Below are 114486 nucleotides of genomic sequence, written 5' to 3'. Positions count from 1 at the left end.
AGCAGGTAGAGGGAGCGGACCTCGCCGGCATCGAGAGGGCTGCGGATGCTCTCGGCGACACGGACCTGCAGGTCGCCTTGCGTCCACTCGGCGACCACGTGAACGAGGGCGTCGCGGATGGCCTCGATGTCTTCTTGGGCCTGCATGCCTCTATGGTAGCCCGTCAGTTGCTTGCGGCAACTGTTCGTGCAAACTCGTGATACCGCTTTCGCCTCCTCACCCGGGCTGGGTGAGGAGTGCGGCACATGCCCTAGATCCTCCCCCTCCTGCGCTCCTATACTCCACAGAACATGAACACGTGGTCACCGGCCCAGCCTCACCACTGATCCATCGAAGACGGCGTCGGCGGCCAGCACTCCTTCGTTGCCCCTGCGGGCTTCCCCACGAAACGAGCACCATGCCCACGACGTCATCCGCCTCCGAGCACCGGTTGCGCAGGTTCCTCCTCTCTCTCCTCGCGATCTTCGCGCTGGTCGGAACCGGCATCGTCGTCCCGCAGGCCGCACAGGCAGCCGAGTCGTCGCTCCGCATCGACAAGCGCGTCGACGGTCTGGAGACGCAGGACGCCCTGGGGCCCGGCGATGAATTCACCTACACGGTCGACCTGGTCTGCGACGACGTGGACTGCCTCAACGTCGTGCTGACCGACACGCTCCCGGCCGAGTTCGCCGGGTTCGAGTTCGTCGGCTCGTCGTACACCCCTTCCGACCTGCCGCTCACGGTCACCTCGACCGGATGCGTGGAGGAGGGCGGCGTGCCCGTCGAGGTCACGGACGACTGCACCTTCCAGGTCGTCTTCCAGCAGCCGGTGGACGGCGGGATCGGACTGGAAGCGGGGGGAACCCTGAAACTGAGCCTGGTCCTGCGGGCGCCGCTCGACCTGCCGGCGGACTGGCAGTACAACGGCGACACCGTGACGAACACGGCGACGGCGAACTGGGACAACGGGCCCGGAGACGTCCCCGCGCAGATCACCGACACCGCGGACGCCGTCGTCACCGTCGACACCGTGATCGGCGTCGAGGCGAGCAAGGGCTGGACGCCCGCGTCCCAGCAGTTCGATCCCGGTGAGACGTCGGCGATCACGATCGGCGCGCAGAACCAGTCGAACATCGGCGGGACCTCGCTCGTGATCCAGGAGCCGACGAGTGCCGCGGACGGGGCGACGACTCTGGGAGCCGACAACCCGTTCCGCATCGTCGACTTCGCGGGGTTCGGGGCGACGACGCTGCCGCCGGATGCCACCACGGTCCAGGTCGACGCCTACGTCTATGACGAAGGCTCGGGGACGTGGAGCTGGCAGGCCGGAACGCCGGGGGCCGCTCCCGCCCTGCCTGCCGGGGTCGACGCCGCGGATGTCGGCGGCATCCGGCTCACGTACTCGGGAGGCACGATCGCCGCCGATGCCTCCGCCTCGACGGGCTTCACCGTGGCGCAGCGGGCGACGGACCGGAATGACGACAGCACACTCGCGACGGGTGACACCGTCACCAACAGCATCACCTCGACCGTGAACGCCCCCGGGGGCGCGACGGCGAACGACGACGCCACGGCGCCGTATGAGATCGGTGCGCTGACGGTCGACGTGCTCGCGGGGAAGACCATCACCCCCGCCGAACTCGCGGCCGGCGGAGAAGCCATGGCTCAACTCACCGCGACCAACACCTCGAACGGGCCGGTCGAGACCCTCACGATCTCCGACCTCGACTTCTTCGACGCGGACATGGTGTTCGGCGGATTCCCGTCCGGTATCGACTACCCCGCCGGAGCGACAGCGGGAACGATCACCTGGTACATCGACGGGGTCCCGCAGGCTCCCGTCGCCTTCGCGGACTCCTCGTCACCGGCGCCGCCGCCCGGGACGGTCACGGGTTTCGTGATCGAGTTCACCGGTGAGATGCCCGCGAACACCGTGGCGACGATCGACGTCGCGATCGAACCGAGTCTCTCCCTGGTGAGCACCGAGGTGCCGACGCATCAGCGCACGAACACGGTCGACGTGACGGCGACGAACGACGTGGGCAGCGCCGATGACGCCGCCTCCGACGACATCGCCGTCTACTTCCCGCAGATCGGTGTCTCCCTCGACAAGCGGATCACCCCGGGAGGGGCGGTCGAACCGGGGAACGGCGTGGTCGCGAGTCTGACCGCGACGACCGAGACCGGCGTCGCGCAGGTCGATCCGACGCAGATCGTCGTGGAGGACACCTGGCGGCAGCCGAGTCCCGGCAACGATTTCTGGAACGCGTTCGACATCGTGGCGATCGCCCCGACGCAGGTTCCGCCGAACACCACGGCGACCGTCGAGTACCAGCGGGAAGACGGGACCTGGGTGACGCTCTCCACGGTCAGCACCGGTGCGGAGGCTCAGGTGTTCCAGATGAGCCGGGCGCAGTTCGCGGCCGCGCTGACACCGCCGGACACTCCCTCGGACGTCACCGGCATCCGGTTCACGTTCGACAACCCCGACGGATTCCCGCAGGGCTTCAGCGTCGAACCGAACCTCGTCTTCGAGGCGAGGTCCGACCTGCGTGACGGGTCGGGCCCCACGGACCCGCGCGATGACCCCGAAGACGATCAGTCCGCGCAGCAGCCCACCGTGTACGAGAACGAGGCGTCCGCGCAGAGTCACGGCGAGGTCGACGGTCTTCCCGACGGCATCGACAGCGACGTCGTGACCGACCAGGACACGATCGGCGTGCAGACCCCGGCGACGGGCGAGGGGGCCGGCATCGACGCGAACAAGCGCTGGGTCTCCAGCAGCGACAAGACCACCGACGTCGAATTCATCGATGCGCAGTCCGGAGCCGTCGTCTCGACGCGCAACGAGTGGCGGACGGGGACTCCGGGGATCAGCTCGCTCGTCCTGACCGACCCGGCCACTGCGCCCGACACCGACCCCGCCGGCGCAGCGGACACCGTGTTCCAGGCATTCGATCTGCTGAGCATCGATCCGATCACCCTCGCCGACGATCCCCTCCTGGCCTGGGACGACATCACCGAGGTCTGGCTGTTCGTCGACGGCACGTGGGCGCCGATCGCCCCGCCGGGCGGCTCGTGGATGGGGGCGGACGGGTTCATCGGGTACACGCTCTCCGCCGAGCAGACCGCGGGCACGACCGGTGTGCGACTCGTCTATGCGCCGGACGATGCCGCGCGGGCCGCGAGCACGGACCCGACGAGGCCCGAACCCGGCTCCGGGCTGGCGACCTCGGCGGTCGGGCAGTACCGGCCGACATTCCTCACCTGGGAGCTGCGCAACGTCGTCCGCGACGACAGCGCGACGACCGATCGCTGGGTCAGCGCCGACGAGATCTACAACGGCGACGATCCCGCGGTCGTGTGGAACAGCCTCCGTGGCGACTGGACGTCGACGGCGGGGACCGGCAGCGACACCGAGCAGGACGCCATCACACTGATCGACCAGCTCCCCGGCGTCTCGGTGGACAAGACCGTGACCCCGGCGACCGTGACGATCCCCGAGTCGGCCGACGTGGATCCGGCGAACTATCCCACCGTGGCCTTCGACATCGAGGCCAGGAACGACAGCACGGCGCGCGCCTCCTACCTGCGGGTGACCGACCCGATCCCGTGCGCGGCCGGCGCGGCCGATCAGTGCGTGAGTGCCGCGGACGCCTGGGCCGACGACCCGTTCGACGGCGCGGCCTACGATCCGGCGACGAATCCCTACGAGCGGCTCGACGTGCTGTCCCTCGCCTTCACCTACCCCGCCGACCAGGTCGATCCCGACGCCTCGACCGTGACCCTCTGGGATCGTGCGGCGGGAGGAGCCCTCACCACGCGCACGCTGTCCCTGACGGCCGCGTCCGCGCTCGCCGCGGGTGACCTGACGACGGTCGTGGGCGTGAGCGCCGTGTTCCACGGCATCGATCCCGCGACGGAGGGCGGCAGCATCCGTGCCGGCGCCGACGTCGGTGTGCAGATCGACACACGCGTGCGTCAGTACGAGCGCTCGGACGCGGATCAGCTCGTGGAACCGGGCACCGTCTCCAACGACGTCATCGCGCAGTCGTACGACCCGGTCCTCACGCCGTCGGGTTCGGCATCCACTCCCAACGACACGGCAGCCGACACCGTCGTGCTGATCAGTGCCCTGCTCGACGTGACGCTCGCGAAGACCATCGATCCGGATGCCGTCCTCGAGACCGAGCTGGCCGACCCGGTCACCGTGACGCTGGATGCGACGGATGGTGCGTCGACCGTGGCGACGCAGCAGGTGACCATCACCGACGCCGACACCGGCTTCTGGAACGCGGCGCAGCTCGCACCGGATCCGGCGCTGAACGCCGTGCTGCCCGCCGGCGCGGACCAGGTGCGCATCGACGTGCTCGTCGGCTCGACGTGGGTCGAGGGGGCGTTCGGGGCGACGGCCGCGCTCCCCGCCGGCGTCGATCCCGCGAGCGTCGTCGGCATCAGGGCGGTGTTCCGGAACGCGGCCGGCGAGGTCTTCTCCCGGAACGATCCCCCGGACGACTGGACCGCGCAGCTCGCCTTCGACGTGGTCGTGCTGACGACGCAGCGTGACGGCACCCCGCTCGCGCTGCCGTCCACGCTGCCGAACACGGCGACCGCGGTGAGCGCGCGACTCGACGGCCTGTATGCGCCGGCGGATGACGAGGGCGACGCCACTCTGGCGATCGACCCCGGCACGCATCAGCTGGATGTCGTGAAGTCGCAGCCCGGGACGAGTCACGTCGTCTCCATCGGCGCCAGCCTGCCCTGGACGCTGCAGTTCACGAACACCGGGACCGGTTACGTCACGATCGATCAGCTCGTCGACACCCTGCCGGAGTACCTCGACTGGGACTTCTCCCCGCCGACGTATCAGACCTCCGCGGGCGGGACCCTCTCCACGGACGTGTCGGCGCTGATCGACGACACCGGAAAGAACGTCACGTTCACCTGGCCCGAGGGCGGGGACCGGATGTCTCCCGGTGAGGTCTTCACGATCACCGTGAACCTGGTGCTCGCCCCGGGCCTCTCCCTCGACCAGTTCACGACCAACACGTTCGTCGTGAACACCGCGGAGGATCTCACCGCTTGCACCAACACGTCGGGGAACGGCGAGGGCACGGTTCCCGACCTCGCCGCCGACGAGTGCGGTACGACGAACTACGTGCAGCCCTCGCCCGGTGGCGCCCTCGCGGCGTACAAGTACGTCAAGGGCGAGATCGACGGCGACCTCGTCGACGGCCAGGTCAACCTGAACAACCCCGACGCCGCCTGCCCGCTGGACCCCGACGGATACACCCGCACGCCGTGCGCCGCCTACACCGCGGTGGGAGCGACCGACGACTGGAGGCTGTCCGTCGTCAACAGCGGCACGGTCGGGTTCGAGACCGTGTCGCTCGTCGACCCGCTACCGCGGATCGGGGACCGGCTGCTCGCGACCGGCGCAGCGCGCAACAGCACCTTCGACCCGGTGCTCCTCCCGGAGTCGCTGTCGGCGAACGTGCTGCCTGCCGGGGCGACGCTGACGCTCGACGTTACGACGTCCGCGTCACCCTGCGTGGGAACGGGGCCCACCTCGGCGTGGTTCGACGACCTGCTGTGCGACACCACCGCGACCTGGACTCCCGTGCTCTCCTACAGCGGAGCGTGGGAGGAGGTCACCGGGATCCGCGTCACCATCGACTTCACGGCGACCGACGCCGGGTCGTTCGCACCGGGACAGGTGCTCTCCCTGCACTACGAGACGCAGAACGTCCCGGAATCGGCCGCGTATCCGGACCTCGCTCCGATCACGGTGCCCGATGCCGGCGGCTTCGCATGGAACCAGATGGGTGCCGTGGGGACGGATGCCGGCGGACGCGAGTATTCCGTGGCCCCGGTGCAGGCCGGCGTCACGCTCCTCGACGGCGACCTCGCCGTGCAGAAGGTCGTGGTCGGCGACGAGGGACGAGCACCCGACGCCTTCGACTTCCAACTGGAGTGCACGGTCGCGGGCGTTCCCCTGGTGCTGCCGGCGGACGGCGTCCTCAGCGTCTCGACGCAGAGCGACCTGCGGGCACGCCTCGACGGTCTGCCGCTGGGGTCGACCTGTGCGGTCTCCGAGCGCGGCCCGGTCGGGACCTATGGCGAGGGCTCGAGGCTCGCGGACGGTCAGGTCGTGACGATCACCACTCCTGCCACGCCCGGTGCCGAACCGCCGACGACCCAGACGGCCTCGATCACGAACGTGTACCCGGTGCTCCCGCCGGATCCGGGTCCCGGTCCGGATCCTGATCCGGACGGCCAGGGCGGGGGCGGATTGCCGGCGACGGGATTGGACGGTTCCGCCGTGTCGGTGTTCACCGCACTCGGCGCGCTCCTCCTGCTGGCGGGCGGGCTCCTGATCCGTCGTCGACGAGGAGTCACGGGCTAACCGCGACGACCTGACGGCGGCGAGGGCACGGGGGCTCCCCCGTGCCCTCGCTGCGTCCGTCCGCCTGCTCCCCTCTTGCGGGCACCAGGTCCGAGAGCAATTAATCCCTGATGGCGAGCATGTTCCCGACGTGCTGAGACGAGGGGGAAAACGGCGCTTTGCGTCGGCCTTCCGCTCATGTACAGTAAGCCGCGTCCTAATTAAATTCAGTCTGAGAGTAAATGTGACCAAGGCCCCGTCCCTCCGCGCGTCGAACCGCAGCCGCGTGCTTGCCGAGCTCCTCGCCGGCGCCGAACTCGAGCGCACGCAGCTGGCCGAGAGCACCGGACTCAGCCGAGCGACCGTGTTCCGGGTCGTCGACGATCTGATCGCGTCGCAGCTCCTCCTGGAGCGCAGCGCGCCGCTGAAGACAGGCCCCGGCCGTCCGGCGACCACCGTGCGTCTCAACCCTTCGGCCATGCTCATCGCGGGCATCGATCTGGGCGGCACGAACTGCCGCATCGCCGTGGCGGACGCGCTGGGCAACGCCATCATCCGCGGTCGGTTCAAGACCCCTCGCGAACTGGGCGCCGCCGACTTCGCCGACTGGCTCGCCGCTCGCGTCACCGAACTCGTCGAAGAGCACGGTCAGGGGATCCCCCTCGGCTCCGTCGCGCTGGGGGTGCCCGGTGCCGTGTCCGGCGATCGCAAGCGCATCCTCGGCGCACACAACCTCCCGCAGATGCTGGGTTCGGAGTTCGTGCAGGCCGTCGAAGACGCCTTCGACGTGCCGGTCCACATCGACAACGACTCCAACCTCGCGCTCTACGGCGAACTGGTCTGCGGATCTCTCGACGGCTCGGGCTCCGCCGTCCTCCTCGCACTCGGCACCGGCCTCGGCACGGCGGCGGCGCGCGAAGGACGGGTACTGGCCGGGCCCGACGGCGCCCTCGGCGAGTTCGGCCGACTGCGCATCCCCGGCCGAGCCGAACGTCTGCGCGACCTCGTGTCCGGAGCGGGCCTCGCCGCCTACGCGAAGGCACGCGGTGCCGACATCGCCACGGCAGAAGACCTCTTCGCAGACCCGGAGCGGCACGCCGGGATCCTCGGTGAGGTCCACGAGGCGCTGCTCCATCTCGTGTCGCTGGTCACACTCGCCTACGAGCCCGCGACGATCGTGATCGCGGGCGGCTTCGCCGACGCGTTCGACGACGACATCCTCGACCGGCTGCACACCGAGGTGATCGACATGATCAACGTCGACACCCGAATCCGCCGCAGCGAACTCGGCGGGGCTGCGGGCCTGCTCGGAGCCATGGCGGCCGCGCTCAGTCAGCTGCACACCTCGGTGGGGGTCCTCACCGAACACGCGACCCTCGTGCAGGTCGAACGCGAACGGATCATCCAGGCGCTCGCCTCATCCCCCACGACGGCATAGCCGTCGCTGTCTTCCCCCTCAACGACGAAACGGAGAACGACCATGAAATCCACCCGACTCGCAGGCCTCGCCGCGGGAGCGATCATCGCCCCCCTGGTGCTCGCCGGATGCAGCGGCGCGACGGAGGCGCCGGAGGCCGGTGCCACCAGCGGCACACTCACCGTCTGGATGATGACCGGCGGTCCCGGCGACAAGCCGATCATCGAAGACGTGAATGCGGCCTTCGAGAAGAAGTACCCCGACATGGACGTCAAGGTCGAGATCCAGCAGTGGGACAACATCGCGACCAAGCTCACGACCGCGCTCGCGTCGGGGAACGGCCCCGACATCGTCGAGATGGGCAACACGCAGACCCCGCTGCAGACGTATTCGGGCGGGCTGCTCGACATCACCGACGACAAGGCGTCCTTCGAGGAGTCGGACACCTGGCTCGCGGGTCTCGCCGACCCCTCCACGCTGGACGGCCGTCTCTATGCGACGCCCCTGTACGGCGGCACCAAGGTCGTCATGTACAACAAGCAGATGTTCGCCGACGCGGGCATCAGCGCGCCCCCCGAGACGCTCGACGAGCTGATGGCCGTCTGCGGCACGCTCGCGACCGCGAACGCCGCCACCGACAACTTCTCCGGCTTCTACATGCCGGGGCAGTACTACTTCGCCGGAGTGCCGTTCATCTTCGGAGCCGGCGGCGACGTGGCCGTGCAGAAGGACGGCGAGTGGACGGCCACCATGAGCTCGGCGAAGGCGGTCGAGGGCCTCACCGCGTTCAAGGACTTCCAGAACACGTGCTCGACCCCGTCATCGGTCGGCGTGAACACCAACAACCCGGATCAGACGCAGATCTTCGCCGACGGCCAGGCGGCCATGGCGTACGTGCGCGGCTGGGAGCCGGCGGCCGTCGTCGAGAAGAACCCGGAGATGGAGGGGAACATCGGCTACTTCATCATGCCCGGCTACACTGCCGACGAGCCCCTGCCCGTGATCGTCGCCGGCTCCACGATCGGCATCGCCGCCGACACGAAGTTCCCCGAGGCGGCGAAGGACTATCTGCGCATCATCACGGGCGCGGACATGCAGGCGCGCTTCGGCTCCGAGCTCAACCTCATCCCGATCTCGCCCGCGTTCACGCCGGAGGACATGCCGGAGCACATGCTGATCGCGAGCGAGGCGGCCAAGAGCAACAAGTCGCTGCCGGCGAGCCCCGGGCAGTCGACCCTGGAGAGTGAGCGCTACAACGAGCAGTTCTTCGCCTCGATCGTCGGCGGAGCAGATCTCGAGAAGGCCGCAGCCGACTACGACACCTACGTCACCAAGACGCTCAACGCGTACGGCGACTGACGAAGAAGAGAGCATGACGAAACTCGCACCAGCCCCCGATCCCGTCCGGTCCCCGCGACCGGGCGGGGTCGGCCCGGCCCGACGCCGCAGGGGACGCGACTCCGCACTGCCGTACCTGATGATCGCCCCCGCGGCGATCGTGCTGCTCGTGATCCTCGGCTACCCGATCGTCCGCCTGGCGGTGCTGAGTTTCCAGAAGTACGACTCCCGCTCGCTGTTCACCGGCGAGTCCCCCTTCGTCTTCCTCGACAACTACGTCGAGGTGCTCGGCGACCCCGAGTTCTGGATGGTGCTGTGGCGCACGTTCGCCGTCACCCTGCTGTGCGTCTCGCTGCTCATGGTGATCGGGTTCCTGCTCGCCCAGCTGCTGCTCCGCGTGTCCGGCTGGGCGCGTCTCACGCTCACGATCTGTCTCGTGCTCGTGTGGGCCATGCCGATGGTCGCCGCCGCGCTGATCTGGCAGTGGCTCTTCCAGCCGCAGTACGGGGTCGTGAACTGGATGCTCACCCAGGTGGGCGTCTTCGGCGACCTGCGTGCGCACGACTGGTTCTCCGACCCGGTGCAGGCCCTCGCCCTGATCACCCTGCTGATCGTCTGGAAGGGTCTGCCGTTCGTCGTGCTGACCATGTACGCGGCACTCGGGCAGATCCCCTCGTCGATGTACGAGGCAGCGGGGCTCGACGGCGCGAACGCGGTCGACACGGTCCGCCACATCACGATCCCGATGATGCGCCCCGTGCTGGCGATCCTCATCGTGCTCGAGGTCATCTGGTCGGTCAACTCGTTCACGCCGTTCTGGGTGCTCACCCAGGGTGGGCCGTCCGGGCAGACCACCACCCTCGCGGTGTACTCGTACACCACAGCCTTCAGCGCGAACGACTACGGCGGAGGTGCCGCGATCTCGATGATCACCGTGGGCCTGCTCGCCGCGTTCGCGGTGTTCTACGTCCGACGCCAAGTGAAGCAGGTGGATGTCCGATGAGCCGCAGCGGATACATGAGTCGGCGTCGTGCCGTCGCGAACACGATCGCGGTCGTCGTCGCCGTGGTGATGATCTTCCCCGTCTACTGGATGTTCAACACGGCATTCAAAGAGCCCGGCAGCATCATGAGCCAGACGCCGCAGTTCTTCCCCTGGCCGATCAGCGTCGACAACTTCGCGCGGGCGCTGGAGTCGTCGAACTTCTGGGTGTTCTTCCGCAACTCGCTCGTCGTGTCCCTCGCGACGGTCGTGCTGTCGATGGCCGTCGCTCTCGGCGCATCGTTCGCCAGTGCGCGGTTCTCGTTCATCGGCCGCAAGGTGCTGCTGGTCGTGCTCGTGCTCGTGCAGATGATCCCGGGGTCGGCGATGGTGATCCCGCTGTACCTCATGCTCCGTCAGGTCGGCGCGCTCGACTACCTCCCCGGCCTCGTGCTCACCTACCTCACCTTCGTGCTGCCGTTCGCGATCTGGACTCTGCGCGGCTTCGTGGAGGGGATCCCGGTCGAACTCGAGGAAGCGGCGATGGTCGACGGGCTCAGCCGCTTCGGCGCCTTCATCCGTGTCGTGCTGCCCCTGCTCGCCCCCGGTGTGGTCGCCACATCGATCTTCGCCTTCATCAACGCCTGGGACGACTATCTCTTCGCGTACGTGATCATGCGCTCCCAGGAGAACTACACCCTGCCGGTCTGGCTCGTCTCGTTCCAGACGTCGGAGGGTGTCGACTACGGCGCCATGATCGCCGCCTCCGCCATCTTCTCGATCCCCGTGCTCATCTTCTTCCTGCTCGTGCAGCGTCGACTCGTCGCCGGGATGACCAGCGGCGCCGTCAAGGGCTGACCCTCTTCTCTCAAGGAGCTCCATCCATGACCGACATCGCCCGCCTCGCCCACGGCGTCCTCTTCCCCGGCGTCGGGCGCACCCGTCTCCCCCGGTGGGCAGCTCCCCGCATCGCTGCGGGTCTCGGAGGGTTCGTCGTCTACGGACGCGACATCGTCTCCGCCACGCAGGTGCGTGAGCTCACCGCCGCCATGCGGGCCGAGAATCCGCGCCTGCACCTGGCGACGGACGAGGAGGGAGGAGACGTCACCCGACTCGAGAACGCCGGCGGGATCTCGGTGCCGGGCAACTACGCGCTCGGCGCCCTCGACGACGAGGAGACCACCTGGCGTGCCGCACGGCAGATCGGCCTGTCGTTGCGTCAGGCGGGCATCGACTGGGACCTCGCCCCGGCCGTCGACGTCGCCGTCAACCCGTTCAGCCCGAACGGCATCCGCACCTTCGGTGCAGACCGTGCGCAGGTGAGCCGGCACGCGGCCGCCTGGGTGCGTGGACTGCAGTCGACCGGTGTCAGCGCCTGCGCCAAGCACTTCCCCGGGCACGGGCTCAGCGGAACCGACGCGCACCTGGGCACGCCCCAGGTCGACCTGTCGCGTGAGGATCTCATCGAGCACTACCTCGACCCGTTCCGCGCGGCGATCGACGCCGAGGTCGACAGCATCATGGTGTCGCATGTGCGTCTGTCGCAGATCGACGAGCTCCCGGCATCCATCAGCCGCCCGGTCATGACGGGCCTGCTGCGCGACGAACTGCGGTTCGATGGCGTGATCATCACGGATGCGCTCGAGATGCGCGGGGTGCGGGACTACGCGCAGATCGGCGATGCGGCCGTGCTCGCGCTCGCCGCGGGTGCGGATGCCCTGTGCCTGGGGTCGTGGTCGTTCGGGGAAGACGTCGACACGGTCGTCGCCGCGATCTCCGGTGCCGTCGACGACGGACGCCTGAGCGTCGAGCGGCTGGAGGAGGCGAACGACCGTCTGGCCCGCATGGGGTCTCGTGAGGGGGATGTCGACGAGCCGGACGCCGCATACGGCGAGCAGCTCGCACGCGAGGTGATCTCGGTCGGCGGAGATGCCGCGGTGACCACGGAGAACATCCTCATCGTGCGTCTCGATCCGGTCGCGTCCCCCGCGGCAGGACGGGCCGAGGGCGACGTGGAGCGCTTCCTCCTCGAAGCCGGCCGCAACGTCGAGACCATCCGCCTCTCCGCCGACACGTATGCCGGCGAGCAGATGCTCTCCGGCGCGCTGTCGGAGTTCGCGGAGGAGTACGGCGACGACGGCACTCTCGTCCTCCTGCTGCGCAGCCCCCATCGCTTCGACTGGCAGGAACCCGTGATCGCCGCGATCAGGGCGAAGCGCCCCGACGCGATCGTCCTGGACATGGGTGTGCAGCATGACGACTACTCCGACTTCCGTGCCTGGGTCCGCAGCTACGGCTCGTCGCGCGCCTGCGCTCGCGCGGCCGCGGAGGTGCTCCTCGGGCGATGAGCGTCATTCGCGCACGGCACGTCGTGACCCCCGACGGAATCGTCGACGGGTGGCTCCGCACCGACGGCGGTGCCATCGTGGAGATCGGACGGGGCGACCCGCCGTCGGGGCCCGCCCTCGTCGACGCGGGGGACGGCTGGGTCGTCCCGGGATTCGTCGACCTGCACTGCCACGGCGGTGACGGTGCCTCGCTGTACTCCGGCACGCGGGAGGACGTCGCCGTGGTCGCACGCGGGCACCTCGCCGCGGGAACGACGTCGATGTTCGCCTCGATCGCGACGATGCCGCCCGAGGCGATGCTCCGGGCGGCCGACGACATCCTCGCCGTGGTTCGGGCCGGAGAAGCCCCGAACATCGTGGGTGTGCACTTCGAAGGACCGTTCCTCTCCGCCCGGCGCAGAGGGGCGCAGCAGGAGTCGGCGCTGCAGCTTCCGTCGGCAGAGCTTCTCGATGAGCTCCTCGAACGGGTGGGCGGGCTCCCGGTCATCATGACCATCGCCCCGGAGCTGCCGCGGGCGACCGAGCTCATCGCGACATATGCCGATCGAGTCATATTCGCACTCGGGCACAGTGACGCGACGTTCGACGAGGGAGTCGCCGGGATCGATGCCGGGGCGCGCCTCGTCACCCATGCCTTCAACGCGATGCCGCCTCTGGACCATCGTCACCCGGGTCTCGTGGGGGCGGCGCTGACGGATCCCCGGGTCCGTATCGAACTCATCGCCGACGGGCACCATCTGCACGACACCGTCCTCTCCTTCGCCGTGTCGGCCGTCGGACCTTCGCGCGGAATCCTCGTCACGGATGCGTCGGCGGCGGCGGGGCTGAGCGACGGAGACCACGATTTCCCCGATCGCCTCGTCACGGTGCGTGACGGCCGGGTCTCTCTGCGGGGAACGCCGACGCTGGCGGGTTCCACGCTGCGGCTCGCCGCGGCGCACGCCAGGATGATCCGGCTCGGCACGTCCGCCGAAGATGCGGTGCGGCTGTCGTCGACCAACGCCTCGGCGCTGGTCGGCCTCGCCGATCGCGGGGCGCTCCGGGTCGGGGCTCGTGCCGACGTCGTCGCCCTGGATCCGGAGCTCCGTGTCACCGCCGTCGTGCACGGTGGCCGACTCCTGTCGACTGTCGGCTGACCGCCGCCGGCCGCCCTTTCGTCGGCCGTGCTTTCGTCGCGTCCCGGTGGAGCGCGGCATCACACCCGCTCGGCGGGAGAAGGAGATCGATGTGCCTGAGTCTGCGCAGCATCGGGAGCCCCGCGCCTACGTCGCGTTCGTCGGCATCGGACTGGCGGCGGGACTGCTGTCGGGGATGTTCGGTGTCGGAGGCGGGGCGGTCATCGTCCCGCTGCTGGTGCTGCTCGCGGGGTTCGATCAGCGGCGGGCCGCCGGCACCTCTCTGGCGGCCATCGTGCCGACCGCCGGCATCGGTGTCATCTCCTATGCGACGCTCGGCCAGGTCGCCTGGGTGCCCGCGGTCATCCTCGCCGCGGGGGCCATCGTCGGTGCGCAGATCGGCGCACGACTGCTTCCGAAGGTGTCGCAGACGGTGCTGCGATGGGGCTTCGTCGGCTTCCTCCTCGCGGTCATCGTGAGTCTGTTCCTGCTCGTGCCGTCGCGCGACGCGGTCTTCGAGATCGGATGGCTGAACGCACTCGCACTGGTGGGTCTCGGCCTGGGCACGGGAGTGGTCTCCGGGCTCATCGGCGTCGGCGGGGGCATCATCGTCGTCCCCTTCCTGATGTTCGTGTTCGGCGCCAGCGACCTCACCGCCAAGGGCACGTCCCTGCTGATGATGATCCCGGCCGCGCTGTCCGGGACGTTCGGCAACCTGCGGACCGGGAATGTGGAGCTCGTGCCGGCGGTGATCATCGGTGCGGCAGCCTGCACGACCACCGCGCTCGGTGCGTGGTTCGCCACACTCGTCGACCCGGGCACGGCCAATGCCCTGTTCGCGGTGTTCCTCGTGGTCATCGCGACGCAGATGGCGATCAAGGCTGTGCGAGGGCGCCGCTCACGGTGACGGGGGGCCGCGGTTCCCGCAGCCCGGACGCGTGAAGGCGAGGACGGCTCGGCGGGATCGAGACGAGATCCCGCCGAGCCGAGCTCAACGGAAGAGCACGATGACGTAGACCGCGAACGTCACCAGATGCGCGGCGCCGTGCATGGCGGTCACCCGCTTCGCGGCGAATGTCGTCACCGACAACAGCAGTGTCACGCCCAGCATCAGCAGGTTCGCCGGCGATTCTGCGAGGACCACGGTCTGGCCGGTGAACATGCCGATGATCAGGACAGCAGGAATGGTCAGGCCGACGGTGGACACCAGGGCTCCGAGGCCGAGGTTGTTCACGCGCTGGGCTTCGCCGCCGAGAGCGGCGCGCACCGCGGTGATCGACTCCGGCAGGAACACGATGCCCGCGATGACCACGCCTGCGAGGGCGACGGGCGCGCCGAGGCGACCGAGCCCGTCGTCGAGCAGCGCGGCCATGTCGTGCGACAGGAGCACGATGGGGATCACGGTGACCACCAGCAGCGCGAGACGGACGAGGACCTCGGTGCGGTGCTCGGTGAGAACCTGACGGATCCCCCCGGTGTCCTCGACCTTCTCCTGGCGCTGCGGACTCTGCAGCAGACGGGGGTCGACCTCGGTGAAGTCGCTCGCCTGCGCGCCCATCTGTCGGTACAGGAAGAAGGCGTACAGCACGAGGGTGAGGATGATGATCGGGATCTCCTGCGCCGTCGTGTACGAGCCGTCCGTGCCGATCAGGGCGGGGAGGGCGAACGCGAGCGCGACGAGCACGACCAGCATCGACAGATACGCCGAGGTGCCGGTGCGGTTGTGGGCCATGCCGCGATGGCGGAGTCCGCCGAGGAGGAGCGCGAGACCGATGACGAGGTTCATGATGATCATCGCGACCGCCATGACCGAGTCGCGGGCGATGGTCGCGTGCTCACCCGGACCGAGCATGACCGCGGAGATCAGGATGACCTCGATGAGCACGATCGACAGGGTCAGCACGAGCGAGCCGTAGGGGTCGCCGAGCCGATGTGCGAGAGCCTCGGCCTGCTTCACGACGCCGAACGCGGCGACGAGGATCACCGCGATGATCGCCGAGAGCGCGATGATGAGGACCGGGCCGGGCACGGGGGCCGCCAGCACCGGGTGGAGGAGGAGGAGAGCCGCGAAGGCGCCCCATCCCAGGACGACGCGGACGATGTCCGTGACGCCGATCAGCTGCTTCAGTTCCGTGCGTGACATCGCCGGACTCCTTCGAGGTGGGGCCGTCCCCGAATGATAACCACGACCGGGTCGTCCCGGCCGCAGCGCTGTGTCAGCGCACTGCATCTGATGGTACGCGGTCGATGGGGGCGGATGTCCGCGGGATCGACTGCGGTGAGGTCACTCCGGAGCGGAGGGGTGGGAGAGCACGTGGATGTCGCGCTCGACGTCACGTCGGAATGCCGATTCACGGCGATGACGGCGTTCGACGCAGGCCCACTGCCCGGTCGCCCAGATGAGGAATCCCGCTGAGAGGACCAGCTCGAGCCAGATCCCCCGGATGCCGACGGAGAGCGCGGCGGCGCCGACCATCGAGAACGAGACGATGCAGAGTGCGAGCGTGGCGCGGGCGGGTCGTGCTTCACGGGACACGACCCAGAGGGGCCAGGTGGATGTTCGGTTCACGGGAGACTCCTGTCGGGGTCGTCCCCGGTCTGTCTCGCTGTCGGAGGTCGTCCTCCGTCGTCATCCTGCCTTTCCAGGGTAGCAAACGCCGGCGACGTCTCGCCGGCTCCGCACATACCGACGTTCTCTGGTAGCTTGGCGGCAGGTTCACCTCACGAACCTGCGGACGAGGGCGCAGTACCCGCAAAGCGACAAGACTGACCAGAAGGTCGTCTCGTGTTGCCCTGTGCGTGTGGAAACGCCTCGCATCCTCTCCGCCGTCCGGCGGGGACGTCTCCTCTTCGCGCGTCGCGGCCGCCGTCCTCCGGCGCTCTGCGGCGATGCGCGCGTCTGCGCCTGCACCCCGAGCACTCCCTGGCCCCCCACGACCGAAGAGGATCGCACCATGTCCCGTGAGTCCCCGACTCTCGACCAGACGGCACCGAAGAAGGCGCAGCCACCCCTCGGCGGGCGCTTCGTCGGCGCCGCGTCGAACTACATCGATGAGCGCACCAGCGTCTCCGGGCTCCTCAAGGAGCTGAGCCGCAAGGTCTTCCCCGACCACTGGTCCTTCATGCTCGGCGAGATCGCTCTGTGGAGCTTCGTCGTGGTGTTCATCTCCGGAACCTTCCTGACGTTCTTCTTCCAGGCCTCGATGGTGCCCACTCACTACACGGGTGCCTATGCACCGATGCGCGGGATGGAGATGACGGCGGCGTTCGACTCGGCGCTGCGCATCTCGTTCGACATCCGTGGTGGGCTCCTGGTGCGGCAGATCCACCACTGGGCGGCACTCGTGTTCGTGGCAGGCATCGGCCTGCACATGCTCCGGGTGTTCTTCACGGGTGCGTTCCGCAAGCCGCGCGAGCTGAACTGGGTGATCGGCTTCATCCTGTTCATCCTGGCGATGGCCGAGGGCTTCACCGGCTACTCGCTCCCCGACGACCTGCTCTCGGGCAACGGCCTGCGCATCATCGACGGCATGATCAAGGGCCTCCCCCTGATCGGCACATGGACCTCGTTCATGCTGTTCGGCGGCGAGTTCCCCGGCACCGACATCGTCGGCCGGCTCTACACGCTGCACATCCTCATCCTGCCGATGCTCGTCATCGCGCTCATCGTGGTGCACCTGATGCTGATGATCATCAACAAGCACACGCAGTTCGCCGGCCCCGGCCGCACGAACGACAACGTGGTCGGCTACCCGATGATGCCCGTCTACGCGGCGAAGATGGGCGGCTTCTTCTTCATCGTGTTCGGGGTGATCGTGCTGCTGGGCACCTTCTTCCAGATCCTGCCGTTCTGGATCTACGGCCCGTACGACCCCTCGCCGATCTCGGCGGGCACACAGCCGGACTGGTACATCGGTTTCGCCGACGGCGCCCTGCGCCTCGCGCCGCCCAACTGGGACGTCGTGATGTTCGAACGGACGTGGTCGTTCGGGATCATCGTCCCGGTCGCGGTGATGGGACTGTTCATCGTCACGGTCGCGATCTATCCGTTCCTCGAGGCCTGGGTCACGGGCGACAAGCGCGAGCACCACATCGCGGAGCGCCCTCGCAACGCCGCCACCCGCACCGCCATCGGCGTCGCCGGAATGATCTTCTACGCGGTCCTGTGGGCGGCGGCGTCGTCCGACCTCATCGCGACGCACTTCATGCTCACGATGGAAGGCGTCATCCACACGCTGCAGGCCCTGCTCGTCCTGGGCCCGATCCTCGGCTACTTCGTCACCAAGCGCATCTGCCTCGCGCTGCAGAAGAAGGACCGCGAGATCGTGCTGCACGGATTCGAATCGGGACGCATCGTGCGGCTCCCCGGTGGCGAATTCGTCGAGGTGCACCAGCCGGTCGACGAGTACGACCGTTGGAAGCTCATCGACGTCGAGAGCTATGAGCCTCTCGTGGTGCGACCGAACGCCAAGGGACGCATCCCGTGGACGGAGAACCTCCGCTCCTCGATCTCCCGCTGGTTCTTCGAAGACCGCCTCGCGCCGCTCACGCAGGCCGAGGTGGAGGCGGCAGACGCGCACCGCGCACACGCCCCGGATGAGGTCGAGGCGGCGTCGATGACCGATGTGGTGGACAGCGGGAATGCCGACCGTCGAGAGGACTGATCGCTGGCGTCCGAGTGCGGCGTTCGGGCTCTGTGTCTCCGGCGTCGTGCTCGGGTTCGTCATCGGAGGATTCCAGGGCGCATTCGGGGCCTTCGTCGTCGCCGTCGGCGTCATGGCCGTTCGTCGAGCGCGCAGGAATCAGGCATCCATTCCGCGAGCGGCATGTACCTTCCTGGTGCTGGATCGGAGCGACGATCCTGTCGCCGCGATGCTCTTCCGGCTGCCGGACGGCGATACCGAGGCGGTGACGGATCACCTGCGAGAGCGGGGCTGGAGCACCCTCGAGCCCCCTCTGGACGGCCCACTCGCTCCAGTCGGACGAGTCGGCGTCGCCTTTCAGGGGGATCGGATCCTGGCGGTGCACGATCTCCGAGGCATCGGCGCGCGCCCGATCCTTCTGGCCGACCGGGTGACCGATCTCCCCCCGGATTGGGGCCGGGCGGCGCAGCAGTCGGGCTACGTGCTCCTCCTCGTCGAGGAGGCCGGAACCGCCCCGGGCGCGGCCCCGTCGCTGGGCGCATACGCGCTCCTGCAGGGCATGGACCACGCCGGACGGTCGTGATTTTTTTCCCGGTCCGACAGAAATTTGACTTCCTGTGGTTCCGGGCTATGGTCAGAGGTTACGCCAGCCACCGAAGGGGAAGCGAGTAACCATGTCCGGAAAGTCCATCCAGGGTCGCGACAGCAAGAAGGCGCCGCAGCTCTCGCTCAAGGAGAAGCGAGCAGCGAAGCGGGAGAAGAACGCACCTGCCGAGTTCATCAAGCCCCGCAAGGGCGCGAAGGGCTGAGCGGATCCCCGCGGGCGGGTGCGTCGCCGCGGGCCGCACCCGCCCGCGCGCCGCACCCCGGCGCGGTCTCAACGGAAGACGCGGGTGATGCCGCTCCCGATCTGTGCCAGCTGGGTGAAGACGAGGAGGCGGTGGAGCGGTTTCAGGAGGACGCGCACGACGCGAAGTCCCCGACGGCGTCGCGTCGTATCCCAGGTGAGGGTCACGCGGATTTGCATTCCGCCAGCCGCATGTTCGAGTTCGAAGTCGACCACCCGCGGATTCGATCGCACGGCATCCGGGTACGAGAACCGCCAGCGGACGAGGGAGGGCTTCTCGCACTCCGCCCGTTCGACGCACTGTCGGCGGAACTCGCCTTTCACGCGCAGGGGCTTGCCGTCGGGGGTGGCGATCGTCGACTCGGCTTCCCAGGGCCCGATCTCGTCATCGTCCGCGTCGATCATGCCCACAGCCGGATCCCATTCGGGGATGCGCGCGGCAGACGACAGCAGGGCCCAGACGTCTTCGAGCGACGCGGGGACGAAGAAGGAGCGCGTCCCGGACAGCGCAGTCGTCTCGGGTGTCGCCGGGGGAGAGAGGCGGAGTCGCTGTACCTCGTCCAGCCGCGCGGCGAGAGTCGTGGGGTCGATGTCGAGTCGTCGCAGGATCTCGTCGATGAGCCCGCTCGGTTCGTCGAGGAGTGCGCGCAGCACGGCTGCGGAGTCGCCGCTCCGCTCCCCGCTCGTTGCTTCCTTCCAGACGGCGAGTGCTCGATCGGTCCATTCGTATCCCGAGGTCTCGTGGAACACGATGCGTCGGGGGCTGTCCGTGTCGGAGGCGATGCCGACGAGCTCGAGCTGAGCCGCGTGCTGCGTCGCGACGGCGGCGCGGGCCGTGTCGAGGCCGGCGCCCATGCCGCGCAGGATCTGCCCGCCGGTGTCGGGGTCGATGGTGAGGGCGAGGAGCAGGTGATCGATATCGGCGTCGCGGACGCCGAAGCGGGAGGCTTCCTCCATCGAGGCCAGCGACAGGGTGTGCATCGTGGCAGCGGCGTGGGTGAATCTGCTCATGAGTTCCTCCGGGGGACGGCGATGGACGGATCGACCCGCTTCGCGTGCTTCTTGTGCACCGCCTGTCTGGTGACGCCCAGGGCGTCGGCGATCGCCTGCCAGCTCATGCCGGACCGCAGAGCGGCTTCGACCTGGCGAAGTTCGAGGGCGTCGGCGAGGGTGCGCAGGGACGCGACCGCCCGCAGCCCTGCGCGCGGATCGGTCGTATCTGCGGCGATCTGCGCGACATCGAGGGATTCCATGCTGTCAACCTACGTTGCTTGATTCCCCGTTGTCAACCTGGGTTGCTCTGTGGTGGACGGTCCTGCATCGTCACACCGGCGACGGCCCGCCGCTCGGGCACGGGGTCGACGGCGAGAACCCGGTATCCGCGGTCTCGTGAGGTCGGTTTGTCAAGCACCTCGCCCGAGCGGGTGGTGCCGCGCAGGATCATCGGGAACGGAGGAAACATGGTCACCAACGTGCGCGACCTCGCCTGCACCACTGAAGACGTGTTCCGTGTGCTCGCGAACGGCTGGTTGTATCCCGCCTGGGTGGTCGGCGCCTCCCGCATGCGGGATGTCGATGCGGCCTGGCCCGAGGTCGGGGCGCAGCTGCATCATTCGTTCGGCGTCTGGCCGGCGCTGCTCGACGACACCACCGAGGTGATCACGTGGGATCAGCCTCGTCGTGTCGTGCTTCGCGCTCGCGGCTGGCCCATGGGCGAGGCGAGGGTCACGCTGCGGGCGCGAACGACGTCGTCCGGTTGCCAGGTGCGCATCGACGAGGAGCCGGTGAAGGGGCCGGCCGTGCTCATCCCCCGCCTGATCACGACTCCGATGCTCCGGTGGCGCAACGCCGAGACGCTTCACCGACTGGCCTATCTCGCGGAGGGGCGGGCGCGCTGACGTGCACGGGAGCGGATCACTCCCCGGAGTTCTCCTTGAACTGCCGCTCCCAGTCGCGCAGCTCGGAACGCCCGATGAGCGAGTCCAGCGACACCTGGAACAGCAGACCCTTGCGGGCGTTGACCTGCTTGATGTTGTCGACGATCTGGGTGGTCACGGCCGCCAGAGCCTCGCGCACCTCGGCGACCCTTTCGTCCGGCGCATCCCACAGGTCGGGTCGGGTGAGCAGGTCGAGGAGGTAGTCGGGTTCGAGCGCGGCGACGAGTCGGGCGAGCTTGTCGGAGTACTCCGCCTCGGCGAGCACGACCTGATCCGCTTCCGCTTTGGCGTCGAGGCGCACGAAGAGCTGCTCCACGTGCGAGGCGAGGGCATCGATTCCCGCCGCGGTCTCCGCGGCGACGGCGTTGCCCGGCAGATTCGCATAGTCGACGCGCAGTTCCCGCAGCCGGTTCACCCGCAGGCGGATACCGGCGGGCACGGGGTCGGTGGCCGTCACGGCCTTCGGTGCGCGGCGCCGCCGGGCGAGCAGGCCGATTGCCGTCCCGCCCGCCGCGAGCAGCACGGCGCCGCCGATGATCACGGGCAGCAGCCAGTCGGCGCCTCCCCCACCCGTGTCCCCGCCCGGCGACGACGGCGTCTCCTCGACGATCTGCTGCACCGTCTCGACCAGCGCGGTCTGGGTGTCACCGTCGGCTGCGGCCTCGTTCGTGTTCGCGATGGCCAGCGCGTCGTCGCGGTCGATCGCCGTCGAGGTGGCCTGGATGTCGTCGCCGACGGCGAGCACCACGGTCTTCTGTGGAACCTTCTCGCTGATGCGGCTGAGCAGCTCGAGGTCGTACACCGCGCCCAGGTCGGCATCCGGCGGAAGGACCACCACCGCGATCGATCCGTCGCCGGGGACCGCATCCGTCAAAGTGGTCGTCAGGCCTTCCGAGCCCTTCAGCCCGGGCGCGACATAGACGTCGCTCGACTGCAGGGCGGCGGCGATCGTGTCGGCGACCCCGTTCAGGTCGGATGCCGGGACGATGATCATTCGCACCTCAGAAGTTGTTGATCACGGAGGCGAAGACGAGGTCGATGCGCTCGGCGTCCGACGCGTCGAACATCTGACCCCCGGTGGCGTCCGCGATGCGCTGCAGGGCCGACGTGTCCGCGCCGGAGCCGTAGGCGATCGGGAAGATCCGCACGGGGGCGTCGGTGCCGCCCTCCTTCGTGCTCTTGCCGATCTTGGCGATCAGCGAGTCGAGCGACGTGGTGGAATCGGTGTCCTCGCCGTCGGACAGCACGACGATCGCGTTGATGCGTCCGGGTTCCGCCCGCTCGCTCATGGCCTCGTACGCCGTGAGGAGCGCGTCGTACAGCGGTGTGCCGTTCCGCTGCGCGTACCGGAGGTCGTCGAGCGAGGAGTCCAGCTTCTCCCCGTCCGAGCCCAGCGCCGTGACATCGCGCAGCACCTGGATGCCCTCGCCCTCGTCGGACGAGACGCCGGTCGTGAACGCCCAGACACCGACCTCGTCGGTCGAGCGGAAATGGTCGAGCGTGGTCTGCGCGCCCTGGATGGCACCGTCGAGCCGCGAGCGGCCGTCGCCGATCGGTTCATCCATCGAGCCGGAGATGTCGATGAGCTCCAGCACGGACGACGGCTTGCGCACCTGGGTCCACTGGTCGATCGCGGTCGAGATCACGTCGACCTCTGGCTTGGGCAGCGTCACGGCGGGCTGCGCCGGATCCACGCCGAAGTTCGCCGTGAACAGGTCGCCGAGCGGGACGGACTCGTCGAGCGGCCGGAAGCCGTACTCGGGGAGGATCTCCTGGGCGGGCGTGGTCTGCAGGAACTCCGCGAAAGCCTCCCCCGCGGTCCGCTGTTCGGGCGTGACCCAGTCGGCTCCGAGCACCGTCACCGGGTTGTCCGACCACATCGAGCCGCCGGAGGGGTACACCGCGACGAGCTTGGTCTTCGGCGGGGTCAGGGTCTCACCCGGCTGCACGGTGTGCGAGTCGGGGTTGCCCTTGTTGTAGTTGAGCAGCGAGGTCTCCTCGAGCGCCACGGCCGAGACGTAGGCCGATCCGTTCGCGCCGTTCTGCGTCTCGTCGTAGAGCGTCGACAGCACGTTGCCGGTCGTGTCGCCGTAGTGGATCACGCACTCCTCGAACACGCGCGAGAAGTCGGCAGCGGCATCCACGTCGGCCGAGGTTAGCCCCTCGGCCTTGCCGGATGCCTCGTACGACTGCATCAGGATGGTCGAGAGTCCGGTGGTCGAGGTGTTCGGGTTCGTCTTCGAGATCTTGAACGCGCCCCAGATGTCCTTCCCGACGCTCCCCCAGCCGTCGGGGTTCTGGCAGAGGCCCTCGAGCTCGGTGATGCTGATGGGCTTGTCGGGCCATCCCAGCGCCTTGGCCATCGGCTCCGGCATGCCGAACACGACGGGCGTCCGGGTGAACGAGGCGGGAGTGCCGACCAGGTTCGGCGAGGCGGCTGCCGCGACGCGGTCGGTCCAGACGGTCGATGCCGGCGACCACAGCGTCGGCCACAGGGCGCGGTCGTCGCTCGGCCAGTCCTCGCCCGAGGTGAGGTAGCGCGCGGCGTTCCCCGACGACACGTTCGTGGGGCGCACGGTGACGCAGGTGTCGAGGGCGTCGTGCTCCGGGGACTCCTTGAACGCGGTCGCCAGCTCGTCGAGCATGTTGACCTTCTCCGACGAGGTCGCGATGGTGATGTGCGTGCATCCGTCGTCGGGGAAGCCCTGGCCGCCGTCGGTGGTCGGCTCCTCTCCCCCGCCCGTGCAGGCTGCGAGCACCAGCGCGGCGATGGCGGCCGTCGCGAGGGCGGCAGGTGTTCGCCGGAAGATGGTCCGTCGTGCGGTGCGAGGCGCGCTCATGGGCCTAGGCTACCCAGGTATCGGGCTCGTGATCACGCGTTTCCGGCGCGCATGAACTCCTCGGCCTCGCGCACCTGTTCCGCAGTCGGCCGGATGCCGGTGTAGAGGACGAACTGCTCGAGTGCCTGCAGCGTCGCGACCTCGGCACCCGTGATCACCGTCTTGCCGGCCGCGCGGCCCGCCGCGATGAGGGGTGTCTCGGCAGGAAGAGCCACGACGTCGAACACCACGGATGCTGCACCGACCGCCTCTTCGGAGAACGCCAGCGCGTGCTCCTCCGTGCCGCCGGCCATGCCGATCGGCGTGACGTTGACGAGGACATCGGCTGTGGCGTCGTCGGTATCCGCTCTCCACCCGAAGCCGTACAGGTCGGCGAGCGCGCGTCCGTTCTCCTCGTTCCTGGCGACGATCGTCACGCGTGCGAACCCCGCGTCTCGGAACGCGGCGGCGGTCGCCTTCGCCATGCCGCCCGACCCGCGCAGCAGCACCGACGCCGCGGGATCCAGCGCATTGCGCTCGATGAGCTGCGCGATCGCGGAGTAGTCGGTGTTGTGGGCCGTGAGCACGCTGCCGTCGTTCACGATCGTGTTCACGGAGTCGATCGCGCTCGCCGAGGCGTCCATCCGGTCGACGAGGGCGATGACCTCCTCCTTGTAGGGCATGGAGACGGCGCAACCGCGGATGCCGAGTCCGCGGACGCCCGCGATCGCCTGAGCGAGGTCGGTGGGCGCGAACGCCTTGTAGATCCAGTTCAGGCCGAGGGCTTCGTAGAGGTGGTTGTGGAAGCGCGTGCCGTTGTTGCTCGGCCGTGCCGACAACGAGATGCACAGGGTCATGTCCTTGTTGAGCAGCGTCACCGGATCAGGCTACTCGCGAGCCCGTGCTCGTGTGCGATGCCGTGTCAGAATCCCGCCGGTGCGGACGACGATGCATCGCGATGACGCCGGGGCGCCTGCGGCTGACCCGGCGCTGAAGCCCGCGGATTCGGGGGAGACGGACGACGGAGGTGCCTCCGTGCTGTGCGCCCTGTCTCCTCCCGAAACCTGCGATCCCTGCGGGATCAGGTCCCCCACCTTCTTCGATCTCGCCGGGACGAAAGTCCGTGGCGGGATCGAAAGCCCTCCCCTATGGTGAAGGTGCATGCACACGGGGATTGATCGTCTCCGTCTCTCCCCACGAGACGACGGCCCACCCCAGGGGCAGACGATCCGTGCATGCGATTGGGCCCTCTCGAGTAGTTCAGTCCCCAATGGGCTACTCGAGGGGGCCGCTATCGCTCAGTCTCCCACTGAAATTCAGATTTGTCCCCCAAAAGGGGGACAAGAGCTTCGAAAAGAAGCTAAGCTACTTCTGACGCACCCTCCGGTCGTCTTCGGCCCTCATCGCTCCCCCCGCGGTGAGGGCCACACCATTTTTTGGGCGCCGTGCGCGCCCAGCCCCCGCGAATCCGCCAGATGACGGCCGGATGCCGCTCGTGCAACATTTGGATTACCTTCTCGCAACTGCTATTCCGCTCGGGGCCTCCTCCACTAGCGTTAGCGATGTCGGGGCATCCCTGCGTCGGCTTCTTCACCAGCAGAACAGGCAGTACATGAGCACCCAGGGCACGGTTAAGTGGTTCAACTCGGAGAAGGGCTTCGGCTTCATCTCCCCCGACGACGGAGGCGCTGACGTCTTCGCGCACTACTCCGCCATCCAGTCATCCGGCTACCGGTCTCTCGAAGAGAACCAGCGAGTCGAGTTCGATGTGGCGCAGGGTCCGAAGGGCCTGCAGGCAGAGAACATTCGCCCCGTCTGAGACGGGCGAGACACAGAGCTCCCCACCGGATCGCGTCCCTGATGCGTCATCCGGCGGGGAGTTCTGTGCTTTCCGAGGGTCGCGGCAGGGGTGTGGAGCGCGCTGATCAGCGGTTGCGCGGCCCTGCGGGTATGCGCGTGCGGTGCGTCAGGCGAGCAGGAGCGCGCGCAGCTCGGCGACCGAGGCGACGCGGAATGCGGCGTCATCCCCTTCGTGGGAATCGCTGAAACCCCACTCGACGAAGATCACGGGAACATCGTTGTCGTTGCCGCCTTCGACGTCGTGATGTCGGTCACCGATCAGCACGGGTCGAGACGTGTCGGCGCCGAGCTCGCGCAGGCGGCGCAGCGCTTCGGCCACGATGTCGGTCTTCGAGGCGAGAGTCGATTCGTCGGGCGTGGCGCCGACCGTCGTCAAGAACGCGGGGCGGAGGCCGAAGTGGTCGACGAGCGCGTCGACCTGGTTCTCGGGCTTCGAGCTGGCCGTCGCCTGCGGCACCCCGGAGGCGTGCAGCTCGTTGATGAGGTCGACCACTCCCGGGTAGGTCGCGACGTCGGTCGTATAGCCGTCGGCCTTGCCGAGCGTGCGGTAGAAGGCGACCGCCTCGGCGGACTGCTCCGGCGTCATGCCCGCCTGGTCCTGGAAGGACTGGAACATGGGCGGACCGATCCAGTGCACCAGCTGTTCGCGCGTCGGTGCCGGATGGCCGAAGTGCGTGAGCGCGATGTCGAGCCGACGGAGGATGCCGACGGATGCGTCGACGATGGTGCCGTCGACGTCCCACAGCACGCAGGAGTAGGGGGAGTGGGCCATCTCTCCAGCCTATGGGCCCGAGAGAGGACGGCCGCTCTTCCTGCACAGGTGTGCAACACAAAGGGTTCTGCACACCTCATGTGAGCGCCTGGTGTCTCCATATAAGGTCGTGACAACGGCGGAATCACGGGCGAGAATGGGGGCATGTACGTGTCGGTGGAAGTCATCACGATGCTGGCGACAGCAGTGACGCTCTTGGTGGCGATCATCAGCGGTTTCGGCTGGATGATCAACCGGATGGACGCCCGATTCGCGGCGATGGATGCGAAGTTCGATGCGCGGTTCGATGCGCAGGACGCGAAGTTCGACGCGCGGTTCGATGCGCAGGACGCGAAGTTCGACGCGCGGTTCGATGCCCAGGACGCGAAGTTCGACGCGCGGTTCGCGGCGATGGATGCGAAGTTCGATGTGCGGTTCAACCGCTTCGAGCAGCAGATCTTCGAGGTGAAGATCGCGATCGCGCGGCTGGAGGGGCCGACGCCTCGGCTCATCGCCGCGCGCTGAACGGCGGCGCCTCAGAACAGGCGGGGGATGCCCGACTCGATGCCCTTCATGTCGTCGTAGTCGAGCACCAGACAGCGGATGCCGCGATCCTCGGCGAGCACACGCGCCTGGGGCTTGATCTCCTGCGCGGCGAAGACGCCCTGCACGGGGGAGAGGTGCGGGTCACGGCCGAGCAGTTCGAGGTAGCGGGTGAGCTGTTCCACGCCGTCGATGTCGCCGCGGCGCTTGATCTCGACCGCGATCGCGGCGCCGTCGGCATCGCGCACCAGCAGGTCGACGGGACCGATGGCGGTCGGATATTCGCGGCGCACGAGCGTCGCGCCCTCGGAGATGCGCTCGACCTGCTCGGCGAGGAGCCGCTGCAGGTCGGCCTCGACGCCGTCCTTCTGCAGCCCGGGGTCGATGCCCAGCTCATGGGAGGTGTCGTGGATGATCTCGTAGATCTGCACGCGCAGAGCATCGCCGGTCTTCTTGTGGGTGACGCGCCAGACCTCGACGACGCCGGCGCTCGCCTCTTCCTCGCCGGGGGTCTCGCTCGAGAGCGAACACGGCGGGCTCATCCAGTTCAGCGGCTTGTAACTGCCGCCGTCGGAGTGCACGAGCAGACTCCCGTCTCCCTTGTGCACGAGCAGACGCGTGGCAAGCGGGAGATGGGCATTGAGCCGACCGGTGTAGTCGACCGAGCAGCGGGCGATGACGAGACGCACCCGTCGAGCCTACTTCGTCCTGGTCCCGCTCCGTCGCAGCCGAGGGGGCGCGGCTCCTCACCGGTCGAGGAAGGCGCCGATCGCCTCGAAGAGCCCGAGCTCGGTCGCGGCGGAGCGGGCGATGAGGAACCCGATGATGCCGATGATCCAGGCGGTGTTCTCGGCACCGGTGCGCTCCATCCAGGCCGCGAAGCGCTCGAGCGGCCGCTGGACCAGGGGAGCGGCGACGAGGCGGAGGACGAGCAGCACGATCGCCGGCAGGATCATCAGCGCGCAGTATCCGACGAGCGAGAGCACACGCAGGGGCGTGTCGATCCCGGCGTCGGCGAGCATCGTCATCGCGACGATGTAGGGCAGCATGGTGGCCACCTCGACGAGACCGGCCGCGATCGCGACGGCCATCACCGCCGTGCCGCGGGTGCGCGGGTCGAGCAGGCGGTCCCGCCAGCGGGTGATGCGTCCGCCACGGGGCGCGGTACCCGTGTCCACCGCGGCGGCAGTGGGCGGGGGTGGCGTCATATCCGGGGAGACGTGCGCCGTGCCCGTCGTCGGCATCCCCGTCCACGGAGAGACCTGCGGGGCGGATGCGGCCGGGGGCGTGGGCGTGGGCGCGGCCGTGGAGGTGGCCTTCTTCTCGCCCGTCGGCATCACGAAAGCGGTGATCAGGAGCACTCCTCCCACCAGAAGACGGATGATCAGTCCCGCGGGCGATGCCAGGAAGTCGGACGCGACGTCGACGAGGTTCACCAGCCCCCACAGGAACAGCAACCCGACGACGAGGTAGAACGCGGCGATCGTCACGAGATACAGCAGGATGCGTCCGGCGCGCACCCGCCCCGGATGCAGCAGCAGGAAGACCGGGATGAGGAGCGTGCCGACGCTCAGCCCGTCGATCAGCGCCAGGAGCGCGAGGGAGAGGGGGAGCGACAGCCCGCCGAAGAGTTCCATGTCTCCACGCTCGTCGAACCGCGCCCGCGACGGATCGGGCGAAAGTACCGTTCCCTTCGGGCCCCTCATCCCTTCGTCGGATGCGCCACGCCGCGCGCCATGGTTGCATGAGGTCATGCACGAGCAGGTCGAAGGCGGATTCGGCGCCTGGTACCGGCGGCACCGCAGGTGGGCCGACCCGATCGGGATGGCCGTCCTCGCGGTCGTGATGGCCGCCCTCGGGTTCCGCGGCATCTGGGGGCCCTTCTCGATCCTTCCGGAACCCGTCTCCCCGTGGTGGGCGCTGGCCCTCGCCCTCCCTGCATGTCTGCTCGCCCTCGCGAAGCGGCGGATGCCGATCACCGTCCTCGTGCTCGTCGCGCTGCTCTTCGTGATCGATCTGCTCACCGTCGGCGGCATCGGCACCCTGGTCGTCCTGCTGGATGTGCTGTGGACGGTGGCGTTCCTCGCCACCGCGAAGGGACGACGGGTGCTGCTCGTCCTGCTGGGAGCCTCGACGGCCATCCTGTTCGTCACCGCCTGGCTCTTCACCGACGTGTCGTTCCCGGTGGCGTTCCTCATCGGCGTGCAGTTCGGTGCGATCTTCGGCACCGACTACTGGTGGGCGGTCGCCGTCTCCCAGGCCAACGAACTCGCCGAGCTGCACCGCCAGCGCGCGGACGATGCCGCCGCCGTCGCCGATCGCGACCGTGCGGAAGCCGTGCAGCGCGAGCGAGAGACGATGGCGAGAGAACTCCACGACGTCGTCGCCGGCCACGTGATGGCGATGGCGATCCGCGCGGAGGCCGCGTTGTCGACGGACCCCGATCGCCTGCGGGATCGTGCAGCGCTGCAGGCCGTGCGCGATGCGGGTCTCGATGCCCACGGGGCACTGCGATCCATGATCTCGGTGCTGCGTCGCGGCGACGGGAGCCTCGGGCCGGCCCCGCGCTGGGCTGATCTCGACGGCATCGTGAAGGAGGCGGAGCGAGCGGGACTCGTCGTCACCCTCTGCGCTGACGATGTCCATGACCTCGGACCCGCGTCCGAGCAGACCGTCGTCCGCATCGTGCGGGAGTCGCTGACCAACTGCGTCCGGCATGCGAGCGGCGCCGAAGTCGAGGTCGCGATCGAGGAACGGGACGCCGAGGTGCACGTCGGAGTGCGTTCGCGCGGCGGGGTCGCCAGTCCCGCGGCAGCGCACGGCGGCGAGGGCTGGGGTCTGCAGATGCTCCGCGAGCGCGTCAGCGCACTGGGCGGCGTCTTCTCCGCGGGGCCGGTCGCCGGGGGATGGTCGGTCGAGGGTCGGATCCCGATCGAGGTGCGGGTGTGACCGCGCCGACGGTGCTGCTCGCCGACGACCACGCCGCGATCAGGGCCGGCCTGCGCATCATGCTCGAGGCGCAGGGCATCCGGGTGGTCGGCGAGGCCGCGGACGGCGACGTGGCTGTGCGGAATGCCGCGGCCCTGCGCCCCGACGTCGTGCTCATGGACCTTCGCATGCCCGGCCGGGATGGGATCTCGGCCACCAGCGAGATCGTCACCCGCGGCCTCGGCGACGTGTTGGTCCTGACGAGCTTCGACGAGGACGAGCTCGTCTTCGGGGCCATCCGCGCCGGAGCGGCGGGATTCCTGCTCAAGACGGTCGACGCTCCCACCCTCGTGCAGGCCGTGCGGTCGGTGGCAGCGGGGGAGGGTGCCCTCGATCCCCGAGTGACCCGACGCGCGCTCGCCGCGGCGGCGCAGGGCGTAGCCGTTCCGGCTCCGGCGCGTCATGAGCAGCCCGACCTCACCATCCGCGAGCAGGAGGTGCTCGACGGCATCCTGCAGGGCTGGTCGAACGCCCAGCTCGCGACGCACCTGCGCATCTCGGTGCCGACCGTCAAGACGCATGTCTCCAACGTGCTGACCAAGCTGGGCGCACGCAGCCGCTCGCACGCGGCAGCCCTCGTGCGCGCACGCGAGAACTGACTCTCAGCCCCGTTCCGTCTTCGCGACCGGTGTCTTCTCGTCATCCCGCAGCGGTCGGGCAGCGCCCGAGAACAGGCCGGACATCACGACGAGGGCGACCAGGATGAACAGCGTGTTCAGCAGCCCGATGTGCTCGCTGATGACGCCGAGCACCGGGGGACCGCCGAGGAAGGCGACGTAGCCGATCGTCGCGGCCGCGCTCACCCGCGCCGCAGCCTTGGCGGGGTCGTCGGCGGCGGCGGACATGCCGAGCGGGAACCCGAGCGATGCGCCGATGCCCCAGAGCGCGGCCCCGACCAGCACGAGCGGGAAGGTGGGAGCGAGGATGAACAGCAGGATGCCCGAGGCCGCAGCCACCGCCAGGATGCGCAGCACCAACACGCGGCCGAACCGATCGACGAGCGGACCACCGAACAGGCGCACCACCGTCATCCCCACGGAGAACACGGCGAGCGACACGGCCCCGGTGCCCTCCGCGAACCCGTGACCCTGTTCGGTGCCGAGGGCGATCCAGTCGTTGGCCCCGCCCTCGGCGAAAGACATGCCGAGCATGACGACGCCGATCAGGTAGGTGCGCGGCTCGCGCCACGCCTCGAGGGCGGTGTGCATGCGTGCCCGGAACGGCGGCTTCTCGTGTGCCACCGGATCGAGGGTCGCCTCGCGCACGGGCACCTGGAAGAAGCAGGCGATCGCGATCACGGCGATCAGGCTCCCCATGATCGCGGCATGGGTGGCGACGTCGACCGTCAGCTGCGCCGCGAGGGCGCCGATGCCGGCGCCGATGACCGTGCCGAAGCTGAAGAACGCATGGAACACGGGCAGGATCGTCTTGCCCATCTGCTGCTCGATCGCCGTCGCCTCGACGTTCATCATCACGTCGACCGAGCCGTTGCCGAAGCCGAAGAGCGCCATGCCGACGATGACCACCGGGACGGATCCGAAGACGTTGGCCCCGAGACCGACGAGCACGATCCCGACGGCGAAGGTCAACATCGTCAGGAGCATGCCCCGCCGCGCGCCGATGCGCGCCATCACCGCGGGCCCGGTCGAGATGCCGATGATCGACGACACGCCCATGCCGAGCAGGATGAGGCCGACCTGCGCGTTGTCGAGTCCCAGTGCCTCCTTGATGCCGGGCACACGGGACGCCCATGTCGCGATCGAGAGGCCGCTCGCGAGGAAGATGGCGAAGATCGCCGCGCGCCAGCGCACGAACTGCGAACGGGTGAGGGCTGTCTCCATGCCGGACAGCCTATCGAATCGATTCGACCCAGGGGAACGGATGCGGGCTATCCTCGAAGTATGAGCAGTCAGGAGACGCCGCGTCGGCCCACGATCGCCGACGTCGCACGCGAGGCCGGAGTGGCGACTTCCACCGCCTCGGTGGTCTTCAGCGGCAAGGCGAACGTCGCCGCCTCCACACGGGAACGTGTGCTCGCGGCTGCTGCCGAGCTCGGATATGCCGGGCCGGATCCCCGTGCGGCGTCTCTGCGCCGCGGGCGCAGCGGCATCGTCGCCGTCGTCCTCGAAGGACATCTGCGCGCGGCGTTCCTCGATCCGGTGACGACGGCCATGATGGACGGACTCACCGACGGACTCGCCGAGCTCAGTGCGGGCATCCTGCTGATGCGCGACGAAGCGGGGGAGGAGGGCGCGGCCATCGCCAGCGCTCCCGTCGACGCCTTCGTGCTGATCGGCTGCTCCGGGCGCACCAGAGCCTCTCTTGAAGTGGTGGTCGGCCGCGGTCTGCCGGTCGTCGTGATCGAAGGCGATGCGGGCGAGGCGATCCCGCGCATCACCCTGGACAACACCGAGGCCTCCGCCGACGTCGCCCGACACGTCCGCGAACTCGGTCACCGTGACGTCGCGCTCGTCACGCTCCCCCTCGACAGCGATCGGGACAGGGCCCCGGTCACCCCTGAGCGGATCGCGACCGCGACCGTCGACGTGACCGTTCACCGACTCGAGGGGATGCGCCGGGTGTTCCCCGACGCCCCCGCGATCTCGGCATCCGGAAGTCTCATCGACGAAGGCGTCCTGGTGGGGCGCATGCTCCTGTCAGACCCCGAGACGCGGCCGACCGCCGTGCTCGCCCAGAGCGACCTGCTCGCGGTCGGCGTGATCCGCGCCGCGGAGGAACGGGGACTGCGCGTGCCGGAGGACCTCTCCGTGGCCGGCTTCGACGGCATCGAGGTCGACGGCCTCGGAGACCTCACCCTCACCACCAGTGTGCAGCCCGCGGTCGAGAAGGGGCGCGCGGCGGGGGAGCAGGTGGCGCGCATGCTGCGAGGCGAGCCCGGCGAGACGCAGGACCTCACCTGCGTGTTCCGCGCCGGTACGACGACCGGGCCCGTTCCGCGCTGAGCCGCCCGACGCTCAGCTGCGCGGGGGACCGAGGGACAGCGTCCTGTCACCGAGATCGAGGATGCGGTAGCGCCCGCAGTCGATCACCTCTTCGGGTGCGGCCGGCGCGGGAAGGCTCCATGCGACGCTCTGCGCATCCTCCACGAGGAACGACACCTCGTCGACGTCGAAGTCCGTCCGGTTCACGAGCCAGGCGTAGCCGTTGAGTTCGTGATCGACCTGCACGAGGCGGGCGGGATCGTCGAGATGCATCTTCGGCAGGCGGACGGTCCAGAACTGGCCCGCACCGGTGCGGCCGGACGCATTCACCCACTCGGTCACGCACGTGAGGTCGGGATCGGAACCCGCGCTCACGGAGGCGAGGCGGGGAACGCTCACGACGCCGCCGATCGCGAGCAGCATGACGACCACGGCCGCGACGAGGGACCGGACACGGACGGGCATCGGCCAGGCGCGCGGCATCGCGACCAGCGCGAGCACGGGTGCGAAGGCGAGGGGCTGCAGGTATCGGGCCGCGTGGGTGCCGAGGGCGATCGCACCGATCACCACGACAGCGGGCATGACCCATGCGATCCCCGAGACGAACGTCGTTCCGGGGTCCGCGGCGCGGATCATGCGGATGACGGCGAGCACGATGAGCGTCACCACGATCAGGCAGCCGACGAACCCGATCGACGTCGACAGGCGGTCGGTGAGAAGTGCTGCGTAGTAGTCCAGAGAGTCGGCCCACAGTCCCGGCTGCACGTATCCGGCTCCGGTGTTGGCTATCCATGCCTGAAGCGGAATGCGACCGAGGAAACCGATCGCGGTGCCCGTGAGCAGCACGACCAGGACCATCGCGGTCCGGATCCTCTGCGGCGATCGGATGATCATGACAGCGAGCAGGAGCGCGATCGGCACCGTGGCCCAGGCGGCGTAGAGCGGATTCGACAGCGTCGACACCGCTGCCGTCACCCCGAGAGCGACCAGGAGTCCGACACCGCCGCGATCGCGATCGAGCACCCGTCTCACGCACCCGACCGACAGGACGACGGCCAAGACGGTCGCGGCGTAGTACGTGGTCGTCAGCAGCAGGGATGCGAGATCGAGTGCGTTCCGGGACCCCGACACGTCGGTCATGGCGAGGACCGAGAAGAGCGCGAGTCCCCCCAGCGACCACGCGACCGGTGCCGAGCCTTCGCGCCGCCGACCTGCGGCGAGTCGGAAGGCACCGTAGAGCGCGAGAAGGTTGAGGACGGCGCTGACGGCGAGCAGTCCGTTCACCTCGAAAGGAAGCACGGTGTCGAGGACGGCGAACGCCGTGGACTCGGGGAGGAAAAGGACGCTCGACATCGCCCAGTCGAGGGGCTGCCCGGAGAGGACGGACCGGGTGAACATGGCCACGATCAGGGAGTCGGCGTCGCGGAACAACAGCTCGGAGCGCGCGGATGATGCGACCTGGGCGACGGTGATCAGCGCGACGGCCAGCGCCCCCGACCAGCCCGAAAGCTCTCGAACCCCGACCCGCCGCATGCGCCCACTCTTGCACGATCGACGAAGCGTGGACCGACGAAGGCTCTCGCGCCGGTAAACTGTATGTACACCCGCCCGCCTGTGCCGCATGGCCGACGAGCCCTGAGGGAGCCGCGTATATGCTGATGCTCCTCGCCGTGTTCCTTCTCGGGTCGCTGTTGATGCCCGTTCTGGTGCGTTGGCTCGGAGCTCAGGCCTTCGCGATCGCGGCCCTCGTTCCCGCCGCGGCCTTCGTGCATGCGCTCGTCATGACGCCGCAGGTGCTCGGCGGCCCTGTGCCGTTCGAGTCGGTCGAGTGGATCCCTCAGCTGGGGCTGAACCTTTCCATGAACATGGACGTGCTCGGCTGGGTGCTCACCCTGATCGTCACGGGCGTCGGCGCTCTCGTGCTCCTCTACTGCCGCTGGTACTTCTACGAGGACTCGGCGGGAGTCGGTCAGTTCGCCGGTGTGCTCCTGGGCTTCGCCGGCGCGATGTACGGACTCGTCCTCACCGACGATCTCGTGATCCTCGTCATGTTCTGGGAAGTCACGAGCATCCTCTCGTACCTCCTCATCGGCCACTACCGTCGCCGTGCGGCCAGCCGTCGTGCGGCGCTGCAGGCCCTGCTCGTGACGACGCTCGGCGGCCTCGTGATGTTCGTCGGCGTGGTGTTGCTCGTGGTCGACACCGGCACCTCGAGCATCCGCGAGATCCTCGTGATCGCGCCCAGCGGACCGCTCGTGGATGCCGCGATCGTGATGCTCCTGATCGGGGCCATCAGCAAGTCGGCGCTGTTCCCCTTCCACTTCTGGCTGCCCGGTGCGATGGCCGCGCCGACGCCCGTCAGTGCTTACCTCCACGCGGCCGCAATGGTGAAGGCCGGCATCTACCTCATCGCCCGCTTCGCACCGATCTTCGCCTTCAGTGCGACCTGGCGGCCTCTCGTCATCACGCTCGGCATCCTCACGATGCTGCTCGGCGGCATCCAGGCGCTGCGTGAGACGGACCTCAAGCGCATCCTCGCCTTCGGCACCGTCAGCCAGCTCGGCTTCTTCGCCGTGGTCGTCGGCTACGGCACGCAGGCGACGGCACTCGCGGGGCTCGCCCTGGTCATCGGGCACGCCCTGTTCAAGTCAGCGCTGTTCCTGATCGTCGGCGTCATCGACCGTCAGCTGTCGACCCGTGACATCAACGAGCTCTCCGGCGTCGGTCGGCAGGCCCCGGTCATGGCGACGGCGGCATTCATCTCGGTCGCATCGATGGCCGGCATCGCGCCGACCATCGGCTTCGTCGCCAAGGAGTCCACGCTCACCGCCCTCCTCGACGACGCCCAGGGGGGTTCCCCGTGGGGACTCGTCGCGCTCATCGGGATCGTTCTCGGGTCCATGCTCACTGCGGCATATGGTGTGCGATTCCTCTGGGGTGCGTTCTGGAAGAAGCGTGACGAGCAGGGGCAGCTTCCCGACACCGCCTGGCCCGACCCGCCGGTCGGCTTCCTCTCCGCGCCGATCATCCTCGCCGGCGTCACACTCGCCGCGGGTATCGGCGCCCCCGCCCTCGACACCGCTCTGCAGGGATACGCCCTCACCGCGACCCCGGGCCTGGACCATTCCGGCGACGCGGTCGAAGGCCCGGGCCACCTCGCGCTCTGGCACGGCTTCGAGCCCGCGCTGGGGATCTCGATCCTGTCGATCCTCCTCGGCATCGGTCTCTTCCTGCTCACCCGCCGGACCGGGTGGGACCGCAAGGCGCGCCTGCTGCGATTCACCGCGGCCGACGTCTACTACCTCGTCATGCGTGGCGTCGATCGCCTGTCGGTGCTCAGCACCACGCTCACGCAGCGAGGCTCGCTGCCCGTCTACGTCGGCACCATCTTCGTGGTCTTCGTCGCCGCCGAGGTCACGGCGCTGATCGCGAGCGACATCGACCGGTACAACCTGTCGGCCTGGCACACCCCCGCCCAGATCGTGGTGGCCCCCATCATGGCCATCGCCGGCATCTTCGCCGTCCGCGCCCAGAAGCGGTACACCGGGGTCGTGCTGGTCTCGGTCACCGGACTCGGCATGGTCGTGCTGTTCGCGACGAGTGGCGCCCCCGACCTCGCGCTCACGCAGATCCTGGTCGAGACGGTCACCATGGTCACGTTCGCCCTCGTGCTGCGGCGCCTTCCCGCGCGGATGGGCGAGCACAACGCCTCGGTCGGCCGCATCCCCCGCGCGCTGCTGGCGATCGGGGTCGGTGTGACGATGGCGTTCGTCGCGGTCGTCGCCACCCAGTCCCGCATCGCCGACCCCATCTCGGAGGCGTTCCCGAAGCTGGCGTACGAGATCGGCCACGGCAAGAACGTCGTCAACGTGGCACTGGTCGACCTGCGCGGCTGGGACACCATGGGCGAGCTCTCGGTGCTCGTGCTCGCCGCCACGGGGGTGGCCTCCCTCGTGTTCGTCACGCACCGCGCCGATCTGCTCGCCGCCACCAAGAACCTGCCACGCGCGACCCGCAAGGCCGCCCGCAGCCGTCCGCTCGTCGAGACCACCGAGGGCATCCGGTTCCAGACCTCCGAGAACGAGAGCAGCCCGCGGGCCTGGCTCGTCGGCGGACAGAAGATGAAGCCCGAGAACAGGTCGATCCTGCTCGAGGTCATCGTCCGCATCCTCTTCCACACGATCATCGTGGTGTCGATCTTCCTGCTGTTCTCCGGACACAACCTGCCGGGTGGCGGTTTCGCCGGCGGCCTCGTCGCTGGCATGGCCCTCGTGATGCGCTACATCGCCGGTGGTCGCTGGGAGTTGGGCGCTGCGGCCCCCACCGATGCGGGTCGACTGCTCGGCACCGGGCTCATCCTCGCCGTCGGCACCGCCGTCGTCCCCCTGTTCTTCGGCCTCGCACCCCTGACCAGCACCTTCTGGGAGTGGGAGATCCCCGGCATCGGGCACATGGAGTTCGTCACCTCGACCGTCTTCGACGTCGGCGTGTACCTCGTCGTGATCGGGCTCGTCCTCGATGTGCTGCGCAGCCTCGGTGCGGAGGTCGACCGTCAGGCCGCCCTGCGCACGACGCCCGGTCCTGAAGGATTCCTCTCCCGGGGCGGGAGGAGCGGCTGATGGATGTCTCCCTCACCCTGATCGTCATCATGGCGATCCTCTTCGCGTGCGGCGTGTACGCGATGCTGGAGCGCAGCCTGACCCGCGTGCTGATCGGCTTCCTGCTGCTGGGCAACGCCACGAACCTGCTGCTGCTGATCGTGATGGGCGTTCCCGGCAACGCGCCGTTCTTCGGCACCGAGGGGGAGATGAGCGATCCGCTCCCGCAGGCGCTCACCCTGACCGCGATCGTGATCACGTTCGCCGTCTCGGCGTTCCTCCTCGCGCTGATCTACCGCTCCTGGCAGCTGGGCCAGGCCGACACCGTCGAGGACGACGAGGCCGACATCGCGCTCCGCGAGCGCACCGACGCCGACGAAGACCTCATGGACGACGAGTCCGAGACCGGCGACGACGAGGCGACCACCGACTTCGTCGGGGTGCAGACCGCGCCGATCACGGTGCTGCACATGCGCGATCACCCCTCGATCCACGACGATGCGCCGTACGACGCCCCCACCGGCTGGGGCGACGAACCCTCCCCGCCGTCGGACGAGGGCCGTGAGCCGAGCCCGGACGAACCCCACGAACGCGACGAGAACGAGGAGGGAAGGCCATGACCGCCCTCGTCCCGCTCCTCGTCGCACTGCCTCTCCTCGGCGCCGCCATCACGCTCGTGTTCGGCCGCAACGCGCGGCTCCAGGTCGTCGTCACGGTCGCCACGCTCGCCGCGGTCTCGGTGATCGCCGCCGTGCTCCTCGTGGTGGTGGATTCCGGCGCCCCGCTCGCCGTCTCGGTCGGAGGGTGGCCGGTGCCCTTCGGCATCGTGCTCTACGTCGACCGGCTCGCGGCGCTCCTGGTGCTCATCTCCAGCATCGTCCTCCTCGCGGTGCTGCTCTTCTCCATCGGCCAGGGCGCCGCGGACGGCACCGACGAGACGCCGATCTCGATCTTCAACCCCTCGTACCTGATCCTCGCGGCCGGCATCTTCAACGCCTTCATCGCGGGCGACCTCTTCAACCTCTACGTCGGCTTCGAGATCCTGCTCGTGGCCTCGTACGTGCTGATCACGCTCGGCAGCACCGAGTCCCGCATCCGCACCGGCGCGGTCTACATCGTCGTCTCGCTGGTCTCGTCGATCCTGTTCCTCGCATCGATCGCGATGATCTACGGCGCTCTCGGCACGGTCAACATGGCACAGATCGCCGAGCGCATGTCCGAGCTCCCGCAGGAGACGCAGCTGGTGCTGCATCTGATGCTCGTGGTGGCCTTCGGCATCAAGGCCGCCATCTTCCCGGTGTCGTTCTGGCTGCCGGACTCGTACCCGACCGCCCCGGCGCCGGTCACCGCGGTGTTCGCCGGCCTGCTGACGAAGGTCGGCGTGTACGCGCTGATCCGCACCGAGACACAGCTCTTCGCCTCGAACAGCATCGACACCCTGCTGCTCATCATCGCGCTCGCGACCATGATCGTGGGCGTTCTCGGTGCGGTGGCGCAGGCCGAGCTCAAACGAATCCTGTCGTTCACACTGGTCAGCCACGTCGGTTACATGATCTTCGGCCTCGCGATAGCCACGCCCGCCGCCATCGGCGCCACGGTGTACTACATCGTCCACCACATCGTCGTGCAGACCACTCTGTTCCTCGCCGTCGGGCTCGTGGAACGTCGAGCGGGAAGCACCTCGATCCTGCGCGTCAAGGGACTGCTGAAGGTCGCGCCCCTGATCGCCATCCTCTACTTCGTGCCCGCGATCAACCTCGGTGGGCTGCCACCCTTCTCGGGGTTCATCGGCAAGTTCGCGCTCTTCGAGGCGGCGGCATCCGTCGGCACGCCGATCATGATCGTGCTGATCTTCGGCGGTATCGTCACCTCGCTGCTGACCCTGTACGCCCTGATGCGCGCCTGGAACCTCGCCTTCTGGCGCGAGGAGGAGGACTCGACCGAGACCGAGGGGCGCATCTCGTACCTCGGCAACGCGCCGGCGGCCGATGAGCAGCAGGAGCGTCGCCGCATCCCGAAGATCATGACCGTCGCGACCGGCGGCATGGTCGCCGTCACGCTGGCGCTGACGATCTTCGCCGGCCCGCTCTACGCCCTCTGCGACCGCATCGGTGCCGCGCTGCTGCAGCCCGTGAGCCTCGTGCAGCTGGAAGAGGAGGTGGGCTGATGGCACGCGACACCCGCCGTCACCTCTGGCGCGACATCCGCGTGCAGCTGCCCTTCCTCGCCTGGCTCGTCGTGCTCTGGATGCTGCTGTGGGCACAGTTCACCGTGCTGTCGTTCCTCACCGGACTCGTCGTGGCGATCTTCGTCACGCGTGTCTTCCGGCTGCCGACCGTCGCGCTCTCGGGCAGGGTCAACCTCTGGTACGCGGCGCTCTTCGTCGTGCAGTTCCTGTTCGCGGTGCTGCGGGGCGCTCTGTCCGTCACGGTGCAGGTGTTCGACTTCCGCCGTCAGCCGGGCACGGCGATCATCGCGGTGCCCCTGCGCTACGCCGACGATCTGGTGATGACGCACGTCGCCGTGGTGTCGTCGCTGATCCCGGGGTCGCTGGTCGTGGAGACCGACCGAGACCGGCGCATCCTCTACCTGCACGTCATCGGGGTGCGGAACCTCGACGACGTGGAGGCGCAGCGCGCGGGGGTGCTCCGCTGGGAGCGTCGAGTCGTGCGTGCGCTCGGCGACCCCTCGCAGTACCGTGCACTCAAGGCCGATCAGCGCGCCGGCCTGTCCGGGCCGACGAAGGGCGGTGTCCGATGAACATCCTGCTCCTGGCGATCATGGTGGTATTCGGCATCGCCGCGATCCTCGCGCTGATCCGTATCGTTCGAGGACCGTCGATCCTCGACCGTGCCGTCGCCTCCGACGTGCTCCTCACCGAGGTGATGTGCGTGCTCGGCGCCGAGATGGCCATCAACGGGCACACCCGGAACATCCCCGTGCTCCTGATCATCGCCGCGATCGGCGTGTTCGGGTCGATCGCCGTCGCCCGGTTCGTCGCGAGAAGGGACAACACGACGCCATGAACGTGTTCGGTCTCATGATCCCCGACCCCGTCATCGATGTGGCGGTGCTGGTGCTCATCCTGCTCGGAGCGCTGCTGTGCCTCTCGGCCTCCGTCGGGCTGCTGCACTTCCGCGACGTTCCGGCGCGTCTGCACGCGGCGACCAAGCCGCAGGTTCTCGGGCTGCTGCTGATCTGCATCGCCATCGCTCTGTCGCAGCGCTCCATCGGCGGCATCCTGCTCGGGTTCGTGCTGGTCGCGCCGGTCGTGCTGATGCAGTTCGCGACCGCGCCGCTGTCGGCGCACATGGTCGGGCGGCAGGCCTACCGCAACGGCACCATCGAGCAGCGCGGTCTCGTCGTGGACGAACTCGCCGAGTCGAAGCAGACCCCGCCCGCCGCCGGCTGACGCCGGATCAGGCCGTCGCGCCGGATCAGGCCGGTGGGCGCAGGATCCGCCTGATGCGGTGCGAAGGCCTGCGCTCGTGTGAAAGGGGTGGCACGGAGTCAGAGTCGCGCGGCGAACTCGTGGATCAGGCGGGCTGCGGGCTCGGAGTCGCTGATGAGCGTGCCGTGACCGTGGTCGGGGATGACTTCGAGGTCGGCGCCGGGGATCGCGTCGAGGATCTCCTGGCACCAGCTCATCGGAGCGAGCGGATCGTCCTCCCCACGCAACACGAGCACAGGGCAGTCGATGCGCACGAAGGCGTCTTCGGGCTCGTGGACGATGGTCGCGCGCATCTTGCGGATCAGGTGCGGCCCGCCGCGGAGATACTCCCTGGCTCCGCGCCAGATGACCAGAGGCCGCTCTCCGACGAGGTCGGTCAGCAGATACCGCGCCTGCGCTCCGATGTTGCGGGCGGCCTTGTTGACGGTGGGCCCCGCGAGCACCACGCCCTCGACGAGGGTCGGATGCCGTGCCGCGAGTTCGGCCGCGATCTGGCTGCCCATCGAGTGCCCGATCACGATCACCGGCCCGGAGTCCACGTGCTGCAGGTAGGCCGCGACGAGGTCGGCGTGCCGTTCCATGGTGAGGGTGCGCGTGGGCTCCGGCGCCTCCCCGAAGCCCGGAAGGTCGACGGCGATCACGCGTCCCTCCAGCCGCTGCACGATGTCGAGGTAGACGCTGCGGCCCATGCCGATGCCGTGCAGGAGCAGGTAGGTGTGCGCCCCTTCACCGAAGGTCTCCGCGATGAGCGTCGCTCCCCCGTGCTCGAACTCCAGGAGCGTGGCGGGCGTCCCCTTGGGGGCGAGGTAGCTGGATGGCACGTGTCAACGCTAGCCGAGCATCCTGGGGCGCCGCTCCGGGCGCCCCGTCTCGATCTCCTTCTCAGCCGGCCGGCGTCAGCACCAGGGTGTCGACGGCCGCAGCCTTCACGGCCTTGGTGGAGTACGCCCAGGGCTTCTGGATGCCGGCGGCCCAATCCGCCGTCTGGTCGGTGTAGTGCGCGTCGAAGGCATGACCGGAGGCGCCGGTGAGATGGTTCCAGGTCGAGGCGTCGAAGTCCGACAGGTCGACCACCATGCGCATCGACGGAACGGTGGTCGTCGCGTACGAGGTGCCGAGCTCCCATCCGGTCGCGTTCACCACGGAGGCCCCGCCGCTCACCGGGTAGGGGCCGCGGTTGAAGAGCGCTTCCACGGGAGCGATGCCCGACGAGCCGAGCGTGTCGCTCGTGAGCGTGATCGCATGAAGATCGCCCCAGTTCCAGCGCGAGACCGTGGTTCCCTGCAGTGCGGAGAGCTCGTCGTAGGCCTCCTCCGCGGAGAGCGCGAGCATCTCCTCCATCCCGTCGACATCGATCTGCTCGTTGACCCAGAGCGGATCGGACGGGTTCTCCAGCAGGTCGGCAACGACCGTGAAGAGCCGACCCTGGCCGTCGATGGGCAGAGGCTGCTCGCGTTCGGCGAAGATGTTCTGCACGAGGTTCGACCACAGCACGTTCGCGTAGGCAGCCGCCGACGAGGATGCCGCATTCTGGGCGTCCCAGGACGTCAGCAGCCCCACGGCCTCGGTCGGACCCGCGCCGGACACCTCGACGTCGCTCATGGCCGTCGCCAGCTGCTTGCCGATCCACATCTCGTTGTCCATCTGGATCTCGCGCATGTCCTGCGCGGTCAGGGGAGCGGCGGCGGCGCGACGTTCGATCAGGTGGGCGATCCGCGCCGCCCGGTAGCCGTAGTCCCAGTCGCGCGAGAGGAAGTACGCGTAGTCGTCGGTGACGATCGCGTTGTTCGCGGTGACGATGTACCCCGAGTTCGGGTTGTAGGACACGGGCAGCTCGTCGAACGGGATGAAGCCGGTCCAGTCGTAACTGCTGTCCCATCCCGGCTGCGGCATCCACCCGTCGCCGGCGCCGCGGATCGGGAGGCGCCCAGGCGTCTGATAGCCGATGTTGCCCTCAGTGTCGGCGTAGATCAGGTTCTGCGCCGGCACGTCGAAGAGAGATGCCGCGTGGCGGAAATCGTCGAAGTTCTGCGCCGTGGAGAGTGCGAAGATCGCGGTCGCGGCGGTGCCGGGATCGAGGGCCGTCCAACGGAGGCTGACGGCGTACTCGGCGTCTTCCTGCGAGCCGGGGGCGACCGGGGCGTCACCCTCCGCCGTGAGGGCGGCAGCCGGGTCGTCGGCGATCGCCGTGAAGTCATCGGTGAGCCCGGAGATGATCGGCCCGTGCACCGTCGAGCGGATGGTCAGGTCGATGTCGTCCCCACCCGCGACCTTGATGGTCTCGGAGCTCTCCTCGAGCGGCACCAGCGCTCCATCACGCCAATACTGGTCGCCTTCGACCCGCTCGATGTAGAGGTCCGTGACATCGGTGGTCAGGTTCGTGAAGCCCCAGGCGATCTTCTGGTTGTGGCCGATCACGATCCCGGGCAGCCCCGAGAACGAGAAGCCGCCGACGTCGAACGGGCACGCCTCGGTCACTTCGGAGCATTTCAGCTGCACCTGGTACCAGACCGAGGGGAGCGATGCTCCGAGGTGCGGGTCGTTCGCGAGCAGCGGCATCCCCGACTCGGTGAGCGCCCCGGAGACGACCCAGGAGTTCGAGCCGATGCCCTCGCCGACTCCGCCGACCAGGACGCTCGCCGCCTCGATGACGCTCGACGTCTCCTGCCACTCGATGGTCGTGTTCGCCTGCTGCACCTCGCCATCGGATTCGGCCGGCGAGTAGGCGGCAGGCTCGGCATCCGTGCCGAGCTCCGGAACCGTCGAGATCCGCGGCACGATCACCGGGTTCTCATCGAACGGATAGTCCGGGTAGAGCTTCGCGAGGACGTCGGCCGTGCCCGTGGCATCCGTGCCGTCGCTCAGCTCGGCCGCGAGGAGCGACCGCTCGGTCTCGTCCTCGATGTTCCCGCGGAGGTCCCAGGCCATCGCCTTGAGCCACGCCACGGAATCGGCGGGCTCCCACGGCTCCGGCACGTAGTCGGGGTTCTGCAGACCTATCACGGCGTACTCGAGCGACAGCTCCGCACCGGAGCGTGAGGCCAGGTAGGCGTTGACGCCATCGGCGTAGGCCTCGTAGTACCCGCGCGTGGTGTCGTCCATCGCCTCGACCTCGGCTTCGGCGACCGTGCGCCAGCCGAGGGTGCGCAGGAAGGCGTCGGTGGCCGCCTGTGATTCGCCGAACATCTCGGCGACGCGGCCCGAGGTGACGTGCCGGCGGAAGTCCATCTCGAAGAATCGGTCCTGCGCGTGCACGAACCCCTCGGCGTAGAACAGGTCGTCCGTCGAGTCGGCGGTGATGGTGGGGATGCCGCGGTCGTCGCGCTGCACCGTGACCTCGGCCTTCAGGCCGTCGAGCTGGACGGATCCGTCGGTCTGCGGGAACGAGCGCTGGATCGTCCAGGTGATGAAGAACGCCGCGGCCACGGCGATCACGATGATCCCGGCCACGACGAGGAAGGCGATGCGTCCGATGCGGACGCCCAACGAGGGGCGCGAAGGTGCGGCGGATTCCTGCGAATCGGTCATCATCGTCGAGAACTCTTTCGGTAGGCAGATGGAACTCAGTCCCACCGAGCCCCAGTGCGCGTTTCAGGGTCGCGCCTTCGCATCATATCCGTCCGGGCGCTCGGCGCGTTCCGTGTCATGCCGCATCTCCGCAATCGTGTTATGTTACGCGTTGCGCGCTGGTGCGATCGGGGATGTCGCGGTTCCATCGGGAGCGCGGGCGTCGGCCGTATTTTCGTGGTGGGGGACCGCTGTGGTCGGAGGAGGGTGTGATTTGGTAGGCATGGATGTCGCGTTGGAACGCAGGACGATGAGCGAGGACGTCTACCGTCGGCTGCGGGAGGCGATCGTGACCGGAGAGCTGCGGCCCGGGGAACGCCTCCGCGACTACGAGCTCGCGGAGGATCTGGGAACGTCGAAGACGCCGGTCCGGCACGCGCTGGACCGACTCGCCGAAGAGGGGCTCGTCGAGATGCAGCGCAACCGGTTCACGCGCGTCGCGCCTCTCGATCCCGATCGGATCCGCGACGCGACTGCGGTCTTCGGCGACATCTGGAAAGGCTCGGTCCGGCACGCGATGCCGGCTCTCCAGGGCGACGACGTCACCTATCTCGTCGACCTCACGGATGACATGTCCGCCGCAGTTCGGGAGTGCGACGTCGCCGCCTTCGGCGAGGCGCTGCGTGCCATCGCCGTCGGGTTCGCCCGCATCGAGGGGAACAGCATCCGGGTGTCGGCGATCGAGATCCTCGGCCCGCAGATTCGCCGGTTCACGCAGCAGGCCCGCGCTTCTTTCGATTGGGACGGGAGTGAGAAGTCTGCCGTCGACATCCGAGAAGCCATCATGCGGCGAGATGCGGTGCAGGCGCGAGCGGCGATCGTCGCGCTCTTCGACGACGTGCTCCCGGGCATCATCGATCGTGCGGAAGCGCGGGAGCGCAGAGCCGAACCGAGCGCGTAGAAGGCGCGTCGCGCCGACGACCGCGGCAGAGTCGGGCGTCGGCGCGAGCGGGCGTCAGTCGGTGCCCGAGTCGAACGCCGCGCCCTCGGACGCCGAGTCGACGGCGTCGGCCAGGGTCTCGTCGGCCTCGGAGATCGAACCGTGGACGGACTCGGTGATCTCGCTCGACTCGCCGGCGGTCACGCGGCCGACGAGTTCGCCGGTCGCCCCTCCGACGAGACCGAGGCCCGCGTACTGCTCGAGGCGGGCACGCGAGTCGGCGATGTCGAGGTTGCGCATGGTCAGCTGGCCGATCCGGTCGACCGGGCCGAAGGCGGCGTCGCCGACGCGCTCCATCGACAGCTTCTCGGGGCCGTAGGAGAGGTTCGGCGAGACGGTGTCGAGGATCGTCCAGTCGTCGCCACGGCGCAGGCGGATCGTGACGGTGCCCGAGATCGTGAGGCCGACCCAGCGCTGGATCGACTCGCGCAGCATGAGCGACTGCGGCTCGAGCCAGCGTCCCTCGTACATGAGGCGGCCGAGGCGGCGACCCTGCTCGTGGTACGTCGCGAGGGTGTCTTCGTTCAGGATGCCGTTGACGAGGCGCTCGTAGGCGATGAACAGCAGCGACATGGCCGGAGCCTCGTAGATGCCGCGGGACTTCGCCTCGATGATGCGGTTCTCGATCTGGTCGCTCATACCGAGGCCGTGGCGTCCGCCGATCGTGTTGGCTTCCATGACCAGTGCCACCGGATCGCTGTACTCGACACCGTTGATCGCGACCGGACGACCGGCCTCGAACGTGACGGTGACGTCTTCGGTCTCGATCGCGACCGACGGATCCCAGAACTTCACGCCCATGATGGGGTCGACGGTCTCGAGCGAGACGTCGAGGTGCTCGAGGGTCTTCGCTTCGTGCGTCGCGCCCCAGATGTTGGCGTCGGTCGAGTACGCCTTCTCGGCGGAGTCGCGGTACGGGAAGTCACGGGCGACGAGCCAGTCGCTCATCTCCTTGCGGCCGCCGAGCTCGGTGACGAAGTCGGCGTCGAGCCACGGCTTGTAGATGCGCAGACGCGGGTTGGCGAGCAGGCCGTAACGGTAGAACCGTTCGATGTCGTTGCCCTTGTAGGTGGAGCCGTCGCCCCAGATGTCGACGCCGTCCTCCTTCATGGCGCGCACCAGCATGGTGCCGGTGACCGCGCGACCGAGGGGCGTCGTGTTGAAGTACGTCTTGCCGCCGGAGCGGATGTGGAAGGCGCCGCAGGAGAGGGCGACGAAGCCCTCTTCGACCAGGGCGGTCTTGCAGTCGATCAGGCGCGAGGCCTCGGCGCCGTACTCCAGCGCACGACCAGGGATCGAGGCGATGTCGTCTTCGTCGTACTGACCGAGGTCGCCGGTGTACGTGTAGGGGACGGCGCCCTTCTCGCGCATCCACGCGACGGCGACGGAGGTGTCGAGTCCTCCGGAGAAGGCGATGCCGACGCGCTCGCCGACGGGCAGGGACTGGAGGACCTTGGACATGATTCCCAGTCTATCCGCGGGCGGCGTGTCGCCCCGTCTCGCCTCCTGGCGGGGGCGTCAGGCGAGTGCGAGGGGAGCTTCAGGCGAGGAGGACTTCGACACTCAGTGCGGCATAGGTGCCCATGGCGCGTCGATCGCAGGTGAGGAGCGGGACGGCTGCGTCGCGTGCGGCCAGACCGACGAGTCCGTCGTAGACCGACCCTCCGGCGATGCCGGCGTCGGCGAAAGTCGTGATCGCGGTCTTGGCCGATGCGGCGGAGAGCGGCGCGAAAGCGGGGAAGGATCGCTCGATGATCTCTCTTGCGCGATCGGGACTGACGCGCGCTCCACCGGGCATGCGCGTCAGCACGGAATAGGCCTCGATCGCCGCGTGCCCGGCGAGGCCGAGCACGCGATCCTGCGTGAGTTCGAGTACGCGTTCGTGTGCGGGGTTCCTGTCATGAACCAGCGCGATCGCGGCGCTCGTGTCGAGGAGGAGATCAGCGCTGATCGGCAAGTCGCAGCTCCCGGATGTCATCCACGGTGAGCGTCGGTCCGCCCGTGATGACGAGACGCCCGTCCTTCTCGATGAGGTTGTCGGGGGCGTCGATCTCGATGCGGATGCCGTTGCCGTCGAGGATGATGTCGACCGGACCGGGGATCAATCCGACGCGTTCGCGCAGGGCAGCGGGAATGACGATCCGTCCTGCCTTGTCCATGGTTGCCTTCATGCCATGAGAATACCATTCCAATGGTGCGGCACGCGGGCGAGGCAGGTGCTTCATATCGGTGACGGTGACGGTGACGTTCGTCAACGCGCACGCCGACTACGTCGACTGAACGACAACTTCATGGCGGGCCGGGCGCAGCGGGGAGAAGAGCACGATCTGTGCAGCCACGAGGAACACGACCACGCTCACCCCGATCGTCACGCGCTAGCCAAAGGTGGTGCCGAGGCCGCCGGCGATCACCGCGCCGATCAGGAACATGATGCGGTTGATCGTGCGGATCGACGCGTTCACGCGGCTCTGCAGGTGGTGAGGGGCGACGGCCTGGCGGTAGCCCATCTCGTTCGGATCCTCCAGACCCATGCCGAGTCCGAACAGGAACTGCCCGAGGCCGAGCGAGGTCGCCAGGACGAAAAGGGCCGCGTCCCCGTGTGAGGGAGGAGAAGCACCGCCGTCCAGGCGATCGCGGAGAGGCTCCGTCCGGCGAGGACCGCGCCCCACCCCGAAACGCCGACCGGCCGAGGGAGCGGGAAGGACACCGGTGAGTCCGCCGACGCCGCCCATGGCGAGCACCACGCCGAACAGCAGGGGGCCGAGAGACAGTCCCCTCAGCGCATAGGGAGCGAACGCTGTGAGGGCTCTGGCGTTGCCGAGGAACCAGACGTTGACCGAAGCCGCCATCGGCGCCAGTGTGCGGTGGGAGTACGTCCAGCGCAGCCCCTCCACGATGTCGCGCCCGAGATGTCGGCCATCCGTGCGTCGCTGCGTCCGTCGTGGTCATCCTATTCACCGGCGCTCCGTGGCCGGGCTTTAGCGGCGGGGAAACGAGGCGCGCGTGCGGGGCGGGATGCCGATGCGCGACCCGCCGAGGGAGGGGCGACACGTCTCCGTTTTCGCCGAGGCCGGGGCGGCAGAGACGTGACGAGGTGGGAGAGTAGGCCTCACGGAGGTACGACATGGGCGGAGCGATCCTGTGGGGCGCGGTCGCGGCGGCGCCGCTGTTCATCGGCGCGGTGCTCGCGCTGCTGAGGAAGTGGCCTCCGCGCTGGCTCGGCATCGTGCTGGGATTCGGCGCCGGTGCGCTCATGGCCTCCATCGCGTTCGAGCTCTGGGAGGAGGGGCTCGATCTCGCCGGTCCCATCCCGCTCGTGCTCGGCGTCGCGGCCGGCGCACTCAGTTATTACATCGCCGACCGCATCCTCGACGCCCGTGCCGCCAAGACGAAGCAGCAGGCCGGGGGTGGCCAGCTCGCCGTCGGCGCCCTGCTCGACGGCATCCCGGAACAGCTCGTGCTCGGCATCGGGCTGGCATCCGGAGAGCCCGTGAGCATCGCGCTCGTCGTGGCCATCCTCGTCTCGAACCTGCCGGAGTCGGTCGGTTCGGCCGCCGACCTGCTCGAGGGCGGCATGGCGAAGTCGCGGGTGCTGCTGCTGTGGGCCGGGGTCGCCGTGATCTGCGCGGCGGCGACCGTCGCCGGCTTCGGTCTCGCGAGCGTCACCGGTGATGACTTCCGCTCGGCGGCGAGCGGCTTCGCCGCGGGAGCACTGCTCGTGATGCTGGTCGACTCGATGATCCCCGAGGCGCAGTCCAAGGCGAAGGAGTCCACAGGGCTCGCGACCGTGCTGGGCTTCGCGCTCGCCGCGGGGCTCGCCCTCGCGACCTGAGTGCCCTCCATCGAACGCGTACGACCGGAGAGGCGCCGGCGACTTCGCTCCGGAGCGGTCAGACCTTTCCGCGGAACTGCTCACGCCGCACACTGCGGCCCGCGATGCTCTCCATGCGGAATGTCAGCGGAAGGATCCGTTCGCCGTCGGCCCAGGGGTGCACGCGGGCGCCGATATCGGCGGCCTGCTCTTCCGGTGCCCGCGAGAGCGCGCCGTGCATCAGCACGCTCCAGGCGGTGCTCCCGAGCGGGTCGTGATAGTCCACCTCGAACGAGACCTCGACCGGCTCCTGCGTCAGCTCGGCCAGCAGGCCGTCGGGTGCCGTGCGCAGAAGCAGGTGGTGCCCGGAGACGGCGAAGTTGACGGGGAGGATCTGCACGCGCCCGTCGTGGACGAAGCCGACGCGGCCGATCGTGGTCGTGGACAACAACTCGTAGGACTGCTGCTCGTCGAGTACTCGGATCATTCGTGCACTCCTTCCCTCTGGCGCCAGTTTAGCCAGCGCCTCACCGTCCATCGAGTGGCACCTGCGACGACGGGACCGACCTCCGCGCCGTCTGTCGGACGTGAACGGATGCCGATCCGACGTGCACCTCACTCGAAGCCGGGATAATCCTGCAGCTTCTCCTGGAACTCCGCACGATCGGCCTCGCTGAGCACGCCGCTCGCGATGACCGCCAGCTGCAGCCCTTCGAGCGGCTCTCCCGTGAGCGCGCTCTGCGCCTCGCGGGCCGCCAGGAAGCCGCCGTCGTCGTCGTTCGAGAGATCGTAGATGTTGGCGTAGAACCGCAGCGGATCCGGATAGTTCTCGGTGTAGTACTCCCAGGTGGTCTGCGTGCGAGGGTCGTCGCTGCCGTAGAGCTTCGCGATCACCGAGGGGTCGATACCCGAGACCATCGGGTCGTTGAAGGAGTAGAGGTCCCAGAGCCCGTGCTCGATAGCCACCTCGCTGATCACGGCCATGACCTCGAGCTTGCGGTCGTAGTCCTGGATGGGCTCGTTGGTCGCCCACGCGGTCGTGGTGAACTCGACGAGCATCGACTCGCCGCCGTAGCCGTTGCGCTCGGGACGCAGGTCCTCGTCGCCCACCGGGGTCCACGAGTACCCGAACTCGTCGGTGAGCCGCGCACGGATGTCGGCGAACAGGGCCTCGGACTGCGCGCGCACCTCTTCCAGTGACTGCTGGGCGAGAGTCTGCTGCGGATCCGTGCCCTTGATCCCCGGGTAGGCCTCCGCATGCTTCTGCGCGGCCGTCTTCGTGCCCTCGTAGTTGCCGGAGGCCGAGGTCTGCAGGGCGCTCATGCCCCCGACGGTGGCGACGTTGAAGAGGATCGTCACGATCAGCGCGATAGCCCCCAGTGTGCGTCCTCGCTCCGAGAACAGCGCGGCGACCACCGTCGCGACCACGACGAGCTGCACCGTGAGCATCGTGACGCCGTAGACGATGTCGGTACCGCCGGCGACCAGGGTGCCCAGCAGGGTCAGGGCGAACAGGATCGCCGTGGTGAGAGCGACCCAGCCGAGCACGTTCGCCGGCTTCTTCGGCTCGCCTCCCGGAACGACTGTCGTGACGGCCGGCGCTGCCGCCGGCGCGGCCGCATGGCGCTGTGCGCCGCGATAGCCGCCGGGCGGAGGGACGGGGGGTGCGCCCTCGGTGCCCGCGAGGTAGCGCGCCCGCTGCTTCTCGTGATCCGTCACCAGGGCTTCTCCGTTCCCGAACCGCCGGGGTCGTCACCCTGCTGCTGATCGCGTTCCTCCGTGCCCTGCTGGAGCTTGTCCTGGAGACCCTGCAGGTCGTCGTCGGAGGGCTGCTCGTCCTCACCGGGCTGCGGCTGGGGCTGCTGTTGCTGCTCCTCCTGCTGCTTCTTCTTCAGCCGGTCCTCGGTGTTCTCGAGCGAATCCGACATGTCGCGCTGAGGATCGGACGACTGCTGTTCTGCTTCTTCGCTGTGGCATTCCTGGGGTGTCTCGACCGTGATGGTCAGCGCCTCTCCGTAGAGCTGCGCCGCGGTCGCACCATCACCGTCGGCGCGCGAAGCATCGCCCATCCGCTCGACGACCAGGGCGAGGTTGATCCGCACACCGCACACCTCCAACCCCGTCGCGAGGTCGAGCGCCTCCTCGAGCTCGCCCCTGGCTGCGGGCAGCTGCTCCGCCGCGCCGAGCGCCGTGCCGACGTTGAACGGCGCCTTGTACGGCTCGAACCAGTTCAGGAACTCCTGCCCGCGTGCCGAGGCCTCCGACCCCGCGAAGTCGTCGACCACGTACGCGGTGATCGCCTGATGCGCGAAGGCGTACATGCTCAGCAGCTTGCCCACGAAGAACAGTGCGGCGAGCGTGAGCGGAAGGGTGCCGATCGCGACCCATCGCCGGATGCGGCGGCGACGGCGGTTGGAGCGCAGCAGCGCAGCGGCGGCATCGTTCGACGCGGTCACGAGGCACCTCTCTCGGGGCGGCCCCTGCGGCGTTGCCGCGGGACCCGCAGTCGCCGCAGCTGCGCGATCAGGATCGTGGCGCGGGTGAGCTCCACGCCGAGGATGGCGAGGATGATCAGCGCGGCGATCCAGCACAGCTCCGTGACGTTGCCGACCGCCCCCGAATCGGCGTAGCTGGAGGTGGTCGACGGAGCCTTCGGGAGGGCGGGAGCGGTGTCCGCCGTCCGATGCTCGTACGCGACACCGAGTTGCCCCGCGATCGTCTCGAGGTTCGTCTCGTCGATCACCGACAGCGCGTCGGCGCCCTCGTACTGGATGTAGTCGCCGCGGTCGTCTCCGAGCCCGCCGGTGGTGATGCGCATCGGCCCGCCCTCGGCGGTGCCGTAGCCGAACACCGCTCCCGAGTCGGTGTACCCCGCGCTGGAGCTGAACGACTCCGGCGCGGAGTCGACCGTCTGCTCGCCGTCGCCGAAGTAGAACACCATCCGCGCACGGTCGGGAGACGACGCGGCCGCCGAGGCGAGGGTCTCCGAGAGCAGCGGCGCCGCGATGCCGATCGAGCTTCCGCGCGACTGGTTGGTGACCTCCGGTCGCAGCACTTCGAGCGACCCCTGCAGCGCCGTGGTGTCGGTGGTCAGCGGCATCCGCAGCTGGGCCGCCGCATCCGCGGTGATGAGGGCGAAGCGCGCTCCCGGATACTCCTCGACGAGCGCCTGCACATCCTCGCGGATGCCGTCGAGACGCGGCTCGCCGTCACCCCAGTCCTCGGCCACGATGCTCGCGGTGGTGTCGACGACCAGCACGATGTCGGTGTCGGTGGCGAGGGTCTGCGTCGCGCCGCCCGGGATGCCGGGGCGCAGCAGCATCGCGAAGCAGGCGAGCACCAGCACCAGACGCATCGCCCACAGCGCGCGGTGCCCGGCGAGCGCGCGGGGGGTGGAGGGCGAGGATCCGGCCGTCTGGGGCGGTCGCACCAGCACCCAGACGGCGAGGGCGGCGACGGGCGCGCACAGCAGCGCGATCAGCAGCGGGTTGAGGACGGGTTGGAAGATCACAGCCGCACCCTCCACAGCACCACGACGAAGCAGAGGAGGCCGATCGAGAGCAGCGCGATCCACAGGTTCGGACTGTCCGTCCAGAGCACCTGCGCCTCGGCTCGCAGCTCGGACGCCTCCTGCTCCTGCACCTGGGTGACGATGTCCGACACCGTGGTCGTGTCACGCAGACCGTACGCGGCGCCGCCCGTGGCCTCGGCGGCGTCGGACAGCTCCGCGCTGACGTCGGTGTCCTTCCCCTGCACCGGGTTCAACGCGAACACGCGCACCCCCTTCGAGGCGGCGTAGGCGGCGGCCTCGTCGAGGGTCACGATCGAGGCGCCGTTGATCTCGTTGTCGGTGGCGAAGATCACCGATCGCGAGCGCTCGTCGTCCGGGTTGTCGAAGCCCATCGTGCAGGCTGCCAAGCCGTCGCCGATCAGAGAGGCGCCGTCTCCGTTGAGCGTGCCGAGCCAGTGCTCCGGGACCGCAGCGCCGTAGTCGAAGCTCTCGATCATGCTCTGCAGGTGCTTCTCGACGAAGTCGTAGTCGTCGGTCAGGGGGAAGATCTGCACCGGGGAGCTGTTGAAGATCGTCAGACCGATCCGCTCGCCCTCGAAGCTCTCGAGCAGTTCGTCGAAGACGGTCAGCACCTCGACGTCGACCTCGGTCATCGACCCGGAGACGTCGAGGCACAGCATGATGTCGCGACTGGTGTTCACGGGCTGGATGGTCTGCACCGACATCGGGCGCGCCGCCACGACACCGGCGACGAGGGCGGTGAGCGCCCCCAGGGCGAGGATGCCGGAGAGGGCGACCGCGCGCCGTGCCAGGGCACGCCGGAAGGTCGGGAGCGTGCGCAGACGTTCGGCGCGGGCGATGCGCGCCGTCTCGCCACCGCGGGAGCGGCCACGTCGCCGGAGTCCGACGACGAGCCCGATCGTGAGGGCGGCCAGCACGACGGCGCCGGCGACGCCCAGCATCCAGACGTTCGCTAGTGCCATGAGCGCACCACCGCCCTGGCGGCCTCGGCGCCGGCGACGGGGTCGATCGGGGGTCCCTGCCGGAAGATGCTCGGGTAGTAGTGCCTGCCCATCGCGTCGATCAGGGCGGGGTGGACGCCCCGGGCGACGAGGTCGTCGAGTGCGAGCACCGGGGCCTCCAGGCCGCTGTACTCGTTCACGAAGGTGCGGACGACGCGGCTCAGCTCGAGATTGGCCTGCCGCGCGGAGAGTCGCCGCTCACGGTAGTCGGTCTCGATCTGCTGGATGCGCGCCATGTATTCCGTGCGCAGCTGCGACAGGACATCGACGATCAGCGGGGGATACCCGCCGGTCTCGGCGACCGATATCGTGCGTCGCGGACGGGTGAGCACGATCAGCAGCCAGGCGCCCACGACCAGCAGGGCCAGGATGCCGATCGCGAGCAGCATCCAGCCCCAGCCGTACTGGGCCGGCGGGTAGAGCTCGTCAGAGCCGGGCATTCGACCTCCGGTTCAGCAGCTGCAGCAGCTGCGCGACGGCGTCGTCCTGCCCGCTCAATGCGGAGTGACTGATCTCCATGCGGGTGAGCATCTCGGCGAGGCGGGCGGCGTCGGCTTCGCGCTGAGCGGTCAGCTCCTGCACGATGCTGCGGTCGCCCTGCACGAAGGCCGGCACCTGCCAGCGGCTGTCCACGTCGCTGCGGATGCGTCCGGTCGCGTGATCCAGCACGGGTTCCGCGTCTCGCAGGGTGAGCCACAGCACATCGTGCTGCACGCGCAGACGGCGCAGCATCCGCTCGGTCTCGTCCGTGACGGGGGCCTCGTCGGTGATCACCACCACGATCATGCGGCGGGCGATCGTGCGTGTGACGAACGACAGGAGCGCGTCGCGGTCGCTCGGTGCGGTGCTCTCGTCGATGGCCCGGTCGATCGTGCGCAGCGCGTGCTCCAGCGCACCTTCGCTGCGGCCGGGCGCCAGGCGCCGCACCTTCGACGCGTCGCCGTAGACCGTGGTGAAGTCGTCGCCGTGTCGCAGGGCCAGCACGCCGAGCACCCCGGTGGCGAGGATCGCCAGGTCCTTCTTGGCCCGCTCGTCCTCTGCGAGTGCCGACATCGAACGGCCGGTGTCGACCACGAACAGCACGGTGTGCATCCGCGTCGCACGATGCCGTTTGACGAGCGGCGTGCCCAGGCGTGCGGTCGCCCGCCAGTCGATGTCGCGCACCTGATCGCCGTATTCGTACTTGCGCAGGTCTTCGAAGTCGAGGCTCCGCCCGTGCAGCAGCGACGCGTAGGCGCCGTCGAGCGCGTGCAGCGACTTGCGCGTCGAGTGGATGAAGAGCTTGCTCTTCACCTGCGTGATCAGGCTGGCCATCGAAAGGTCAGGGCGTCGGGACCGACGCGAAGATCTGGTCGATGATCTCCTCGCTGCGCACGCCCTCGGCGTCGGCTTCGAAGGTGAGGAGCACGCGGTGGCGCAGCACGAGGTGCCGCAGCTCGCGGATGTCTTCCGGCAGCACGTGCGAGCGACCCTTGAGAAGGGCCAGCGCCCGCGATGCCTGCAGGAAGGCGATGCTCGCACGAGGGCTCGCGCCGTACTTGATGAAGCGCGCGCGCTCCTCGCCGATGTACGGCGCCGGGTTCCTGGTGACGTAGGCGATCGAGACGATGTAGTTGCGGATCGCGGGGTCGACGTAGATGCGGCTCGCGACATCCTGCAGCAGGTGCACGTCGTCGAGGCTGACGGCGCTCGCCACATGCCGATCGGGGTCGAGCACGCCGGAATCGATGCGGCTGAGCACCTCGAGCTCCTCGGCGGGGCTCGGGTACTCGACGATCTCCTTGAGCAGGAAGCGATCCATCTGCGCCTCGGGCAGTTCGTACGTGCCCTCCTGCTCGATGGGGTTCTGCGTCGCGATCACGAGGAACGGCTTCGGCAGGTGATGGATCTCTCCGCCGATGGTCGTCTGGTGCTCCTGCATCGCCTCGAGCATGGCGCTCTGGGTCTTCGCGCTGGAGCGGTTGATCTCGTCGAGCAGCACGAAGTTCGCGTGCACAGGGCCCAGCACCGTGCGGAACGAGCCCGTCGCGGCGTCGTAGATCTGGTTGCCCGTGATGTCGCTCGGCAGCAGGTCGGGCGTGCACTGGATGCGCTTGAACTGCGCCTTCACGGTGTCGGCGAGGGTGCTGGCCGCGGTGGTCTTCGCCAGGCCAGGGACGCTCTCGAGCAGAATGTGGCCGCCGGCGATGAGCGAGACGAGCAGACTCGTGCGCAGCCGGTCCTGGCCGACCATCTTCGCCGAGTACGAGGCGGAGATGATCCGCAGCACCTCTGTGGCCCTGGCCATCTCGGCAGCGGTCGGCGCGGTGTTCGCGGGAGCGGCGGCTGCCGGTGCAGGGGCCTGCGCGGGAGCGGGCGGAGGCGGTGGCGCCACCGGCTGCGGGGATGCGGCGTTCAGATCGTGCATGCTCTCTCCTCCTGAGGAGCACGGCGCTTCTCCCCCCAGCCAGGGTAGTCGTCGTATCGGGGAGGACGCTCCGCCAGAATTGCCGTGAACCTGATCGAAGGAATCGAGCAATACGGATGTGAGCCCCGACAACGAGGTGAGTGAACGCTCGATCCGCGAACCGGCGGTGTTCGAGTCGCTCTACAGCCGTCATGCGACCTCCGTTCATCATCCACCCCGAAACGGGGCAGTACATCGGCGAACGACGCGTATCCCTCGACGGATACGCCGGCTTGCCCGCGGGGACAGCCGGGACGCGGCAACCACTGGCTGCGGCTGGTCTGAAGCGCGTCGTCTACGAGCAACGATCAGCGCCGAGGGGCGGGTCGAAACACGTCGATCACGGGGTGTGCGACGGCGAACGGCACGGCCGTGGCTGTCACGGGATCGAAGAGACGCGCGGGCGCGCGACCGGAGGCGAGCTCTTGCCGGGCGGCGGGGTCTGTGGCGTACAGTCGCAGGGCCAGCCAGATCAGAGTTCCGTCGATCCCGAGCGACAACGGCTCGACGTCGAAGGACTTCTTACGTCGGAAGAAGGGGTGTCGCCAGACCGACTCGAATGACGTCGCGGTCGGCGCGGCGTGCACGCGAAGCACCATCATCCCCGCAGCACCCTCGGTGAACTCGATCGCCTCGATGTCGTGCCACTGCACCGCGGCGTCGGAGAGGAACGAGGCAGAGCCGAGACCGTTCGGATGCAGGATGAGTCTGCGAGGGTGCGCTGCAGCGATCCCCGTACTCACCGTCGCGATAACGCAAAGAGCGGCGGCCGTGCCCCAGGTGATCGACCATCCGCCGCTCGTCGTCACCGCGGCGATCACACAGAACGCCGCAGCGGTGCCCACGGCAGCGAGCAGCGCAAGGGTGTGGCCTCGGCGACCGGGGATGAGGATGCCGTGCGGGAGAGTGTCTCGCGCGGCGCTGATCTGGGCCGGTCCTGTGCGCCGCGCTCTCGTCGTCACGAACTGGAACACGACAAACGCCCAGCACACGATCGGGATCGAGACGAGGATCGGCACCATCGACGCCAGGCTGGATGCGAGGGGACGTTCGAGAACAGCGCCCCACAGCAACGCGGAGACCGCCACAGTGAGAGCCGCACTCAGCCACAGGGCCACGGCGGCGCCTCGCCTACCGAGGAGCGCCTCCAGGCGCGTGGTCGGCATCGGGCGCGGAGCCCTCATCGCGTCATCCGAAGATCGCGTTCCACGTGTCTCCGATCCCTTCACCGATCGCGCCCGCGGTGTCGGTGACCTCGTTCCAGCCTGTCTCGCGCGAGGCCAGGGCGACGACCCCTCACTATATGAGTGAACCTGTGCTCGCGACCTTCACGCCTGAAGGCGGCGGCTGGTAGCCCGCACCGGCGGATGCCGCGTTCTGCGGCGGTGCGGTGTCGTTACTGGCCGAACACCGTCGATGTGGCCGCGATCCATCCGAACGTGAGGGCGAGGATCGTCAGGATGACCCAGATGCTCATGGCGATCGCGTTGAGGGCGACCCCCCATGTCGCCTGAGTTCGTGCACGTGGTTCTCCTCGCAGTGACACGATCCCGAGGATGAGTCCGACGGCGGGCGCGAAGAAGGTCCAGCCGGCGAACAGGGAGCAGATCCCCAGAACGAGGCTGGCTGTGCCCTTCGCGGTGGACGATGCGGGGGCGGACGGCGTGGCAGTGACGGGGGCAGAGGCAGTGGTTGACATGACATCCACGCTACGACGGGGGTCTGTCGGCGGGCATCGGACTGGAGTACCCACGTCGTACATCCAGCGGATGATCGTCGCCATCGCCCACGGACCGACCCTGCTAACGTCGAAGAGCAGCCGCTTTCCGGGCAGGTCGAGCATTTCCGCTCCCACCGGGACAGAACTGTTCCTCGCTCGGATGCGGCCGCGCCCGATACATGACTGAAGAGTATGAGGACGATACGTGACGAGTAGAGAACGAGTAGCGATCATCGGCGCCGGCCCCTCGGGGATGGCGCAGCTGCGGGCCTTCGAGTCCGCCGCCCGTGCGGGGGCGGAGATCCCCGACCTGGTCTGCTTCGAGAAGCAGGCTGACTGGGGTGGACAGTGGAACTTCACCTGGCGCACCGGATTGGATGAGTTCGGCGAACCGGTGCACTCCAGCATGTACCGCAACCTGTGGTCGAACGGCCCGAAGGAGGCGCTGGAGTTCGCGGACTACAGCTTCGACGAGCACTTCGGCCGCCCCATCTCCTCCTACCCGCCGCGTCCGGTGCTGTGGGACTACATCGCGGGTCGCCTGGAGAAGAGCGACGTGCGCGATCTGATCCGCTTCCAGACCGTGGTGCGCTGGATCGAGTTCGACGGTGAGCGCGAGGTCTTCACGCTCACCAGTGAGGATCTGCCCACCGGCGAGTCGACCACCGAGGAGTTCGATCGGGTCATCATCGCCAGCGGTCACTTCTCCTTCCCGAACGTGCCCGACTTCCCCGGCATCGAGACCTTCCCCGGCTACATCAGCCACGCCCACGACTTCCGGGGCGCGGAGGCGTTCGAGGACAAGGACGTGCTCGTGATCGGTGCGAGCTACTCCGCGGAGGACATCGGGAGCCAGGCGTTCAAGATGGGTGCCCGTTCGGTCACGGCGAGCTTCCGGTCGGCGCCCATGGGCTACGACTGGCCCGAGGGCATCGAGGAGCGCCCGATGGTCGAGCGTTTCGAGGGCAGCACCGCGTTCTTCGCCGACGGCACCTCGAAGCACGTCGATGCCGTGATCCTGTGCACCGGATATCTGCACAAGTACCCGTTCCTGCCCGACGACCTCGCACTCTCCTCGCCGAACAACGTCTACCCCGACGGCCTGTACCGGGGCGTGGTGTGGCAGGGCAACCCGCGTCTGACGTATCTCGGCGCGCAGGACCAGTGGTTCACGTTCAACATGTTCGATGTGCAGGCCTGGTATGTGCGCGACCTGATCCTCGGCCGCCTCGCGCTGCCCGACGAGCAGGAGCGCACCGCATCCATCGCCGAGTGGCGCGCGCGCTTCGCGCAGATCGATTCGGCCGCGGCGGAGATCCGCTTCCAGGCCGACTACATCCGCGACCTGCTGCAGCTCACCGACTACCCGGAGTTCGACATCGACCGGGTCGTCGAGATCTTCCTCGCGTGGAAGCACGACAAGAAGGAAGACATCATGGGCTACCGCGACCGCATCTACGAGTCGGTCATGACCGGCACCATCGCGGTCGTGCACCACACGCCGTGGCTCGAGGAGCTCGACGACTCCCTCGAGCGGTACCTCGACGTGGATCCGGATGCCACCGAGGCGGCGCGGATCATCGCGGGCCAGCCGCATGACGATGACCGCGAGGCACTCGCCACCGCCTGACCATCGCCCGGTTCGATGACGCCCCTCCACCCGTTCCCGGGTGCGAGGGGCGTCGTCGTTCGAGACGGGTCAGGCGACGACCGGGGGCGTGGTGCCGCGGCGCCTGCCGACCCAGACGACGCCGGCAGCCACGGCGATGATCGCGATCGCGATGCCGACGATGTATCCGGAGACACCGAGGTAGCCGCCGGGCACGGTGTGCGGATTCAGGAACGGATACGGGTACCAGTAGGGCTGACCGGTCGCCGGAGCGACGATGAAGTTCGCACGGATCAGCGTGTAGACGGCCCACGCCAGCGGGAAGATCGCCGTGACGGCGATCGTGCTCCAGCCCAGCGCCCGTCGGCGCGGCGCGAACAGCACATCGGCCAGCAGGAACAGCGGGATGACGACATGCAGCACCTCGTTCGACCAGGGCACGGTCACCCCCTGGGGGAGTTCGACGTTCCGCAGCAGCGTGTTGTAGACGATGCCCGTGACGATCATGTACGTGCTGACGCACACCAGGAGCACCGCGAGCCAGCGGGGTTCGGCATCGGGCGTCGCGCGGTTGCGGAGGGCCCAGATCGCGGCGATGAGCAGGACGATCGCGGCGAGGATGTTCGACTCGATCGTGAAGAAGCTGAGGAAGTTCGCCGCCACCGTCGGCAGATGGCCGCCCCACTCGGTCGTCGCATCGAGGGCGTTCTGCACTGAGCGGATCAGCTGCGCGACGACGGCCGCGAGCGCGAGTACGGCTGCGGCGATGCGCAGATAGGGCCACCAGGTCGTCATTTCGCCTCCGGTCGCCACTGTAGTGGCAGGTTTCCATAGACCGCGGGACCGATATATCGATATCGTCGGACCGTTCACGCAGCACGCGCATGGCGGAGGGGCAGATGAGCGACAGCGGACATGGCACGGTCGACGCGAGCGGAGCGAAGAAGGGGCGGTTCCGACGCGCCGGACTCAGCATCCAGTCCAAGCTCCTCATCATGCTGCTCGGGGTGAGCCTTGTCTCCTCGGTGATCGTCGGAGCGATCGGGTTCGTGAACGGACGGCAGTCGCTGCACGACTCGGCCGTCGACCAGCTGATCACCATCCGGTCGATGCGGGCGGCGGAGATCACGACGGCGATCGAGAGCGTGCGGCGCGACGCTTCGCTCAACAGCCGCAACCTCAGCGCCCAGAGCATGTCGGCGGCCGTGAACGCGGGCTTCGCCGACCTTGCGGGCATCGAGCTCGACGAGAGCCAGCGCGCCGAGGTTGAGGCCTACTACAAGGATGTGTTCATCCCCGAGCTCGAGGGTCGCTCGGGCGAGGAGTACGGCGACACGGCGTTCATCCCCGAGTCGGCGGCCGGGCAGTATGTGCAACGGCAGTACGTCCTCGGGAACCAGGACTTCGACACCGACTACGACGCGCAGCTCGCTCTCAACGACAGCGGGGACGGCACCACCTACTCTGCGGCGACCGAGCGCTACGGCGACTACTTCACCAGGCTCGTGCAGGAGGCGGCGTACGAGGACGCGCTGCTCCTCAACACAGACGGCGACGTCACCTTCTCGGCGTACAAAGGGGTCGAGCTCGGCACGAACCTCCTCACCGGGCCCTACCGCGACTCCGCACTGGCGGAAGCCTACGCCGAGGCGATGGCGACGAACTCGGTCAACACGGTCGTGCTGACCGACTTCGATCGCTGGATCCCCTCCCTCAACGTGCCCGCGATGTGGGTCGTCTCACCGGTCGGGAACGACAGCGGCATCACCGGAGCGATGGCGTTCCAGATCTCCATCGACACGATCAACGACGTCATGACGGGCAACGAGGACTGGAAGGCCCAGGGGCTCGGTGACACCGGCGAGGTCTACCTGGTCGGCCGCGACGACCTCATGCGCAGCACCGCACGCCGGCTCGTGGAAGATCCGGACGACTACGTGCAGCGCCTCATCAGCGGAGGCATGGCCCCGACCATCGTCGACCGCATCGCCGCGATCAAGGGCACCGTGTTGCTCCAGCCGGTCGACACCCAGGCCGTGCAGGAGGCGCAGGCGGGTCGGAGCGGCACGGTCGTCGGACGCGATTTCATCGGCGGCGAGAGTGTCACCGCGTATTCACCCCTGGAGATCGAGGGCCTCGACTGGGTCGTGATCGCGCGCATCGACACGGCCGAGGCATTCGAGCCCGTGAACGTCTTCACCCGCAACGTGCTGCTCTCGCTGCTCGGCATCCTGCTCGGAGTCTCGTTGTTGTCGCTGTTGCTCGCGCAGGTGTTCACGCGTCCGATCCACCGTCTCGTCGGCGCCGTGCATCGGGTGGCCGAAGGAGATCTCGATGTGCAGGTGCCGCAGGGGTCGCGCGACGAGTTCGGCGACCTGGGCAGCGCCTTCAATGACATGGCGTCGAGTCTGCGGATCAAGCAGGACCTCATCGAGGAGCAGCAGAAGGAGAACGAGAAGCTGCTGCACACCCTCATGCCCGAGAGCGTCGCGACGAAGTACAAGCAGGGCGACGAGGCGATCACCGAGGCGCACGAGAACGTGTCGGTCGTGTTCGCCGAGCTGGTCGGATTCGACGACCTCGCGCGTGGGCTGAGCGCGGAGGAGGAGATCGGACTCCTGAACACGCTGATGCGCGGCTTCGATGAGGCGGCCGAGAAGGCGGGCGTCGAGAAGGTGCGCACACTGCGCGGCGGCTACCTGGCGTCGTCGGGCCTGATCGTGCCGCGGGTCGACAACATCCGGCGCACGGTGGAGTTCGCGCGGAGTCTGCTCGGCGTGCTGGAGCGCTTCAACGCGCAGAACGGCACCCAGATCTCGCTGCGCGCCGGTGTCGACACCGGCACGGTCACGAGCGGTCTGGTGGCGCGGACGAGCCTGGCCTACGACCTGTGGGGTGACGCGGTGAGTCTCGCCTACCGGGTGCGCTCGGTCACGGGTGAGCCGGGCATCTACGTGAGCCAGACCGTGCGCGACCGCACGCAGGAGATCGTCACCTACGTCGAGGCGGGGACGGTGGAGACCCAGGGCCGGACCGAGACCGTGTGGAAGGTGGTCTGATCATGGGCGACGTGTTCACGGGCGGTTGGGGCTGGTGGATCATCGGCCTCGCGGTCGGTGTGCCCGTGCTGCTGGTCGTGCTCACAGAACTCATCGGCACGCTCACCCGACGCGGCAATCCCGTGGCGAAGCCGCTGCGGATGCTGCGCAACTGGGTCATCCCGGTCGGGGCACTGTTCGCGCTGCTCGTGTTCGCGATCCAGTCGCCCGCCGATCAGGTGTGGACCCGCGTCGTGGCGACCGTGTTCGGGTTCCTCATCATCCTGCTCGTGCTGTCGGCTTTCAACGTCGCGCTGTTCGCCAACGCGAAGCCGGGGTCGTGGCGCGAGCGCATCCCGTCGATCTTCGTCGAGATCGGTCGGCTGGTGCTGGTGGGCGTCGGGCTCGCGCTGCTGTTCTCGTGGGTGTGGGATGCCGACGTCGGCGGACTCTTCACGGCGCTCGGTGTCGGATCGATCGTGATCGGCCTCGCGCTGCAGAACGCGGTGGGAGGGGTGATCTCGGGTCTGCTGCTGCTGTTCGAGCAGCCGTTCAAGATCGGCGATTGGCTCGATGCCGCGGGTGTGAAGGGCCGGGTCGTCGAGGTGAACTGGCGCGCGGTGCACATCGACACGGGCTCGGGCATCCAGATCGTGCCGAACTCATCGCTCTCCGGGGCCTCGTTCACCAACATGAGCGAGCCCGAGGGGCCGTACTACTCCGAGACGGCCGTGAAGTTCTCGACAGACGATCCTCCGCACGAGGTGATCGCCCTCCTCGTCGAAGTGGCCGACTCGCTCCCGATGCGGCTGCAGCGCGAGCGCGCGACCGTCGACTACTCGGGTGCGGGTGCGTACTCGGTGTCGATCCCGGTGGCGGGTCCTGCCGATGCATCCCGGGCCCTCTCGATGTACCTCTCCTGGCTCTGGTATGCGGCCCGGCGTCGGGGGTTCGCCCTCGACGGAGACTCCACCGACCCGCTCGCCGAGCCGCAGCGCCTGGTCGAGGCGATGCACCAGATCGCACCGACTCTGCATCTGCGCGACGACGACATCGAGGGCGTGCTCACCCAGGCCCGGCTGGAGCGTTACGGCGTCGGCGAGATCGTGCTGCCCAGCGGTGTCGTGCCCGACGAGGTGCGCGTGGTGCTGTCGGGCCGGGCGGCGCTCGCCCTCGAGGTGGAAGGCGGACGCGTCGAGTTCGCCGCCGCCGAGAAGGGCGACCTCATCGGGCAGACTGCGCTCACCCGCGAGCGCACGCAGGCCGTGACGGTCGCGGGCGAGATCCTGACCGTCGTGGTGCTGCCGCTCGACACGATCGACGCCCTGATCCGCACACGACCCCGCCTGGCCGCGGAGATCGGGGAGTCGCTCGAACTCAAGCGCACGCTCGCCGCATCTCGGCTCGCGGAGCTGGGGATCGCGCGCGGGGTGATCACCGGGCGCTGACGGGCGTCACAATTGGCGTCAGGCGCGTCGACGCCACCGCAGACGCGTGATGAGCACGCCGAGCAGGCACAGCGCCCCGCCGAGGAACATCAGTGGCGTCGGCACCTCGCCGAGGATCGCCCACGACATCAGGATCGCGATCGCCGGCACGACGTAGGTCGTGGCCGACGTCTGTCCCGCGGTGCTGCGCTGCAGCACGTAGGCCCAGGTCGTGAAGGCGATCGCGGTGGGGAAGATGCCGAGGTAGACGATCCAGAGCGTCGCATCCAGCGGGGCCGTCTGGAGTGAGCCGATGAGGGTGCCGATCCAGGGGAGGAGCGCGATGGTGCCGACGCCCGCTCCGAGCCAGGTCAGGGTGGTCGGGTCGACGCCCGAGGTGAGCAGCCGCTTCTGCACGAGCGTGCACCCGGCGTACATGACCGCGGCGAGGAGGGCGAGGAGCAGACCCGTGATGTCGGGGCCTGCGCTGGTGGACGAGTTCATGCCGATCAGGACGACGCCGAGGAACGCGATGGGCGCCCCGATGACGAGCGGCTTGGGGAACCCCTCGCGAAGGAACAGTCCGCTGAAGACGACGACCATGAGGGGCGCGAGGTTCACGACCATCGCGGCGGTTCCGGCGTCGAGCGTGAGCTCTGCACTGTTGAGGGCGAGGTTGTAGACGCAGAACCAGCCGACGCCCCACACCGCGATCAGCAGCCAGTGGCGGCGTTCCGGGATGCGGATGCCGTGGCGCACGGCGATGATCGTCAGCACGACGGTGCCGACGGCCATCCGCAGCAGTGCCAGTGCACCCGGGTCGTAGTGCGGGCCTGCGCCGCGGATGCCGATGAAGGCGGACGCCCAGAGCACCACCGTCACCAGGGCGGCGATGAGTACGAGCGCGCCCTGCTTCTTCGGTGCATCGGTGCTGTTGGTTGCGCGGGTGCTCGTGCGGATCTCGGGATCGCCGGATGCGGCTTCTGCCATCCTTCGATCCTGGCAGGGGCTTCCGACATCGGGCGAGCCGGGGAAGCGACATGGTCCGCACGTTTTTCGGCCACCGTGCCGGTCGGTGGCCGCTTGGGCTCTACGGTTGGACGAGCAAGCTCTGCCTGAAGGAGAGGTGATGTCCGGTGTCGTACGACCTCGATGTCTTCGGCACACTGTCGCTCAGTGCGCGTCAGCTGGTCGACGTACTCGTGGAGGATCGGGCTCTGCATGCGCAGGTCGACCCGGGATCCGGAGGGATCTCGGCCGTCGTGCGGGCGGACTCGGGAGAGCACTGCTTCATCCTCGACGGTCCGACTCGGCTGGAGCGTGAGGATCTTCCCGAGGGGAGACCGGATCTCACCCGGCTGCGAGTGCAGTACAGCATCTCCGTGACCTACGACGGGCAGGGGGAGACCAATACGGCGCTCGCGCTCGCCTTCGCCGATCGGCTCGCCCAGCGGGTCAAGGGGACGGTGGTCGACTGGCAGACCGAACCGGAACCGGCTGCGCCTGCACTCCCGCCGGAACCCGAGTACTTCCTGCATCTGGAATGGTTCCGGAGCCTGGACGACGACGGCGACGCCTTCGCTGCGCACTACGTCGCATCGGCGGAGGAGTTCTTCCCCCGTGCTCTGCCGAGGACCTTCGGGTGCTGGTCCCCCTTCGCGAAGTTCGCGAAGGAAGGCGCAGCGGGAGTCGACAGGTTGTATCGAGAGGAATGCGCCTCCCAGCGGATGCAGATCAGCGGACGCAAGCCGCTGCTCTACGGATTCCTCGATGAGTGGTCTCGAGATCAGATCGGCGAGCGTCAACGCCTGGGTCTCGTGTTCGACGCCTCCACTTTGCTCAAGCCCCGTCTCGCCGGTGCGGTCGAGGCCTTCTTCGTCGACCTTGCTCGGCGCACGGACAGCTTCTTCGCCTGCGCGGACGTCCGGCGATCGAGGTACAACCCTCCCGTCGCAATGGCGCGATGGGGAGAATGGGCGGGCCTGCCCCGGCAGGCGCCGTGGTTGAGCTGGCTCGCCCCCGACTACGCCGCCCTCGTGCAGTCGCACTTGACGACGGGGGAGCTTCGGGAGTCCGACCGGGGGCTTCTCCACGTCAGCCGCCCTTCGCCCGCGATTCCCGCCTCAGCAACCACCGAGCGGGAACCGTGGATCCCCGAGGACTTCCTTCCCCTTCAGGGTGACGCCGATGATCGCCGAGTGGCGACGGCCACCGCGAGGATCATGCCTGAGCGCCTCCGGTCGACGAGAGGTCTGACGCGCAGTCGCTGACGGCCGCATCCCCCGGTGCTGCGCCCGATGTAATCGTGTCCTTCTGGTGTCCGTCTCATCCGACAGGATGGGGGCAGACGATTCGGAGGGGAGTGGTCGATGTCATATGACCTCGAGGTGTATGGAAAGGTCTCACTGACGGCGAGGGAGCTGGCGAAGGTGGTCTCGTCGGTGCGCGGGCTCAAGGCCAAGGTTGATCGGAGGTCGCAGACGATCTCGTCGATCGTGCACAAGCGCGGCGGCGCGATGGCGTTCGAGCTGGATGGTCCCGATCTGCTGGAGCCGGAGCGCATCCCGGAGGGGTGGCCCGAGGTCGCGGATGCGACGGTGCTGTACAGCATCCACGTGTCGTACGACGTGCAGACGGGCGCAGGATTCTCGTTCAGCGTAGACGAGACGAAGCTGGCTGTGGCGACGGCGTTCGCCGCACGGTTGGCGGAGCGTGTCGACGGCACGGTGATCGACCCACAGACTTACGAGCCGCCGGAGCCCGAGCCGGAGCCAGAGCCGGAACCCCCGCAACCGCGCTTTCTGCACCTGCGCTGGTACCGACTGCTCGACGACGCCAACGACAAGGATCTCGCCGAGATCTACCTCCGTACCGCCCGCGAGTTCTTCAAGCCCGGCGTGCCTCCGCGATTCGGCACCCACGAACCCTTCCAGGGACGGTTCCCCCGCGACGACGACGCGCAGTTCGACGCCAGGTACCGCGAGGACTGCTACATCAGTGATCTCATTCTCGCGGGCAAGCCGATCGAGCACGGGACCATCGACGGGTGGACGAACGACCTGGAGCGCCGAACCCAATCGATCCGACTGAAGTTCGAGCTCGATCGGCTCGAGAAGCTCGAAGCCCTGGATGCCATCGAGCCGTTCTTCGTCGCGCTCGCCGAACGGACCGGCTCCTTCTTCGCGTTCGCCGAGGTCAATACGAGTCGGTACGGAACGGCTCATCCGCTCATGGACGTCAAGCTCAAAGACCCGTGGAGCGGATTGCCGACTGCGCCGCAATGGATGACCTGGTTCGAGCCGGAGTACGCCGAGATGGTCGCTCCGCATCTCGACCCCACCCGCACGAAGGCCAACGGCCAGGGGACTCTGCACCGCTGGACGGAGCACCCGGCCGAGGCGGATGAGCTCCTTCGGCTGAGCGGCGATCCGTGGATCCCCGCCGGCTTCCGAGGGGTGCTCGATCCCGCGGGCGACGGGCGGTGCGCCCAGGCGGCCGCGGTCATGCCGGCGTCTCTGAGGTATCCCGCCCCCGAATCAGCGCAAGCCCTGCGCATCGAGGCGCACTACGCGCGGGTGCGAGAGATCGAGGCCAACGCACGGAACCGAGCCGCCGAGGGGCGTCGATGACGCTCGAAGGGGGAGAGGTCGGCCCGACGTCGACGGCGAGAGGCTTCCTCTGGGGAGGCTGATCAGATGCGGCAGGCTCTGGTTCACGTGTTGCGCACACACGAGCCGCCACAAACATAGCGACCCAGCGTCAACAGCGGGTGGAACGCCCGCCGGGCGCTGAGCTGAGCGCGCGCTCGTGTGGAGTGGGTCGTTGCTACAGGTCACCCTGGTGACTTCCGTCCCCGCACCGGCGAAGAGTGTGCGATCGACCACCCCGCGCCCACCCGGGGGATAGGCTCCTGTGCCATGACGGAGCGCAAGAACCAACGGCAGCAGCAGCCCGAACTCCACGGAGGGGTGCTGAGCGGCGGTGGCAGCCCGACCCTGTGGGGCGCGCTGATCGGGCTCATCGTCTTCGTCTTCGTCGGCGTTCCGATCAGCGCGGCAGTGCGCTTCGCGACCCATCCGATGTCCCAGCAGCTGTTCGGCGGTCGGCTGTCGGAGGCCACCGTAGGCGGTTACACGGCGTTCTGGTGGATCGTCGCGATCATGCTCCTCGCGCTCCCCTTCCTCGTGGGGTGGGGTGTCGCGAAGCTCTCGGCACGGACCCTCACGATCATCGGGGGGATCGCCGTCGCCTTCTTCATCGTCATCCTGATCCTCGGCCAGCTGTACGTGTTCTGACCGGCGCCGAGCGTCCCTGAATCCGACATCGGGCGAGCCGACTGTCCGATCTCACGAAAGTCGTCAGTTGGGGTGGATCGAGATCATCGATCCACCCCAAGCGATCGTTTTCGGCAGGCCATGGGGACACCGAGGGGGCGCAAACCGATGCGCAATGGCGTGCTTAGATCGCGGATGTGAAAGAACTCTTCGTCGTGACTCATCCCGAAGCAACCCATCACGTGGAACACCGCGTCGGAGGATGGTTCGACTCGGAACTGACGGAGCGCGGAGTCGAACAGGCTCAACGAATTGCATCGGCCCTAGCAACGAGCGTGCAGTCGGACGCAGCGCTCTATAGCTCCGACCTTCGCCGGACCGCCCAAACCGCGGCTGCTATCGGGGAGCGCCTAGATCTTCAGCCGATATGGCTGGCCGAGCTGCGCGAGAAGTCTTACGGCGCCGGCGAGGGCAAGCCCGATGCCTGGTTCCGTGAGAGATTCGTGCCGCCACCGCTGGACGGCGAACGAATGGACCATGACGAAGGACTCGAAGGTGCCGAAACGAAACTTCAATGGGCGCGTCGTGTTTACGCAGGCATGGAGATGATCCTGTCTGACTCCCCTCGACAGAAGATCATCGTCACCCACGGAGGAACCGCGACCCTCGTCATCGCTCACTGGATCGGCATGCCGCTCGATGCTCTCACCCACGCGAGCTTCACCGTGGACTCCGGCAGCATCACCCGACTGGTTGAAGACGACTACTTCCACAACCGTACGGTCGCTCGCCTCAACGACACCGTCCACCTCAGCTCCTGAGTCACGTGGGTCCGGCAGAGCACGGTTAGATGAGGGCATGGTGGAGACGATTCGATCGGTGCCGCCGTCCTCACAGACAGCCGGAGCATTCGGTGGCGTAGGAGCCCCGGAGTTGCTGCCCGGCGGGCGGGGTCTGACGTGGCGGTTTGGTGACGTTGTTCTCAGACCGACGGGGGACGTCGTTGAGACGGCCTGGAAATCGGGGGTCTTGTCTAGATTGCAGAAGTCGAGCGAGTTCAGTGTCCCTCGACCTCTCGTGGACCATGAGGGCAACTGGGTTCGAGACGGGTGGCATGCGATGGAGTGGGTGCCCGGCGCGCCAGATGAAACTCGTGTCGATGACATAGTGCAGGCGGGTCTGGCGTTTCAGGCAGCCATTGCCTCGGAGCCTCGTCCGTCGTTCATCGAGGCATCGTCGGACCCGTGGAGTCGAGCTGACCGGATCGCCTGGGGTGAGGCGGCACCACCGACCGATAGCTTCCTCGAGCGCCTCGAGAGCGAGTGCTGGTCGATCGCAGCATCCGAACAGGTGATCCACGGAGACCTGTTAGGCAATGTGATGTTCGCCGAGGGACATCCTCCCTTTGTCATCGACTGGGCCCCGTATTGGCGTCCTCCCGGTCTTGGCGCTGCTATTGCAGTGGTCGACGCCGCCTGTTGGCATGGGTATCCCGTGCAGGATTTGAGCCACGACTTCGGGATCGAGCACTGGCGCCAGCTGCTGCTACGAGCGTTGCTATTCCGGACCGCGACGCTGCACCTACTCGGCTATTGGAGCGAAGATCAGCGACGCCGGCATGCCCCCGTCGCTGAGGCCATCATCGCCCTACACAACTAGTCGCTGATCGCCGTGCCCGACGGCGCGTATCTCGTCGGCACGGCGCCCTCGCTGGGGGATACACCGATGGTCGGGGCTCGCCGAACCCGGAGTGGCCCGTCGACCTGATGGTCACCTTCGACTTCGCCGGGCTCTCGGTGACACCCGAAAAGGGCGCACCGGAACCCTTCGATAGGATGGGACCGCCCGAAGAGGGCCAGCTCATCGGCCGGTGCAAACCCGGCGAAAGCCAGGGGGTTACCCATGCCAGGAATCGTTATCGTCGGCGTGCAGTGGGGCGACGAAGGAAAGGGCAAGGCCACCGATCTTCTCGGTGAGCGCACCGACTGGGTGGTGAAGTTCAACGGCGGCAACAACGCCGGACACACCGTCGTCGTGGGTGACGAGAAGTACGCGCTGCACCTGCTGCCCTCAGGCATCCTGTCTCCCGGTGTGACACCCGTGATCGGCAACGGCGTCGTGGTCGACCTCGAGGTGCTGTTCTTCGAGCTCGAAGCGCTCGCCGCTCGTGGCATCGACGTCTCACGTCTCAAGGTCAGCGCCAACGCGCACATCATCACGCAGTACCACCGCACGCTCGACAAGGTCACCGAACGCTTCCTCGGCAAGCGCATGATCGGCACGACCGGTCGCGGCATCGGTCCGGCATACGCCGACAAGATCAACCGCGTGGGCATCCGCGTGCAGGACCTGTTCGACGAGAACATCCTGCGCCAGAAGGTCGAGGGCGCCCTCGACCAGAAGAACCACCTGCTGGTGAAGATCTTCAACCGCCGCGCGATCACCGCCGACGAGGTCGTCGAAGACCTGCTGTCGTACGCCGAGCGGCTGCGGCCGATGGTCGCCGACACCGGCTACCTGATCGCACAGGCCCTGGACCGCGGCGAGGTCGTCGTGTTCGAGGGTGGACAGGCGACGATGCTCGACATCGACCACGGCACCTACCCGTTCGTGACCTCGTCGTCGGCCACGGCCGGAGGCGCGGCGACGGGTGCGGGAGTGGGACCCGGTGCGCTCGACCGCATCGTCGGCATCGTCAAGGCGTACACGACCCGCGTCGGCTCGGGCCCGTTCCCGACCGAGCTCTTCGACGAGCAGGGCGAGTGGCTGCGCAAGCAGGGCTTCGAGTTCGGCACCACCACCGGCCGTCCGCGCCGAGTCGGCTGGTACGACGCGCCCATCACGCGCTACGCCACGCGCATCAACGGCATCACCGACCTCGTGCTCACCAAGCTCGACATCCTCACCGGTCTCGAGCAGATCCCGGTGTGCGTCGCCTACGACGTCGACGGCGAGCGTTTCGACGAGGTGCCGGTCAACCAGACCGACTTCCACCACGCGAAGCCGATCCTGGAGTACTTCCCGGGCTGGAACGAAGACATCTCGGTTGCGCGCACCTTCGAGGACCTGCCGCAGAACGCGCAGGACTACGTGCTGGCGCTCGAGAAGATGAGCAACACGCGCATCTCGGTGATCGGCGTCGGCCCGGAGCGCGACCAGGTCATCGTCCGCCACGATCTGCTCGACTGATCCGCGCATCGTGACGCGCTTCTGGCTCGGCGGCTACGGCGCCGCGATGGACGGCTCCGCCGACGGCATCGGCCTGCTCGCGGGGGATGAGGGCCGCGAGGCGTCGACCCTCGCCTACCGCGGCGCTGTGGTCGAGACGCCGTCGCCGTCGTGGCTCGCGCAGCATCCGTCCCTCGATGTCGTCTATGCGGCACTCGAGGGCGACTCTGCTGTGCAGGCCTTCTCTCGTTCGGGCGAATCGGCTCTCACGCCTCTGGGCCCGCCCGCCGCGGTCGGTCAGTACGTCTGCCACGTCGCGGTCGCCCCGAACGGTTCGGCCCTGATCGCCAGCTGCTACGGGGACGGCCGCGTGGTGCGGTTCGACCTCGATGCGGAGGGGCGCATCGTGCCCGCGAAACCGGATGCCGCGGCGGCGCTCCGCGCGGCCCTGTTCGGTGAACCCGACCCCGAAATGCCCGCCGACACGCCAGATGGCGGACGTTTCGGCCAGTCGCGTCCGACATCTGGCGTGTCGGCCCCCGGAGTGACGGGAGTGACCCCTCCCGGAGACGGCATCGCGGCCATCGACCCGTACGGGGTCGGCGGTGACCGCGTCTCGCACGCGCACGCAGCGGTCTTCCTTCCCGACGGCCGGGTCGCGACGACCGACCTCGGCTTCGACCTCGTGCGCTTCTGGCGGCAGAGTGGCAGCGGACTCGTGCTCGACCACGAGGTCGTGCTCCCGCTCGGCACCGGCCCGCGGCACATGGTCCTGCACCCCAGCGGACACCTGCACGTGGTCACCGAGTACTCCTGCGAGGTGTTCACGCTCGCGCGCGCGGCGGACGGCACCTGGAGCGTCGTGTCGGTGACGCTGACGAGTCCGATCGCCGAAGTGGGCAGGGACTTCCCCGCCGAGCTCGCCCGTTCGCGCGACGGACACTTCCTCTACACAGCACTTCGCGGAAGCAACACGATCGCGGCGTTACGGGTGCGTGGTGGGGGCGAGGCTCTGGAATCCGTGGCTCTCGCCGACTCGGGTGTCGACTGGCCGCGGCATCATCTCGTCCACGAGGGCAAGATGCTCGTCGCCGGTCAGCGCTCCGACACCATCGCGTTGCTCGACCTCGATGAGCGCACGGGCGCGCCCCTCGGCATCCGTCACGAGGCCCAGGTTCCGACGCCGACGCATTTCCTGCCGGTGCGCTGAGGCTCCCCGGAGAACTTCGCGCTTGACCTCAACCTCACTTGAGGTTCTAGCGTCGTCTCCATGACCACGCAGACCGAGCAGGTGTCGACGCCGGGCACGGCCGCACCGCGCATCATGAGCAGCGAATACCTCTGGATCACCATCGGCGCGTGCGCGCTCGTGTTCCTCGGGGCGTTCGAGTCCCTGGCCGTGACCACCGTGATGCCGACCGTCAGCGCCGACCTCGGTGGCGAGCGCCTGTATGCGCTCGCCTTCGCCGGTCCCCTGGCCACCGGGGTCATCGGCATGGTGATCGCGGGGAACTGGGCCGACCGTCGCGGACCGGTCGCCCCGCTGTACACGGCGGTCGCGATGTTCATCGTCGGGCTGCTCATCGCGGGTCTCGCGCCGAGCATGGAGATCCTGGTCGCGGGGCGGTTCGCGCAGGGTCTCGGCAGCGGCGGCCTGATGGTGGCGTTGTACGTCGTGGTCGCGCGCGTCTACCCGCAGGCGCTCCATCCGGCGATCTTCGCCGGCTTCGCGGCCGCCTGGGTCGTCCCGTCGCTGATCGGCCCGACGGTCGCGGGAGCCGTGACCGAGCTCTGGAGCTGGCACTGGGTCTTCCTCGGCGTGGTCATCCTCGTGCTCGTGGCGCTGCTGATGGTGATCCCCGCGCTTCGCGGGCTCGCGAACGACGGGGATGCGACGACCCCCTGGGCATTCGGCCGACTCGGGTGGTCGGTCCTCGCCGCCGCCGCCGTGCTCGCGCTGAACCTGGTCGGCGGCATCCCCGCGATCGGCCCCGTGCTGTCCCTCGTCGCCGTGGTGATCGCCCTCGTCGCCGTGCGGCCTCTGGTCCCGCGCGGCACGCTTCGGGCGCGCCGCGGGCTGCCCTCGGTCATCCTCGTGCGCGGTGTGGCCGCGGCGGCGTTCTTCGGGGCGCAGGTATACCTGCCCTATCTGCTGACCGATCGCTACGAGCTCTCGCCGACGCTCGCCGGGCTCTCGCTCACCGGCGGCGCTCTCGCCTGGTCCGTCGCCGCGACGGTCCAGGGGCGGATGGGTGCCCGGCTCTCGAGCGTGACGGCGGTGCGGGTCGGCACGATCCTGGTGCTGGTCGGCATCCTGCTCACCGTGGCGACCGCGGGCTTCCGCTGGGACGCCCTGATGGTCGCGGTCGCCTGGGTCGTCGCCGGAATGGGGATGGGGCTCATGAGCCCGCGCACCAGTGCGCTGACGCTCGCGATGTCGACGCCGGAGAACCAGGGGTTCAACAGCGGCGCGATGACGGTCGCGGACTCCTTCGGCAGCGCGATGGCGCTCGCCGTGACCGGCACGCTGTTCGCCGCGCTCGCGGCTGCCGATCCGTTCCTCGGGGTGTTCGTGCTGGCGGCGGTGGTCGCCTTCGCGGCGGCGATCCTCGCGCCGAGGATCCGTGTCGATGCCGTCACGACCGAAACGCAGACCGAGGGGGTCGTATGAGCGGCGACGCGGCGATCACCGACGAGAAGGAGAGGGAGACCATGCGAGCAATCGTGCAGCGCGAGTTCGGAGAATCCGAGGTGCTCAGGATCGAGGAGGCGACGCTGCCGATCCCCGCGGAGGGAGAGGTGCGCGTGCGCGTCGCCGCCGCGGGGGTGCACGCCGTCGACCTCGACATCCGGAGGGATGCCGCACTGCCGTCGATGCCGCGGCCGACGCTGCCCATGACGCCGGGCCGCGAGATCGCCGGTGTCGTCGACGCCGTGGGGCCGGGGGTCGATGCGGACCTCATCGGCGCGCGAGTGGTCGCCCACGTCGGTTTCCGCAGCGGCGGATACGCCGAGTTCGCGCTGTCGGCGGCGTCGGCACTGCACGTCATCGACGACGGTGTGGCGTTCTCGCAGGCGGTAGCGACCATCGGCACGGGCCGGACGGCCCAGCTGGTCTGGGACGCCGCGCAGATCCGGCCGACCGACGTCGTGGTGGTCCCCGGAGCATCGGGAGGTCTCGGCAGCCAGATGGTCCAACTTGCGTTGTCGGAAGGGGCGACGGTCGTCGCGCTCCACGGAGGCCCGGCGAAGCGCGCCGTGGTCGAGCATCTCGACCTCGGTGAGAAGCACGCCCGAGGCAGGCTCGTGCCGCTCGATGCGAACGATGAGTCGTGGCCCGATCGGATGGGCGAGCTGCTCGACGGGAAGCAGCCGTCCGTGCTCCTCGACGGTGTCGGCGGCGGGACTGCGCGAGCGGCCCTGGAGAGTCTCGGTCGGGGTGGACGCGTCGTGATCATCGGCTGGTCGAGCGGAGAGATCCTCCGCCTCGATACGGACGACATCGTGCAAGGTTCTCTCTCCGTCACCGTGCCTCTCGGGCGTGCTGTCGCCGATCTGCGCGCGCTCGAGGCGCGAGCTCTCGCCGCGCTCGCAGACGGGCGAACCTCTCCTCCCGTCGATGAATACGGTCTCGAGGATGCGGCGGCCGCGCACGACGCCATCGCCCAGCGCCGCCAGCGGGGAAAGATCGTGCTGGTGCCGCAGCCTCGCTGAAGTTGCGCTGATCAGAGGCCGCCCATACTCTGGTGAACGGTGTTCAGGTGAACACCGTTCAGGAAGGACGCGCCATGACCGATTCCCCCCGCGACACCAGCGCGACTCTCGGCCGGGTGGCCGTGTTCGCCGCTCTCATCATCGTGCTCGGCACCGTCGTCGTCCCGCTCCCCGGCGGAGTGCCCATCACGGGGCAGACGCTCGGCGTCATGCTGGCCGGCCTCGTACTCGGCCCGCGCATCGCCCCCTGGTCGATCGCCCTCGTGTTCGCGCTCGCCGCGGTCGGACTGCCCGTGTTGGCGGGAGGACGCGGGGGCCTGGGAGTCTTCGTCGGACCCACCGTCGGCTACATGATCGGGTGGATCGCCGGTGTCGTCGTGATCGGCCTCATCATGCGCGCCGGGCGCTTCACGTGGTGGCGCGCCGCCGTCGCCGCCCTGGTCGGCGGGGTGCTCGTCGTCTACGCGTTCGGCATCCCCGTGCAGGCGCTCGTGACCGGAATCCCCCTCGACCTCACCGCCCTGTCGAGCCTGGCGTTCCTCCCCGGCGACCTGATCAAGGTGACCGTGGCCACGTTGGTCGTCGTCGCGCTCCGGCGTGCCTACCCGCGGGCCTTCGCCGACCGGCGGTCCGTCGCCGAGCCCGCGATCGTCGCCTAGCGTCTCGGGGCCATCGCCTGGGCCGCCGTTTACCGCCGGGCGTGGCCACCCATCAACCTCCCGCGGGCCGAGCGTTCTTCAAGCGAAGTTACAAATTCGTTATCGTGTACGACGTGCGGGGAAACACGGTTCGCTTGGGTGATATGCAGTTGTCGTATGACGCGGCGAACAGGCATATCGGGACGACGTACGACGATGGGACGACGGTGCGGATCGTGCGCGACGCGACCGGACGTATCGCCACGCGGACGATAGATCCGACGGGTGCGGGCCCGGCGGCGACGACGAACTACCTGTATGCGGCGGGTGGTGATGCGGCGTGGGGTCAGAAGTCCGGTGCGGAGCTGACCCGGAGTGTCGGGTTGCCGGGTGGGGTGTCGTGGACGAACCAGGCCGGGGAGGTGACGTGGTCGTTCCCCGGTTTGGGGGGACACGGCTTGGTGACCCGCGCCGGGACGACGACGGGCGGGTTGTTGTTGTGGGATCCATTCGGTCAGCCGGTGGATCCGGTGACGTTCGCGATCGGGACGACTGCGTCGGATAATACCGGGCAGGTGGCGGGGAACACGCTGTGGCATCAGGGTGCGTTGAAGCCCGCGGAGTCGGCGGGGTCAGCGCTGGTGGTGGAGATGGGGGTGCGGTTGTATGTCCCCGCCCTCGGGCGGTTCCTGCAGGTCGACCCGATCGAAGGTGGTGGGGCGAACGACTACTCGTGGCCCACCGACCCCATCAACGGACACGACCTCAGCGGTAAGGAGTGGTGGTCGGACATCGGAAAAGCCATCACGGAGAACTCTGTAGTTCAGATTGGTTGCACGTTTGCCTTTGGCATACTGGGAACAGCGTGTTCCGTCATTAAGGGCGCTGCATATGCCATGCAAGGAGATTGGGGCAACGTCGCAATCGAGGCGGCATCTGCAGTGACTGGTGGCATAGCGCGAAAGGCCGTCACTGCAATTGGCCTATTGGTTGTGACGCAAAAAGTTGTTCGAAATCCGGTTGGTGCGGTAACGCGAAGCACTATTCGACCGATAAGCCAGAGAGTTCGGGCGTCGAGGGCCGGCGCGGAAGTGGTTGCGTCTAATAGCCTTCAGAGTATACTAAGGCCTCTCCGGACGACGCAGCCAATGGCCCCAAGCAAGGCATTCAAAATCGGTAGGTTCTATGTCTCAGCCTAGCTTCGATACCCCTACGGGGAGGCGTGGGCGCGCTGGACGCCTGGCAGTTTCTTCTGTCTACACCGGATTTGCTCCCGCGCTGCTTCTGATCAACCCGATGCAGGTCGAGTTTCCTGGCGTGCTGCGGCTCATCGCGGCCCCTTTATTGCTGCTAACAGCGTGGCTTTGGTTGCGGCTTCCCTTCACGGGTATCGAGACGGTGGACGATACTGTGGTCGTAAACACATGGTGGTCGCGAAAGAGGATCTCTCGAGGTAAATTGGCACGATTTCGGGTTCAGGCCTACGAAGGGCCTTTCTACTTTCTTGCGTGGGCAATTGATGCAGGACCATTTGAGAGTGGAGAACTTGAAGCCGAACTGAAGGACGGCACGTTAGTCTCCCTGAGAGGTACGGTTTGCGGCCGCCGTACTGCGAATGACATTGCTCGATCTCTCAACAATTGGCTTGGGGTCGGCTCGGATCTGCGCGCGCCGCCGCGTCCGCGGAACAGAAAATAGATGGCAGCTGTGCTGGGCGCTCCGAACCTGACGCCATAAGAGGCTGGTATTTGAGCTCGACTTTACGATTCATCATGCCTCCGAATGCTCGATCTCGTCATGGCGAGAATTGAGCGATGTTCAGCTCCGATACGACTGCTTCTTGGGCGATGTCCGATTCGTGTTGGGCGGTGTCAATTTCAGCACAGATTGGGGTTGGATCCCGATCTTCGATTTCGCGCTCTCATTTCGACTGATCGGGGAGGCGCTCGTCCGAGAGGGCTCCGCCGTCTTCGAGTTCACAGATTCAGATCACGTGATCGAGTTCAACGTGCAAGACGAGCGGGTGGTTGTTCGAACGAACTACGCGATCGGGCAGGGAGTCGTGGAGTTGTCCGAATTCTCTCGTGCGACCGTGGAGTTCTTGAGCCGCGTTCGAACACGCATTGAAGGCGAGTTCCCGGACCTCAGAGAGAACGTTCACTACCGCACCGCCCTCGGACAGTTCTGGTAGGTCGTGCTCAGGGCTGTGCCCCTCGGACTCCTCATGCTGATGGCCGGCGGCGAGCGACGTCGTTCACTTCCCACATCCGAGTTCCCGCCCCCACGCCACGCCGCAGGGAACAACTCACCCGTGACTCGACGTTGCTCTTGAGCGAGACTGGGCCACGTAACCGGCTCACGGAGAGGTGCGACGCATGAACGCTGCGGAGAAGACCGACGAGTACGACCTGATCGTGTTGGGCGGTGGTCCGGTGGGCGAGAACGTCGCCGACCGAGCCGTGCAGGGCGGGCTCACCGCGATCATCGTGGAGAGCGAGCTCGTCGGGGGCGAATGCTCCTACTGGGCGTGCATGCCGTCGAAGGCGCTGCTGCGCTCGGCGCAGGCGCTCCGGGCTGCTCAGCACGTGGGCGGGTCTTCGCAGGCGGTGACGGGAAAGCTCGACGTGCGCGCGGTGTTCGACCGTCGAGACTCGTTCACCAGCAATTGGTCGGATGACGGCCAGGTGAAGTGGCTCGACTCGGCCGGCATCGACCTGGCCCGCGGCCACGGCCGTATCAGCGGCGAACGTGAAGTGACCGTGACGGATGCCGACGGCACAGAGCGCGTGCTCACGGCCCGGCACGCTGTCGCCATCAGCACCGGATCGGATGCCGTCATCCCGCCCATCGACGGTCTCCGCGAGGCCACCCCGTGGACCAGCCGCGAGGCGACCAGCGCCGAAGAGCTGCCCGACAGCCTGACCGTCATCGGCGGAGGGGTCGTGGCCGTCGAGATGGCCACCGCCTACGCCGCGCTCGGCTCGAAGGTCACCGTGATCGCCCGCAGCGGACTGCTCGGTGGAATGGAGTCCTTCGCGGGCGAGCGCGTCGCCGCTGGTCTCAAGGAACTCGGGGTCGACGTGCGCACCGGAACCGGCACCGAATCTGTGCACCGCGGCGCGAACGGCGTGACCATCACCCTCGACGGCGGCGAGGAGATCACCGCGACGGAGGTGCTCGCCGCGACCGGCCGCTCCCCGCGCAGCGGTGACATCGGCCTCGACGTCGTGGGGCTGGAGCCCGGCCGCTGGATCGAGACGGATGACACGCTCCGCGTCCCGGGCAACGACTGGCTCTATGCGGTCGGCGACGTCAACGGCCGCGTGCTCCTCACCCACCAGGGCAAGTACCAGGCGCGCGCCGCCGGCGATGTGATCGTCGCGCGCGCCAAGGGCGAAGACGTCGACGATGCCCCGTGGGGTCGTCACGTCGCGACCGCCGACCAGGCCGCCGTGCCGCAGGTCACGTTCTCGATTCCCGAGGTCGGCTCCGTCGGGCTCACCGAGGCCCAGGCGGTCAAGGCCGGTATCGCGGCGAAGGCCGTCGACTACGACCTGGGCTGGGTCGCCGGGGCGAGCCTCTACGAAGACGGCTTCGAAGGACAGGCGCGACTCGTGATCGACACCGACCGCGACGTCGTGGTCGGTGCGACGTTCGTCGGCCCCGAGGTGGCGGAGCTGGTGCACGCGGCCACCGTCGCGATCGTCGGAGAGGTGCCGATCGCCCGCCTCTGGCACGCGGTGCCGTCATACCCGACGATCAGCGAGATCTGGCTGCGACTGCTCGAGGGCTACGGCCGCGATTCCGCCTGACCCCGGCACGGACAACTGATCCAGACATCGGGGGCAATCCATTCGCACGACGGTGCCGAACAGGATCCGGATTGTTTCTCACATTGACGGCGGTGGCGCAACCCTCGCCCCTGATGTCTGCACCGTCTTATACGCTCGAACCCACATCCGAGGAGGCAGGACCATGAAGGCTGTACTCGCAGGAACCGTCATCGCCGAAGCCGACGAGAGCGATCTCGCCCGCATCGAGGGGAACTGGTACTTCCCACCCGCATCCATCACGCCCGGAGTGCTCGTCGAGAGCCCCACCCCGTACACCTGTCCGTGGAAGGGTGCCGCTCAGTACTTCTCGGTGCAGACCGATGGTGAGCTCCACACCGACTACGCCTGGTCGTATCCGAATCCCTATCCCTCGGCGTTCGACCGCGTCGGCAAGGACTTCTCCGGATTCGTGGCGTTCGATCCCCGCGTCGAGGTCGGCCCGTAGCCATCTGAAGAGCCCCGTAGCCATCTGAAGAGCCCCGTAGCCATCTGAAGAGCCCCGTAGCCATCAGAAGAGCCCCGTAGCCATCAGAAGAGCAAAGACTCGTCCGCTCGCACATCGATCGACCGACTGGAGACCAGCCATGATCGAGTTCCGTAACGTCACCAAGCGGTTCCCCGGCGGCGCCCTCGCCGTCGACGACTTCAGCCTCGTGCTGCCCTCGCGCAAGACGACCGTGTTCGTCGGGTCGTCCGGCTGCGGCAAGACCACCCTGCTGCGCATGATCAACCGCATGGTCGAGCCCACTTCGGGTGAGGTCGAGATCGATGGCGAGAGCGTACTCCAGGGCGACCCGGTGGCTCTGCGCCGACGCATCGGCTACGTCATGCAGAACTCCGGGCTCATGCCGCACTTCACGGTGATCGACAACGTGGCCACGGTCCTGCGGCTCACCGGGGTGAAGAAGGGACCGGCTCACCAGCGGGCGCGCGAACTGCTCGACACGGTCGGCCTCGACCAGGCGCTCGCCGAGCGCTACCCGAGCCAGCTGTCCGGCGGCCAGCAGCAGCGTGTCGGTGTGGCCCGCGGACTCGCCGCCGACCCGAACATCCTGCTCATGGACGAGCCTTTCGGCGCGGTCGACCCCATCGTGCGGGCCGACCTGCAGCAGGAGACCCTGCGACTGCAGCGTGAGCTCGACAAGACGGTCGTCTTCGTCACGCACGACATCGACGAGGCGTTCCTGCTCGGCGACCAGGTCGTCATCCTCGACAAGGGCGCGCGCATCGTGCAGGTGGGCAGCCCGAGCGAGATCATCGAGAACCCCGCGGATGACTTCGTCTCGGCGTTCATCGGCGCCGAACGCGGACGCCGTGCTCTGCACCTCAAGCAGACGCCGCACGGCACCGTGGTGGTCGATGGCGAGGGCCGCACGCAGGGGTCGATCATCGACGTGCCGGATGCCGTCACCGATGCGCTCCTGAGCGAGGAGAGCGCGACGAAGGGCGCTCCGTGAACTGGATCGTCGACAATCTCGGCCTCATCCTCGAGCTGACCGCGATCCACCTGCAGCAGAGTGCGATCGCGATCGTGCTCGGCTTCGTGCTGTCGCTGCCGCTGGGCTGGGTCGCCTGGCGGTACCAGCTGGTGAAGGGTCCGGTCATCGTTCTGACCGGGCTGCTGTACACGATCCCCTCGCTCGCCCTGCTGATCCTCCTCCCGTCCGTGGCCGGGTATCCGGCGCGCAGCCCGGTGAACCTCATCATCGGCCTCACCATCTACGCGGTCGCGATCCTGGTGCGTGCCGTCTCGGACGGCCTCGACTCGGTCGATCCCGCGATCCGGCAGTCGGCCACCGCGATGGGCTACGGCGGGTTCCGTCGGTTCTGGACCGTCGATTTCCCTCTCGCCGGACCCGTCGTGCTCGCCGGACTCCGTGTTGCCGCCGTCAGCACCATCTCCCTCGCCACCGTCGGCATCCTGGTCGGGGTGAACAACCTCGGCTACTTGTTCACGAACGGTCTGCAGCGACGCATCCTGGCGGAGGTGTTCGCCGGTGTCATCGCCGTCGTCGTGATCGCGCTCGTGATCGACCTGCTGCTCCTGCTGCTCGGCCGTGCGCTCATGCCGTGGACGCGCGCGGCGAAGACGCCTTCCGCCGCGCGCAGGACCGCCACCCTGGGGGCCGCCGCATGAACGTGTTCGCCGACGCCTTCGCCTGGCTCTTCTCCCCCGACCGGTGGGAGGGGCCGTATGCGCTGCCGATCCTGTTCGGCCAGCACATGTACTACACGCTGATCTCGGTGCTGATCGCCGCCGTCATCGCGGTGCCGCTGGGATGGCTCATCGGCCACACGGGCAAGGGCAGGGAGATCGCGGTCGCGGTCTCCGGAGCCGCACGTGCGATCCCGTCGTTCGGACTCATGGTGCTGCTGGTGCTGCTCCTGGGTGTGCTCCGCGTGCCCGAGGCGGCGATCATCACGTTCGTGCTCCTCGCGATCCCCTCGCTGCTCGCCGGCGCCTACACGGGTCTCGAGGCCATCGACCGACGGGTGCTCGATTCGGCGCGCTCGATGGGGATGACCGAATGGCAGGTGTTCTGGAAGGTCGAGGTTCCCCTGGGGTTGCCTCTCCTCGTCGGCGGCATCCGCGCGGCACTCCTCCAGGTGATCGCGACGGTCACGATCGCCGCGTACGTCAACCTCGGCGGCCTCGGTTGGCCGATCATCCAGGGCATCCCGCTGCGCAAGTTCGATCAGGTGCTCGGCGGCGCGATCCTCGTCGCCGTGCTCGCCCTGATCGTCGATCTGATCTTCGCCCTCCTCCAGCGCGCCGCCGTCCCGGCAGGTGTGCGTGCGCCGACCACGACGCGTCGGTCGCGCGCCGCAGCCTCGGCGCCGTCGCCCGCCACAGCCTGACACCGTCCCACAGCTTCACCCCCGTTGTTCCAGAGAAGAGGAAGTCCCATGTTCACAGCACGCAAGTCACGACTCGCCCTCGCCGGTGGCACCGCGCTCGTCGCGGCGCTCGTCCTCGCCGGCTGCGCCAACAGCAACCCGCTCGATGCCCCGACCGACGACGCGGGCTCCGGAGACGACACCATCGTCATCGGCTCGCAGGCCTACTACTCGAACGAGATCATCGCCGAGATCTACTCGCAGGCTCTGGAAGCTGCCGGCTTCACGGTCGACGAGCAGTTCAGCATCGGACAGCGCGATGCCTACATGCCCGACGTCGAGTCCGGCGCGATCGACCTGTTCCCCGAGTACACGGGCAACCTGCTCGAATACCTCGACAAGGACGCGACCGCGACCAGCCCCGACGACGTCTACGCGGCCCTGAAGGAGGCGCTGCCCGACGGCCTGACCGCTCTCGACTACGCCGAGGCTTCTGATCAGGACACCTACACGGTGCTGAAGAGCTTCGCCGACGCGAACGGTCTCACCTCGATCGCCGACCTCTCGAAGGTGACGACGCCGGTGACGATCGGCGCCGCGCCGGAGTTCGAGCAGCGTCCCTACGGTCCGGCAGCAGCGAAGGAGGTCTACGGCGTCGACCTCGGCTTCTCGGCGACCGGCCCGACCACCCTCGAGTCTCTGCTCGCCGGCGAGATCCAGGTCGCCGACATCTACTCGGCCGACCCCGCCTTCCAGACCGAAGACATCGTCGCGCTCGAAGACCCGGAGAACATCATCCTGGCCTCCAACGTCGTGCCGATCGTCTCGGACGACGTCGCCGACGAGATCGCCGACGTGATCAACGCGATCAGCGCCAAGCTCACCGCTGAGGAGCTCGTCGGTCTGAACGTGCAGAGCACGGTCGACGAGAAGTCGGCGAGCGACATCGCCAAGAAGTGGCTGACCGACAACGACCTCATCTGAGTCGGAATGACAGAAGCGCCCGGACCCGTGAGGGTCCGGGCGCTTCGTCGTCGCGGAGGCGTCAGATCCTGGCGTCCTGTTTCGGGACCAGGACCTGTTTGATGATGATGAGGATGGATGCCGTGACCGGCACGGCCACGAGCGCCCCGAGCAGGCCGAGCAGCGTGCCGCCGGCGAGGGCGCCGATCACGACGAGCGAGCCCGGAACCGACACGGCGCGGTTCATCACGCGCGGGGTGATCACATACGCCTCGATCTGCATGTAGACGAGATAGATGGCCGCGAAGATCAGGGCGGCGATCGGGTTGGTGAACAGCGCCAGGCAGGTGCCGAGGATCCAGAACAGCACCGAGCCGACCAGCGGGATCAGCGTGACGCAGAACGCGATGGCTGCCATCAGCGGCGGGAACGGCAGGCCGAGGAACAGGTAGAGCAGCAGGGCGAGCGTCGCGTTGCAGAAGGCGAGGACCACCATCCCCATCACGTAGCCGCCGACCGAGTCGGTGATCTGATCAGTGATGTCTCCGGCGCGGGCGCGGTCGCGGGCCGGGGCGAGACGCAGCAGCCCCTGCTTCATGGCGGGCAGCGACGCGAGGAAGTACAGCGTCAGCACGAGCACGATGATCGCACCGGAGATGCCGGTGGCGATCGAGGCGCCGACGGCGAGGGCGCCGCCGCCGATCGTCGCCAGGTTGCCGAAGTCGGTCAGGAACGCCTGCACCTCGGCGACGAGATCCTGGAACTGATCGCCGAACTGGGCATCGAGCGTGGCATAGATGTCGCTGTTGGTGAAGTCCTTGATCATGCCGGGCACGGATTCCACGAAGCTCACGATCTGATCGATCACGACCGGGATGATCATCCACAGCACGAGGGCGAACACCACGATGAGCGCGAGGATCGTGATGACGACGGACACCACTCGGGAGAGACCGCGGCGTTCCAGGAATCGCACGGCGGGGTCGAGGCCGAGCGCACCGAACAGGGCGAGGGCGATGTAGATGAGCACGGTCGACAGGTTCGACAGGGCGAGGCCGATCACGATCGCGCCCAGTCCGCCCAGCGTCACCAGGAAGCCGAACACGAACGGCCGGTCGATGCGGGTCCAGAACGAGCGGCTCGGCGTCATCGGCTCGATCACGACGGGGCGAGGGGCGGCGTCCGCGGTGGCCGCGACCGCGGGCGCGGGAGTGGACCCGCGCCGGGTCGTCGCCGGTGCTGCGGGCGCGGTGTCCGACGTGGCGTCGTCGAGGGGCGCGGATGCCGGCGGCTCTTCGTTGCTCATGTGCTCACGATAGCGGTGCCCCGAGTCGAAACCGGGGTGTGCCGCGGCTCTAGAGTAGGGGCATGACCGCCGCCGAGGACCCGAAGGCCGAACTGCTCCGGCTTCGCGCCACCATCGACAACATCGACGCCGCACTGATCTTCATGCTGGCCGAGCGCTTCCGCGCCACCCAGCAGGTCGGGCATCTGAAAGCGGAGCACGAGATGCCGGCATCCGACCCGAATCGGGAGGAGCAGCAGGTCGCACGGCTGCGCGCTCTCGCCGAGGAGGCGCATCTCGACCCGGAGTTCGCGGAGAAGTGGTTCAACTTCGTGGTGGCGGAGGTCATCCGCCACCACACCGAAGCGGCCGAAGGCCGGTGAAGAGGAGCCGGACGGGCGACGGTGTGTGCAGCACTCGCCCGTCCGGAGTTTCATGAGGTCGATTGACCAACTAAGTTCAATGAATAAACTTAGGGAGAGACTACGGATCGCGCCACGATCTGTCAACAGTTCGCACGCGACGAGCGGTGGAACGGGAACACATGCTGAGCACGGATGACGGCCTCGACACCCAGGCGTCGGTTCGGCGTGCGAACCTGCGTCGGGCGCTGCAGCTGGTCTTCCGCAACCCGGGCACGCAGACGCGAGCCGGGATCGCACGAGCGACGGGACTGACCGCGGCCACCGCGTCGTCCTTGGTCGCCGAGCTCATCGAGAGCCGACTGATCGTCGAGGGAGAGCAGGCCGCGAGCACCGGCGGCAAGCGGGCGACCACCCTCAGCGTCGATGCGAGCCACCACCTGATCCTGGTGCTGGTGGTGCAGCCTCTCCACGCGGACATCGCCCTCGTCGCGCTCGACGGCACCGAGGTCGACGTGCGACGGGTCAACTACTCGGCCGACAACCGCGACCGCGCTCTCGACGAGGCCGTGTCCGCGGTGGCCGCCGAGTTCGGCGGACGGCTCCTCGCCGCGGGCGTCCAGCTGCCCGGCACCACCGACGGACGGGCGGTGCTGGAGAGCGTGCAGCTCAAGTGGCAGAACGTGCCTCTCGCCGAGCGGTTCGAGCGGATGCTCGATGCGCCCGTGATGCTGATCAACGACGTCGACGCGGAGGCCATCGCCGAAGCCGGTATGGAGCAATCCCCGTCCGGGTATCGGCTCTTCATCCACCTCGGCGGCGGTGTCGGTGCGGCCGTCACGCTCGACGGCGAGCTGGCACCGGGCCCGCGTGACCGTGCCGGTGAGATCGGGCATGTGCAGGTCGTGTTCGGAGAGGCCGCGCGCGTCTGCCGGTGCGGGCAGCGCGGATGCCTGGAGTCGGCTGCGGCTCTGGGGGCGATGCTCGGCGACGAGTTCTCCGACGCGATGGATGCCCCTGAGATCCGTGAACTCGCAGCCCAGGCCGACGAAGAGCATCTCGACGAGGGCGCCCGCGCGCTGGCCCGGGCCGTCAAGCTCATCAGTGCGCTGCTCGACCCGATCGAGGTGGTCATCGGCGGGCCCGCGACAGAACTCGGGCCGCATTTCCTCGAACGGGTGCGCCGCGAGACCGAGTACCCGGCCCGCGGCACGGCGCAGGTCCCGGTCCGCTACGCCGATCCTCGGGTCTCGCTCGCGGCCGGCGCCGCGCAGGCCGCGCTCACCTCGGCGCTCGGCGTGCGGTGGAATCCGGAGCAGCTGCGCGCAGCATCCACGTCCCGCCCCTGACGCGCCCTCCCGCGTCGGAGTGCCCCGCTGCGTCGGAGTGCCCCGCTGCGTCAGAGTGCCCCCGCTGCGTCCGACCCCTCCTGTTGCGTCGGAGCGCATGTCGTGCGGCGAAGCCTCCCGGTCGCGTCGCCCCGCACGCCGACACGCCAGATGTCGGACTCTCCTCGAAGAAGCGTCCGACATCTGGCGTGTCGGCGTGCAGGTGGGCCCGGTGAAGGGGGGAAGGGGGCGCAGGCGTTCGGCGCCCGAGGGGCGGCGCGTCGCCGGTGGCGCGACCTACTTGACGCTGCCCGCGGTCAGGCCGCCGACGAGACGCTTCTCGATGAGCATGAACAGGATGACCACCGGCAGGATCGCGACGATCGAGACGCCGAACACGTACTGCCAGCTGGTCTCGTACTGACCCACGAACTTGGTCAGCGCGACCGACAGCGGCTGGTTCTTGTCGGTGGACAGGATCACGAGCGACGCCGCGAACTCGTTCCAGCAGGCCACGAACGTGAACACGATCGCGGTGACGATGCCCGGCCACACGAGCGGCAGGTTGATCTTGAACAGCACGGTGAAGCGTCCTGCACCGTCGATCTGCGCGGCCTCGTCGACCTCCTTGGGGATGCCGGCGAAGAAGGAGTGCATGATCCACACTGCGAACGACAGGTTGAACGCGGCGTTGATGAAGATCATCGCGGTCCAGGTGTCGCCGAGTCCGAGCACGGTGAACTGACGGAACAGGCCCGAGGTCAGCACGGCCGGCTGCAGCATCTGCGTGATGATCACGAGGAAGAGGAACACCATGCGGCCGGGGAACTTGAACCGGGCCGTGTAGTATGCCGCCGGCAGCGACACCAGCAGCACGAGCAGCGTCGCGAACACGGCGATGACGATCGTCGAGATCAGGTTGTACGGCAGCGGCGTCTCGGGGGTGGACCACATCGTGATGTAGTTCTCCCAGTGCCACTCCGTGGGCAGGTACGTCGGGTCGACGGAGCGGATCTGCGGCTTCGTCTTCACGGAGCCGAAGAACATGATCAGGTACGGCAGCACGAAGATCGCGAGCACCAGGAACCCGGCGACGGTGCGCAGGATCACGCGCGGCAGGGTCACCTGGTCTTCGGTGTAGCGGCGCTTGCGGCCCGGAAAGGGCGGGGTGCGGCGACCACCGCGGCCGGCGGTGGTCACGAGGGCGGTCTCGGTCACGGTCATGATCAGACCTCCTTCATGGGCTTGACGATCTTCACGTAGGCCGCGACGATCACGATGACGATGAGGAACGCGACGACCGAGAGGGCGCTCGCGACATCGACCTTCTTCTGCAGCTCGATGTACTTGAAGATGAGCGTCATGATCGTGTCGGCGTCGTAGCCGGGGATCGATCCGGTCATCACCTTCAGGATCGGCAGCGAGTTGAACACGTTGATGATGTTGATCAGGACCGCGACGGCCAGGGCGCTACGCAGCTGCGGCAGGACGATCGACCAGTAGGTGCGGGCCGGGCTCGCGCCGTCCATCTTCGCCGCCTCGATCGCATCGGCCGGGACCGACTGGAGCCCGGCGAGGATCGTGTAGGTCGTGAAGGGGAGCGAGACGAAGATCGCGATCACGATCGACCAGGTGAAAGCTGTCGCGGGGTTCTTCGTCCATCCGTACCCGACCGCATCGTCGGAGAGCCCGATGTCGTAGAGGAACTTGTTGAAGATGCCGAAGTACGGCTCGAGGCTGTAGTAGAACACCATCGTGGTCATGACGACGGATGCCGCCCACGGCACGATGACGGCCATGCGCACGAGCTGACGTCCGGGGAACGCCTTGTTCAGGATCTGCGCGAGGCCGAGCGAGATGACGACCGTGAAGACCACGACCGACACGACCCACAGGATCGTGCGGAAGAAGATCGGCCAGAACTCGGTGAACGTGAAGACCGTGACGAAGTTGTCGAAGCCGACCGATCCCTTGTCGAGGCCCGACAGGGAGATGTCGCGCGTCGAGTTGAAGAACATCACCCCGGCGGGGAAGAACACCACGCCGATGATGAGGAGCAGAGCGGGGGCGATCCAGGGCAGCGCCTGGAGGAGATCCTTTCCGCCCGGCCTGCCGCGAAGGGCATCCGGGGTCTTCCGGGTGCGGGGGCGGCCGGTGGCCGCCCCCGCGAGGTTCGAGGACTCTGTCTTCTGGCTCATTCGGGTACCCGAACCTCTCCGATCAGCGGGCTCAGCCCGCGTCGACCTGCGCCTGGATCTCGGTCAGCACGTCCTGAGCCGGCTTCGACTGGATCTGACCGAACAGCGACTTGAATGCACCGTCGGCGGCGGACCACTTCGGGTTCGTCGACGGGTAGAACTGGGCGTCGGGCAGCACGTCGAGGAACGGCTTGAGAGCCTCCTCGCCGGAGAGCTGCTCGGCACCGGACTTGGTGACGGGAAGGAACCCCTCGGCCTGCACCCACGGCACGTACACGTCGGCCGAGTAGTAGTAGTCGAAGAACTTCGTGATCGCGTCCTGCTTGTCGCCGTCGTTCTCGAACGCCATCAGCTGGTCCATGACACCGAGCGTGAACGGCGAGCCGTCCTTGGTCGGGATCGGGACGATCGAGTAGTCCAGGTCGGGGTTGCCCTCGGCGATCTGACCGACCGTCGGCGGGAGGCCGACCTGCATGCCGATCTTGCCCTGGATGAAGATGTCCATGAGGGGCGAGCGCTGCGTCGAACCGGGGTCGGCCTGCGTCGCGCCGGCGTCGATCATCTTCTTGATCTGCTCGGCACCGGCGAGGTTCTCCGGGGTGTCGATCGTGATCTCGGATGCGTCGCCGAACGATCCGCCGCCGCCCCACAGCCAGACGGCCGCCTCGGCCTGCGCCTCTTCAGACCCGAGGGGCATGCCGTAGCCGGCGACTCCGCCGCCGAGCGCCGACACCTTGGTCGCGGCATCCAGCAGCGAATCCCAGTCGGTCGGAGCCTCGACGCCGGCCTGGTCGAGCAGGGCGTTGTTGACGAACAGGGCACGAGCCGATGCGATGAGCGGCAGCGCGTAGGCGGTGCCGTCGACCTCGGCGTTCTTCAGGAACGACTCCTGGAAGTCGGAGTACGTGTCATCCGAGACCACGTCCTTCGTCGGGTACAGGAGCTCGTCGCTGACGAAGCCCGCGAAGGGGCCGCCGTTGTAGATGTCCGGGGCCTCGCCGGCCTGGATCTTGGTGGACACGACCTTCTCGAGGTTGTCCCAGGACTGCACCTCGAGCTTGACCTTGATGTCGGGGTTGGCCTTCTCGAACCCGTCGATCACCGTCTCCCAGTTGGCCTTGGTGCCGTCGGAGTAGCTGGGGACGAGGAGATCGAGCGTGGTCGATCCCTCGGCGTCGCCGTCGCCGGACGAGCCGCCGAACCCGCACGAAGCGAGCGAGAGCGTGGCGACGGCCGCAATGGCGGCGGCGCCGAACCGCAGTGACTTCTTCATGTGTATTGCATTCCTCACTGTGATGTCCGATCCCTCATCGGCGGGGCCGATTCGGGAGGGTGTGTGGTGCACAGTCGCAAGCACATCACGCGACGGTGCGTGGTGATCGCTTCGCCGGATGGCAGCCGCGATCGTTCAAGCCGGGGCTCGGGGTTCTCGACGGCGGCCGAGGTCGGAGTCGAGGAGGGTGGAACTCGTCTGATTATTTGTCAGGAGAACAAACAAATCAAGGTAAAGCTGTCTGCGCTTTGATTCGACGCCATACTATGATCGAATTAGGCTGTAAATAATCACAAGTATGCAACTTCTCGCCAGAAAGGCACCTCGATGACGGATTCGCTGCCCGGCGCACACATGCGCGAAGAGCTCAACTCCCAGCCCCGGATGTGGGCCACGGCCGCAGACCTGAAGGCCGAGCAGGGGCTGCTCCCGGCTTCCGGTGCGCGCATCGCGGTGGTCGGCTGCGGCACGTCCTGGTTCATGGCGCAGTCGTACGCCGCGCTCCGCGAATCGTCGGGCCAGGGCGAGACGGATGCGTACGCGGCATCCGAGGCCTTCATCGACCGCGGGTATGACGCTGTCGTCGCCCTCACCCGTTCCGGCACCACCACCGAGGTGCTCGAACTCGTCGACCGCATCAAGGGCCGCATCCCGACCATCGGCGTGATCGGCGATCCGGAGTCGCCGCTCGTGTCGCTCGTGGATGAGGCCGTGCTGCTGCCGTTCGCCGACGAGAAGTCGGTCGTGCAGACGCGGTTCGCGACCACCGCTCTCGCGCTCTTCCGTGCCTCGCTGGGCGAGAACCTCGACGGCGCGATCGCCGATGCCGAGGCCGTGCTCGCCGAGGCCGGCGACGACGAGCTGCGCGACGCGGACCAGTACACGTTCCTGGGTCGCGGTTGGACGATCGGTCTCGCTCACGAGGCCGCACTGAAGCTGCGCGAGTCCTCGCAGTCGTGGACCGAGGCCTACCCGTCGATGGACTACCGCCACGGTCCGATCGCGATCGCCGCTCCCGGGCGTGTGACCTGGCAGTTCGGTGAGGCTCCGGAGGGGCTCTCGGGGCAGGTCGAAGCCGCCGGCGCCCGCTTCGAGCAGCGCGCGATCGACCCGCTCGCCGACCTCGTGCGTCTGCACCGCACCGCGCTCGACCGTGCGGTCTCCCGCGGCCTCGACCCCGATCAGCCCCGCAACCTCACGCGATCCGTCATCCTGGATGCATGACGCAACGCGCCTCCGGAGTTGACCATGACCCGAGCTGACCGGGCGGACACCGTTCCCGACGTCGAGCGCGATGCCAGCGGTGAGAAGCTCGCCGCCGTGCGCACGCTCGGCGTCGGTGCGCCCGTGCTGGCGTTCGACGTCGGCGGCACCGACATCAAGTCGGCCCTGTTCGATGCCGACGGCACCGCTCTCGGGCTGCGCCGCACGCCCACGCCGATCGCCGACGGCGACCGGACGCAGGTGCTCCTCGACCGCCTCGAGGTCCTGGCCGCCGAGCTGCGCGCCGCGCACCCGGATGTGGTGCCGCAGGCCGTGGGGCTCGTCGTGCCCGGAATCGTCGACGCGGATGCCGGCCTCGGGATCTTCGCCAGCAACCTCGGGTGGCACGACTCCCCGCTGCGCGACCTCGCCGCCGAGCGCCTCGGACTGCCCGTGGCCTTCGACCACGACGTCCGCGCCGCGAGCTGGGCCGAGCGCCGCCTCGGCGCCGCCCGTGCGTATGCCGACGCGGTCGTGCTGGTCATCGGCACGGGAGTCGCGGGTGCTCTGCTCGTCGGCGGCATCCCGTACACCGCCGGGGGGTACGCAGGCGAGATCGGGCACTCCCCGATCGCGGACGGACCGATCTGCGCATGCGGCGCCCGCGGCTGCCTCGAGGCGGTCGCCTCCGCGGGGGCGATCGCGCGGCGCTACCGCGAGGCGACCGGCATCGACCCCGACGGCGCGAAGGACGTGATCGCTCGCGCGGCTGCCGGCGACGAGATCGCCGCAGAGATCTGGAACTCGGCGCTCGACGCCCTCACGATGTCCCTCGCGCAGCTCACCGCCGTCGTGGCGCCAGAGGCCGTGATCATCGGCGGAGGACTCTCCCGTGCCGGCGGAGCGCTGTTCGACGAGCTCCGCACGCGCCTGGCCGCGAGGCTCAGCTTCCACCGCATCCCCGCCCTCGTGCCCGCCGAGCTCTCCGGCAACGCGGGGCTGCTCGGGGCGGCACTGCGCGCACGGGAGGTCACGTGATCCTCACCGTCACCCCCAACCCGGCCCTCGACCTCACCTGGCACGTCGACCGGCTCATCGAGGGCGGAACGCACCGAGCGGATGCCGGGGCGGCGCGTGCCGGCGGCAAGGGGCTCAACGTCGCGCGCGTGGCGCATGCCGAGGGTGTGGGCGTGCTCGCCGTCAGCACCACGGGCGGTCGGGTCGGCGAGGAGTTCGCAGCTGAACTCCGGGCCAGCGGGGTGCCGCACGCCCTGGTGCCGGTCGCCGCGGAGACCCGTCGCAGCATCGCCGTGGTCGACGAGACGCTCGGTGACACCACGATCATCAACGAGCGGGGAGTGAACCCGACCGACACCGAGTGGGCCGCGCTGCTCGCCGAGGTCGTCGAGCGGCTGCCGAGCGCGGACGTGCTGGTCGTCTCCGGCAGCGTGCCGCCCGGTGCCCCCGATTCGCTGATCACCATGTTGATCGCGGTCGGCAAGGACGCCGGAGTGCCGGTCATCGTCGACACCTCGGGACCTGCGCTGCTGCGGGCGGCGGATGCCGGGGCTGCCGTGCTGAAGCCCAATGCGGCCGAGCTCGTCGAAGCCACGGGCATCGTCGACCCGGTCGAAGGCGCCAGATCGCTGATCGCCCGCGGCACCGAGCTCGTGCTGCTCTCGCTCGGCGCCGAGGGCATGCTCGCCGTCACGGCATCCGACCTCGTGCACGCGCGGCTCGACGAACCCCTCGCCGGCAATCCCACCGGTGCGGGGGATGCGGGTGTCGCCGCCTGCGCCGTGCTGTACGCCGACGGCGTGCGCGACCCCGAACAGATCCTCCGCCGGGCCACGGCCTGGTCTGCCGCCGCCGTGCTCACTCCGCTCGCCGGCGACATCTCTCCCCGGTGGACCGAGCTCGACCAGCAGCTCCGCGTCTCGCATCCCGACCCTGAATCGTTCCGGAAGGACCCTTCGTGACCCTCGTCTCCGCTCGCGACCTCGTCTCCGCGGCCTCCGCCGCCGGTACCGGCATCGGCGCTTTCAACGTGATCCACCTCGAGACCGCCGAGGGGCTGGTGCGTGCGGCGGCGCTCGCGCAGCTGCCGGTCATCCTGCAGATCTCGCAGAACTGCGCCGACTACCACGGCGGGCTCGAGCCGATCGCGGTGGCCACGCTCGCGGTGGCGCGGCGTGCGCAGACGCCCGTGGCGGTGCACCTCGATCACGCCGAGCGCCCCGAGCTCGTCGACGAGGCCATCGCGCTGGGCTTCGGGTCGGTCATGTTCGACGGCGGTGCGCTGCCCTACGACGAAAACGTGGCGCTCACGGCAGCGGTCGCCGCCCGCGCGCACGCAGCCGGCGTCTACGTCGAAGGTGAGCTCGGAGAGGTGGGCGGCAAGGACGGTGCGCACGCCCCGGGTGTGCGCACCGACCCCGACGAGGCGCGTGCGTTCGTGGCGGCCACAGGCGTGGACGCCCTCGCGGTCGCCGTAGGCTCCTCGCACGCGATGACCGACCGCACGGCGTCGCTCGATCTCGACCTGATCGCCCGACTGCACGCGGCCCTGCCCGTGCCGCTGGTGCTCCACGGATCCTCCGGCGTCGCGGATTCCGTGATCGCCGACGCCGTGCGCGCGGGGATGACGAAGATCAACGTCTCCACGCACCTGAACGGATACTTCACCCGCGCGGTGCGCGAGAAGCTCGACGCGGACGAGCGTCTGGTCGACTCACGCAAGTACCTCGCCCCCGCCCGCGATGCTCTCGCCGACGAGGCCGCGCGCATGCTCCGACTGTTCGCGCTGCAGCCCGCGGAACCGGTGTCCTGATGAAGCGCGCTGCCCGGCTGAATGCGATCCTCGACCTCCTGGCCGCGAAAGGCGAGGTCACGGTCGAGGAGCTGGTCGAGCAGTTCGGCGCCTCGTCCGCCACCACTCGACGCGACCTCGACACCCTCGCCGAGCAGCGCCTCCTCACCCGCACGCACGGCGGCGCTGTGGCGCAGAGCGTCGCCTACGAGCTGCCCATCCGCTACAAGAGCCACCTGCGCACGCACGAGAAGGCCAGCATCGCGCAGACCGCCGCCGGCCTCGTCGCGCCCGGCATGGTGGTCGGGCTCTCGGGCGGAACCACCACGACCGCTATCGCCGCCGCCCTCGCCGCCCGCGACGACCTTGCGGGGAACGGCGGCATCACCGTCGTCACCAACGCCGTGAACATCGCCGCCCAGCTCGCCACGCGGCCCGACATCAAGGTCGTCGTCACCGGCGGCGTCATCCACTCGCGCAGCTACGAACTGGTCGGTCCGTTCGTGGAGCAACTGCTGCGCGGGGTGCGGCTCGACATCGCCTTCATCGGCGTGAACGGGATGGATGCCGCTGCCGGTGCCACCACACAGGACGAACGCGAGGCCGCCGTGAACCGGATGATGGCCGAACGCGCCCGTCGCGCGGTCGTGGTGACCGACGGCAGCAAGCTCGGCATCGAGGCGTTCTCGACCGTCGGCGGCGTAGAGCTCTTCCCCACCGTGATCACGGATACCGGAGCCGATGCCGAGGTGGTCGCTGGCCTCCGTGCCGCCGGCTACGCGGTGCTCGTCGCCTGAGGGCAGCAGCGGAAAGACGCGACACACCAAGGGCCCCGACGTCCCCAGATCGTCGAGGCCCTCTGAGAGTGTCGCGGCGGCGTACCGCCGCGACACTCCCGAGCAGATGGTGTCCGTGTCGTGCTCACGCTCCCCAGCGCGCGCGATATCCCCAGATCCGACTGCGCCTCCCTCGCGCCTCTCCCTTCGAGGCCCTTCGCATGGCACCTTCCGAAGAACAGGAGCGTGCAGCCTCCGTTCTGATACACCGAATGGAGAAAAAGTTCAGAACCCGTCGCCGTGACATTGGAACGGCGCGCTCAAGCCGGTGTCGACGGCAGCCTTCGCGAGCGCGACAGCCGGAGCGGCCCCCTCGGACAAGCCGGTGTGCACGGCGCTCAACAGCTCGCCGGCCACCTCGTCGGGGACGGCGACAGGGGCCGCGATCACGCAGTCCGCGCCGGCGTGCAACCACACCCGCGTCATCCCCAACGCCTCCTCGCCCCAGCGCACCGAAGATCGCCCGAGCTCGCAGGCAGAGAGGATCACGGTCGCCGGCACGCGCGGGATCAGGTCGACGTCGTAGCCGAAGAGGATGCCGTCGGCGAGCTCGAATCCGGAGAACAGCGGGTTGTCCACCGCGTGCCTGCCGTGCGCGGCGATGTGCAGCACATCGGTGGCCGCGGCGAGCTCGGTGACTGCGGCGACCGTCGCATCTGCCCCTTCGAGGATCGACGGGGTCGGGCCTGGGTCCGACGTGCGCCAGGAAGCCGCTCCACGCTGCACTTCGTCGCTTGCCCTGGGTACACGCGGTCCGGTGGCGAAGCCGACTTTCGGCTCGCTGGTCATCGGGCGGCGGGCAGTATCCGCCCAGCGGGACATCGAGGTCGCCAGGGTGAATGGGGTGCCTGACAGGCCGGGCAGCATCGCCCACGGGATACCGGCGAGCACGCCGGGCAACGTGATCACGAACCGCTCCATCGAGGGGATCGCGGCCAGCACCGGACGGATCAGGTCGCCGTCGAGAGCACGAAGCCGGTCGTCGAGCCCTCGTGCGACCACGTGTGCCAGGGGGCCGGCGGTCATGGCGGCAGCGACGTCGAGGTCGGCCCGGAGACCGTCGAGGGCCGTGCGGATACGAGACCACGGCAAGGCGACGACGCGGGCGTCATCGGCGGTCGTGGCCACGCACAGAAGCTCCGCGCCCGTGTAGACGTACGACAGCATCGCAGTGCCGTCATCCAGCGCCGCCGCCGCCTCATCGAGTCCCACGCGTTCGCGAGATCGGCCGGTACCGGTCGCCGACCACTGACGGTCGCGTACCCGGTCGCGCAGTGCGCTGACCCGTTCATCGGCCGTCCAATCAGACCCCGCCAGATCGGCGCGCAGCATTCGCAACTCGGCCAGATCGTCGGCGAGCTCGGGATCGCGAGGCGGTCGCACCGGAACCGTCTGCTGGCTCAGGTGCCGTGCCCGCTCGGACCATTCGAAAAGCGTGGCCGGGGTCTTCGTGCGTGCCGCCGCCGTCAGTCCGGCCAAGATCAGGTCGTTCCCGTGCATGGCGAACGACGCCTGGAGATCGAGCGCACCGAACGACTGTTGCCATCCGTGGAGCAACGCGAGGCCGGTCGCCGCCGCACGCATCGCTTCGGCGCTGTGGCCGCGCTGCGTCGCACGCACCGCACGCACCTCCTGCGCTCGAAGGCGCAAAGGCGTCGGTGACGACGCGGCGATCCGTGGCATCCGCTCGTGCCCCGCGAGTGTCGCCACCAGGTGCAGAGCGGTTGCTTCCGTGCGGAATCCGTGGCGTGACAGCGCGGCACGGGCTTCAGCGAATTCCGTTGCGGTGGGCGGCGAGTCCGGTCTGGCGCGGGTCCGAGCCTCCAGATGCACCGACACCGCGCGGGCCGCCCACCCTTCGCTCTGCAACGCAGCGAAGCGTCGAACGGTTGCGGCAGCGACACGCTCGGCCGCGGCGGGGTCGTGCCGCAGCAGTGATCGTGCGAGGTGATACTCGGCTTCGCCGCGGGCCTGGCGCATGCGCTGCGCACCGAATCGGACGGCGACCTGACTGAGCAGTCCCTCGGCCTCTGTCGTCAGTCCAGCGTCACGCAGTACCTCGGCACGATCCAGATCGCTCACGGCAGTCGCCAGTTCGCTCGTCTCGGCGAAGACGGGGCGTGACGCGCTCATGAGGCGGAGAGCTGCGACGAGGTCTCCGCCGAGCAACGCCGCGTAGCCGAGATTGTGGCGGGCTCGGGCGAGTGATTCGACGGCGTCGTGATCCTCGAACACGGTGATCGCGGTGTTCAGGTCGTCCACGCACCTGCCCAGCTCATGCTGCTGCATCAACACCATCGATCGGCTCATGAGCAGGTTGGCGAGCTCGATGGTCTTCGTCGGCAGGGTGCTGATCGCCCGGCTGAGCAGCCGGTCCGCGTCGTCGAGTTGCCCTGCATGCATGAGCAGGACTCCGAGCTGCCCGCTCAACAACGCGATCGTGGTCGCACTCAGACCTTCGCGATCGAGCAGGGCGCGCGTTGCCGCCTCCGCCGCGGCATGCTGGCCGGTCTGATCGAGGACGTAGGCCATGGTCCCTTCGATCCGCGCTTTCAGGTCGGGATCGTCTGTGCGGGATGATGCGGACGCCAGGGCACGTCGCGCCTGGGTGAATCGGCGAGAGTTCGCCGCCTCGATCCCACGCCTGTGGAGGTCGCCAGCGGACAGGGTCATCCCCCCAGGATGCCCTGTCCGCTGTGTCGGCGAAAGCTCTCAGACGCGAGCGTCGGTCAGTCGTCGTCTCTCGGCGCAGGGAGCGTCTTCAGCACGGCAGCGACGGCGGCGGCCGCGACGCTGGGGCTGACTCCTTGGCGCGGGACGCTGCCGAGCTCTGCCGCAATCCGGCCGGCGACGTATGGTGCCGCGAACGAGGTTCCGCTCCACACGGAGAATCCGCCACGGTAGTCGTCGGGATCCAGTGTTTCTCGGCGGAGGTTCTCGAAGTCGGCTCGCGTCGTCGCCTGATCGCCCCCGACAAAGGCCGGAGTGGTGCTGACGATGGCGGCGCCCGGTGCGTAGGCGCGCACCCACGGCCCGACGTTCGAGAACAGTGCGACGGATCGAGCCGACGGATTGAGCGCCCCCACTGACACGAGAGGGGCATGGTCGTCGTGCGGTATGCCGTTGTCCGCCCCCGGCCAGTCCCAGAGCGAAGCGGGGAACGCGGGGCGATCGATCGTGTCGTTTCCCGCGGAGCACACGACGACACAGCCGAGGTCGCGTGCCTTCGTGAGGAGCTGATTCAGCGTGGCGCTGAAGAGGCCGTCTTGCGGGGTCTCGTGGTAGTAGCCGAGCGAGAGGTTCAACACGTCGATCGGATGTCCGGTCTTCGGGTCTTCGCGATGACGTCGGAGCAGTTCGACCACCTGCGCGAGCGTCGTCAGGAACGTGCTCTCGTCGACCACCCCGAGCCCGCCTGCCATTCGGATCGAGAGGATGTCTGCGTCCGGAGCCGATTGGCGGACGATCCCGGCGATGAACGTCCCGTGACCGGCGACGGAGTCGATCCCGCCGTCGAGGGGGCCGTACAGGTCGGGGAAGCGCTCGGGATCGGCATCATCGACCAGTCCGACCGGCACGCCGTCGAGGGAGACCTGTCGTGTCACGATGTCTGCCGGCAGCCACGGGTGCTCGCCGCATCCGGTGTCGAGCACGGCGATGACCGGACGTCGGCCTCGACGTGGTGCCGGGCCTCGCGACGGTGCGGGTCCGAGCCAGGCCACGGGCTGCCGGGCCCCGCGCCCGGGCGCGAGGTAGTCCTCGCTGCCGCTGCCGCCCCGCTCGCCGCTCACCGGGTTGGTGTGGCTGAACGGGTTCGTGTGACTGAACGGGTTCGTGTGGCTGAACGGGTTGAGCCCGACCGGATCGATCGACAGCACGTGGTCGAGGCTCGTCCGCGGCATGGTCGAGCGCGACATGCGCCGTGCCCGCTGGAGCACCCGCCAGGCATCCGGTGCGACCGGCGATTCCCCTCGGACCGGTTCGTCGGGAGTCCGCAGCCGAGCTCGCAGGAATCCCGGAACTCCCGGGACCAGCTCGCCGTCGGCCGCGGCGCGGGTGTCGTCCTCGACCTCGAGCTGCCAGCCGAAGGTGTCGGCCGCATCGCGGAGCGTCCGCACCTCGCGGTCGTAGGCCTCCTCGTCGCCGAGTGCTCGCGTGATCAGCAGCCGCTCCGGCAGATACGCCGTGGGAAACGCGCGGATGCCGTCCACGGGCTCCGTGCTCGGATCGAGCGCCGTTCCTCGGCGGATCGATCCCTCCGCGCGGTCCTGCCAGGTCCATCCCTTGGGCTGATCCATGCGTCATCCTCTCCGTGCGGGTCGCCCCGCGTCCTCATCGACGGGCGGCGCCCGCTGTCACAGCTCGAACTGCGGGGTCGAGAGCGTGCGCGTCTCGTCCCCGATCACGGTCGTCAGGCGCACGCGTGTGAGACCGGGCGGTACCTCGTCGAACACGAAGCGTCCGGTCGCCTCCGGCGAGGTCGACCTGGTCTTCTCGCCCTGCGTCAGGACGATCTCGGCGGCAGCGGTGTCGACCCAGCCGTCGACGCGACGGCGGCCGGAAGCCGTGCTCGTCACGTGCAGCAGGATGCTGGTGGAGCCGTCGCTGAACTGCAGGGTGAGGGCATCCGCCTCACCCCGCACCGCACCGAGCTGACCTTCGACCAGGGTGAGCAGCGCGTATTCGCGGTTCAGGCCGTCAGCGGCGACCGCAGCGACCATCCGATCGATCAGCCCGGCGGGCATCGGATCGACCTCGCTCCAGAGCGTGCGGAGCCGGGCGAACATCTGGGCATCCTCTTGCTCGGTCATGCTGGCCCCCCTGCCGTAGCGGTCGGTGGCGCTTCCAGGAGTGCGCGAAGTTTGGCGAGGCACCGGTTCCGTGTCGGGCCGATGCTCCCGATCGGCATCGCGAGATCGACGGCGATGCGCGCATAGTCGGGACGGTCTTCGAAGGCGATCACCCGGAGGAGCTTCTGGCAGCGCTCGTTGAGGCGGCGCACGGCCGTCCAGAGGCGACGGTTCTCCTCACCGAGAGCCGCGTGCTCCTCGGCGGATGCCTGCTCGGGGAGCAGCGTGTCGAGGTCGTCGGCAGCGGTCGTGTCGACCTTTCCGTGCGCCTTCGCGACCTTCCAGGCCTCCCGGCGTGCGGTGGTCGTGAGCCAGGCCGACACGGCCTTCGGATCGCTGATCGAGCCATGGCCGCGTACGAGCTGCAGCCAGGTGGTCTGCACGACGTCTTCGGCGAGGGTGCGCTCCAGGCCGTAGGCGCGCACGACATGCCAGAGCACGGGTGTCATCAGTCGTACGAGCTCGTCCATCGCGCGGCTGTCGCTCTCGCGCCATGCATCGAACAGGTCCGCGGCACGCTCCCAGCGTGCACGACCGTCGTCCGATGCAGGATCGAGAGCGGCGCCGGGTGCACCGTCGATCATGAAGCCCATTGTGATCACACCTACCAGGAGCACGGCAAGAGCTTTCTGATACATGTCTGCATCCAAGAATTCCGCGGGCCGCGCGCGGTCGGCGACCACCATGGAGATCGATAGCGTTGAGGGGTGATCCCCCTCGCTGTCGTGCTCTTCCTCAACGCCGCCTTCAACGCCCTGGTCTGGCCGCAGTTCTACAAGCGTGTCGCCAAGGATCCGCGGGCGCGAGACGCGAACGGCAAGGCCACGGCGTTCCTCAAGGTGCACGTCGTGCTCATCGCGATCGCCCTCGTGCTCGCCCTGGTCTCGCTGCTGGCGGGCATCGCTGCGCTGACCGGCGCGCTCTAACCCACCGCTCGCCGGAACGGCGTCAGGCCGTCTCGTACTGCTTCGCGTGCTCCGCCCAGCGCGACTCGACCGGCAGCGCACGCAGTGCTCGGTTGCTCACGGCGAGGACGACGGAGATCAGGCAGAGCGCGGCGCAGATCAGGATGGTCCACTCCCGCCCGATCCAGGCGAGTCCGAAGCCGGCGATGAGCGGTGCGAGCGGCATCGCTCCCATGCCGAGCACCCCGGCGGCACTGTTGGCGCGGCCGAGCAGGTGGCTCGGGGTGGCCACCATGAAGTAGCCCATCATCGCGGCGTTGAGCGCGGGCACCAGCAGGACCGCGGCGCCGAGCACCACGGCGATGGCCCAGGTTTCGGTGACCATCGAGAGCACGATCGCGCCGACGGAGACGACCGAGAGCCCGGCGATCGTGAGGATGCCGGCCCTGATCCGCGGGACGAGCAGCGGTGCGCACACAGCGCCCACGAGCATCACGGCCCCGATCGACGCGCTCAGGGTGCCGATCAGCAGCTCGGAGTGCCCGTCCTGTTGGAGGGCGTAGATGATGGTCGTGATCGTCGCGTTGAAGCCGAGGTTGATGACCGTCGTGATGAGCAGCACACCGCCGAGGTCGGGGCGGGAGAGCAGCCAGCCGAACCCTTCGCGCAGCTCCGCCCAGGCGTTCGGCTTCGACGTCGGGGTGGTGGGAGTGCCGACGTCGACCACCCCGGCGCGACGCGCCTGGCGGCCCAGCATCCATGCGGTCAGGGCGGCGATCGCGTGACAGAGCGTCATCGCGACTCCGACGAGCCATCCGCCGACGCCCAGCAGCAGACCGCCGAGCGGCCCGCCCGCGAGCTGCAGCGCGGCATCCCGTCCCTGGTTCGCCGCCTGCGCTCGGCCCATCGCGTCGTCGGGCACGATCTCCTTGATGGCGCTCTCGCCCGCGACGTCGAAGAGTCCGCTGCGCGCGGCGAGCAGGATGTCGATCACCAGCAGCGACCCGAACGTCATCGCGTCGCCGAGAGCGAGAAGCGTGAAGCCGCCCGCGAGCACGATGCCGATGAGTGAGCCGAGGAGCATCAGCGCGATCCGCCGGTGCCGATCGGCGAGGACTCCGCCGGCGAGCGTCATCAGGAGTCGGGCGACCATTCCGGCGCCGCCGATGATGCCGGCCTGGGCGGGGTCGTTCGTCACGATCAAGGCGAGCAGCGGGATCGCGAAGCCGAACAGAGAGGCGGCGAGGCCTTTGCTCGTATCGCTCACCAGCCAGGTGAGGTATCGGGTGTTGCGCCACAGGCGATGGGGCTCGGTGACCGTGCTCATGGGACGAGAGTAAAAGCGCAAGAACAATTGCGCAAGTCTTATTGCGCAATTGAGGGTGCGGGTAGGATCGGCACATGACGGAGGACACCGCGAAGAGCAGGGGCGACGATCCCGTCTGGATGACCTCGGCCATGCTCAAGGCCTACTCGCACCCTCTGCGGCGCCAGATGATCCGCCTGTTCTCGCGTCGAGAGTTCCTTCGCGCCGCCGACATCGCCGCCGAGCTCGGCGTGCCGGCCAACAGCGCCAGCTTCCACCTGCGTGCCCTCGCCGACGCCGGGCTCATCGAGGAGGCGCCCGACAAGGCCCGCGACCGGCGCGATCGCGTCTGGACCGGGCACAAAGGCGCACTCAACGTCGGCGGACCGGAGAGCCCGGTCGCCGATGAGGCCCTCGGCGTCGCGGTGGTCGCCGCGCTCGCCGAAGACCACCAGGATCTGGTCCGTCGCGTGCTCGCCTGGACGCCGGAGTACGTCGCCGGGCGCACCGCCGAGGTGCACGCCGCCTTCACCCAGCGCACGATCCGGCTGACCGAAGCCGAGTTCGACGACGTGATGGTGAAGATCAACGACATCCTGAGCGCCGCCGACGATGCGCACGACAGTGCCGACCCCGACGGCCGCTACTGGCAGATGGACCTCATCGCGGCCGACGACACCATCTGACGCGGAGACCGCATCGGCCCGGCTACTCCTCGGTCGAGGAAGGGGTGCCGCTCAGGATCAGGATGCGACGCAGATGCATGGCGGTGAGCACCCCGGGGCCCATCGATCGACGGACATCGACGGTGCGGTCGTCGACGGTTTCGAGGAGCAACCGGATGGCGCGAGCTGCCTCGCCGCGTGTGCGATGGTCCTCCGGCGATGAGGCATCTCCCCGCGCGATCACATCGGCGACCGCGTGACAGGCCGCGGACAGGGGTTCCGGCAGAGCGGGGTCGAGTGCCAGGCCGGCTGGACGGTCCCAGATGGTGTCGGCGACCTCGTCGGAGATGTCGCGGATCAGGTGGGCGATGCGATCGAGAGCCGCGAGCTCGTCATGGCTCTGCTGCATCCGGGAGCGATGCCCCTTGGCGCGGGGATTTCCGCGCCGACTCTCGTCCGCCTCCGTCAGAGCCGCCCTCAGCTCGGACGAGGTGTCGGCGAGAGAGGCCGCGTCGTTCGCCCACTGCTCATGCTCGGGAGGCCACGATTCCGAGACCGCCGACCCGATGTCGTGCAGGTGTGCGGCCAGCTGCTCCCGGAAGGCCGCCACCCGTCCCGCCGCCGCGACGGTGAGCGGCGCGGGCGCGAGCACGAGGTTCACCACCAGCCCCACGATCACGCCGACCGCCGTCTGGGTCAGGTAGCCGAGCGAATAGTCGTCGGCGTTCTGTCCGCCGATGATCAGCACGAACAGGGCCGCCATCGGGACGTACTCGCGTCCGGCGCCGAACCACCCGGTGCCGGACACCAGCACCCCGACGCCGACGACGAGCGGGATGGTCCACCACGTCGGTCCCACCGTGAGCACCACGATCGTGGCGAGCCCGATACCGGTGGCGAGACCGAGCAGGGTCTGCAGGCTCGACTTCGCCGAGCCCATCAGGGTGGGATACATGCTCAGCAGTGCACCGAGGGGTGCGTAGTACGGGTACTCGTCGGTGACCCCCGGCATGTGCGGGGCGATCATCCACGCCAGGCCGACCGCGAGGGTCGTCTTGGCGACGAGCAGGAGGCGCGCAGGGCGGACGGCGTCATGGAGTGCGCGTGCGATGCCTGCTCGTCGTACGCGGAGTCGCGTGTGGGTCTGTGTCACGGCATCCTCTCTCTCGGGTCCGGGATGTTCCGCGAGCGTATGCGGTCGGTGCGCGGTGAGGCGAGCGGGTTGCTTCCGCGTCGGCCTACCGGTAGCGCGCACACGCGACGACGCCGGCCGCCCCTGAGAGCGACCGGCGTCGGTGAGAAGGCACGTTCTACGGAATGGCCCTGCGGAAGGCGAGGAACGAGATGCCTGCGAGCACCGCTGTGATGAGGAGCCCCCAGAGCGCCAGGCCGAGGGCGCCGAGGCTGATGATTCCCGTCCACACGTTTCCCCACAGTCCGAACTGCGTCGCGAGGAACGCGAGGCCGAGGAGCACCAGGGACAGGGCGACGCTCACGACCGTGAGCACCGTCGGTCCCCAGCTCTTGTAGATCGTGGCGCCGGTGAAGCCGACCACGAAGAAGAACAGCGCGAGACTGACGTAGACGACGAAGGCGCCGAGCGGGCCGGCCTCCCACAACCACGGGAGGTAGAACACGTAGCCGTTCACGCCATAGCCGTTCGTGGCCAATTCGATGCCGCCGCCGATCAGGAACAGCACGCCCATGAACGTGCTGCCGATGATCGCGGTGAGCAGCGTGCCGAGGAAGAACTCCCGGCGGGTGATGCTCATCGCCTGCGAGAACGGGAAGGTGAGCGTCATCGCCGACATGCCGATGGCGAAGAAGTACCAGAGCGGTGCCTGTCCGCCTCCGCCGTACTTGGGGCCGTCGGTCGGGATCATCGCGTAGATCAGCACCGAGAGCAGGGTCGCTGAGCCCAGGATGATCAGCGGCACCCAGACGAAGGTCTGCCGATTGATGAGCTGCAGGCGGATGACGTTGAGTGTGCGTCCCATCAGCGCACCTCCTCTTTCGTGGTTGCGTCTTTCACGGCGATCTGGGCTTCCGCCTTCTGGGTGAGTCGCACGATCAACTGCTGCAGCGAGACCGGCGCGAGATCGAGACCGGATGCCGTGACCTCTGCGCGCTCGGCAGCGGTCAGCGAACCGAGCACCGTGACCGAGGCCACGCGCCCGAGCGCCTCGCGGTGCAGCACCTCGCGGGTGCCGACCCAGGCGTCGACCTTGGCGGCATCGCCCACGACGGTGACGGCGCGGTCGCGGACCGCATCCGTGTCTTCGTTGAGCAGGATCTGACCGTTGTCGATCACGATGACCTTCTCGATGAGGTTCGAGACCTCGTCGATCAGGTGCGACGACAAGATGATCGTGCGCGGGTGCTCGGCGTAGTCCTCGACCAGCCGGTCGTAGAAGATCTGCCTCGCGACCGCGTCGAGGCCGAGATACGGCTCGTCGAAGAACGTGATCTCGGCGCGCGATGCGAGTCCGATGATCACCCCGACCGCGGAGAGCTGACCGCGCGAGAGCTTCTTGATCGTCTGCTTCATCGGCAGCTGGAAGTCGGCGATGAGCTCGTCGGCGAGAGCCTGGTCCCAGTGCGGGAAGAACAGGCTCGCGGCCTTGAAGGCGTGCTTGGGGTACGCGTCGTCCGGGTACTTCTGACTCTCGCGGACGAAGCAGATCCGGCTGAGCACGTGCGCATTCTCGTACGGGTGCTCGCCGAACACCTTCACGGTGCCGGAGGACTCGAAGTTCTGCGCCGTGAGGATCGACATGAGTGTCGTCTTGCCGGCGCCGTTGCGGCCGAGGAGGCCGTAGATCGCGCCTCCTTCGATGGAGAGCGACACGTTGTCGAGCGCTCGCTTCTCCTTGTAGCGCTTGCTGAGGTTCTGCACCTCGATGACGGCGGTCATGCGGGGGTCTTCCCTTCTGCGTCGGTGGTCTGGGCGGAGCGCTGCCGGAGCAGGTCTGCGAGGTCTTCGGCGCCGAGCCCGAGAGTTCGGGCTTCGGTCAGGAGCGGGTCGATGTAGCGGTCGGCGAACGCGGCACGGCGCTCGACGAGGAGCACTTCCCTGGCGCCGTCGGCGACGAACATGCCGATGCCTCGGCGCTTGTAGAGCACTCCCTTGTCGGTGAGCATGGCGACTCCCTTCGCTGCTGTGGCGGGGTTGATCCGATAGAACGCGGCGAGCTCATTCGTGGAAGGCGCCTGAGACTCCTCGGCGAGTGAGCCGTCGACGATCGAGTCCTCGATCTGTTCGGCGATCTGGAGGAAGAGCGGCTTGCCTTCTTCGATCACGAGTCCTCCGCTTGGTTAGTGGGTTACTTACTCGACTAAGTAACCATAGAACCCCGGTGGGTGTCAACCCCGTCTCTGACGCTTCACTCCGGGGGCCGACACGCCAGATGTCGGACGGATGCAGCAAAACGGTCCGTCATCTGGCGTGTCGGCTCCCGGAACGGCGGCGCGAGGACGGGGTGTCGGCCCGCGGAGTGGCGGCGCGAGGGTGGCGGGGTGTCGGCCCGCGGAGTGGCGGCGCGAGGGCGGAGGGGTGTCGGCCCCCCGGAATGGCAGTGTGAGGGGCAGCGGCCCGGGGGTCAGGTCTCGCGGCGGCGCGCGCGCCAGTCCTCGACGACCTGCAGCATCCGGACCGACAGGAAGCGGAAGAACTCGGCGAGCTCGACCGCGCGATCATGGGCGCCCTGGTCGTCGTCGTGCTCGGACGCGATGTCGTCGATGTACTCCGAGAGGCGGGAGTACACGGGCATGTTCCCGACGATCGAGCTGTAGAACGGGTCGTGCACGAACTCGTAGCGGTCGCGCCGATCTCCCGGACGTGAACGCCGCTGGATGAAGTGCAGCTGCTGCAGGTAGCGCACCGCACCCGAGACGGCGGCGGCCGAGACGCCGAGGCGCTCGCCGAGTTGGGCCGCCGTGTATCCGCCCTCGGGAGCGGCGACCAGCGCCATCATCACGCGCGCCGGCATCCGGGGCATCCCGGCAGCGGTCATCATCGCCGCGGCCTGTTCGGCGGGTTCCATCCCGCGGTGGCTCTCGGTCTGCTCGGATGCGGATGCGGATGCGGATGAGGATGAGGATGAGGATGCGGATGCGGATGCGGATGCGGATGCGGATGCGGATGAGATCGCTGTCCTGGCGCCGCGCGCGACGGCATCGGGCGTGGCGGAACCCGGCGTCTCGGCGCCGGCTGAGGGGTCTTCCGCGCCGGGTTCGGCGTCGCCTGTGCTCGCGGCATCCACGTCCGGTCCGTCCCTGTCGCCGTCGTCGCGCATCCTGCCTCCTAGGCTCCGGGGGCGAGCTCGCGGCGTCGCATCAGGGTCAGGGCTCCGGTGCCAGCCGCGGCCAGGGCGAGCACGAGCCACCACAGGCCGCGCACATCGATGCCGTTGCCGTCGACCGCGGGTGTCACCGCGAACGGTGAGAGATTCGCACTCCATTCGGGCAGTCCGAACAGCGGACCGAACATCCCGAGCAGGGCTGCGAGCAGCACGAGGCTCCATGCCACGGCGGTCGTCGCACGGGGGATCAACACGAACACCAGCGCGGTGAGCACGGCGAAGGTCGAGGCCGCGACCGCCTGCCCGAGTCCTGCCACCGCGACGATGCGATAGAGCGAATCGTCGCCGCCGTTCGACCAGATGCCGACCCACCCGGCGAGCATGGCGGCGGCGACCACGATCACCACGCCGACCACGCCGACGATCACGTAGTCGGCGAGCCAGCGCACGCGCCCGACCGGGGTGGCGAGCACGGCCTCGGCGGTGCCGCGGACCTCTTCCTGTCGTGCGCGCACGACGGTCTGCACGGCGCAGCAGGCGGCGAGGATCCCGAGGAGCGTGAAGAACACCGTCACCACGACCTCGTCGAGTCCGCCGGTCGCCCCTCCGATCTTCTTCAGGATCTCGGTGACCGCCGGGTTCTCGCCCGCGATCTGATCGACCAGTCCGCTCAGAGTCGTGGCGAGGATGCCGGTGATCGCGCCGCCGACGGCCCAGCCGATGATCGAGCCGGAGGTGAGACGCCAGACCAGCGCGTGCGGCGAGGCGAGTGCGGGCCGTGCCGACACGCGTCCAGGGCGCTCCGCAACGAAGCCGGCGTCGATGTCGCGCACGGACTGCAAGGCGACGGATGCCCCGGCGAGCACGAGGCCGAAGGCCAGGCCGAGCAGCATCGGCCACGCGAGATCGGTGTCGTAGGGACGCGTCTGCTCGGCCCACCCGAACGGCGAGAGCCAGGCGGGCCAGGCGCTCGTCATGCGGGTCAGGTCGTCGCTCGGAGTTCCTGCCGCGTTGCCGATGCCGCGGATCAGGAACGCTGCGACGAGCACCCAGATCGTCAGGGAGTTCGCGCCGCGCGAGGTGCGCATCAGCTGCGCGGCGAGCAGCCCGATGCCGAAGAACGCGATACCGCAGGACGCGGCGGCCGCCCCCGCGAGGAGGGAACCCGCTGCCGGAAGCCCGGTGGCGACCAGTGCCAGTGCCGTGAGCGCGGCCAGCACCACGTTCGCCAGGATGCCGTGCGCGATGGTCGCGATGGTCGGCAGGCGGCGTCCAGCCGGGGTCGCCCAGACGAGTTCGGCACGCCCCGCCTCCTCATCGCCGCGGGTGTGCCGCACTGCGAGGAAGGTGCTCATGAGCGCGGCCAGCAGCGCCAACCACGGCAGCACCTCGAAGGCCAGAAAGGCCCTTTCGGATGTGCCCGACGGCAGGCCGCGGAACATCAGGATCACCGGGTTCGCCAGTGCGGCGGCGAGGATGTTCTGCCGGTCGGCGAGGGTCGAGTACGACTGGCTGACGCCGGCGTATCCCGCGAACGCCATGAGCGCGGTGCCCACGATCCACAGCGTCAGCTGCAACCAATCGCGCCGTAGTCGTTGCCGGAGCAGCACACCGAAGGTGGACATCACGCACGCCCCGTGCGTGCGCGGCGCTCGCGGCGGGTGGCGGGGGCAGTGTCATCCGTCCCGCCATCCGTCGCGCCGTCCTCCGCAGCTTCGAGTGTCGCGAGATCGTCGCCGTAGTGGCGCAGGAACAGCTCTTCGAGCGAGGGCGGGGCGACGCGCAGGTCGCTGATGCCGAGCGTCGCGAGAGCCGGGAGCACCGTGGCTGTGCGGTCGCTGTCGACGGCGAGGCGGATGCGGTCGCCCTGCTGCGCGGGGTCGTGCACGTCGGGGATGCGGGCGACCTGTTCGAGGGTGGCACCGGAGGGGGCGAACGACACATCGCTGCGCGTGAGGTGCCGCAGCTCGGTCAGCGTGCCGGACTCGACGATGCGGCCGGCGCGGATGATCGACACCCGATCGCACAGCTGTTCGACCTCGCTCATGATGTGGCTCGACAGCAGCACGGTCGCGCCGTTCGCATGGGCGCGGGCGACCTCGCGCTGGAAGATGACCGCCATCAGGGGATCGAGTCCGCTCGTGGGTTCGTCGAGGATGTAGAGGTCGGCCGGCACGGCGAACGCCGCGATCAGCGCGACCTTCTGCCGGTTGCCCTTCGAGTAGGCGCGGCCCTTCTTGCGCGGGTCGAACTGGAACGCCTCCATGAGCCGCTTCTTCTCGTACTGATAGGCGGGGTCCTTCGTCTGTGCGCCCCGCAGACGGGCGAGCAGATCGACGGCCTCACCCCCCGAGAGGTTCGGCCAGACGCTGACGTCGCCCGGCACGTACGCGATGCGCCGGTGCAGGTCGACGGCCCGGCTCCAGGGGTCTTCGTCGAACACGGACGCTTCGCCGGAGGTGCGGCGCGCGAGGCCGAGGAGGATGCGGATCGTGGTCGACTTTCCCGCGCCGTTCGGGCCGAGGAAACCGTGCACCTGACCATGCTCGACCAGGAGGTCGAGGCCGTCGAGCGCGTGCACGTGGCCGTAGTGCTTGGTGAGGTTCCGGGTGGCGATGACGGTGGTCATGCGCGGGAGCGTACGCCCGATTCACAAAGTTGTGAATCGGGCGAAAACAACCCATGCGAAATCCTTACGACACCCCGCGTACAGTGGGCTGGTGCCGGAGTTCCCCTACAGCCGCCTGCGTCGCTGGCCCGACGTCGAGGCGGACAACCTCCAGGCGTATGACGCGACCGACCTGCTGCTGGTCGAGCGGGCGCTCTCCTTCGACATCCCCGGCTCCGAGACGGTCGTGATCGGCGACGAGTACGGCGCGATCACCGTGGCGCTGGGGGATGCCGGGCGCCGCGGCATCCGGGTGCATCAGGACCTCGCGACCGGTCGCCGGGCACTGCAGCGCAACGCCGAGGAGCTCGGGTTCGCGGACGCAGCCGGCCGAAACGGAGACGAGGATGATGCGGCACGGCACGCCGGGGGCGGACCGGAGGCTCCGGGTTTTCGCCCGCTGTTCACCCCGCACGAGCTCGACGCGACCTTGCTCACCGGCGCGCGCCTCGTGCTGCTGCAGCTGCCGAAGTCACTCGCGGAGCTCGAGGAGATCGTGGATGCCATCGCCCGCTGGGCTGCGCCCGACGTGGTGCTCGTGGCAGGAGGGCGGGTGAAGCACATGACTCTCCGCCAGAACGAGGTGCTGGGGCGCAGCTTCGCGCACGTGCAGGCCCAGCGGGCGGAGCGGAAATCGCGACTGATCGTGGCATCCGAGCCGCTCCCCGTCCCCGCGGATCCGCCGTTCCCGGTGACCGCGCGGCACGACGGGTTGACGCTGGTCGCGCACGGAGGAGCCTTCGCGGGTGCCCGCCTCGACATCGGCACGCGGGCACTGCTGGAGGTGCTCGGCGCTCAGCCCACGAGTTCCGCAGTCGATGTGCTCGACCTCGGCTGCGGCACCGGAGCGCTCGCCGTCTCGTATGCACTCGCACACCCCGAGGCGCGCGTGACGGCGACCGATCGTTCGGCCGCGGCCGTGGCATCCGCACGCGCGACGGCCGCGGCGAACGGGGTCGCCGACCGTGTCACGGTCACGCAGGACGACGCCGCCTCCGAGGTCCCGGATGCGAGCATCGACCTGGTGCTGCTGAACCCGCCGTTCCACCTCGGCGCGAGCATCCACACCGGGGCGGCGACCCGCCTGTTCGCGGCTGCGGCGCGCGTGCTCCGACCCGGGGGAGAGCTCTTCACGGTCTACAACTCCTCGCTCGGATATCGCGCCGAGCTCACGCGTCTGATCGGTCCCACCGCGCAGCTGCAGCGCACCCCGAAGTTCACCGTGACCCGCAGCATCCGGAGCTCGGAAACGCCCGATTCCTGATCCGCGAACCGCCCGCGGAGGGATTGTTGAATACCCGTGCAATTCCCCGGTCAGCCGCCGAAACCCACGCCCGTCGCGCGCCCGGGATTTGCCCCTGATCGGCCATTTCGTTACGTTGGAACGTGGGCCTGACGGCCCGAAGACCAGTCCGCGACCACGTCCTTCTTTCGATGAGCTGTGCTGCGAAGAGGCGTGGGCGTACGGTCGATGCTCTATCGCGGCGGATCCGAAATCCGCCGTCTGTGCCGCCACAGCAGACATGTCGAACGGCCTCGAGAGGATCACCCGGGCGTAACCGAAGCAGGCTCAGCCACCCGAAGGCGAGCCGCGGGGGAAACGTGTCCGAAATCGCTCTCGAAGCGCGCCATCTGTACAAGGTTTTCGGTAAGAATCCGAACACCGCCGTCCGTCGATTGAAAGCCGGTGAGAGCCGTGCTGCCGTCGTGGACGCCGGTACCGCGGCAGTCATCGACGCCAGCTTCACCGTCAACCGCGGTGAGATCTTCGTCATCATGGGCCTGTCCGGATCTGGCAAGTCCACCATCATCCGCATGCTCAACGGGCTGCACGACGTCACCGACGGAACCGTCACGGTGAACGGCGACCCCATCACCGGCATCCCGTCGTCGAAGCTCCGCGAGATCCGTCGCGACCGCATCTCGATGGTCTTCCAGCACTTCGCCCTGCTGCCGCACCGCTCGGTGGCCGCGAACGTCGCCTACTCGCTCGAGCTCAAGGGCGTGCCCAAGGCCGAGCGCCTGGCCAAGGCCGACGAGATCCTCTCCCTGGTGGGACTCGAGGGCCAGGGCGAGAAGCTCCCCTCCGAGCTCTCCGGGGGAATGCAGCAGCGCGTCGGCATCGCCCGTGCGCTCGCCGCCGACAGCGACATCCTGCTGATGGATGAGGCGTTCAGCGCGCTCGACCCTCTGATCCGTCGCGAGATGCAGGAGCAGCTGCTCGAACTGCAGCAGAAGCTGCAGAAGACGATCGTGTTCATCACGCACGACCTGAACGAGGCCATGTTCCTCGGCGACCGGATCGCCGTGATGCGCGACGGTCGCATCGTGCAGATCGGCACGCCGGAGGACATCCTGATGGATCCGGCCAACGACTACGTCGAACAGTTCGTGCAGGACGTCGACCGCGCCCGCGTGCTCACCGCCGCGAACGTCATGGAGCGCCCGCGCCCCGTCGTGCCGCACACCGCCGGTCCCCGCACCGCGCTGCGGCAGATGCGGGACGCCTACATGTCGGCGACCTACGTCGTCGGGCGTGACCGGCAGCTCATGGGCGTCGTGACCGACCGCGATGCGGTCAAGCTCGTGCGCAACGGCGCGACCACCCTCGACTCGATCATCAAGCCCGTGCTGCAGAGCGTGCATGAGGACGAGGTGCTGATGAACCTGTTCGTCCCCGCCGTCGAGTCGCCGGTGCCGCTGGCCGTGACGGATGCCGAAGGCCGTCTGGTCGGTGTGATCCCGCGTGTGACGCTGCTCGCCGCCCTCGGCCCCGGCCCCGGCGCGACCGAGGAGATCACGCTGCCGATGATGCCGATGCCGCAGGCCGAGATCGACGCGGTGCTCGATGACGGGTGGACCGCCGACCCGGCCGATGCCCCGACCACGGAGGAGGTGCGCTGATGGACGGCTTCCGCATCCCCGTCGGAACCTGGATCGAATCCGCCGTCGACTGGATCAAGGACAACCTCGACGGTCTGCTCGACGTGATCTCGTTCGTCATGAGCTTCCTCGTCGAGGGGCTCACGAGCATCCTGCTCGCCCCGAGCTTCGCGGTCATCATCGTGATCGCCGCGCTCATCGCCTGGGTCGTGCGCTCCTGGCAGCTCGCGCTCGGCACCATCGTGTCGTTCGGACTGATCGTCGGGATGGACCTCTGGGTTCCCGCGATGCAGACCCTGGCGCTCGTGCTCGTCGCCGCCGTGATCGCGGTGTTGATCGCCGTGCCGCTGGGTATCTGGTCGGCGCGCAACTCGACCGTGCGCGCCGTGCTCAAGCCCGTGCTCGACTTCATGCAGACCATGCCGGCCTTCGTGTACCTGATCCCGGCGATCGTGTTCTTCGGCATCGGCGTGGTGCCGGGCCTCGTGGCCACCGTGATCTTCGCGCTCCCTCCCGGCGTGCGCCTGACCGAGCTCGGCATCCGCGGTGTCGACTCCGAGACGGTCGAGGCAGGACACGCGTTCGGTGCCAAGCCGGGACAGATCCTGCGCGGCATCCAGCTCCCGCTCGCGATGCCGACCATCATGGCCGGCGTCAACCAGGTCATCATGCTCGCCCTGTCGATGGCGGTCATCGCCGGCATGGCGGGTGCGGACGGCCTCGGGAAGATGGTGGTCGAGGCGATCTCGACGATCAACATCCCCAAGGGCGTGGAGGCCGGTCTCGGCGTCGTGCTGATCGCGGTCTTCCTGGACCGCGTCACCGCCGCGCTGGGCGCACCCGGCGAGAACCGCTCCTCGCTGCTCGGCATGCTCGAGCGGCGTCGCAAGCCGCACGGCGGTGCCGGCGGTGGTGGCGGAGCAGCATCCGCCCCCACTCCCGAGGTCATCGAGCAGCAGGATGCCGCCGACGCGGCGGAACGCGCCAGGACCTCGCCCCGCCGCAACGCGGTCGGCGGCGGAGTGCACTGAGTTTCACCCCTACGGAACAACACCCATACGGAACCGAGAGAGAGAAATCACATGAAGAAGAAGATCTTGGCAATCACGGCAGTGGGCATCGCCGCCTCGCTCACCCTCGCGGGATGCAGTGGCGACGGTGCAGGCGGCACGGGCGGCGGCGACAGCAACGCCGACGACAAGGGCACGATCACCCTGGGCTTCCTGCCCTCGTGGACCGACGGCCTGAGCACCGCATACCTGCTGCAGGACCAGCTCGAGAAGATCGGCTACACGGTCGAGATGAAGACGCTCACCGAGGCAGGTCCTCTCTACACCGGGCTCGCGCAGGGCGATGTCGACATGTACCCGTCGGCATGGCCGGAGCTCACGCACGCCGAGTACATGGAGAAGTACGGCGACGACATCGAGGACCTGGGCAAGTACTACGAGAACGCCAAGCTCACCCTCGCGGTGCCGGAGTACTCCGAGCTCACTTCGATCGAGGACCTCGTGGGCAAGGGCGCCGAGTTCGACGGCAAGATCTACGGCATCGAGCCGGGTGCAGGCCTCACCGCCCAGACCGAGAAGATGATGCCCGAGTACGGACTCGACGGCGAGTACGAGCTCGTCACCTCGTCGACCGCGGCCATGCTCACCGAGCTGAAGACCGCGACCGACAAGCAGGAGGACATCGTCGTCACGCTGTGGCGTCCGTTCTGGGCCAACGACGCCTTCCCCGTGAAGGACCTCGAAGACCCCAAGGGCGCGATGGGCAAGGCCGAGGGCCTGCACTTCCTGGGCACCAAGGGCTTCGCCGAGGAGTTCCCCGAGGCCGCTGAGCTGATCGAGAAGATCAAGCTCGATGACGAGCAGTACGGTGCGCTCGAGGACCTCGTGGTCAACGAGTACGGCGAGGGCAAGGAAGCGGATGCCGTCGACGAGTGGCTGAAGCAGTACGGCGACCAGTTCGACTGGACCGTCACCAGCTGACCTGACGCGGAGTTCGTCTTCACCCCCACCCACCTCGGGGGCCGACACGCCAGATGTCGGATCCTTCTCACCGAAGGGTCCGACATCTGGCGTTTCGGCTGACGTCTGGCGACGTGCCGAACGGGGAGGGCCCGTCTCGGGAGGGCCCGTCTCGGGAGGGGG

Annotated in this window: 106 protein-coding genes and 1 riboswitch (1 of these 107 only partly in view); of the genes, 59 read left to right on the top strand and 47 right to left on the bottom strand. The window is 68.4% G+C overall.

The features are described from left to right. A protein-coding gene (locus CQ042_RS02990) for a MarR family winged helix-turn-helix transcriptional regulator (protein WP_105668748.1) crosses the window boundary here: on the bottom strand, window positions 1-146 show its 5' portion. It extends 352 nt beyond the left edge of the window; 146 of the gene's 498 nt are visible here — the first part of the coding sequence; it begins with the start codon at window positions 144-146; its stop codon lies beyond the left edge, outside the window. Between the two features lie 251 nt (window positions 147-397). Between CQ042_RS02990 and CQ042_RS20660 the strand changes: the two genes are divergently transcribed. The 8 genes from CQ042_RS20660 to CQ042_RS02950 all read left to right on the top strand — a co-directional run bounded on the left by CQ042_RS20660 (window position 398) and on the right by CQ042_RS02950 (window position 14470). After that, window positions 398-6385, top strand: a complete 5988-nt coding sequence (locus CQ042_RS20660) for a DUF5979 domain-containing protein (protein WP_105668747.1) — start codon at window positions 398-400, stop codon at window positions 6383-6385. Window positions 6386-6608: 223 nt separating this feature from the next. Continuing rightward, complete coding sequence (locus CQ042_RS02980; protein ID WP_105668746.1) at window positions 6609-7802, top strand: ROK family transcriptional regulator; 1194 nt, start codon at window positions 6609-6611, stop codon at window positions 7800-7802. Between the two features lie 42 nt (window positions 7803-7844). After that, on the top strand, window positions 7845-9140 hold the full coding sequence (locus CQ042_RS02975) for an extracellular solute-binding protein (protein ID WP_105668745.1): 1296 nt from the start codon (window positions 7845-7847) through the stop codon (window positions 9138-9140). A gap of 13 nt (window positions 9141-9153) precedes the next feature. Beyond that, window positions 9154-10122, top strand: a complete 969-nt coding sequence (locus CQ042_RS02970) for a carbohydrate ABC transporter permease (protein ID WP_105668744.1) — start codon at window positions 9154-9156, stop codon at window positions 10120-10122. After that, on the top strand, window positions 10119-10958 hold the full coding sequence (locus CQ042_RS02965) for a carbohydrate ABC transporter permease (RefSeq protein ID WP_219844797.1): 840 nt from the start codon (window positions 10119-10121) through the stop codon (window positions 10956-10958). Before CQ042_RS02970 ends, CQ042_RS02965 begins: the two co-directional genes overlap by 4 nt. Window positions 10959-10984: 26 nt before the next feature. Continuing rightward, on the top strand, window positions 10985-12448 hold the full coding sequence (locus CQ042_RS02960) for a glycoside hydrolase family 3 protein (protein ID WP_105668743.1): 1464 nt from the start codon (window positions 10985-10987) through the stop codon (window positions 12446-12448). Then, window positions 12445-13584, top strand: a complete 1140-nt coding sequence (gene nagA / locus CQ042_RS02955) for an N-acetylglucosamine-6-phosphate deacetylase (protein ID WP_105668742.1) — start codon at window positions 12445-12447, stop codon at window positions 13582-13584. Before CQ042_RS02960 ends, nagA begins: the two co-directional genes overlap by 4 nt. 91 nt (window positions 13585-13675) lie before the next feature. Beyond that, window positions 13676-14470, top strand: coding sequence for a sulfite exporter TauE/SafE family protein (locus CQ042_RS02950; protein ID WP_258131985.1), 795 nt, complete (start codon window positions 13676-13678; stop codon window positions 14468-14470). An 84-nt stretch (window positions 14471-14554) separates the two neighbouring features. Here CQ042_RS02950 and CQ042_RS02945 read toward each other — a convergent pair whose 3' ends face one another. Together CQ042_RS02945 and CQ042_RS02940 are read right to left on the bottom strand one after the other, a co-directional pair. Beyond that, window positions 14555-15706 carry a calcium:proton antiporter gene (locus tag CQ042_RS02945; RefSeq protein ID WP_105668741.1) on the bottom strand — a complete coding sequence of 384 codons (1152 nt, stop codon included), beginning with the start codon at window positions 15704-15706 and terminating at the stop codon, window positions 14555-14557. Between the two features lie 141 nt (window positions 15707-15847). Further along, window positions 15848-16132: a hypothetical protein gene (locus CQ042_RS02940; protein ID WP_105668740.1), complete on the bottom strand. Its 285-nt coding sequence runs from the start codon at window positions 16130-16132 to the stop codon at window positions 15848-15850. 140 nt (window positions 16133-16272) lie between these two features. Continuing rightward, window positions 16273-16338, top strand: a riboswitch (guanidine-III (ykkC-III) riboswitch). Window positions 16339-16517: 179 nt separating this feature from the next. Here CQ042_RS02940 and CQ042_RS02935 point away from each other — a divergent pair. The 3 genes from CQ042_RS02935 to CQ042_RS20655 all read left to right on the top strand — a co-directional run bounded on the left by CQ042_RS02935 (window position 16518) and on the right by CQ042_RS20655 (window position 19015). Continuing rightward, complete coding sequence (locus CQ042_RS02935; protein ID WP_258131984.1) at window positions 16518-18227, top strand: ubiquinol-cytochrome c reductase cytochrome b subunit; 1710 nt, start codon at window positions 16518-16520, stop codon at window positions 18225-18227. After that, window positions 18205-18789 carry a hypothetical protein gene (locus tag CQ042_RS02930; RefSeq protein WP_105668739.1) on the top strand — a complete coding sequence of 195 codons (585 nt, stop codon included), beginning with the start codon at window positions 18205-18207 and terminating at the stop codon, window positions 18787-18789. The genes CQ042_RS02935 and CQ042_RS02930 overlap by 23 nt, the downstream gene beginning before the upstream one ends. Before the next feature lie 91 nt (window positions 18790-18880). Then, window positions 18881-19015 (top strand): hypothetical protein, encoded by a 135-nt coding sequence (locus tag CQ042_RS20655; protein ID WP_017829963.1) that lies wholly within the window; start codon window positions 18881-18883, stop codon window positions 19013-19015. Window positions 19016-19083: 68 nt separating this feature from the next. On the opposite strand, the gene CQ042_RS02925 is transcribed toward CQ042_RS20655, so the two are convergent. Together CQ042_RS02925 and CQ042_RS02920 are read right to left on the bottom strand one after the other, a co-directional pair. Continuing rightward, window positions 19084-20064 carry an SRPBCC domain-containing protein gene (locus tag CQ042_RS02925; RefSeq protein ID WP_105668738.1) on the bottom strand — a complete coding sequence of 327 codons (981 nt, stop codon included), beginning with the start codon at window positions 20062-20064 and terminating at the stop codon, window positions 19084-19086. Further along, a complete protein-coding gene (locus CQ042_RS02920) occupies window positions 20061-20306 on the bottom strand; it encodes a hypothetical protein (protein WP_105668737.1) in 246 nt (81 codons plus the stop codon). Before CQ042_RS02920 ends, CQ042_RS02925 begins: the two co-directional genes overlap by 4 nt. Before the next feature lie 207 nt (window positions 20307-20513). Here CQ042_RS02920 and CQ042_RS02915 point away from each other — a divergent pair, with 207 nt between their 5' ends. Then, window positions 20514-20951, top strand: a complete 438-nt coding sequence (locus CQ042_RS02915; protein WP_105668736.1) for an SRPBCC family protein — start codon at window positions 20514-20516, stop codon at window positions 20949-20951. A 16-nt stretch (window positions 20952-20967) separates the two neighbouring features. Here CQ042_RS02915 and CQ042_RS02910 read toward each other — a convergent pair whose 3' ends face one another. Genes CQ042_RS02910 through CQ042_RS02900 form a run of 3 tightly spaced genes read right to left on the bottom strand, consistent with a single transcriptional unit; the run spans window position 20968 to window position 24687 of the window. After that, the gene (locus CQ042_RS02910) at window positions 20968-21984 is read right to left on the bottom strand and encodes a hypothetical protein (protein WP_105668735.1); all 1017 of its coding nucleotides are present in this window, start codon (window positions 21982-21984) and stop codon (window positions 20968-20970) included. A gap of 7 nt (window positions 21985-21991) precedes the next feature. Then, window positions 21992-23830 carry a substrate-binding and VWA domain-containing protein gene (locus CQ042_RS02905; RefSeq protein WP_105668734.1) on the bottom strand — a complete coding sequence of 613 codons (1839 nt, stop codon included), beginning with the start codon at window positions 23828-23830 and terminating at the stop codon, window positions 21992-21994. Between the two features lie 32 nt (window positions 23831-23862). After that, complete coding sequence (locus CQ042_RS02900) at window positions 23863-24687, bottom strand: shikimate 5-dehydrogenase (RefSeq protein ID WP_258131983.1); 825 nt, start codon at window positions 24685-24687, stop codon at window positions 23863-23865. A 734-nt stretch (window positions 24688-25421) separates the two neighbouring features. Between CQ042_RS02900 and CQ042_RS02895 the strand changes: the two genes are divergently transcribed. After that, complete coding sequence (locus tag CQ042_RS02895) at window positions 25422-25628, top strand: cold-shock protein (RefSeq protein WP_017203899.1); 207 nt, start codon at window positions 25422-25424, stop codon at window positions 25626-25628. A gap of 147 nt (window positions 25629-25775) precedes the next feature. Here CQ042_RS02895 and CQ042_RS02890 read toward each other — a convergent pair whose 3' ends face one another. After that, complete coding sequence (locus tag CQ042_RS02890) at window positions 25776-26441, bottom strand: HAD hydrolase-like protein (protein ID WP_105668733.1); 666 nt, start codon at window positions 26439-26441, stop codon at window positions 25776-25778. Between the two features lie 144 nt (window positions 26442-26585). Here CQ042_RS02890 and CQ042_RS02885 point away from each other — a divergent pair, with 144 nt between their 5' ends. After that, a complete protein-coding gene (locus CQ042_RS02885; RefSeq protein ID WP_105668732.1) occupies window positions 26586-26945 on the top strand; it encodes a response regulator in 360 nt (119 codons plus the stop codon). An 11-nt stretch (window positions 26946-26956) separates the two neighbouring features. Here the strand turns inward: CQ042_RS02885 and nucS are convergent, their stop codons facing one another. Next, window positions 26957-27652 (bottom strand): endonuclease NucS, encoded by a 696-nt coding sequence (gene nucS / locus CQ042_RS02880; protein ID WP_105668731.1) that lies wholly within the window; start codon window positions 27650-27652, stop codon window positions 26957-26959. Window positions 27653-27709: 57 nt separating this feature from the next. Further along, window positions 27710-28600: a GAP family protein gene (locus CQ042_RS02875; RefSeq protein WP_105668730.1), complete on the bottom strand. Its 891-nt coding sequence runs from the start codon at window positions 28598-28600 to the stop codon at window positions 27710-27712. A gap of 115 nt (window positions 28601-28715) precedes the next feature. Between CQ042_RS02875 and CQ042_RS02870 the strand changes: the two genes are divergently transcribed. Further along, complete coding sequence (locus tag CQ042_RS02870) at window positions 28716-29912, top strand: sensor histidine kinase (protein ID WP_105668729.1); 1197 nt, start codon at window positions 28716-28718, stop codon at window positions 29910-29912. Then, window positions 29909-30550 (top strand): response regulator transcription factor, encoded by a 642-nt coding sequence (locus CQ042_RS02865; protein WP_258131982.1) that lies wholly within the window; start codon window positions 29909-29911, stop codon window positions 30548-30550. Before CQ042_RS02870 ends, CQ042_RS02865 begins: the two co-directional genes overlap by 4 nt. A 3-nt stretch (window positions 30551-30553) precedes the next feature. On the opposite strand, the gene CQ042_RS02860 is transcribed toward CQ042_RS02865, so the two are convergent. Next, on the bottom strand, window positions 30554-31792 hold the full coding sequence (locus tag CQ042_RS02860; protein WP_105668727.1) for an MFS transporter: 1239 nt from the start codon (window positions 31790-31792) through the stop codon (window positions 30554-30556). 60 nt (window positions 31793-31852) lie between these two features. Between CQ042_RS02860 and CQ042_RS02855 the strand changes: the two genes are divergently transcribed. After that, window positions 31853-32914 (top strand): LacI family DNA-binding transcriptional regulator, encoded by a 1062-nt coding sequence (locus CQ042_RS02855; protein WP_105668726.1) that lies wholly within the window; start codon window positions 31853-31855, stop codon window positions 32912-32914. 12 nt (window positions 32915-32926) lie between these two features. Here CQ042_RS02855 and CQ042_RS02850 read toward each other — a convergent pair whose 3' ends face one another. After that, window positions 32927-34426 (bottom strand): hypothetical protein, encoded by a 1500-nt coding sequence (locus CQ042_RS02850; RefSeq protein WP_105668725.1) that lies wholly within the window; start codon window positions 34424-34426, stop codon window positions 32927-32929. A 119-nt stretch (window positions 34427-34545) separates the two neighbouring features. On the opposite strand from CQ042_RS02850, the gene CQ042_RS02845 reads away from it, so the two are divergent. The 6 genes from CQ042_RS02845 to mnhG are packed head-to-tail and all read left to right on the top strand — an operon-like array spanning window position 34546 to window position 40903. After that, complete coding sequence (locus CQ042_RS02845; RefSeq protein ID WP_105668724.1) at window positions 34546-37512, top strand: Na+/H+ antiporter subunit A; 2967 nt, start codon at window positions 34546-34548, stop codon at window positions 37510-37512. Beyond that, window positions 37512-38111 (top strand): Na(+)/H(+) antiporter subunit C, encoded by a 600-nt coding sequence (locus tag CQ042_RS02840; protein WP_105668723.1) that lies wholly within the window; start codon window positions 37512-37514, stop codon window positions 38109-38111. Before CQ042_RS02845 ends, CQ042_RS02840 begins: the two co-directional genes overlap by 1 nt. Then, complete coding sequence (locus tag CQ042_RS02835; RefSeq protein ID WP_105668722.1) at window positions 38108-39658, top strand: Na+/H+ antiporter subunit D; 1551 nt, start codon at window positions 38108-38110, stop codon at window positions 39656-39658. Before CQ042_RS02840 ends, CQ042_RS02835 begins: the two co-directional genes overlap by 4 nt. After that, window positions 39658-40251, top strand: a complete 594-nt coding sequence (locus CQ042_RS02830; protein WP_105668721.1) for a Na+/H+ antiporter subunit E — start codon at window positions 39658-39660, stop codon at window positions 40249-40251. Before CQ042_RS02835 ends, CQ042_RS02830 begins: the two co-directional genes overlap by 1 nt. Continuing rightward, window positions 40248-40517: a monovalent cation/H+ antiporter complex subunit F gene (locus CQ042_RS02825; RefSeq protein WP_105668720.1), complete on the top strand. Its 270-nt coding sequence runs from the start codon at window positions 40248-40250 to the stop codon at window positions 40515-40517. Before CQ042_RS02830 ends, CQ042_RS02825 begins: the two co-directional genes overlap by 4 nt. Continuing rightward, the gene (gene mnhG / locus CQ042_RS02820; RefSeq protein WP_105668719.1) at window positions 40514-40903 is read left to right on the top strand and encodes a monovalent cation/H(+) antiporter subunit G; all 390 of its coding nucleotides are present in this window, start codon (window positions 40514-40516) and stop codon (window positions 40901-40903) included. The genes CQ042_RS02825 and mnhG overlap by 4 nt, the downstream gene beginning before the upstream one ends. Window positions 40904-41001: 98 nt before the next feature. Here mnhG and CQ042_RS02815 read toward each other — a convergent pair whose 3' ends face one another. Both CQ042_RS02815 and CQ042_RS02810 read right to left on the bottom strand, forming a co-directional pair. Then, the gene (locus CQ042_RS02815) at window positions 41002-41763 is read right to left on the bottom strand and encodes an alpha/beta fold hydrolase (protein ID WP_105668718.1); all 762 of its coding nucleotides are present in this window, start codon (window positions 41761-41763) and stop codon (window positions 41002-41004) included. Window positions 41764-41824: 61 nt separating this feature from the next. After that, entirely contained in the window at window positions 41825-44470 is a 2646-nt protein-coding gene (locus CQ042_RS02810; RefSeq protein WP_374954459.1) for a penicillin acylase family protein, read from the bottom strand. A gap of 289 nt (window positions 44471-44759) precedes the next feature. Between CQ042_RS02810 and CQ042_RS02805 the strand changes: the two genes are divergently transcribed. Further along, window positions 44760-45410 carry a GntR family transcriptional regulator gene (locus CQ042_RS02805; RefSeq protein WP_105669234.1) on the top strand — a complete coding sequence of 217 codons (651 nt, stop codon included), beginning with the start codon at window positions 44760-44762 and terminating at the stop codon, window positions 45408-45410. A 54-nt stretch (window positions 45411-45464) separates the two neighbouring features. Here CQ042_RS02805 and argG read toward each other — a convergent pair whose 3' ends face one another. The 4 genes from argG to CQ042_RS02785 all read right to left on the bottom strand — a co-directional run bounded on the left by argG (window position 45465) and on the right by CQ042_RS02785 (window position 48298). Then, window positions 45465-46910 carry an argininosuccinate synthase gene (gene argG, locus CQ042_RS02800; protein ID WP_105668717.1) on the bottom strand — a complete coding sequence of 482 codons (1446 nt, stop codon included), beginning with the start codon at window positions 46908-46910 and terminating at the stop codon, window positions 45465-45467. Window positions 46911-46989: 79 nt separating this feature from the next. Next, window positions 46990-47406: a PIN domain-containing protein gene (locus CQ042_RS02795; protein WP_105668716.1), complete on the bottom strand. Its 417-nt coding sequence runs from the start codon at window positions 47404-47406 to the stop codon at window positions 46990-46992. Continuing rightward, the gene (locus CQ042_RS02790; RefSeq protein ID WP_258131981.1) at window positions 47390-47620 is read right to left on the bottom strand and encodes an AbrB/MazE/SpoVT family DNA-binding domain-containing protein; all 231 of its coding nucleotides are present in this window, start codon (window positions 47618-47620) and stop codon (window positions 47390-47392) included. Before CQ042_RS02790 ends, CQ042_RS02795 begins: the two co-directional genes overlap by 17 nt. A gap of 204 nt (window positions 47621-47824) precedes the next feature. Continuing rightward, on the bottom strand, window positions 47825-48298 hold the full coding sequence (locus CQ042_RS02785) for an MFS transporter (protein WP_146115331.1): 474 nt from the start codon (window positions 48296-48298) through the stop codon (window positions 47825-47827). 275 nt (window positions 48299-48573) lie between these two features. Between CQ042_RS02785 and CQ042_RS02780 the strand changes: the two genes are divergently transcribed. Further along, complete coding sequence (locus tag CQ042_RS02780) at window positions 48574-49281, top strand: ZIP family metal transporter (protein ID WP_105668714.1); 708 nt, start codon at window positions 48574-48576, stop codon at window positions 49279-49281. A 58-nt stretch (window positions 49282-49339) separates the two neighbouring features. Here the strand turns inward: CQ042_RS02780 and CQ042_RS02775 are convergent, their stop codons facing one another. The 10 genes from CQ042_RS02775 to CQ042_RS02725 all read right to left on the bottom strand — a co-directional run bounded on the left by CQ042_RS02775 (window position 49340) and on the right by CQ042_RS02725 (window position 57938). Then, a complete protein-coding gene (locus tag CQ042_RS02775; RefSeq protein ID WP_105668713.1) occupies window positions 49340-49747 on the bottom strand; it encodes a pyridoxamine 5'-phosphate oxidase family protein in 408 nt (135 codons plus the stop codon). 128 nt (window positions 49748-49875) lie between these two features. Further along, entirely contained in the window at window positions 49876-50979 is a 1104-nt protein-coding gene (locus CQ042_RS02770; RefSeq protein ID WP_258131980.1) for a hypothetical protein, read from the bottom strand. Beyond that, window positions 50976-51716, bottom strand: a complete 741-nt coding sequence (locus CQ042_RS02765) for a hypothetical protein (protein ID WP_105668711.1) — start codon at window positions 51714-51716, stop codon at window positions 50976-50978. The genes CQ042_RS02770 and CQ042_RS02765 overlap by 4 nt, the downstream gene beginning before the upstream one ends. Next, on the bottom strand, window positions 51713-52771 hold the full coding sequence (locus CQ042_RS02760) for a VWA domain-containing protein (protein WP_105669230.1): 1059 nt from the start codon (window positions 52769-52771) through the stop codon (window positions 51713-51715). Before CQ042_RS02760 ends, CQ042_RS02765 begins: the two co-directional genes overlap by 4 nt. Further along, window positions 52768-53754, bottom strand: coding sequence for a VWA domain-containing protein (locus tag CQ042_RS02755; protein WP_258131979.1), 987 nt, complete (start codon window positions 53752-53754; stop codon window positions 52768-52770). Before CQ042_RS02755 ends, CQ042_RS02760 begins: the two co-directional genes overlap by 4 nt. Beyond that, on the bottom strand, window positions 53745-54233 hold the full coding sequence (locus tag CQ042_RS02750) for a hypothetical protein (protein ID WP_105668709.1): 489 nt from the start codon (window positions 54231-54233) through the stop codon (window positions 53745-53747). The genes CQ042_RS02755 and CQ042_RS02750 overlap by 10 nt, the downstream gene beginning before the upstream one ends. Then, on the bottom strand, window positions 54220-55107 hold the full coding sequence (locus CQ042_RS02745) for a DUF58 domain-containing protein (protein WP_105668708.1): 888 nt from the start codon (window positions 55105-55107) through the stop codon (window positions 54220-54222). The genes CQ042_RS02750 and CQ042_RS02745 overlap by 14 nt, the downstream gene beginning before the upstream one ends. A 7-nt stretch (window positions 55108-55114) precedes the next feature. After that, window positions 55115-56080, bottom strand: a complete 966-nt coding sequence (locus tag CQ042_RS02740) for a MoxR family ATPase (protein ID WP_105669228.1) — start codon at window positions 56078-56080, stop codon at window positions 55115-55117. Window positions 56081-56547: 467 nt separating this feature from the next. Continuing rightward, window positions 56548-57423, bottom strand: coding sequence for a hypothetical protein (locus CQ042_RS20365; protein WP_181157418.1), 876 nt, complete (start codon window positions 57421-57423; stop codon window positions 56548-56550). A gap of 212 nt (window positions 57424-57635) precedes the next feature. Next, window positions 57636-57938 (bottom strand): hypothetical protein, encoded by a 303-nt coding sequence (locus CQ042_RS02725; RefSeq protein WP_105668706.1) that lies wholly within the window; start codon window positions 57936-57938, stop codon window positions 57636-57638. Between the two features lie 226 nt (window positions 57939-58164). Here CQ042_RS02725 and CQ042_RS02720 point away from each other — a divergent pair, with 226 nt between their 5' ends. Continuing rightward, window positions 58165-59589, top strand: a complete 1425-nt coding sequence (locus tag CQ042_RS02720; protein WP_258131978.1) for an NAD(P)-binding domain-containing protein — start codon at window positions 58165-58167, stop codon at window positions 59587-59589. Window positions 59590-59658: 69 nt separating this feature from the next. On the opposite strand, the gene CQ042_RS02715 is transcribed toward CQ042_RS02720, so the two are convergent. Then, on the bottom strand, window positions 59659-60363 hold the full coding sequence (locus CQ042_RS02715) for a Pr6Pr family membrane protein (RefSeq protein ID WP_105668704.1): 705 nt from the start codon (window positions 60361-60363) through the stop codon (window positions 59659-59661). Window positions 60364-60467: 104 nt separating this feature from the next. On the opposite strand from CQ042_RS02715, the gene CQ042_RS02710 reads away from it, so the two are divergent. Continuing rightward, window positions 60468-62627 carry an adenylate/guanylate cyclase domain-containing protein gene (locus CQ042_RS02710; RefSeq protein ID WP_181157417.1) on the top strand — a complete coding sequence of 720 codons (2160 nt, stop codon included), beginning with the start codon at window positions 60468-60470 and terminating at the stop codon, window positions 62625-62627. A 2-nt stretch (window positions 62628-62629) separates the two neighbouring features. Beyond that, window positions 62630-64054, top strand: a complete 1425-nt coding sequence (locus CQ042_RS02705) for a mechanosensitive ion channel domain-containing protein (protein WP_105668702.1) — start codon at window positions 62630-62632, stop codon at window positions 64052-64054. 18 nt (window positions 64055-64072) lie between these two features. Here the strand turns inward: CQ042_RS02705 and CQ042_RS02700 are convergent, their stop codons facing one another. Further along, window positions 64073-65023 carry a DMT family transporter gene (locus tag CQ042_RS02700; protein WP_105668701.1) on the bottom strand — a complete coding sequence of 317 codons (951 nt, stop codon included), beginning with the start codon at window positions 65021-65023 and terminating at the stop codon, window positions 64073-64075. Between the two features lie 146 nt (window positions 65024-65169). Between CQ042_RS02700 and CQ042_RS02695 the strand changes: the two genes are divergently transcribed. The 18 genes from CQ042_RS02695 (at window position 65170) to CQ042_RS02605 (ending at window position 83482) form a co-directional block, all read left to right on the top strand. After that, window positions 65170-66303, top strand: a complete 1134-nt coding sequence (locus tag CQ042_RS02695) for a hypothetical protein (protein WP_105668700.1) — start codon at window positions 65170-65172, stop codon at window positions 66301-66303. 99 nt (window positions 66304-66402) lie between these two features. After that, window positions 66403-67662 (top strand): hypothetical protein, encoded by a 1260-nt coding sequence (locus CQ042_RS02690; RefSeq protein WP_105668699.1) that lies wholly within the window; start codon window positions 66403-66405, stop codon window positions 67660-67662. A 288-nt stretch (window positions 67663-67950) separates the two neighbouring features. After that, window positions 67951-68328, top strand: coding sequence for a hypothetical protein (locus CQ042_RS02685; RefSeq protein WP_105668698.1), 378 nt, complete (start codon window positions 67951-67953; stop codon window positions 68326-68328). 176 nt (window positions 68329-68504) lie between these two features. Then, on the top strand, window positions 68505-69128 hold the full coding sequence (locus tag CQ042_RS02680) for a histidine phosphatase family protein (protein WP_105668697.1): 624 nt from the start codon (window positions 68505-68507) through the stop codon (window positions 69126-69128). A gap of 298 nt (window positions 69129-69426) precedes the next feature. Next, window positions 69427-69966 carry an aminoglycoside phosphotransferase gene (locus CQ042_RS02675; protein WP_105668696.1) on the top strand — a complete coding sequence of 180 codons (540 nt, stop codon included), beginning with the start codon at window positions 69427-69429 and terminating at the stop codon, window positions 69964-69966. A 243-nt stretch (window positions 69967-70209) separates the two neighbouring features. After that, a complete protein-coding gene (locus CQ042_RS02665) occupies window positions 70210-71496 on the top strand; it encodes an adenylosuccinate synthase (protein WP_105668694.1) in 1287 nt (428 codons plus the stop codon). 10 nt (window positions 71497-71506) lie between these two features. Beyond that, window positions 71507-72685: a beta-propeller fold lactonase family protein gene (locus tag CQ042_RS02660; protein WP_105668693.1), complete on the top strand. Its 1179-nt coding sequence runs from the start codon at window positions 71507-71509 to the stop codon at window positions 72683-72685. 60 nt (window positions 72686-72745) lie between these two features. Next, on the top strand, window positions 72746-74146 hold the full coding sequence (locus tag CQ042_RS02655; protein WP_374954458.1) for an MFS transporter: 1401 nt from the start codon (window positions 72746-72748) through the stop codon (window positions 74144-74146). Then, a complete protein-coding gene (locus CQ042_RS02650; protein WP_219844796.1) occupies window positions 74143-75189 on the top strand; it encodes a zinc-binding dehydrogenase in 1047 nt (348 codons plus the stop codon). The genes CQ042_RS02655 and CQ042_RS02650 overlap by 4 nt, the downstream gene beginning before the upstream one ends. A 74-nt stretch (window positions 75190-75263) precedes the next feature. Continuing rightward, complete coding sequence (locus CQ042_RS02645) at window positions 75264-75848, top strand: biotin transporter BioY (RefSeq protein WP_105668692.1); 585 nt, start codon at window positions 75264-75266, stop codon at window positions 75846-75848. A gap of 104 nt (window positions 75849-75952) precedes the next feature. Further along, a complete protein-coding gene (locus CQ042_RS02640) occupies window positions 75953-77026 on the top strand; it encodes an RHS repeat-associated core domain-containing protein (RefSeq protein ID WP_181157416.1) in 1074 nt (357 codons plus the stop codon). A gap of 608 nt (window positions 77027-77634) precedes the next feature. Beyond that, window positions 77635-78018: a hypothetical protein gene (locus CQ042_RS02635; protein WP_105668690.1), complete on the top strand. Its 384-nt coding sequence runs from the start codon at window positions 77635-77637 to the stop codon at window positions 78016-78018. A gap of 184 nt (window positions 78019-78202) precedes the next feature. Then, complete coding sequence (locus CQ042_RS02630; protein WP_105668689.1) at window positions 78203-79639, top strand: NAD(P)/FAD-dependent oxidoreductase; 1437 nt, start codon at window positions 78203-78205, stop codon at window positions 79637-79639. A gap of 163 nt (window positions 79640-79802) precedes the next feature. Then, window positions 79803-80105, top strand: coding sequence for a DUF427 domain-containing protein (locus tag CQ042_RS02625; protein WP_105668688.1), 303 nt, complete (start codon window positions 79803-79805; stop codon window positions 80103-80105). 139 nt (window positions 80106-80244) lie between these two features. Then, the gene (locus CQ042_RS02620) at window positions 80245-81117 is read left to right on the top strand and encodes an ABC transporter ATP-binding protein (protein WP_105668687.1); all 873 of its coding nucleotides are present in this window, start codon (window positions 80245-80247) and stop codon (window positions 81115-81117) included. Then, a complete protein-coding gene (locus tag CQ042_RS02615; protein ID WP_105668686.1) occupies window positions 81114-81797 on the top strand; it encodes an ABC transporter permease in 684 nt (227 codons plus the stop codon). The genes CQ042_RS02620 and CQ042_RS02615 overlap by 4 nt, the downstream gene beginning before the upstream one ends. Next, window positions 81794-82519, top strand: coding sequence for an ABC transporter permease (locus tag CQ042_RS02610; RefSeq protein ID WP_105668685.1), 726 nt, complete (start codon window positions 81794-81796; stop codon window positions 82517-82519). The genes CQ042_RS02615 and CQ042_RS02610 overlap by 4 nt, the downstream gene beginning before the upstream one ends. A gap of 48 nt (window positions 82520-82567) precedes the next feature. Further along, window positions 82568-83482 carry an ABC transporter substrate-binding protein gene (locus CQ042_RS02605; protein WP_105668684.1) on the top strand — a complete coding sequence of 305 codons (915 nt, stop codon included), beginning with the start codon at window positions 82568-82570 and terminating at the stop codon, window positions 83480-83482. 61 nt (window positions 83483-83543) lie between these two features. Here CQ042_RS02605 and CQ042_RS02600 read toward each other — a convergent pair whose 3' ends face one another. Then, window positions 83544-84767 carry an AI-2E family transporter gene (locus CQ042_RS02600; protein ID WP_105668683.1) on the bottom strand — a complete coding sequence of 408 codons (1224 nt, stop codon included), beginning with the start codon at window positions 84765-84767 and terminating at the stop codon, window positions 83544-83546. Between the two features lie 62 nt (window positions 84768-84829). Between CQ042_RS02600 and CQ042_RS02595 the strand changes: the two genes are divergently transcribed. After that, a complete protein-coding gene (locus tag CQ042_RS02595; RefSeq protein WP_105668682.1) occupies window positions 84830-85129 on the top strand; it encodes a chorismate mutase in 300 nt (99 codons plus the stop codon). 161 nt (window positions 85130-85290) lie between these two features. Continuing rightward, the gene (locus CQ042_RS02590; RefSeq protein ID WP_105668681.1) at window positions 85291-86457 is read left to right on the top strand and encodes an ROK family protein; all 1167 of its coding nucleotides are present in this window, start codon (window positions 85291-85293) and stop codon (window positions 86455-86457) included. A 276-nt stretch (window positions 86458-86733) separates the two neighbouring features. On the opposite strand, the gene CQ042_RS02585 is transcribed toward CQ042_RS02590, so the two are convergent. The 3 genes from CQ042_RS02585 to CQ042_RS02575 are packed head-to-tail and all read right to left on the bottom strand — an operon-like array spanning window position 86734 to window position 89907. Then, entirely contained in the window at window positions 86734-87660 is a 927-nt protein-coding gene (locus CQ042_RS02585; RefSeq protein ID WP_181157415.1) for a carbohydrate ABC transporter permease, read from the bottom strand. Between the two features lie 2 nt (window positions 87661-87662). Continuing rightward, the gene (locus CQ042_RS02580) at window positions 87663-88634 is read right to left on the bottom strand and encodes a carbohydrate ABC transporter permease (RefSeq protein WP_105527098.1); all 972 of its coding nucleotides are present in this window, start codon (window positions 88632-88634) and stop codon (window positions 87663-87665) included. A gap of 31 nt (window positions 88635-88665) precedes the next feature. Next, complete coding sequence (locus tag CQ042_RS02575) at window positions 88666-89907, bottom strand: extracellular solute-binding protein (protein WP_105668680.1); 1242 nt, start codon at window positions 89905-89907, stop codon at window positions 88666-88668. Window positions 89908-90234: 327 nt separating this feature from the next. Here CQ042_RS02575 and CQ042_RS02570 point away from each other — a divergent pair, with 327 nt between their 5' ends. The 5 genes from CQ042_RS02570 to CQ042_RS02550 are packed head-to-tail and all read left to right on the top strand — an operon-like array spanning window position 90235 to window position 94716. Continuing rightward, window positions 90235-91131 carry an SIS domain-containing protein gene (locus tag CQ042_RS02570; protein WP_105668679.1) on the top strand — a complete coding sequence of 299 codons (897 nt, stop codon included), beginning with the start codon at window positions 90235-90237 and terminating at the stop codon, window positions 91129-91131. A 24-nt stretch (window positions 91132-91155) separates the two neighbouring features. Then, window positions 91156-92148, top strand: coding sequence for an ROK family protein (locus tag CQ042_RS02565; protein ID WP_105668678.1), 993 nt, complete (start codon window positions 91156-91158; stop codon window positions 92146-92148). Next, entirely contained in the window at window positions 92145-93089 is a 945-nt protein-coding gene (locus CQ042_RS02560; protein WP_105668677.1) for a 1-phosphofructokinase family hexose kinase, read from the top strand. Before CQ042_RS02565 ends, CQ042_RS02560 begins: the two co-directional genes overlap by 4 nt. Then, window positions 93086-93940, top strand: coding sequence for a class II fructose-bisphosphate aldolase (locus CQ042_RS02555; protein ID WP_105668676.1), 855 nt, complete (start codon window positions 93086-93088; stop codon window positions 93938-93940). Before CQ042_RS02560 ends, CQ042_RS02555 begins: the two co-directional genes overlap by 4 nt. After that, window positions 93940-94716 (top strand): DeoR/GlpR family DNA-binding transcription regulator, encoded by a 777-nt coding sequence (locus CQ042_RS02550; protein WP_105668675.1) that lies wholly within the window; start codon window positions 93940-93942, stop codon window positions 94714-94716. Before CQ042_RS02555 ends, CQ042_RS02550 begins: the two co-directional genes overlap by 1 nt. 264 nt (window positions 94717-94980) lie before the next feature. Here CQ042_RS02550 and CQ042_RS02545 read toward each other — a convergent pair whose 3' ends face one another. From CQ042_RS02545 to CQ042_RS02530, 4 genes are read right to left on the bottom strand one after another with little or no spacing between them, the layout of a single operon-like run. Beyond that, window positions 94981-97428 (bottom strand): CHAT domain-containing protein, encoded by a 2448-nt coding sequence (locus CQ042_RS02545; protein ID WP_105668674.1) that lies wholly within the window; start codon window positions 97426-97428, stop codon window positions 94981-94983. A 56-nt stretch (window positions 97429-97484) separates the two neighbouring features. After that, on the bottom strand, window positions 97485-99053 hold the full coding sequence (locus CQ042_RS02540) for a S8/S53 family peptidase (protein ID WP_105668673.1): 1569 nt from the start codon (window positions 99051-99053) through the stop codon (window positions 97485-97487). Window positions 99054-99110: 57 nt separating this feature from the next. Next, entirely contained in the window at window positions 99111-99566 is a 456-nt protein-coding gene (locus CQ042_RS02535) for a hypothetical protein (protein WP_105668672.1), read from the bottom strand. Then, a complete protein-coding gene (locus tag CQ042_RS02530; RefSeq protein ID WP_258131975.1) occupies window positions 99563-100243 on the bottom strand; it encodes an RNA polymerase sigma factor in 681 nt (226 codons plus the stop codon). The genes CQ042_RS02535 and CQ042_RS02530 overlap by 4 nt, the downstream gene beginning before the upstream one ends. Before the next feature lie 69 nt (window positions 100244-100312). Between CQ042_RS02530 and CQ042_RS02525 the strand changes: the two genes are divergently transcribed. Then, on the top strand, window positions 100313-100531 hold the full coding sequence (locus tag CQ042_RS02525) for an SCO4848 family membrane protein (RefSeq protein WP_105668671.1): 219 nt from the start codon (window positions 100313-100315) through the stop codon (window positions 100529-100531). A gap of 22 nt (window positions 100532-100553) precedes the next feature. On the opposite strand, the gene CQ042_RS02520 is transcribed toward CQ042_RS02525, so the two are convergent. Continuing rightward, complete coding sequence (locus CQ042_RS02520) at window positions 100554-101837, bottom strand: MFS transporter (protein ID WP_105668670.1); 1284 nt, start codon at window positions 101835-101837, stop codon at window positions 100554-100556. Between the two features lie 74 nt (window positions 101838-101911). Here CQ042_RS02520 and CQ042_RS02515 point away from each other — a divergent pair, with 74 nt between their 5' ends. Continuing rightward, window positions 101912-102502, top strand: a complete 591-nt coding sequence (locus CQ042_RS02515; protein ID WP_105668669.1) for a helix-turn-helix domain-containing protein — start codon at window positions 101912-101914, stop codon at window positions 102500-102502. A gap of 22 nt (window positions 102503-102524) precedes the next feature. Here CQ042_RS02515 and CQ042_RS02510 read toward each other — a convergent pair whose 3' ends face one another. From CQ042_RS02510 to CQ042_RS02475, 7 genes are all read right to left on the bottom strand, one after another. Beyond that, the gene (locus tag CQ042_RS02510; RefSeq protein ID WP_105668668.1) at window positions 102525-103634 is read right to left on the bottom strand and encodes an aromatic acid exporter family protein; all 1110 of its coding nucleotides are present in this window, start codon (window positions 103632-103634) and stop codon (window positions 102525-102527) included. A 157-nt stretch (window positions 103635-103791) separates the two neighbouring features. Next, on the bottom strand, window positions 103792-104478 hold the full coding sequence (locus CQ042_RS02505; RefSeq protein ID WP_105668667.1) for a hypothetical protein: 687 nt from the start codon (window positions 104476-104478) through the stop codon (window positions 103792-103794). Then, entirely contained in the window at window positions 104478-105395 is a 918-nt protein-coding gene (locus CQ042_RS02500; RefSeq protein WP_105668666.1) for an ABC transporter ATP-binding protein, read from the bottom strand. Before CQ042_RS02500 ends, CQ042_RS02505 begins: the two co-directional genes overlap by 1 nt. Beyond that, window positions 105392-105781 (bottom strand): GntR family transcriptional regulator, encoded by a 390-nt coding sequence (locus CQ042_RS02495; protein WP_105668665.1) that lies wholly within the window; start codon window positions 105779-105781, stop codon window positions 105392-105394. The genes CQ042_RS02500 and CQ042_RS02495 overlap by 4 nt, the downstream gene beginning before the upstream one ends. Window positions 105782-106080: 299 nt before the next feature. Then, window positions 106081-106776, bottom strand: coding sequence for a GbsR/MarR family transcriptional regulator (locus CQ042_RS20650; protein ID WP_258131974.1), 696 nt, complete (start codon window positions 106774-106776; stop codon window positions 106081-106083). Between the two features lie 8 nt (window positions 106777-106784). After that, window positions 106785-108407 (bottom strand): ABC transporter permease, encoded by a 1623-nt coding sequence (locus tag CQ042_RS02480; RefSeq protein ID WP_105668664.1) that lies wholly within the window; start codon window positions 108405-108407, stop codon window positions 106785-106787. Next, window positions 108407-109411, bottom strand: a complete 1005-nt coding sequence (locus tag CQ042_RS02475) for an ABC transporter ATP-binding protein (protein ID WP_105668663.1) — start codon at window positions 109409-109411, stop codon at window positions 108407-108409. The genes CQ042_RS02480 and CQ042_RS02475 overlap by 1 nt, the downstream gene beginning before the upstream one ends. Before the next feature lie 91 nt (window positions 109412-109502). Here CQ042_RS02475 and CQ042_RS02470 point away from each other — a divergent pair, with 91 nt between their 5' ends. The 4 genes from CQ042_RS02470 to CQ042_RS02455 all read left to right on the top strand — a co-directional run bounded on the left by CQ042_RS02470 (window position 109503) and on the right by CQ042_RS02455 (window position 114324). Continuing rightward, complete coding sequence (locus tag CQ042_RS02470; RefSeq protein ID WP_258131973.1) at window positions 109503-110714, top strand: methyltransferase; 1212 nt, start codon at window positions 109503-109505, stop codon at window positions 110712-110714. Window positions 110715-111052: 338 nt separating this feature from the next. Beyond that, window positions 111053-112354: a glycine betaine/L-proline ABC transporter ATP-binding protein gene (locus tag CQ042_RS02465; protein ID WP_105668661.1), complete on the top strand. Its 1302-nt coding sequence runs from the start codon at window positions 111053-111055 to the stop codon at window positions 112352-112354. Then, window positions 112354-113364 carry a proline/glycine betaine ABC transporter permease gene (locus tag CQ042_RS02460; protein ID WP_105668660.1) on the top strand — a complete coding sequence of 337 codons (1011 nt, stop codon included), beginning with the start codon at window positions 112354-112356 and terminating at the stop codon, window positions 113362-113364. Before CQ042_RS02465 ends, CQ042_RS02460 begins: the two co-directional genes overlap by 1 nt. A gap of 51 nt (window positions 113365-113415) precedes the next feature. Beyond that, on the top strand, window positions 113416-114324 hold the full coding sequence (locus CQ042_RS02455; RefSeq protein ID WP_105668659.1) for a glycine betaine ABC transporter substrate-binding protein: 909 nt from the start codon (window positions 113416-113418) through the stop codon (window positions 114322-114324). Window positions 114325-114486 lie beyond the last annotated feature (162 nt).

This window comes from Microbacterium sp. MYb62 (genome assembly GCF_002979475.1).
Taxonomy (GTDB): domain Bacteria; phylum Actinomycetota; class Actinomycetes; order Actinomycetales; family Microbacteriaceae; genus Microbacterium.
Note: the sequence above shows the minus strand (reverse complement) of the source record. Positions and strands in the feature narration are given on the sequence as shown.

Coding starts and splice junctions, on each gene's coding strand:
- CQ042_RS20660 (WP_105668747.1), top strand. CDS start 398: ATGCCCACGACGTCATCCGCCTCCGAGCACCGGTTGCGCAGGTTCCTC.
- CQ042_RS02975 (WP_105668745.1), top strand. CDS start 7,845: ATGAAATCCACCCGACTCGCAGGCCTCGCCGCGGGAGCGATCATCGCC.
- CQ042_RS02970 (WP_105668744.1), top strand. CDS start 9,154: ATGACGAAACTCGCACCAGCCCCCGATCCCGTCCGGTCCCCGCGACCG.
- CQ042_RS02965 (WP_219844797.1), top strand. CDS start 10,119: ATGAGCCGCAGCGGATACATGAGTCGGCGTCGTGCCGTCGCGAACACG.
- CQ042_RS02960 (WP_105668743.1), top strand. CDS start 10,985: ATGACCGACATCGCCCGCCTCGCCCACGGCGTCCTCTTCCCCGGCGTC.
- nagA (WP_105668742.1), top strand. CDS start 12,445: ATGAGCGTCATTCGCGCACGGCACGTCGTGACCCCCGACGGAATCGTC.
- CQ042_RS02945 (WP_105668741.1), bottom strand. CDS start 15,706: ATGTCACGCACGGAACTGAAGCAGCTGATCGGCGTCACGGACATCGTC.
- CQ042_RS02935 (WP_258131984.1), top strand. CDS start 16,518: ATGTCCCGTGAGTCCCCGACTCTCGACCAGACGGCACCGAAGAAGGCG.
- CQ042_RS02930 (WP_105668739.1), top strand. CDS start 18,205: ATGCCGACCGTCGAGAGGACTGATCGCTGGCGTCCGAGTGCGGCGTTC.
- CQ042_RS20655 (WP_017829963.1), top strand. CDS start 18,881: ATGTCCGGAAAGTCCATCCAGGGTCGCGACAGCAAGAAGGCGCCGCAG.
- CQ042_RS02925 (WP_105668738.1), bottom strand. CDS start 20,064: ATGAGCAGATTCACCCACGCCGCTGCCACGATGCACACCCTGTCGCTG.
- CQ042_RS02920 (WP_105668737.1), bottom strand. CDS start 20,306: ATGGAATCCCTCGATGTCGCGCAGATCGCCGCAGATACGACCGATCCG.
- CQ042_RS02915 (WP_105668736.1), top strand. CDS start 20,514: ATGGTCACCAACGTGCGCGACCTCGCCTGCACCACTGAAGACGTGTTC.
- CQ042_RS02910 (WP_105668735.1), bottom strand. CDS start 21,984: ATGATCATCGTCCCGGCATCCGACCTGAACGGGGTCGCCGACACGATC.
- CQ042_RS02905 (WP_105668734.1), bottom strand. CDS start 23,830: ATGAGCGCGCCTCGCACCGCACGACGGACCATCTTCCGGCGAACACCT.
- CQ042_RS02895 (WP_017203899.1), top strand. CDS start 25,422: ATGAGCACCCAGGGCACGGTTAAGTGGTTCAACTCGGAGAAGGGCTTC.
- CQ042_RS02890 (WP_105668733.1), bottom strand. CDS start 26,441: ATGGCCCACTCCCCCTACTCCTGCGTGCTGTGGGACGTCGACGGCACC.
- CQ042_RS02885 (WP_105668732.1), top strand. CDS start 26,586: ATGTACGTGTCGGTGGAAGTCATCACGATGCTGGCGACAGCAGTGACG.
- CQ042_RS02875 (WP_105668730.1), bottom strand. CDS start 28,600: ATGGAACTCTTCGGCGGGCTGTCGCTCCCCCTCTCCCTCGCGCTCCTG.
- CQ042_RS02870 (WP_105668729.1), top strand. CDS start 28,716: ATGCACGAGCAGGTCGAAGGCGGATTCGGCGCCTGGTACCGGCGGCAC.
- CQ042_RS02860 (WP_105668727.1), bottom strand. CDS start 31,792: ATGGAGACAGCCCTCACCCGTTCGCAGTTCGTGCGCTGGCGCGCGGCG.
- CQ042_RS02855 (WP_105668726.1), top strand. CDS start 31,853: ATGAGCAGTCAGGAGACGCCGCGTCGGCCCACGATCGCCGACGTCGCA.
- CQ042_RS02850 (WP_105668725.1), bottom strand. CDS start 34,426: ATGCGGCGGGTCGGGGTTCGAGAGCTTTCGGGCTGGTCGGGGGCGCTG.
- CQ042_RS02845 (WP_105668724.1), top strand. CDS start 34,546: ATGCTGATGCTCCTCGCCGTGTTCCTTCTCGGGTCGCTGTTGATGCCC.
- CQ042_RS02840 (WP_105668723.1), top strand. CDS start 37,512: ATGGATGTCTCCCTCACCCTGATCGTCATCATGGCGATCCTCTTCGCG.
- CQ042_RS02835 (WP_105668722.1), top strand. CDS start 38,108: ATGACCGCCCTCGTCCCGCTCCTCGTCGCACTGCCTCTCCTCGGCGCC.
- CQ042_RS02830 (WP_105668721.1), top strand. CDS start 39,658: ATGGCACGCGACACCCGCCGTCACCTCTGGCGCGACATCCGCGTGCAG.
- CQ042_RS02825 (WP_105668720.1), top strand. CDS start 40,248: ATGAACATCCTGCTCCTGGCGATCATGGTGGTATTCGGCATCGCCGCG.
- mnhG (WP_105668719.1), top strand. CDS start 40,514: ATGAACGTGTTCGGTCTCATGATCCCCGACCCCGTCATCGATGTGGCG.
- CQ042_RS02810 (WP_374954459.1), bottom strand. CDS start 44,470: ATGACCGATTCGCAGGAATCCGCCGCACCTTCGCGCCCCTCGTTGGGC.
- CQ042_RS02805 (WP_105669234.1), top strand. CDS start 44,760: ATGAGCGAGGACGTCTACCGTCGGCTGCGGGAGGCGATCGTGACCGGA.
- argG (WP_105668717.1), bottom strand. CDS start 46,910: ATGTCCAAGGTCCTCCAGTCCCTGCCCGTCGGCGAGCGCGTCGGCATC.
- CQ042_RS02790 (WP_258131981.1), bottom strand. CDS start 47,620: ATGAAGGCAACCATGGACAAGGCAGGACGGATCGTCATTCCCGCTGCC.
- CQ042_RS02785 (WP_146115331.1), bottom strand. CDS start 48,298: ATGGCGGCTTCGGTCAACGTCTGGTTCCTCGGCAACGCCAGAGCCCTC.
- CQ042_RS02780 (WP_105668714.1), top strand. CDS start 48,574: ATGGGCGGAGCGATCCTGTGGGGCGCGGTCGCGGCGGCGCCGCTGTTC.
- CQ042_RS02775 (WP_105668713.1), bottom strand. CDS start 49,747: ATGATCCGAGTACTCGACGAGCAGCAGTCCTACGAGTTGTTGTCCACG.
- CQ042_RS02755 (WP_258131979.1), bottom strand. CDS start 53,754: ATGGCACTAGCGAACGTCTGGATGCTGGGCGTCGCCGGCGCCGTCGTG.
- CQ042_RS02750 (WP_105668709.1), bottom strand. CDS start 54,233: ATGCCCGGCTCTGACGAGCTCTACCCGCCGGCCCAGTACGGCTGGGGC.
- CQ042_RS02745 (WP_105668708.1), bottom strand. CDS start 55,107: ATGGCCAGCCTGATCACGCAGGTGAAGAGCAAGCTCTTCATCCACTCG.
- CQ042_RS02740 (WP_105669228.1), bottom strand. CDS start 56,080: ATGGCCAGGGCCACAGAGGTGCTGCGGATCATCTCCGCCTCGTACTCG.
- CQ042_RS20365 (WP_181157418.1), bottom strand. CDS start 57,423: ATGAGGGCTCCGCGCCCGATGCCGACCACGCGCCTGGAGGCGCTCCTC.
- CQ042_RS02725 (WP_105668706.1), bottom strand. CDS start 57,938: ATGTCAACCACTGCCTCTGCCCCCGTCACTGCCACGCCGTCCGCCCCC.
- CQ042_RS02715 (WP_105668704.1), bottom strand. CDS start 60,363: ATGACGACCTGGTGGCCCTATCTGCGCATCGCCGCAGCCGTACTCGCG.
- CQ042_RS02710 (WP_181157417.1), top strand. CDS start 60,468: ATGAGCGACAGCGGACATGGCACGGTCGACGCGAGCGGAGCGAAGAAG.
- CQ042_RS02705 (WP_105668702.1), top strand. CDS start 62,630: ATGGGCGACGTGTTCACGGGCGGTTGGGGCTGGTGGATCATCGGCCTC.
- CQ042_RS02700 (WP_105668701.1), bottom strand. CDS start 65,023: ATGGCAGAAGCCGCATCCGGCGATCCCGAGATCCGCACGAGCACCCGC.
- CQ042_RS02690 (WP_105668699.1), top strand. CDS start 66,403: ATGTCATATGACCTCGAGGTGTATGGAAAGGTCTCACTGACGGCGAGG.
- CQ042_RS02685 (WP_105668698.1), top strand. CDS start 67,951: ATGACGGAGCGCAAGAACCAACGGCAGCAGCAGCCCGAACTCCACGGA.
- CQ042_RS02675 (WP_105668696.1), top strand. CDS start 69,427: ATGGAGTGGGTGCCCGGCGCGCCAGATGAAACTCGTGTCGATGACATA.
- CQ042_RS02665 (WP_105668694.1), top strand. CDS start 70,210: ATGCCAGGAATCGTTATCGTCGGCGTGCAGTGGGGCGACGAAGGAAAG.
- CQ042_RS02655 (WP_374954458.1), top strand. CDS start 72,746: ATGACCACGCAGACCGAGCAGGTGTCGACGCCGGGCACGGCCGCACCG.
- CQ042_RS02650 (WP_219844796.1), top strand. CDS start 74,143: ATGAGCGGCGACGCGGCGATCACCGACGAGAAGGAGAGGGAGACCATG.
- CQ042_RS02645 (WP_105668692.1), top strand. CDS start 75,264: ATGACCGATTCCCCCCGCGACACCAGCGCGACTCTCGGCCGGGTGGCC.
- CQ042_RS02630 (WP_105668689.1), top strand. CDS start 78,203: ATGAACGCTGCGGAGAAGACCGACGAGTACGACCTGATCGTGTTGGGC.
- CQ042_RS02625 (WP_105668688.1), top strand. CDS start 79,803: ATGAAGGCTGTACTCGCAGGAACCGTCATCGCCGAAGCCGACGAGAGC.
- CQ042_RS02620 (WP_105668687.1), top strand. CDS start 80,245: ATGATCGAGTTCCGTAACGTCACCAAGCGGTTCCCCGGCGGCGCCCTC.
- CQ042_RS02610 (WP_105668685.1), top strand. CDS start 81,794: ATGAACGTGTTCGCCGACGCCTTCGCCTGGCTCTTCTCCCCCGACCGG.
- CQ042_RS02605 (WP_105668684.1), top strand. CDS start 82,568: ATGTTCACAGCACGCAAGTCACGACTCGCCCTCGCCGGTGGCACCGCG.
- CQ042_RS02600 (WP_105668683.1), bottom strand. CDS start 84,767: ATGAGCAACGAAGAGCCGCCGGCATCCGCGCCCCTCGACGACGCCACG.
- CQ042_RS02595 (WP_105668682.1), top strand. CDS start 84,830: ATGACCGCCGCCGAGGACCCGAAGGCCGAACTGCTCCGGCTTCGCGCC.
- CQ042_RS02590 (WP_105668681.1), top strand. CDS start 85,291: ATGCTGAGCACGGATGACGGCCTCGACACCCAGGCGTCGGTTCGGCGT.
- CQ042_RS02585 (WP_181157415.1), bottom strand. CDS start 87,660: ATGACCGTGACCGAGACCGCCCTCGTGACCACCGCCGGCCGCGGTGGT.
- CQ042_RS02580 (WP_105527098.1), bottom strand. CDS start 88,634: ATGAGCCAGAAGACAGAGTCCTCGAACCTCGCGGGGGCGGCCACCGGC.
- CQ042_RS02575 (WP_105668680.1), bottom strand. CDS start 89,907: ATGAAGAAGTCACTGCGGTTCGGCGCCGCCGCCATTGCGGCCGTCGCC.
- CQ042_RS02570 (WP_105668679.1), top strand. CDS start 90,235: ATGACGGATTCGCTGCCCGGCGCACACATGCGCGAAGAGCTCAACTCC.
- CQ042_RS02565 (WP_105668678.1), top strand. CDS start 91,156: ATGACCCGAGCTGACCGGGCGGACACCGTTCCCGACGTCGAGCGCGAT.
- CQ042_RS02550 (WP_105668675.1), top strand. CDS start 93,940: ATGAAGCGCGCTGCCCGGCTGAATGCGATCCTCGACCTCCTGGCCGCG.
- CQ042_RS02545 (WP_105668674.1), bottom strand. CDS start 97,428: ATGACCCTGTCCGCTGGCGACCTCCACAGGCGTGGGATCGAGGCGGCG.
- CQ042_RS02540 (WP_105668673.1), bottom strand. CDS start 99,053: ATGGATCAGCCCAAGGGATGGACCTGGCAGGACCGCGCGGAGGGATCG.
- CQ042_RS02535 (WP_105668672.1), bottom strand. CDS start 99,566: ATGACCGAGCAAGAGGATGCCCAGATGTTCGCCCGGCTCCGCACGCTC.
- CQ042_RS02530 (WP_258131975.1), bottom strand. CDS start 100,243: ATGTATCAGAAAGCTCTTGCCGTGCTCCTGGTAGGTGTGATCACAATG.
- CQ042_RS02520 (WP_105668670.1), bottom strand. CDS start 101,837: ATGAGCACGGTCACCGAGCCCCATCGCCTGTGGCGCAACACCCGATAC.
- CQ042_RS02515 (WP_105668669.1), top strand. CDS start 101,912: ATGACGGAGGACACCGCGAAGAGCAGGGGCGACGATCCCGTCTGGATG.
- CQ042_RS02505 (WP_105668667.1), bottom strand. CDS start 104,478: ATGGGACGCACACTCAACGTCATCCGCCTGCAGCTCATCAATCGGCAG.
- CQ042_RS02500 (WP_105668666.1), bottom strand. CDS start 105,395: ATGACCGCCGTCATCGAGGTGCAGAACCTCAGCAAGCGCTACAAGGAG.
- CQ042_RS20650 (WP_258131974.1), bottom strand. CDS start 106,776: ATGCGCGACGACGGCGACAGGGACGGACCGGACGTGGATGCCGCGAGC.
- CQ042_RS02480 (WP_105668664.1), bottom strand. CDS start 108,407: ATGTCCACCTTCGGTGTGCTGCTCCGGCAACGACTACGGCGCGATTGG.
- CQ042_RS02475 (WP_105668663.1), bottom strand. CDS start 109,411: ATGACCACCGTCATCGCCACCCGGAACCTCACCAAGCACTACGGCCAC.
- CQ042_RS02460 (WP_105668660.1), top strand. CDS start 112,354: ATGGACGGCTTCCGCATCCCCGTCGGAACCTGGATCGAATCCGCCGTC.
- CQ042_RS02455 (WP_105668659.1), top strand. CDS start 113,416: ATGAAGAAGAAGATCTTGGCAATCACGGCAGTGGGCATCGCCGCCTCG.